Below are 113,654 nucleotides of genomic sequence, written 5' to 3'. Positions count from 1 at the left end.
GTATTCCATTAACCATGTATAGTAGATCCATGACGTTTCAGCATTGATATAAGGAGTACTTTGAAACTCTTGAGCATTTAACCTGGCTGCAAGAGCTTGGGGCATGCGGCCAGTACAAGTGAACATTACCTCCATTCCTGGACAACCTTCGAGAATTGGTGATTTTAAACGCTCAGGGTCTGCCAGATGTCGTTCTAACTGTGCTCGTCCACCAACTCCCCAATCAATATCAAAGATTAAACGGTCTGGTCGTTTAAGTTCCTTAAAAACCTTATCAATATCTGTAAGTGATTTACTAAATTCATATAAATTATCTATGCTCTCAAATTTCCGGTCATATAAATATTGGGCATGTGAAAGAATGAAAGGTGTGGAGCGTTCATGTAGATATTCATTACCATCATTGCTGAAGTCACGTTTATCCGGAAGCACTAACACTATTGCGGGCTGAATATCTTCAAGGGCTAAATCACGGTATGTCATGCATGTTAAAACGTGTTTTAATAATAAAAAACAAAAATGTTCTTTATTGGTAACTCCGTGTAGCCTGCCTACCCTTAAAATGGGACAAGGTAATATCATTGTGTCAATGTACAAACCTGTGCTGGATACAGCATTTTCTTTGTATGAAGGGAAAAGGTCCCCCGCGAAATTTGCTTTTAATTGGTCGCCGTCTTGTAGGTGAATTTCACCAATCTCATATGCTGCATCCCAGAACTCTTTGATGTGAGACATCAAGTCCGGAAATATTTGATCCAAGTGTTCAACAAATGCTTTATCTTTAGAAATAACACTTGCTACTTGGTAGGGTTCTGCATTGTGTTTTATTAAGTCAGTGTAAAATTGCTGGAAGTTACCAAATAGAATCCGGAAGTAGGTTTCTTGAAAATCAATGATGTTGTATTTTTTTTTAATTTCGTCACGTTCAAAAAAGTGATTAACAGCTGCTCCCATCGCTCTAATGCGGCCATCAACAGTGGCAGGATCAACTTTACCATCCGGTCTCAATCTGATTTTGTTAAAGCTTTCTTTGAACCCATCGATAAGATGGCCTGCTATTTTTAGTTTTCCTGCCTCAAGTTGACTTTTTATTAAGAAAACTCGATCTGTCAGACTTGAGATATAATCCTCATCGAAACCATTGTCCATAAACAGCCTTCTGAAATTTGAATTAATCTGAACTCACAGTATGAACTAATACTGTCGCCCACTCCATGACAAAAACTACTACTTTACCCTGCTTTGCGCACAGCCCCGCCCGCCTGCCCGCTTCGCTTAACAGAATGGTTTTCATGCACCCCGAAAATCGTCTCAGGAGCCGCCACACAAGGGCTTTCGCGTCAAAAATGATGCATGAGACTCATGCGTTTTCATGCGCCATAGACATGCACTCATGCGCTCTCAGGCCAGCCAGGGAAAAGGCGTAAAAAATCCCGGTACTGGACCGGGATTCTGTTGGCGTTTTTTGCTAATCAGACAGGGATTTGCTGACGGCTTGACAGCTTTGACGCGGAGCCATAGCGATTAAGCGTTTTCTTTTGCTTTTCAGACTGTTCCGGTTTATCTGATTCCTGTTCATTGCGCCGGGGCTTCATAATTATCGTATCCACACTTTCCAGTGCGGTAAACGTGCAGGAACATTCCAGATTCTGGCACTGATACCATGAGCGTTTAACCGACGGTGCTTCATAGGCAGTGGTTCTGGCATGTGCAACCGTGCCGCATTCCGGGCATTTCAGCGCCATCAGATACCCTCCATATCACGGTTACGTTTCTGCAGCTCTTCACGTTCCTGACGGATCTTCATTTTGTGAAGGGCCGCCGGTGACGGGCTTTTGCTTAAATCGACACGAGCCGCATAATCCGGCGCAACGCCCGCCAGTTTAAACACCGGATCCTGTTCCGGCATCGCATCGTTAGTAAGAGCCGGTTTGGTAATATGTTTGTGAATAAAGTCTTTCAGTACTGTGTTCGGGTCATTAACTGAATTCACCACACCCACAACGGCACTGGCTTCCCGACCCATAGTGGATTTGAGCAGGCTCAGTGTCTGGATTAGCGCCTTACCATGCGACTGCATAAAATCTTCCCAGATTTGTTTTGCGCGAATCCCCACAAGGGTGTCGTGCGCGTGGATATACTTTCCGGCTAATTCCGCTGTCTCCTGCGGCAAAAGTGCATTTTCGCATTCCTGAGCTGCCAGCAGCTCATCAAAATCCTCAAGCGTTTCTCGCCCCAGCGCAATTTCCGTGCGCAGTTTTTTCATTTCCTTTGAGACTACGCCCTGACTTTCACGAAACAGCGTGCGCCACTCCTCATCCAGCGCGTTCGTTGTGGCTTCCATTTCAGCGCGGCGCTGGCGGATTGTCGCAATATTATCCGCTGCCGCTTTCTGCTGACGACGTGCTTCAAGCCATGCGTTTCTGGCTGTATTCAGGGTTTCAAGTGCCCGCTGCGTGACAGCCGGAAAAGTGGAAAAGTTGTTATTCTCTGCGGTGTTGTTCATGACTTCTCCTGTCGGGTTGGTTCGTTACGTCAATTGTGTCGTGGCTGACACAAGCGCACTATCGGTGCTCAGTGTGTGGTGGCTGGCACAACGGGCGCTTGCGGTTATTCAAACGCGGCTATAACAGCCAGCCAGATAAAAACGCCTCTGTTTCAGTCTGCTTTATGTCCCTGATGCGGTGGAACAGGTGAAACATGTGTTACAGCATTGTTTTGTAAAGTATTTATATACACAGCACAGGTGGAACATCGCGGGTAACAAGGTGGAACAGCGGATCGGCTGGCGTTCCACCTGTTCCACCTCACTATTTCAGAAGGTGGAACAGGTTCAGCCCTTGTAAAATACGGTTGTTCCACCTGTTTCACCTGTTACCCTTAATAAATAAGACTCACGCAAAGCCTTAACCCGGAACCTCGCTGTTGAAGACATAGAGCCTGCGGGGATTCATCTCTGGCGGGCGAATGGTTGTCTGGAGCTTTCCGTCGGCAGAAGGCAGCAGATATCCACGATCCGCGCACAGACGCGCCACCTTGCGCGGGTCAAATCCCCGGCAGATTTCTTTCCAGCCGGACGGCATGACGTAGAATGTGGTGACGGCTTCCGTGCCCTGCGCGGTATTGCCTTTTTCCACCCTGCGCCAGCCCACCATATTGCCGGGGCGGTTTCGCTCGTCGTGCCAGTCAGCAAAGCGGCTGTACTGATTCGCGGTAAAGAAACTGCGTATCTGCTCCAGCGCGGCAATATCTTCCTGATTGGCGGTGTGTCCGCGATCTTTCAGCCATGCGTTCAGGCAGACTCGGGTTGCCCGTAGCGCTTCCCCCTCAGGCCAGCCGGTGATGCCGAGGCGGGTCGCCAGCTCGCCCGCCATCGCCACCAGTGCAAAGCGGTTGACGGCCCGGCCCACCTGATTGCCCGCATCTTTCGGGGTCAGGGCTGCGGTGTACTCTTTCATCATCGCCTTTGCCTGTGCCGTCAGCCCGTTAAGATCAGCGGTCAGGGCTTTCAGCCACTCCCGGAACGGTGAACCGTAGTAGCTGGATGTGGCCCACTCCAGATGCTCCGCCAGTGCCTTGCCGCTGTCGAAGCCGTGCAGCTCCTCAAATACGCCAAACTTCCCGGAATCGCTGGGGATCTGGATCATCCTGACTTCCATCCCGGCAAAGGTACGTTCACCGGCTTTTGCCGCATGTTCGGTCAGGGACAGCTCGCCGGTTGAAAAGAACAGCAGCCGCCACTGCTTCCGGGTGCGCAGCTCACCGTCCGTACCGGCACGGCCCTTGCCCTGACCGTTTGCCAGCATGTAGGCGATATTGCCCGCTTCGCGTCCGTCCACCTCCCGGATCTCGTCGAGCATCATGGCGGCATCGTTGCGGCGGCTGGCGCATCCCTCCAGCGCGTTGCCGGTTGCCCGCCACGTCTGCCAGTAGTCAGGCCCGCCGCAGACGGAGGTTGCCGCTTTCATGGTGGTGGTCTTACCGTCCGTCGATTCCCCCTTGAGGTGGTAGCCGCCGCCGTCCATACCAACCAGCCGTAACAGGGGTGCAGCAAAGGCCAGACTGACGGCAAACGCCACGCGGGAATTGCCGGTGCAGTAGCGGGATACGTGCTCCCGCCATTCCTCCGTTGTGCCCGACACACGGAAATCGCGCCCCTGCACGGAAGTGGTCTGGAGAATGACCCCCTCTGCACCTTCACCGCTGACCTCATCCTGCAGGACGTAAACCTGACCATGCCAGCCGGTGCGGCTGACGCAGGTCACGCGGCGTTCCGGTTTACACAGCGAGATATATTCCATCAGGCGGGCGCGGGCCTCGCCGGTGGTGCTGATATAGGAAAGCCCGTTAACCAGCAGTACCCGGCGCAGCTCCTCACCGCTGCCGCTCAGCATTTCCATTGGCATCGCCCAGCGGCGGCGCTCTCCCCACGTATCTTCCCACTCCAGCAGTCGCCCGAAGTTACCGCCATCGGCATCGCAGGTGATTGCCGTCACGCGCAGCGGGTTGCATATTTTGACGTTCTGGATCTCCGTCTCACCGTTGCGCTGTACCTGTTTTTCATACCACAGATATTCCTGGGTAAGACGGAATCCGTGCGGCAGCTGCGTGCGGCCTTCCCCACACAGCACCAGACCGTTACGAAAGGCTTCACGGGCACGGGTAATACCGTGCTCCCGATGGAAATCATTCCAGTCAGCCTTAATCTCTCCCGGTGGCAGCGTCATCCAGCCGCCAACGGCTTTTGCCGCCCGTTCAGCAAAGGATCTGCCGGGGTTTTCGCCCCCGTCCTGAAAATCGTTATCACCAGCGATGATAATTTTTACCTCAGGCCAGCGTGCCCGCAGCGACTGCGCCACGTTGGGCAGGTTGCCCGCAGATATGGCAGCCACTACGCATCCGGCGGTGAGCTGGCTTACCGTCAGCGCCGTGGCGTAACCTTCGGTAATCACCACCTGTACCGGCGGTTCAGGCGGTAACGGGCTGAGCGCCACAAACGCGCCTTTCATCGTGCTGCCGGGCAGTATGCTTTTTTCACCCGTCGGGGCGATAAGCTGCGCACCGGTCACGGCTCCGGCATTGGTTGTGAGCGGTAACAGCAGGGAACCGGCAGGAAAATCCTTACCGCTGATATGCTGCACGCTCCCGGTCAGGGAAGCCGGGTATCCGGCAAACCCTTTCCCGGTCAGATAGGGGCTTTCTCCCGTGTGGCTTTCTTTCATCAGCGCCGCCACGGTAAGGCTCATATCGCGTTTAGGGGCTTTTTGCCTGGCGGGCTTAACCGGCAGTTCCTGCACATCCGGCACATTAAGCACCTGCGCCACCTCTTGAGCGGCCTTTCTGACACCGTAACCGGTCATGAGCTTAACCAGATCCAGACCGTCACCGTTGCCGCACTGGCTGCAAATCCACGTCCCGCGCCCGTCAAGGTCATCGAGGCGGAAGCGGTCTTTGCCCCCACATTTCGGACAGGGACCGTGCCTGCCGTTTTCAGGTACATCAATACGCAGCATCTGCAGAATAACGGGCCATTTCCCTCGTGCTGCGGCTGAAATCTGCGTAACCGTCTGTGTTGTCATACTTCCCCCTGATACAGCGCCACACCCACACCCGTGCTGCAGAAGTCATCAAAGGCCGCCGGAAGCGTGCGGTACAGCTCCGCCATCACTTCACAGCCGCGCACGGTCAGTACCGGCGGCGCGGTGAGCAGTGACGGCTCCAGCATGTCAGTCAGCAGTGCCAGCGCGGCAGCGGCCCCCTGTGCTTCGCCGTACTCGTTAATCAGTGCGCACTCAATATGCAGGGCAATGGCCATTTCAATACGCTCAACCGTCAGGCTGTGCGGACCATACTGATCGCTGCCGGTTTCGTTCAGCGTTTTCTGCCGCCATGCCGATGCAATAGCCCGCCGGTAAAGCGCGGTAGTCATTTCTGCCGGGAAAATGGAAACCTGAGGCTGATTCATTTGACGCCTCCGTCAATCAGGGAGCAGTTGTGCGCAATATCCGTCAAATCTGACCGCAGGTACTCCATCAGCGCGGCGACACCCGGCGCACAGCCTGTATCGAGCGCTCCGACCTGAGACGGGTATTCAGAAAAGAGAAGCTGGAGCAGGTCACAGGCATTTCTTGCGCGGGTCAGCTTTCCGAAACCGTCCTCTGACAATCCATAGGCAAAAGCACCGGTATTGTGTTTTTCAGGCAAAGTGTGGCCCTGAGCACCGTTGTGCCCGTTTGAAATATTCATCGTGGATTACTCCGTTTTCAGCGGTTATTTGTCAGAGAAACTTTGAATAGTGGCTGTCGTCAGGTTCAGCAGAACGCCGTATGCTGCGCTCCCGCCAGCGGGTAAATACCACAGACGGATGCAGCGTCAGCGGACCGGAGCCACTACCGCCTGCCGGAGCTGGCGAAGATTTAAAGAGCGGCGCATCAAACAGGCGCGTATACCGCTGCTCAAACCATGCCAGAGGGCAGGAAGAAAGCTGGTTGTCGCTGTCATGACGTATCAGCACTTCACAGCTGAATTCAGGATTGACCAGCGCCACGGAGGGCGAGGCTTCAATTAATCGGATAATCGTGACTGTCCAGCCACGTTCATGCTGCCAGCGTTCGCCGGACTGCGGATAATTACGCATGTTCACCTCCGCAGGGAATGCGCCCGGCAAAGCTCAGCACGTAGTCCGGGGCAAGTCTGCGCCGTGCTGACCGCTCGTTATCTGCGGTGATCCTTAACATCACAGGACGGGCATTGCGTTGACTGCGGTTGATCGCCGCAAATAACCAGGTACACTTCTGTTTAGCCATCTTCGTTTCCTCATACAGCGGAATGGTCAGACGCCTCGGTAGTGCTGCAAACACTCTGGGGCGTTGCTATTTTGTTTTCTTGTGTGTAATGTGTAATTACACATAAACACATTACAACGGGTGTAATTGACGTGTCAACACACAAAAGCGAAAGACGTGGTAATCCACCATTCCAGTTCCGACTTGATCCTGAACTGCGTGAATTGATGGAACAGGCACAGCAGCAGGATGGTGATGAATCGCTCGCTGCCTGGATAAAACGAATTCTTCGTAAAGAGTTACAAAGTCGAGGCTTAGAGCCAAAAAATTGATTAATTATTTGGGGAGGTTTTTTTCTCCCCAACTTAGTTAAATTTTTCATTATATTCCCTTTATTCCCGCTGACTGAGCCTTAACCCACTGCCTAATTTCTTGTGCATCGTAAATTGTTACTCTCTCGGTTAATCGAGTCGCCTGTGGAAAACCGGGTTTATTTTTGGTCCAGCGCCAGAGAGTTACTGAGCTGATGTTGAGAAAATCAGCAGTATGTTTAGCTCTGGCATTGCCTGACAGGGGGTAATTTTTGATAGTCATATGAATCACCTGCAATCCTACTTAACGTAATGAAACGAACGGATGCAGGCTACTTTTAGGTGAGCAGCAATGCGCGGAGTTTTTGAAAACTCGTCAGAATTATCAAAAATTATCTACCTTTTACCTGCCCTTTGAAGCCAGTCATCTAAAGTATCATCAGTGATTTCAGGTAGTTCCATTTCAGGGCCTGCTTTTCTGCTCAGATGATCTTTTATTTGAGTAATAGATGAAAATCTCATCATTTCTTCCGTTACTCCCAAAGCATTCATTAGGGATGCTATGTAGGTTGATTGCTTTGCTGTAGTCCTGACTTTCGGTGTTTCAGTTGTTTGATATGAGGTTAATGTTCTTGTATCTTTATCCTTGCTTATTACAGGCATGTGTGTGCCAGATAAAGCATGTTTATTTATATATTCAATATAGTAGCCAGTAATTTGAAGCTGATAGTGCTTGTCGTTTATGTCAGGAGCATGCTCGCAAAGATACTGTAAGTATTTAATATCACCCTCTACGCAGTTCTTTAATTTTCCAGAAAATTGATTGTTTATCAAAATTGGAGAAATGAGTTGAAACCTTTCCCCTTCTGATTTAAATTCGGGGTTTTCTTCACTAAACAAAGAAAGTTCAATTGAATCCATTAATCCCGTATTTATTGCAGATAAAATATTTCCATCTACAGGCCATATTCCATTAAGGTATGTTTGTACCAAATAATGTTCTTCGGTTTCGATCAAATGAAATTTTTCAGGTATGTAAAAATAACCTGACTTAAATTTATCTGAGAAAATGTATGGTATGCCATCAGCAGATGGCAGAGCTTCAAGATTGAGAGTTTCAACTTGCTCTAAAATATTACCATCAGATTTTAAGAATGGAATGTAGAAATAATATATTTTTTGAAAATTTAAGCAGAGGTTAATTTTTCCTGTATAACACCAGTGGAATATATCATCAATTTCACAATCAAGTATTTTTGCCGCTCTTGATATAGAGCAATATTCTAATGGAGCTAAGCCGTTACGTTTCCAAATGTTTTTTTCGTTATGTTTGCTCATTATTTTACCACCTTAAGCATTGCCAATGGTTTTTCACTAATTTCATAGGGCGCAATATAACTTTCACAATTGCTGATTATATAATGTGACCACCATTGCATCATTCTCCGGCGTTCTTGCATGTGTTGTGCCAGGTGAACATAAGCCGCTCGCACTTCATTTCGTTCTTGATGGCTCATTTGCCGTTCCACTGCATCCCTAGACCATAACCCTGATTCTGTCAGGGCTGAGCACGCCATTGCTCTAAATCCATGAAGGCAAATGTCCGCCTGCGTGTCGTACCCCATAATCCTTAATGACTTATTAACTGTGTTCTCACTCATCGGTTTGTAAGGGTTACTATCTCCGGGGAAAATAAGCTCATACTCACCACTTATTTTTTTAATGGCTTCGAGAACATCAATAGCTTCATTAGATAATGGAACATAATGAATACTACCCATTTTTGCCCCGCGTTCTGAATATTTTACCCCCTCAATTCTTTTTCTTTGAGCAGGAATAGTCCACATTGCAGTTTCAAAATTAATTTCCTCCCATCTTGCGTGTCTCAGTTCACTAGAGCGAACAAAAGTATGAAGGGAAAATAATACCGCCAACTTAGTTAACGGTCTCCCTGTATAACTATCAATTTTTGATATTAATTCTGGTAATCGTTCTAACGGAAGTGCAGGGCGATGCTTTATTTTGGGGCTGGCAATTGCTCCTCTTAGATCATGGGTAGGGTTGTATTCAACAATTCCACGCTGAATAGCGTACCGGAAAACACTTGCAAGAGTAGTTTTCACTCTTCCTGTTGTCGCTCCAATTCCCTGATCACTCATCCTCACCAATAATGGCAACAGATCACTTGTTTTTAATGAATCGATAGGTTTATTTCCGATAAATGGGAAAATATGATTTTCCATTTCTCTTAAAATTTTAATGCGGGTAATCTCTTTCCATGAGGGATGACCTATAGAGCCTTTATGCCACTCTAAAGCGATTGTCTGGAATGTTGCCGAGGAGGGTTCTGTTGGCGCTGCTCTTTTAGATACTCTGGGATCAACACCGTCGGCTAAAAGTTGCCTTGCTTCATCTCTGCGCTTACGGGCAAGTGCCAGCGAAACGTCTGGGAAAACACCCAAAGCCAGCGTAGCTTGTTTGCCGTTAAATCTGTAGTTCATTCGCCATGCCTTGGTCCCGTTCTTTTTAACTAAAAGATACAGGCTGCCCCCATCCGTCAGTTTGTAGTCTGTTTCTTTGGGTTTAGCGTTTTCAACTTTCTTAGGTGATAGCTCATTTAGTGCCATGGAGGGTAATCTTTGTTGTCAGTTGATGGTATCGGCTTATCGAACCGTGAGTACCATCAACGATACCATCAGAATCATGTAATGTCATGAAATGAACTGAAACCATGTTCAAGGCGTCAAGCCCTGATTTTGCTGGTTTTAAGGGAGGAGGTGAAGTGTGTTGAAACGTGATGAAATGAAAGGGTATTGTCCCCTGCAGGAATCGAACCTGCAACTAGCCCTTAGGAGGGGCTCGTTATATCCATTTAACTAAGGGGACGTAGAACTAACTGATTTTTAAGTGTTCACCTTGTGTCGCATGTTATCTCAAGAGTCCTCACACCATCAAGCTTTTCATCTCTTTTATTTCCTGTCCGTTCATATCCATCCGCAAAGAAAATCACTTCGTTCACTTGCCATTGCGTACAGATTGAGTACAGAATGCAGAAAATCAGTGTGTACAGGATACAGAGCCGTGGCCCTCAGTGATACCAAACTCCGTAGCATCAATGACAAACCATACACTGGTGCGCCAGAAGTCACAGATGGTGATGGCCTGAGTGTACGTATCACCCCAACTGGAACGATTACGTTTCAATACCGTTATCGCTGGAACGGTAAGCCCGTCCGCCTCTCTATTGGCCGTTATCCTGCTACTACCCTGAAAGATGCGCGTGTTGTCGTCGGTGAGATGCGCGAATTGTACCTCAAGGGACTGAACCCTAAAAATTATTTTGCCAAAGAAGATGGAGAGCTGACTCTTAAAGAATGTCTGGATCAGTGGTGGAGTAAGTATGTTGAAACCCTGAAACCCAACACTCAGACGCTGTACAAGTCAGTTGTGTACAACACCATGTACACAGAATTTCCAGACGCGCCGGTAGTTAACATACCCGTTTCTGCATGGGTGCGGTTCTTCGATAAACAAGAAAAGAAAAACGGGAAAAAGGCCAGGGTGTTATTGCTCCAGCTCCGTTCAGTGATGAATTGGTGTATCAGCAGACAGCTGATCCCTTCATGCGAAGTCCTGAAGCTCAGCGTTAAAACCATTGGAAAGAAACCAGATGTCGGGAGTAGGGTTCTTACCTATACCGAACTTGCAAAAATATGGTTGGCTCTGGAAAACAGTAAGATCGTCACTTCTAACAAGGTTCTACACCAACTACTGCTGCTCTGGGGAGCCAGGCTTTCAGAGCTTCGCCTGGCTACAGATAGCGAGTTCAACATGGATGACCTTATTTGGACTACGCCATCAGAACATTCAAAGATGGGTAACGTTATCCGCAGGCCGATATTCGACCAGGTAAAACCATATATTGAAAGATTACTGAATGCCGGGAATACCGTTCTCTTTCCTGGTCAGGAGCTGGGCAAGGCAATTGACCGTTCTTCAGCAAATCTCTATATGAAAAAACTCAGGGATGTAATTGATATACCGGAGTGGCGAACGCATGACTTTAGGCGCTCACTGGTAACGAATCTATCTGGGGAAGGAGTCATGCCCCACGTCACCGAAAAGATGCTGGGGCATGAGCTTGGAGGAGTGATGGCTGTGTACAACAAACACGATTGGCTGGTGGAGCAGAAAGACGCGTATGAACTTTATGCCGATAAGATATTCTGGCATGTTAAACAGATCGGTTGACGCCACCTTCTTCTATCCATTTCATTACTGCTTTACGGAGATAGCGTGACGGATATGTGAGTACAGGTTCAGGAAAACCACGTTCTTTACGTAAGCGCCAGACAGCCGTTTTTTTCTTTTTGAGCAGGTCGAATACTTCCTGCTCTTCCATAAAATCGCTAGTAGTCATAAACACCTCCTCAATTAATTTGTTGGGCCATAATTAATTTCTGCCAGATCGCAGAGACATATTTAGCCTGATGTCGTGCATCTGCCAGCGCGTTATGCATATCCCCTTCAAACGGGATATCTCGGCGCGGATTGAAACCTAATGACCGACCAAGTTCAACAATGGTTCTAACATCTCGGTCATTCCAGAACTTCCACAAGCAGGGGACAAGTTCACGCTCGTAGCTGGCACGGAGGATAACATTGTCAAACGTAGCGCCATTACCCCACACCTGAACATTATCAATATCAGTGTTATCGAGAATGAAAGTATTCAGCTTAATCAGTGCGGCAGAAATGCTTATCGCATCTTCATCACAAATAGCCATTCGGGCAGGTTCGCTTTGCTTCATCCACCACATAATAGTGTCGGGGTCAGGTATTGCGCCCCCATCTACTGAGCTTTTAAGGCTCACAACGCGATAGAAATCCGCACTAAGTTCACCAGTTGAAGGATCAAAGAACACGGCACCGATGGAGACGATAGGGGCGTTAGGTTTATTCCCCATAGTTTCGAGGTCGATCATTAAATGGTTCACGTTAAATATTCTCCTGTTTCGGCACTGCCGCAATCATCGCCGCCCAGCATAACTTAGTCCGGTGTGCTGCCTGCTGGCATCCACTCATGGCTTCATATGCTTCCCACTCCTTCTCATCGCTAAAGCTCTCATCTGGCTCGGACTCGAAACCTTCGACGATCATATCTTCTGTCGGCTCAATCGGAACCAGTACGTAACCATCCGGCACTACCGGCGCAGGCGAGGAGATTAATAGCGCGAGGTAAGCGGTCATTACACGCGCCATGTCTTCGAAGAAATCCCTTTGAGGCTTATCGTGAATCGGATGTTCGTATATTTCAGCCCATTCCCCAGCCTCTGAAATTAGTGCCATTAACTGCTCTTTGGTGAATTCTCTGGTAAGAGTGCTCATTGGTTAGCCCTCATCATCCGGAATGTATTTGACGTTTATCAGGTCAAGAGCTTTACCCATCCCCATGCGGTCAATAACTATGGAGTGCTGCCGGGGGTGAGTAATGGCCATACGCTGGAAGCGGTTCATCCCTTTTTCCATATGGACGCCAAAGCCGCAGAACATGCAGCCGGTTCTTTTCTCTGCCGGAACGTGTCTGCCATTGACCTCTCTGTCGTAATATACTTCACAGATTTCAACTTCGCGGGTGTTTATGTATTCCCAGACATCACTTTCAAGCCAGAAAAGCATTGGGGCACAGTTGGGACGCTTGCCATCATAAACGTTGCATTGGGTACGTATTTCACGCGCCCCACCTTCGTCAGCCATAATTGCGCTGATGCCGTGTCGACCGGTTTCCTTCGCGTAAGTGTCCAAGGGTTCTTTTTTGAGAAAGTCGCAGCACAGGTCAGTGATGCGCGGGGCTTCATTGTTGACGAATACTCGCCACTTCTCGGGTATCTTCCATGATTTAGCGAACTGGCCTTTAGAGTTAACACCGGTGTTATAAAGCGTGTGCATATTGCTGTTCCGACCCGTATCTCCCTCCTGGAGGACGCGAATCATCTTCGCAACTTTCTTGCTGCCAATCGGCAAGCCGTATTCCTGCCATACCTGGTTAAACGGAACCATTGGTCTAACCTGAACGACACCATCATCCTTGCTGGCCTGCGCTCTTACGAAGTCAACAATCTCCGGCATCTCAAGACCTGTGTTACTAAAGACAAATGGCATCTTTAATCCCATAGACATGATGATGTGACGTAAGACAGTGCTGTCCTTTCCGCCGCTGAAAGACTGGTAAACCTCTCCATCAAAGTGGTCGTAAAAGTCACGGATACGGCGCTTTGTCATTTCAATCTTTGCATCGAGAGAAAGAGACTGACGTTGAAGAAGCTTTTGCTTTTCGTTAGGGCTCATGACTGCACTCCTTTGCGAAGCTGGGCGGCGAACTCGCAGATTGTCGCGCATCCTTCCTCGGGATAATCGGCTGTTGCGATGTGCAGACCATGCACATTCTTCCCATCGCCGTAATCGACGTCCCCAACAAACAACAGACCATCAGTGAATTCGCCAAATTTCTGGTCGCCGTCTCCGCAGTGGTAGCAAATCCCCTCCATAGCTTCGGATGACAGGTGCATTTCCTGCGGAACAAGCACGTAACCTTCAGGAATGGCGCTGGCCCACACGTCATCCATAAAAGCGTCGGTGGCCGGGGTTTCTATACCAGGAAGAAGTGTGTAATCACACCATTCTTCAATTCCGGGTGCGACGTTGTCATCTTCGGTAACAGGTCTAAGTCCAGTCATAGTCGCGCGCTGCATTATCACACCCCAAACTACGCTCTCGACTTCGTCCGACCATCCATCAGGTGCATTGTCGCGATATTCAGAAATTGAATCCTCCGCGAATGCAGCGGCTTTTTCGGCAGTATCATGTTCTTCATAGTATCCGCTTGAGTCATAGCTGAAAAAGCCAATTCCAGCCTTCAGCCCCGCATTCTCCGCGGCCATCTTCTCCATTTGCATCTGCGTATTTTCGTGAGCAGTAGTCTCTGCACGCAGAGCACGATGAGACTCTTCAAGTTGCTGCCGAGCTTCATCAAATTTACGGAACAGATAATCAGCAAGTGTTTCGCCGGTAAGAAGATCAGATGGGAGGCATTTACCGTTAAGAAGGCCGTTCATTTCTTTCAGCGTGAGTTTCATTTTGGTTCCCCAGTACGTTGAGCCGCGATGACTTTCCATTTTTCGTGTAGTTCCCGGCGTGCTGCATCCTCACCACCTGGAGGAAATGAAAATCCCGCGCGGCGACCAGGACATGCATTAGCACAGCGAATTTCAGCAGAACCCCAGTTCATCCCCCGACTACGAACTCTTACTGATGGGGCTTGTCCACAGTCTGGACATTTAGCTAACTGACTCATTGTTCTGACCTTCTTGATGGCTGGTTTCATCAGCTTCGTGACGAAACTCTCGAAGAATGGTTGTTATTTCAGCCTGCATTGCTGGTGGTACTTCAATAAGAAGACTCTCGCCAGAGTCCACTGCACATGCAGAAATAAGCTCAAGAAATTTTCTGGCCTTCCCTGCGTTGAATTGGGGGTTGGCAATGCTTTTGGTTATTTTTTTCTTTCCGGCCGCTTCAGCTTTCTTCATAAGCCGTGAAGCTTCGCGATCTGCGTATACGCCATGTTCGCGAGATATGCCGATTGCGATTGCGTAATTCATTGAACCATCGCGCACCAGTTTCTTTATGTAAGGAGTGCATTCGTGGAGCTGGATATGCTGGAGGATGTCAGATTCAGAACGCTTTACTTTTACGGCAATTTCAGCAGAGCTCCAGCCCTGATTTTGCAAGCGATGATATGCGGCACCACGTTCAAGTGGTGTGAGTGCTAAACCTTGAGAACTGGTAACCATGAAGGCGATTTTATCGGCCTCACTGCCGGTGAAATCTTTGCACTCCAGACGAACTATCTCATGCCCCATTTCTACAGCGGCGAGCGCACCATGATAACGGTGGTGACCATCGATCACTTTCACACCACGTTCAGTAACTTCCACTGCAAGAGGGGGGATGTATTCCCCGGCAATGAAGGCATCGCGAAATTCTTCGACGTGAGCCTGGTTGAGCTCACGAACGTTATAGCCTTCTTCGGCATAAATTTTTTCAAGAGGGACGTTGTACGTTTTGCGGGTAGTTAATCCTGCATCTTTGTCATTGTAGAGCTGGCCTAAGCTTGGCATGGTTTCTCCTTCAAATAGTGGGGAGTGCTTTGCTATGTGCCCCAAACTGGGGCACATAAAACAACACACGATGTCGAAGTGGTGGGTTAGATAGAGCCTTCGTAAATAGGCAGGTCTTCACCGAGCTGGTTTTCCATATCGGTTACGATTTCCTGGAATGCGTGCTCAACGACTTTCTTAGGATCGATCAGCTCGTACCAGAGAACTAACTGACCATCGCGAAGACGATAACGAATACGCGCATCTACCTGGTATGGGGAGCCGTTGTGGAATGGTGAAATTGCCAGGCTGATTTTTTCCGGCATTTTGGTATTACCGGAACCAGATTTTTCATCGCTGAACTGGAACTGACAGGTACCATCAGAAAGACGTTTAACAGACTTAAACTCAGACTTACGGGTTTCCTGGAAAGCGAGGACCATTTCCAGTAGTTCAGTGCCTGAAGGTCCAGCATATGAATCGCTAATCGGCGCAACATTCTGAATGTTGTTTTCCAGAAACTCGGCGAAGTTGATCTGGTCCATTTTGCTGCCATCGCTGGCAGTCCATGACCGCCACTCATCGGAGAACGGGCAGTCATAAACAGCTTTGTGCGCCGCCCAGTTCGGGTTTTCGGCGTCCTGATGGAAGTCCAGCACGGCGACGATACGGGTTTTTGTCTTATCCGCGAAAACAACAGAACGGGAATCACGGAATCGCTGAATATAAGCGATCAGCGAACTTGGTGAGATCAGGTTTGTAGCCTGGCGAATACGCGATGGTGCCAACTGCATGGTTTCAAGTGAATGGACCTGATAACCATCTGGCACAACTACAGACGGGATATCCGTTTCAGTCTTCAGTGTTGCAGAAACCAGATCACGGATTTCGAGCACAGCAGAGCCTTCAATTTGAGACATTGAATATTTCCTTTTTACGGTTGGTGTTTAAGTCGAGGGAGTTACTGGGCCAGCTTAATTGGTGCTGGTTGAGCTGGTTGCTCAATAACCTTTAAATCGAGCTGTGTCTGAGCTGGGTCATCACGCAGAAGATCACCATCAGCGGTAGAGAACATGATGGTATCAGCGCGGTCCAGTTCGGGAATGGTGCGGGTTACCTTTGGCGTAACCTTCATGGTGTTTTCGTCACGAGTGTTCAGCATCGAACAATTAAGCGTGAGCGTTAAAGCACCTTTTTTCCCGGTTTCGCGAACGGCTTTAATTACTGCTGCCAGTGCTTCGGTTAATTCGGTATCAAGAGTGCCTTTATTGATATACGCCAACTGCTGACTAAATGGCGTGGTATTTTTTGAGTCGGACATAATTCTCTCCGGTTAACTATTTGGATCGCCTTTCAGGGTAAGCAGCCTGCAAATCCAGCTACGCCGCCAGATACGGGCGATGGTTTTAGGGTTGCGAACAGCCTGCACACCCCGAGGAGTGCGCATCAGATCGCCGTACTGAAAATTAACGTTACGGAAGGTCATAGTGGTCACCGATTAATTAGGCATCCGGCAGGAGTTGAACCCGCGCTGGGGAGGGAAACCCAGCCAACACCGGAAGCGGACACATTGAATAAAAAGGGCGGTCATCCATCAGAACACTATCATCTTCCTCCTGTTGGAATGGTTGAAGACTGGATAACCGCCAAGGCTCAGGCAATAAAAAAGGTCGCCATTGCGACCTTGGGTAAGAGGTGATAATTTACCGATGCTTTTCCCAATACTTTGTACTGGTATAAAGCTCATACTTATCAATGAAAAATCTTGTATCAATTAGATAGTTGGGATATGCATAGGATAATTTACGCAAATCATCCATTTCAACAAACAGGCCGTTTGCGTCTTCATCTTTTTCAACGACCGAATAAGCTTCGATAGCTAAATGCTTTTGTAATGTCGTGTACACTTTGTAATATATTTTATTGCCTTTTAAAGCAATAATGACGTAACCACCTTTGATTTTTGATAAATCTAAATCTTTATCTGAGAATAGCCGATTAAATGATCTCAATTTCTCAATTGCATTGAGTTTATCATTTAGGCTAATGAGCCGGGTTTTAATTTTGTTTTTTTCTTGCGGAGTGAGAGAAATAAACTCTTCTTCGTCAGCTATAAATTCACTCATCAATCTAAAAAAATCTACCCATGAGTGATTTGACTCAAATGGATTTGTTTTAAGAGTACGACCCTCACATAAGTCAACAACTTCAATGGTAGTAGCCCATAAATGTTGCAGCTTTGTTCTTAGTTGAACTTCAATATCGAACCCTTTCCATTGGTGAGCCTCATCTTTATCGTAGCAACTATAAATTCTGTGAATGCCACGATAACCAGTAGGCTTAGGATGCTTTATGTAATCCTTAACTTTTGACTTATGAGTTGTTCTACTTTTATCTAGGGAGGAGTCCAACAAAAGCAGTTGCAACCTGTTTTCAACAATAACACGACAGCCACCAATATCGCTCATTCGAGTTACTGCAATAGAGTTTGGAGTGACGCCATCAAGCGTTTTACGCCGGAGTTTATCAATAATTGTTGGGAGTCGCTTTAAACGCCGAGCTATCAGAGCATTTTTATTTATCTTTTGAGCGTGCTTCGACACAAGGTTTTTGATGATCATCAGCGGGTAAAGATGTGCAGCGCGGTACTGCTGAATAATTTCGATAGCTTTTTCGATATCACCATTCCCCTTACGTATGCACTCTCCAGCCTTTTTTACCTGGTTTTTAGAATGCTCAAGGACGATCTTTCCCTTCTCATACTGTGCATTTGCCATGTTGTTACCTTCATCTGGTAGCTCTAATAATGGCACTATAACCTCCTGATATCGTTGACACAATGCAATGACATTACTGTGTGCTCAGTATCTTGTGCTTCATTGCAACAGGTGCTGATTCAGCCCAACCCCCTCACACAGAAGGGGCTGGGATAAATCATTTTTCTGCCCCGTATTGCCGACATCCTGTCCCGCCACGGTTCCGACGCATGGTTTTAAGTCGCGCCGTTCGACCATCTCCAGCTAGGCCCTGTCGTAACGTTTACGGTTGGGTACCTTACTGCTGTTGATGTGCTTAATGTAGGATATCCAACATTAAGGTGTCAAGGATGTATGTAGGAAAGCCAACATAAAATATTTGGGCATAAAAAAACCGAGCAGTTGCTCGGCTTATGGGGGAGGAGGATTAGAAGTCCATGATAACTTGCTTAACAAGCCCAACAATTGTGCAGTTTTCACCGCATTCAATAGGCTTGTAATTTGGATTTAATGGCACTAGATAACGAAACGGCCAATCCACGACAAACTTTTTAAGGGTGGCCTCATGGCCTCCATCAAGGTATGCAACAACAATTTTCCCATTTAAGGCTTCGATATCCATGATTTCAGGCTCAACGATGATCACAGAATCCTCAGGGATAGATGGCGCTCCTGATGGGTTAGTCATCGAATCACCACGCACCCGTAGTGCAAATGCACCTTCAGAAACTAGGGCTGTTGTGTACACCCATTCCTTTGCATCATCAGCCCTTACTCCTGGATCGGTCCTTGTCCAAGAACCAGCTTGAACCCATGAGATAAGCGGCACTTCTTTTACATTGAATATTTCGGGTTTCAAATTGAGCTTGGGTTTTGGATCACCCTTACCTGATACAAGCCAAAGTGGATCACATTGAAGTGCATTCGCTAAAGACTGAAGGTTTGCTCCGTTCGGCTGGTAGTCATCCTTTTCCCACCCTGTAACCGTGACTCGATTCACACCAGCCATCTCAGCTAGTGCTTGCTGTGTCAATTTCAATTCTTTCCGCCTTTGGCGGATACGGTCACTCATATTCATCATGTAGGCAATCCTACCATTTTTGTTATGTAGGATTCTTGACATCGTGATGTTGGATATCCTACATTAAGTCTAAATTAAACCATCGGAGAACAAACATGAGGAAATCCGAAGTTGTTAATTATTTCGGAGGTGTATGTAAAACCGCCTCAGCTCTAGGAATCAAACATCCGTCTGTATCCGAATGGCCTGAAATTATTCCTGAAGTTAGGGCGTATCAGGTTGAAAAAATTACCAACGGACGTTTGAAGTTTGATCAGTCGCTTTACCAAAATTCTACTGATTCAGCTGCGTAAGCGTAACTACCAAAGGAAAACCAGCATGGTAGAGCAAAGCCTCAAAGAAGTTGTTAAAGCAATGTGTAAGGCATACCCAGGCGGGCGTGAGGCAATGGCTGGCGCTCTTGGTATGACAGTAACTCAGTTCAACAACAACCTGTATGAGAAAAACGGGTGCCGATTCTTCGAAGTAGCTGAACTTGAGGCGATGGAAGATATTTCAGATACCTCTGAACTGGCAGATTACTTTGCAAAGAGACGCGGTGCATTGCTGGTGGATGTTCCCAAGTTTGAAGAATTGGATCGTGTTGAATTATTCAACAAAGCCATGAAAACCGCCGCCATGCGTGGGCACGTTGATCAGGTCATCAATCTTGCCCTTGAAGATGGGGTCATTGATGAAGCTGAAGCTGATGAAATCAGGTTTTACCACAGAAAGCATCTTGCTGCCCGAGAGGAAGAAGTGAATTCAATCCTTGCCGTCTTTGGTCGACGAAAACCAAAGCGAGAGTAACCCCTTACAGGCTCACCACATAAGCAGGAGGGCCGATGTATCAGGAACAAAACTTCCAAGTGACTATGCCCACGGTTTTTGCTCGTGAGGACGCCCCGTGGATTAAAGAGCAGCTGGAAACACTCCCAGCAGGTATGCGGGAAAAGATAGCGATGGCGTATGCGCAGGCGTACCAGGAAGCGTTTGACGCTGAACCTGTGACCTTCCGGCAGCAGAACGCGGCCAGAAGGACGGCAAACCGCCGATTGCGAGAGTTTTGCACGAGATATACCCCAGCAGTCAGGGGATATACCTCGCTCCCACCCAGGGTATGAATTTTTGAAACCGGGTTGGGGGAAAGGGGGCGGTGTTGGGTTTTAGCCCGAAGGGCTGGAACAGCTTTACCAGAAGATAACGATCTAACAGATAGATCACTGTATGGGGTTAAACCGTCAACTGGAAATCTGGACGTTTAGCCATCCAAAAGGAGCAAAAATGATTTATTCAGACGCTAACGAAAAATGGTCCCCGGTACCGGTTGAGCCTTACTCGAAAGCTTACGAAGTCAGCAACCTTGGGCGGGTACGCAGCATTCCTCGCCTGGCTAACTCTGAATATTTTATTCGTCATATTCACGGTGGTTTTCTGAAAGGCCGCCAGCGAAAAGACGGCACGAAAACCGTTACGCTGTCGTACTTACGTCATCGCACTAAGTTTGTAATTGCTGATCTGGTAGATATGGCCTTTGGGCAGGAGGCTGCCAATGCTTAACATCCAGCCCCGCGAAAAACAGATCGTCGCGCTCAACATGCTGCGCAGCGCCTGGAAACAAAACAATTCCTTCATGCTCTATGCCCCTGTTGGTTTCGGCAAAACGGCTATTGCGGCCCTGATCACTGACGGGTTTGTAAGTCGTGAAATGCGCGTAATGTTTGTGGCCCCATATACGGTCCTGCTTGACCAGACCGCAACCCGATTTATGGAATACGGTCTTCCTGGAGAAGAGATTAGCTACGTATGGCGGGATCACCCGTCCTATAACCCAAATGCACTCATCCAGATTGCCAGCGCCGATACGCTTATTCGTCGCGAGTTCCCGGATAACATCGATCTGCTGATCGTTGACGAAGCCCACCTGAAGCGAAAAAAGCTGCTGGAAGTTATCGACAATCTTACCCGCAATACTCAGACGAAAGTGATCGGCCTGTCCGGCACTCCGTTCGCTAAGTTCCTGGGTAATTACTATCAGCGCCTGATCAAACCTACGACGATGAAAGAGCTGATTGCTCTTGGCGCACTGAGTAAGTATGAGTTTTACGCTCCTTCACATCCCGACCTTACAGGTGTGGAAACATCGTACGTTGCTGGTTATGGCAGTGACTACAAAGAAGGGCAGCTCAGCAAGGTTATGAGCGAAGCCAAGCTGGTAGGCGATATTGTTAAAAACTGGCTGGAAAACGGACAGGATCGACCAACAATTTGTTTCTGCGTAGATGTTGCCCATGCGAACTACGTCACGATGGAATTTTCCCGTGTCGGGGTAACTGTTGAAGTCATGACGGCCAGCACGCCCCATGATGAGCGCCAGTTGACGATCCGCCGCTTTGAGCAGGGCATTACAAAAATCATCGTCAACGTTGGCGTACTTGTCGCAGGATTCGACAGTGATGTTCGTTGCATCATTTTTGCCCGTCCAACCAAAAGTGAAATGCGCTGGATTCAAACGCTGGGTCGTGGATTACGTGCTGCCCCTGGCAAAGATCACTGCCTCATCTTCGACCACAGCGGTACGGTCAACAAGCTGGGCTATCCAGATGACATCGAATATGACTACCTCCCGTCATCATCAGATGGCATGGAAGACGCACCACAACGCGTTACTAAAACTGAAGAGGCAGAGAAACTCCCGAAAGAGTGCGGCCAGTGTCATTACGTCAAGCCTGCTGGAATTTATATCTGCCCGAAATGTGGCTTTAAGCCTCTGGCCGGGGAAGATGTTGAAACGGACAAATCCCGTGGGCTGACCAAGGTCAGCAAAGCTGAAATCAAATATACCACTGAGCAGAAGCAATCCTGGTGGTCGCAAATTCTTTTCTATCAGCGCACCCGCGCAGCACAGGGACGGCCTGTCAGTGATGGCTGGTGTGCTCACACCTATAAGCAAAAATTCGGCGTATGGCCAAGGCGGTTACACCACACCCCGCAGCAAACCACACCTGAAGTATCGAATTTTATCAAATCAAAACTGATCGCCTTTGCGAAACGGAAAGAGAACCAAGGGGAAGCGGCATGAATACCAAACAAGCTGCCATAGGCCACTGGCCGGAAATCTTTAAACACTACGGGTTGCCGGAGGTTACAGGTAAAAACCACTTTAAAGGGGAATGCCCGCTGTGTGGACGCAAAGGCAAATACCGCTGCGATAACAAAGATGGCACTGGGTCTTATATATGTGTGTGCGGTTCTGGGGATGGCTGGGCTCTGCTGACGGCAAAAACGGGTAAGGAATTCCGGGTTCTGGCCTCAGAAGTGGATCGGCTGATCGGCAACGAATACAGCTCCGACCGCACGAACATAAACCCGGTGCGTACATCGCTGGCTCAGCAGCGAGAAAGGGTAAGTCGTAAGTTTGCAAAGCTCACCCCGCTACGCGGCACTGGCGCAGATAATTACCTGAAAGGGAGGGGGATTAACTCCCTTCCGGTCGAGAGCATCAGATATTGCGATAAACAGCCCGCAGACGGAAAAAATCTCCAGGCCATTTATGCGTTGGCAACGGACGATAAAGGGGAGCTTTGCTACCTGCACCGCACTTTGCTTGATGGCGACAAGAAAGCGCAAACCAGCGGGTCAGCCAAGAAGATGATGAAGCTCCAGGAAGATAGTTATCTGGAATTTGCTAAATCCGTAGCTATTCGCATGTTCCCCGTGGCCTCGACACTTGGCATTGCAGAAGGTATCGAAACGGCGTTGTCCTGCCATCAGATCACTAAATGCCATACATGGGCGACCCTGAATACTGCCTTCATGAAGAAATTCCGTGTACCGGCTGGTGTTCGAAACCTGATTATTTTTGCTGATGCAGATGCAAATGCTGCTGGCCATGCTGCTGCTTTTGAATGTGCAACCGCAAACCTTCACGCAAAAAACGATCTTGAGACTGTCTCCGTCCGCTGGCCAGCCCAGGGGGATTTCAACGACCTGCTGAATAATGTATCCGAAGTCTACGAGTGGGTATTTCACAGAGGGATGAAGCAATGAAAAAGCCGGTAAAGGCGAAGGTGAAAACCTACAAACCGAAGGAGTGTGCTCAGTGTGAGGAAGTCTTCACGCCTACTCGTAACCTTCAAAAAGTGTGTAGCCCACGTTGCGCTATCGACTACAACCGAGCACTGAAAGGCCGCCAGGCTGAAGCAGAGAAGAAAGCGAAGCTGAAAATCAGGAAGAAGGCGCTCCAGCCTCGCGGGTACTTTGTCAGCAAAGCACAAACTGCGTTTAACGCTTTTATACGCGAACGTGATGAAGGTAAGCCGTGTCCATCGTGTGGAACGTACCACCCACCAATGATATTCGGAGGCCAGTGGGATTGTGGCCACTTTATGGGAGTAGGTGCTCGCCCTGAACTTCGCTTTGAAGAAAAGAACGCCTACCGACAGTGCAAAGCCTGTAACGGAGGGTCAGGCCGGTTTGCCGCTAAGAACGCCACCGTTCATGCTCGCTACCGGGAAACACTGATCGAATGGTATGGCCTTGAGCTGGTGGAATGGCTGGAAGGTCCGCATGAAGCGAAGCATTACTCAAAAGAAGACCTGGAAGACATAGCGGCTAAATACCGACGAAAAACCCGCGAACTGAAAAAAAGGAAGGCAGCATGAGTTATCAACTTATCTACTGCGATCCACCCTGGGAATATGGCAACAAAATCAGTAATGGAGCAGCCTGTAATCATTACAGCACCATGAGTATGGAAGAACTTAAACGTCTTCCAATATGGGAGGTTGCTGCCGAAAACGCTGTCCTGGCGATGTGGTACACCGGGACGCATAACCGGGAAGCTGTAGAGCTTGCTGAATCATGGGGCTTTCGTGTCAGAACGATGAAGGGTTTTACCTGGGTGAAACTGAATCAGAATGCAGGTGATCGTTTCAACAAAGCGCTGAGTACCGGAGAGCTGGTGGACTTCAATGATCTCCTCGAAATGTTGGACCGAGAGACCCGCATGAATGGTGGTAACCACACTCGCAGCAATACAGAGGACGTACTGATTGCCACCAAAGGTGTGGGTCTACAGCGTGCCAACGCTTCGGTTAAACAGGTTGTGCATACCTGTCTTGGTGAACATAGCGCGAAGCCATGGGAAGTAAGGAACCGACTGGAAAAACTTTACGGTGAAGTGAAAAGAATCGAAATATTTGCTCGGGAAGAATGGAAAGGATGGGACCGATGGGGAAACGAATGCAACAACAGCATTGAAATAATTACAGGACAGATAAAAGAGGTGAACCATGCAGCGTGATATTCAACTGGTACTCGAACGTTGGGGAACGTGGGCTATTAGTGAAGGAACTCAGGTCGACTGGTCACCAATTGGGGCTGGATTTAAGGGGCTCCTATTAAATACTTCTAAGTCTCGTGATTCGTGTTGTGACAATGATGGACTGATTATCGATACGGCAGTTGGAATGCTCAGGAGAGCAGGAAGAGAAGACGAATTAAATCTGGTCATGCTCCATTACATGCATAACGTTTCTAAATCAACGATTGCACGTTGGGAAAAATGCTCAGAGGGAAAAATACGTAACCGGCTAATGATAGCTGAAACCTTTATTGATGCCTGCATCATTATGACTGGGGCCAAGTTAGAAATGGATGATTGGACCAATAAAAGGGAAATAGAGAAAGTTGCATAAAAGGCTATTCGTTACGAATTTTATCTATTAATGTGTTAAGAGTGGTCACTTAGACACGAACTTAAATATTACAGAACCTCGCCAAAAGGCGGGGTTTTTTATTTTATGGCTCGCTTTAGCGGGCTTTTTTATTCCTTAAATCAGCACCCGCACACAGCGAGGTGAGAGACGATGAAAATGCATAACGATCCCCACTCCTGGACGGAGTTTATTGAACTGCTCCACAGCTGGTGGCGCGGTGAAACGCCGATGGGTGCCGTATTGCTGTCGGTGGTCATGGCTGCCATGAGAATTGCCTACGGCGGTGGCGGCTGGAAGAAAATGATTCTGGAGGGCTCTATTTGCGGAGCGCTAACTCTTACAGCTGTATCAGCTCTTGATTACTTTAACCTTCCTCAATCTCTGTCAATCGCTATCGGTGGCGCGTTGGGCTTTGTTGGTGTTGAGCAGGTTAAAGCTGTAGCTGGCAGGGTGTTTAGTTCTCGATTCGGAGGTGGCGATGCAAACCAGTGATAAAGGTATTGCCCTCATCAAAGAGTTCGAAGGCTGCAAACTCACCGCCTACCAGGACAGCGTAGGCGTCTGGACGATCGGTTATGGCTGGACTCAGCCTGTAGATGGGAAACCAATCCGCGCCGGAATGACCATTAAGCAGGAGACGGCAGAACGCCTGCTGAAGACCGGCCTGGTAAGCTATGAAAGTGATGTTTCTCGCCTGGTTAAAGTCGGGCTGACTCAGGGACAGTTCGATGCGCTGGTAGCATTCACGTATAACCTTGGCGCTCGCTCATTGTCGACCTCAACACTGCTGCGCAAACTCAACGCCGGTGATTACACTGGCGCTGCCGCTGAGTTCATGAGCTGGAATAAAGCTGGTGGCAAAGCCCTGAAAGGGCTGACCAGGCGGCGTGAGGCGGAGCGTGCTCTGTTCCTGTCGTGATTACCCTTGCTGATATCAAAGATGCATGGCGCTCAATAGCGCTGGCGGTTGTGATTATCGTCGTTGCCGTGCTTTGTGTCCTGCTGGCAAATAGCCGATCTGATGTCGCTACGTTGCAGAGTGATAATGACGTTCTGCGAAATGACAACACTTTGCAGGGGACGGTTATCGCAACACAGGCTCTTAACTTTAACCGTTATAACCAGGTAGCCGAAAACGCCAGCCGCAACAATTCACTGATTGATGCCAGCACCGATAACACCGTTATCGAATACCGGGAGATTCTCCGCCGTGAAAAAACCTGTGATCTGCCTGTTCCTGCTGATGTTGCTGGTGGGTTGCTCGAATACGCGAACCGTTTACGTGCCAGCGCAATGCACCCCGATACCAGCAACGCTGACGCAGCCAATGATAGTGCCACTTCCCCCGGCTCAATAACCTACTGTCAGGCTGTTCTCTGGATTAAGCCGCTGCTGGCAACTATTGAAAAGGGCAATAACAACTTCGCTGGGATTCGTGACATAGAGAAACAGCGGCAGACACCATTAGAGGGTGAAAGATGATTGCAACCATCGGCACAATTCTGGTCTGGGCGATAATTGGCATAGTCGGTTTTGTCGGGCTTGTCTGTGCCTTTGTTGGTCTTATGTTTTTCATCCACTGGCCTAAATGAATCCCCCGCCGTAGACCGGGTGGCAACCGGCGCTGGCCCAGCGAACAGGGTAACCAATAGCCTCGCAATAGCGGGGCTTTTTACTAAATGAGGGTTAAGAATGTCATCTCCAATCATGAAGTATTTTGCGTATCAACATCTCCCAGCACATTTGCAGGAAGTGAGCAAACCAATTGGTGATCTTGCGACGCTGATGGATGAATCACTGCCGGATGGTGCGGAAAAGTCAGCAGGCCTCCGCAAACTGCTCGAAGCCAAAGATGCACTGGTGCGCGCCAAGTTGGGTTAAGCCATTACAAAGCTCACCTGCTGGTGGGCTTGATAATGGTTATCCCCTCAAAGGGATAAAGAACTAAATATCCCTCACAAGGGATAATCTGGCCTGTGAGGATGAACTATGCCAGCTTTGATCCCTCGCGCATGTAGGAAGCGTGGATGTCCTGGTACAACTACTGACCGTTCAGGATACTGCGAAAAGCACCGTAATGAAGGGTGGCAACAGCACCAGCAGGGTAAGAGCCGTCATGAACGTGGGTATGGAAGCAAGTGGGACATCATCCGTGCACGAGTGCTGATGCGTGATAAACACATTTGCCAGAACTGCCTGCGCGGTGGTCGTGTAGTACCGGCCAGGACGGTGGACCACGTCAAAGCAAAGGCACATGGCGGTACTGATGATGACGCGAACCTCGAAAGCCTCTGCTGGCCCTGCCATCGCACCAAAACAGGGCGAGAACGAATCAAATGATAATCATTATCATTTCCATCAGCCACGGGGGAGGGGCGGGTCAAATCTCTGGAACCTGCCGCCCAAAGGACCGCCGCCTCAGTCGTTTTTTTATACCCGCGAAAAATGAAATTTAACCAGGAGTGTTGCTTATGGCTGGAACGGCGGGGCGTTCCGGGCGTCGACCCAAGCCAACGGCGCGAAAGGAGCTGGCTGGAAACCCCGGAAAGCGAGCCCTGAATAAAGACGAACCGGTGTTTACCCCGATTAAGGGTGTGGCACCACCGGAGTGGTTTGAAGAGGATGATCTCCCTCTCGCAGCGATCATGTGGGAGCTGACAACAAAAGAGTTATGTGGTCAGGGGCTGCTCTGTGTTACAGACCTGGCTGTACTCGAACGCTGGTGTGTCGCTTACGAGTTCTGGCGCAGGGCCGTTAAGAATATTGCCTCGGATGGACTTTCTATCTTCGGCGCTATGGGCGGGAAAATTAAAAACCCTGAACTGACAGCCAAGAAAGAACAGGAATCGGAAATGAGCTCTACCGGTTCAATGCTTGGTCTTGATCCAAGCAGCCGTCAACGCCTAATCGGGCTCGCTGGACAGAAGAAAACCTCTAACCCCTTCCTGAAGATGATTAACTCATGAGCCGGAAATCGTACCCAAACGTTAACGCCGCGAACCAGTACGCCCGCAACGTTGTGCGGGGGAAAATTCCGGCGTGTCAGTATGTCATTCATGCCTGCCAGCGTCATATTGACGATATGGCCAGGGAGAAAAGCCGAAAATTCAGATACCGCTTTGACAAGGATATGGCGGAGAAAGCCGCGAAGTTTATTCAACTCTTGCCTCATACAAAGGGCGAATGGGCATTCAAACGGATGCCGATAACCCTGGAGCCGTGGCAGCTGTTCATAGTGTGTTGTGCATTTGGTTGGGTACAGAAAGGAACTAAGCTTCGCCGGTTCCGCGAGGTCTACACTGAGATTCCGCGCAAGAACGGTAAATCCGCAATTTCAGCTGGCGTGGCGTTGTTCTGCTTCACCTGTGATAACGAATTTGGGGCCGAAGTATATTCAGGTGCCACGACAGAGAAGCAGGCATGGGAGGTTTTCAGACCAGCACGCCTGATGTGCAAGCGAACTCCTCTGCTGGTGGAAGCGTTCGGTATAGAAGTAAACGCCTCTAACCTTAACCGACCGGAAGATGGAGCACGCTTTGAGCCGCTGATTGGTAATCCTGGGGACGGGGCATCACCACACTGCGCCATTGTTGACGAATACCATGAACATCCAACGGATGCGTTATATACCACCATGCTGACAGGTATGGGAGCGCGGCGTCAGCCCTTGATGTGGGCGATAACGACAGCGGGATATAACATCGAAGGGCCTTGTTATGACAAGCGCCGTGAAGTGATCGAAATGCTAAATGGCACAGTCCCGAATGAAGAGCTGTTTGGCGTGATTTATACAGTGGATGAAGGCGACGACTGGACGGACCCTAAGGTTCTGGAAAAGGCAAACCCGAATATGGGGGTGTCTGTGTATCGTGATTTTCTGCTCAGCCAGCAAATACGCGCTGTAAATAATGCCCGCCAGGCAGGTGTATTTAAAACGAAGCATCTGAATATCTGGGTTGCAGCAAGAGCGGCATTTTTCAACCTGGTATCGTGGCAAGGCTGTGAGGATGAAACCCTTACCCTTGAGCAATTTGAGGGGCAGCCATGTGTCCTGGCATTTGATATGGCACGAAAGCTGGATATGAACAGCATGGTGCGTTTGTTCACCCGGGAGATAGACGAGAAGACTCACTATTACTGTGTTGCTCCTAAATTCTGGGTTCCCTATGACACTGTTTATAGTGTTGAGAAAAACGAAGACCGCCGCACCGCTGAGCGCTTTCAGAAATGGGTTGAGCTGGGTGTATTGACAGTAACGGATGGGGCAGAGGTTGATTACCGCTACATTCTTGAAGAAGCAAAGGCGGCGAACAAACTGAACCCGGTTAGCGAGTCACCTATAGATCCATTTGGGGCGACAGGCCTTTCACATGATCTTGCGGACGAAAAGCTTAACCCCATCACGATAACCCAGAACTATACCAACATGTCTGACCCGATGAAGGAGCTTGAGGCTGCCATTGAGTCTGGCCGTTTCCATCACGATGGGAACCCTATCATGAGCTGGTGTATCAGTAATGTGGTCGGAAAATATCTGCCAGGTAACGATGATGTAGTCAGACCCATCAAAGAGCAGAATGAAAACAAAATCGATGGCGCGGTCGCATTGATTATGGCGATTGGTCGTTCGATGCTCTTTGAGAAAGAGGACACACTCTCCGACCGCATTGAATCCCACGGCATACGCTCACTTTAATCGAGGCGATTATGATCCTTCAAATTCTCACTCCTCTGGTTGGAGTGATGGGTGCCCTTTTGCTTTCATTTGGTGCATGGATGGTTTATCAGCCAGCAGGCTATATTGCTGGTGGCTTGTTGTGCATCGTCTGGTCATGGCTAATGGCTAAATTTCTTGCCTCTCCGGCGACGAACTCTACGGGAGGTGACTGATGTTTTTCCCCGGAATGTTTGCAAAAAGTAGCCAGCCAGTAACATCACCGGCAGAACTGGCTGAAGCGGTGGGAATGACTTACGACACTTATACCGGAAAGCGTGTCAGCAGCCAGAGAGCTATGCGTCTGACGGCAGTTTTTGGGTGTGTAAGGGTTCTTGCAGAATCGATGGGAATGCTGCCATGTAACCTTTTCAAATCCTCTGGCAACACAAAACAGAAAGCAACGGGAGAGCGCCTTTACAAGCTGCTGTCAATGAAGCCTAACGACTATATGACCCCACAGGAGTTTTGGGAGCTCGTTATCGTTTGTCTTTGTCTGCGGGGGAACTTTTACGCTTACAAGGTAAAAGCTCTGGGGGAGGTAGTTGAGCTACTTCCACTCGATCCGGGTTGCGTCCAACCAAAGCTAAACAGCCAGTGGCAACCAGTTTACATGGTGACTTTTCCCGATGGGTCTACAGACGTTCTTGGTCAGGATGATATCTGGCATGTAAGGACACTGACCCTTGACGGTCTGGTCGGCCTTAATCCGGTGGCTTATGCCAGAGAGGCGATTTCTCTTGGGATGGCTACTGAAGAACACGGTGCACGATTATTCAGTAATGGTGCGGTGACAACGGGTGTCTTAAGAACCGAGCAAACTCTTAGCGATGCGGCGTATGACCGCCTGAAAAAAGACTTTGAAGACCGCCATCTTGGGTTAAGTAATGCCCACCGACCGATGATCCTTGAAATGGGGCTCGACTGGAAATCTATGGCTCTCAATGCTGAAGATAGTCAGTTCCTTGAAACAAGGAAATTCCAGCTTGAGGAGATTTGTCGCTTATTCCGCGTACCTCTTCATCTGGTACAAAATACTGATCGCGCAACTTTCAGTAATATCGAAAATCTCGGCATTGGGTTTATCAATTATTCGCTAGTGCCATACATGACCCGTATTGAGCAACGCATTAACGTTGGGTTGGTAAAGGAGTCAAAGCAGGGCACCTTCTACGCAAAATTCAACGCAGGCGCGCTGTTACGCGGGGATATGAAATCCCGATTCGAATCGTATGCAACCGGTATCAACTGGGGCATTTATTCGCCTAATGATTGTCGTGAACTGGAGGACCTCAACCCAAGAACAGGGGGAGACGTTTACCTGACACCGATGAACATGACGACAAAGCCGTCTGATGGCAGCAAGCAGAAAACCACTGAGGAGCAGCAAAATGCTGATGACTAAACAGCGGCTGGATATTCCGTTGAAACTGAAGTCTGTAAGCGATAGCGGAGAATTCGAAGGTTATGGCTCCGTTTTCGGCGTTAAGGACAGCTATGACGATGTAGTTGTTCCTGGCGCTTTCAGTAAATCACTTCAAACATGGCGAGAGAAAAACACTCTCCCGGCAATGCTCTGGCAGCACCAGATGGATGAACCCATCGGGGTGTATACAGACATGAAAGAGGATGAGGTCGGGTTATACGTCAAAGGTCGATTGCTGATTGATGACGATCCTCTGGCAAAGCGAGCACATGCCCACATGAAGGCCGGTTCTTTAACCGGCCTTTCTATTGGTTACATGCTGAAAGACTGGGAATACGACAGGACGAAAGAGGTTTTTCTCCTCAAGGAGATCGACCTCTGGGAAGTCAGCCCGGTGACGTTCCCATCAAACGATGAGGCGCGAATCAGCGATGTTAAAAGCGCTGTTGCTCGCGGTGAAATCCCATCACAGAAATGTATTGAACGAGTCCTGCGCGATGTTGGGCTCTCACGCACCCAGGCCAAAGCATTCATGGCCGGGGGCTATGGCTCACTATCCCAGCGTGATGCTGGTGACGTGGTGAGCGCACTGGATGCACTGAAAAACATCAAATTTTAATCAGGAGTTTAACTATGGCTGTTGAAATTAAAGACGTAGAGCAGGTCGCGCAGGAATTGCAGGCAAAGTTTGACGACTTCCGTTCTAAAAATGACAAGCGCATTGATGCGCTTGAAAGTGAGAAAGGCAAGCTCGCCGGTGAAGTTGAAACCCTCAATGGGAAATTGAGTGCTCTGGACGAACTGAAAACCTCTCTGGAAGAAGAGCTGAAACAGCTTAAACGTCCTGGCGGCGGCACCCAAAGTAAGCTTGCGGGGGAACATAAATCTGCGTTTATGGCCTTTATGCGTAAGGGGAGTGATGATGGACTTCGCGACCTGGAACGTAAAGCGTTACAGGTAGGTGTTGATGAAGATGGCGGTTTTGCTGTTCCTGAAGAGCTGGACCGCGCCATTCTTGATCTTCTGAAAGACGAAGTCGTGATGCGTCAGGAAGCGACGACTATCACAGTCGGTGGCGCAAACTATAAAAAACTGGTTAACCTCGGCGGGTCTGCTTCAGGTTGGGTCGGTGAAACCGATGCCCGTCCTGCAACTAACACCTCCAAACTCGGTCAGATTGAGCCTTTTATGGGGGAAATCTACGGTAACCCGCAAGCCACTCAAACAATGCTGGATGACGCATTCTTCAATGTTGAAGACTGGATCAACAGCGAACTGGCGATTGAGTTTGCAGAGCAGGAAGAGATTGCCTTCACCAGCGGTAACGGCACCAAAAAGCCAAAAGGTTTTCTGGCCTATGCGTCATCACTGGATGATGATAAAACCCGCGCGTTCGGCACTCTTCAGCACATTCTCTCAGGTGCTACTTCCGGTTTGACTGCTGATGCGATCATCAAGCTGGTTTACACCCTGCGAAAAGTACACCGTAACGGCGCTAAGTTCATGATGAACAACAACAGTCTGTTCGCTGCTCGAATCCTGAAAGATTCTGAAGGCAATTATCTGTGGCGTCCTGGTCTTGAACTTGGTCAGCCTTCGACTCTTGCCGGGTACGGTGTGGCTGAGAATGAACAAATGCCTGACATTGCGGCTGATGCTAAAGCAATTGCATTCGGTAACTTCAAACGTGGTTACACCATTGTTGATCGTATTGGCACCCGCATTCTCCGCGACCCGTACACCAATAAGCCATTTGTCGGCTTTTACACTACCAAGCGCACTGGTGGGATGCTGGCTGATTCCCAGGCGATTAAATTGCTCCAGATTGGTTCCGGGGCTTAATTCATCACGGGGGCGACAGCCCCCCATTTTTACAGGATTAAGTTATGTTCATACTTAAAAAGAATGTTAAGTGGTCCCCTGATGGCTGTCGCTTGGAAGTTGTTGAAGCCGGTTCGTATCAGGATGGCGAGTTACCGGATCGCTTTTTAGTTATTGCGGGAGAGTTGGGGGTTATTGATACAGTTGAAGGTGGTGAAAAAAAACCTGATGCTGATCAGCAGCCAGAGCAGCCAGAGCAGCCAGAGCAGCCAGAGCAGCCAGAGCAGCCAGAGCAGCCAGAGCAGCCAGAGCAGCCAGAGCAGCCAGAGCAGCCAGAGCAGCCAGCTCCGCAGAAATCAAAAAAATAACCCGCGGTTAGCGGGTTTTTTGTATGGAGCAAAGCATGTTTCCAACTGTTCCAGAACTCCGGCTTCAGTGTCGAATTGATAGCGATGATTCGACTGAAGATCAGATGCTATCCCTATACCTCAATGCCTCAGTGAAGCATTCAGAAATCATTGTTAATCGCCGCCTTTATGAGAATGAAGTGCCCGCAGAAGACCCTGATGGTTTGCTGGTATCTGATGATATCAAGTTGGCTTTAATGCTTCTGGTTTCGCATTGGTATGAAAACCGTGAGCCAGTAAATATCGGGAATATCAGTACCACATTGCCATTCGGGGTTGAGGCAATTCTAAAACCGTACCGGATAATCCCTGGAACATGAGGTGAAAATGGCTTGTGAAGGGTGTCGCCGTCGGCGTGAATGGTTAAAAAAGTGGACGAAAATAGCCTATGAACGAGCAACAGGTAAACGCGCTGATCGCAGCGCTGAGCGAACAAACAGCAGCGCAGAAAGAGCAGACGGAAGCGATAAACCGTCTGGCTGAATCAAATATGGCACTGTGCGATGCAATTATTCAATCACTGGTAGAGGAGGATGGAGTTGAAGTTACATCTTTAGATGATGTAAAGCCTCAATATCTTAACCAGAAAGTCAGGGGGTAATATTATGCAGGCCGGGAAATTGCGTCACAGGGTTACCCTTCAGGAGACGGTAAAAGAACAGAACCCGAAAACGGGAGCCGTAATTAATAACTGGAGAGATGTCGCAACCATCTGGGCCGAAGTATCCCCCTTATCAGCTCGGGAGTTTATTGCGGCTCAGGCATCACAGGGTGAAATAACAACAAGAATTACTATTCGATTCCGAACCGGAATTACACGCAAACATCGCATCTTATTTCGCGGGGTTATTTATAATGTCGAGGGTGTACTACCTGATGCGAAAAGCGGCCGTGAATACCTGACACTACCCTGTTCTGGGGGGGGGGTAAATGATGGCTGACGGTGTCGAGTTTAAACTTACTGGTATTGATTCGTTACTGGGAAAACTGGATGCCATACAAAACGAGACTAAGCGTAAGTCTGGCAGGGCAGCTTTAAGAAAAGCGGCTAATGTGATCCTTGAACAGGTAAAACAGAACGCCATGCGTTTAGACGACCCGCACACCGCCCGTAAAATCTCAGATAATGCTGCCGTTCGCTGGAATAACAGACGCTTTAAACAAACAGGTGATCTGGCTTTCAGGGTGGGAATTCTTCAGGGAGCAGTTCTGAAAAAAGACCCAAGCCTGGCAAAAGATGCTCCCACGCCTCACTGGCGTTTACTGGAGTTTGGTACCGAAAAGATGTCACCTAAACCTTTGGTTAGAGCAGCTGCAAACTCACGAATGAATGAGGTTTTTACAACCTTCTCTGTGAGCTTTGAAGCCGGTATAGATCGCGCTATTAAACGTGCTCAGAAAAAGGGAACATCAGCATGATAGCCCCAATATTTCCTATATGCTCTGCAAGTTCTGACGTTGTTAATCTGCTTGGTGTAAATCCGGTTAGGTTGTACCCATTTAAACTACAGACGGATGAAGTTGTTTATCCCTATGCCGTGTGGACAAACCTGCCGGGTGGTGGCCCTGAAAACTATTTAAAGCAGCGTCCAGATGCTGACTCATTTTCCATTCAGGTTGACGTGTATGCAAAAAGTGCAGAAGAAGTAATCTCTGTTGCCGAAGCATTACGTGATGCTATCGAGCCTCATGCTTATATCGTCAGGTGGGGTGAGCAGGACAGGGATGATGAAACCAAAAGTTACCACTATTCATTTGATGTCGACTGGATAGTACCTCGATAAAGTAACCTTCCACAAACCCGCTTCGGCGGGTTTTTTTATGTCCGGAGATAACTATGTCTGTACTGACGCAGGGAACCCAGTTGTATGGGTTAATTCGTGGGGTGATCCACGAGATTGAATGCATTACAAACTTTAACCCTGGTACCAACCCGGCTGACCAGATTGAAGATACTTGTCTGAGCGAGCGTAACAGTAAGAAGTTCAAGAAGGGGCTACGCACGCCAGGACAAGCATCGGCAACGATTAACGCCGACCCGAAAAACGAATCGCATTTCCTAATGTGGCAGCTTGCTGAAGATGATCAATACCAGGATGAAGTTATTCAGTGGGCAATTGGCTGGTCTGATGGAGAAAGCGAACCAACGCTCGTTAGCGGGGAAATGGAACTGCCTACCGACAGGACCTGGTACACCTTCCAGGCATATGTCAGTGACTTCCCCTTTGACTGGCAGCAGAACACCGTTGTAACGACGGCCGCAACTCTTCAGCGCAGTGGAGCTGGGATCTGGGTTCGTAAGGTCGAATCCGGGAGTTAATGAGTAAACATGCGGGGGCAATCACTCCCGCTTTTTAATGGAAGATAATGATGAAGCTGACTCTCGATGCTCTTAAAAACTCAGGTGCGTTTACTGGTCGTCCGGTAGAAAAAGAAATTACATGGAAAGATAAAGATGGCGCAGAGCACACTGCAACTACGTACGTTCGCCCCCTAGGCTTTCACTCTACCAAATTTGATCTGCTTGCCATGAATGGGAAATCTGACGGCGTAGCCTGTCGTATTGCATCTTCAATCTGTGACGAAGATGGGAACCCTGTTCTTACTCCGGACGATGTTACCGGCCACGCTGATCCTGAGCGCGGTGCGCTAGATGGTAACCTGACTATTGCGCTTCTGGTGGCCATTCAGGAAGTGAACAGCATGGGAAAGGAGAACTCAGCGCAGAAGACGAATTCTGGTGTGAATTAGTCCTTAACGGTATTGGCGGGAAGACCATAGCCGAAGCTCAGGAATTCATTAGCATAAGAGAATACCAAGTGTGGGCTGCATATCGATCTAAATATGGCAGCCTTAATCCTATGATGCGAATTGAATGGGCCGCAGGTCTGGTTGCTTCTGTGCTGGCAAATATCAATCGTGGAAAAGATACCCCACCTTTCACCATTACCGACTTCACCCCCCACATCAACGCGCCCGCGATCACTCTCGAAGAGGCCATGAAGAAGTGGACATAAACTATGGCTGGTAAAAATCTCGGTACACTGACTATCGACCTGATTGCAAAAACGGGTGGATTTGTTTCAGGTCTTAACCAGGCAGAACGCGCCTCTGCAAAATGGAGTAAACAGGTTCAGGAAGACGCTGCGGCTTCTGGTGCTGCATTAGCTGGAGTAGGAGCGGCAGCAGTAACTGCCGGCCTGGCTGTCGGTGCGGCTGGGTTTCAGTTGCTGAAAAGTACTTCCAAGCAAATTACCGAAACAGATCGCTGGGCAAAGTCATTAAGGATGTCGACACAGGAGCTTTTAGCCTGGCAGTTCGCTGCTGAAAAGGCAGGTGTATCCGGCGATCAGATGGCTGATATCTTTAAGGATATTGGCGATAAGATTGGTGATGCTGTCCTGAATAAATCAGGTGAGGCTGTTGATGCCCTTAATGCTCTTGGTTTGTCTGCTGAAAAATTATCAAAGGTCAGTCCTGACAAACAGCTTCTGGCCATTGGTGAGTCCCTGGGGAAAATCGGCACCAATGCCGAAAAAACAACCATCCTTGAAAGTCTTGGTAATGACCTGTCAAAACTGCTTCCGCTGTTTGATAACAATAACGAAAAACTGAAGCAGTTTATTGATCTGGCAAAAGACTATGGGGTAGCGCCTGACCCTTCTTCGATTGATGACCTGGTGAAGGTTAATCAGTTATTCGAAGACATGGAGGCGCAGGTTGCTGGCCTTAAGATGGAGATTGCGGCAGGACTGGCAAAAGTCGACCTTACTCCGTTGCAGAATTCGCTTGATAAACTCCATGATGTATTAACAGATCCTGTTGTGCTACAGGGAATTTCTGATCTGGTATCTGAAGTAGCCCAACTCGCTGGCTGGCTTGTTAAAGCGGCTGCGGGCGCTGGACAACTCGCGGCAAGCACTGGCAATAGATTTGCCGCCCTGAGCGGTAAGATTGACCTGAACAATATCGATCAGGTTAACGAGCGTATTGCATACCTGCAAAAGAACCTTGAGGGAAGAAAGGATATTTACTCTCAGGGCAAATCCATGTTCTCCTGGTTCACCGGAGGAGATGACAGCGTTAAAGCGCTCAATGATGAACTGAACACACTCATACAAACGAGAGATAAACTTTCGAAACCTGAAATGGGTAATCTTCCTCTCGGGGCCGCTACAGTTGGTACAGATAATCCTTTCTCTCTTCCTCCAGGTGGAACGAACGGCAAGCCAACAAAAGCCCCGGTAGATAAAGTTGAAAACGCGTATAAAACCATTGAGCAAAGCTATCTGAGGCAGATTGCATTAACCGACCAACTCAACGGTAAAACGAAAGAAGCTACCGAGCTTGAAAAACTGCGTTTCGATATTTCTTCCGGGAAACTTGTTGGTATCAATAAGGAACAGCAAACCAGGCTTGAAGGGCTTGCATCTGAAATTGATAAATATAAGTTGCTGGAAAAATACCGCGACCTTCAGGAGGAATTGCTTACTCCTGAGGAAAAACTCCTCGAATTAACTCGTGCCCGTGTCAGTCTTCTGAAAGATGCAAAAGACGCTGGGCTGACCAACGAAGATGATTACACCAAAGCTGCAAAAGCAATTTCTGATAACGCTTTTGAAAAAGCTCCGGAGTTTTCAGGCATCGATCCAATGTTCGGCGGCCAGAGCGGTGAGTTACGTAAGGTCGATAAAGCCCAGGAGGAACTGGAGGACTGGTATTCAACCCAGCTTGGAATGTTGGATGAATACCGGCAGTCGCAATCCGATCTGAATGAAGAGTGGGATGCCAAAGAGCTTGAGCTGAAGAAAAAGCATGATGAAAGCCTTCAGGCCCTGAATGATCAGCGTAATCAGTTAATGCTGAGCAGTGTCAGTGATGGTCTTGGTTCAATGGTAGACCTCACTAAACAAGCCTTTGGTGAACAATCAGCAGTATATAAAGCGGCATTTGTAGCTCAAAAGGCAGTGGCTATCGCGCAGTCTATGATTGCTATTCAGCAGGGTATTGCGATGGCGGCGGCTAACCCGTTCCCTTACAACCTCGCGGCGATGGCTTCTGTTGCAGCTGCAACAGCTGGCATTGTTACCAACATCTCCGCTATTGGTATGGCTCATGATGGTATGGATAGCGTGCCAGAGACAGGAACCTGGTTGTTGCAGAAAGGCGAAAGGGTTACGACAGCTAAGACCAGCGCAAAACTGGATGCCACTTTGGATCGTGTTAATAAACAATCTTCGCCCCAGCAGGCCGGGAATATTACTGTGCCTATAGAGATTCATGGTGATCCCGACCAACGAACCCTTAACCTTATTGAGGATGCAGTTACCCGTGGTGCAAGGCTCGGGCATCAAATGACTGCAAACGACCTTTCATCAGGAACAGGGAAAGCTTCCAAGGCTCTGAATAACGGATGGACAACATCGAGGAAAAGGGGCTAATGGCAATCACAACCAACATAACCTATCCGCACGATTATCTTCCTGTCCCTCTTCAGGAGGGATATGGATTAAAACCGGTAAGCCCTTTGCTTCGAACCACTCTGACATCTGGCAGAGCCAGGCAGCGCCGCCGTTATATTTCCACTCCAACAATAGCGAGCGTTATCTGGACCCTTACAGACGTTGAGGCTCAAACATTTGAGGCATGGTACCGCGATGCCCTCACGGATGGTTCCGCATGGTTCAACATGAAACTTCGAACGCCTGGTGGTGAATCGCCAAAGGTTTGCCGGTTCACGGATATCTATCAGGGGCCGAACATCATTGGTGGGAATTACTGGCAGTACACGGCACAGCTTGAGTTGTATGAACGTCCTCTCTTGCCGCCACCATGGGGCGAGTTCCCAGGGTTTATATCCGGGATGGATATTATTGATCTCGCACTTAACAGGGAGTGGCCAGAAGCATGACTGTTCTGAACAGGCTTTATGCCAGCAGTGGGAGTGAGGTGATCATTGATACCCTACAGATAACCGTTGGTGGTGTTGATTACTGGTTAACTCGCGGGTGGGATGATATCACCGTAACTCTCGAAACTGGTGCGCAGGCAACGTTTGTTGGGTCAGCGATTGATATTGCATTGCCTTCCCGCAATGCCGATGGCACTCAGGACTTGAAGTTTGCTATCAGCAATATCGACGGTGTTGTATCGACTGCTATAAGGGATGCTCTTAATAATCTGAAGAACGCCAGCCTTACTTTTCGGCGTTATGTTTCAACAGATTTATCCGCGCCTGCTGCACCGCCGTATACCCTGGCAATTAAAAACGGGTCATGGACAGCTACCGAAGTTCAGATTACGGCAGGGTATATGAATATCCTTGATACTGCGTGGCCGCGATACCGTTACACCCTTCCTGATTTCCCTGGTCTTCGTTATCTGACGTAAGGACTATCAAATGTTTGATCCTGACAAATACCGTTCGGTCATCTGGCTGAAGGGCGGCCGCGCTTATCCTGAACTCGACTGTTTTGGAATAGTAAACGAAATTCGCCGGGACCTGGGCCTTACGTTATGGCCTGAGTTTGCCGGAGTGACGAAGGATGAAAATGGGCTCGACCGTGAAGCAAGAGGGCTAATGTCTGAGCTCGCAAAATGTGAGCCTGCCGCTGGTGCCGGTATCGCCTGTTATTCTGCCGGGATGGTAACCCACGTTGCGATTGTCGTTGATATTGGTGGTGTGCTTTATGCAGCAGAGTGCAATCCAAAATCAAACGTGACGTTTACTCTCTTATCCCGCTTTGAACGTAGATTTGTGAAGGTGGAGTATTACCAGTGACGATCAGAATCTACCCATCAAGATTACCCGGCGAGCCACTTGAAACGCACGAACACGGTGAAACCTTTCTGGCAACCTGGTTTTCACAGAACGTTGAAGGCTGGGAACTTGACAGGCCGCACCCTATTTCAGTTGAGGTAAACGGGGAACCTGTTCCGGTCAGCGAGTGGGCCGCACGGGTTATCACCGAAAAATGCAACGTATGCATCTACCCGGTTCCATATGGCACAGGCCTTGAAATTGTCGCATGGGTTGCCGTGGGGGTTGCTGTAGCCAGTGCTGCGTACTCTATCTTCATGATGAGCAACATGCAGGCTGGTGGTTATAGTCAGCCTGGCAATGGTGATCAGATTGACCTTAACCCGGCAAAGGCAAACAGCGCAAAACTTGGTGATCCTATCCGCGAGATTTTTGGGAAATACCGGGTTTGGCCAGATTATGTTGTTCAGCCTGTAAGCCGCTTTTCGAATGAAAAAGACCTGATAACCAGTATGTTTCTGGCAATCAGCGTGGGTGATGTGACGCTTCCTTCGTCAGAATTACGGGTCGGAAACACTCCATTTTCTGCTTTCGGTTCAGATATCTCCTATACAATTTATCCTCCAGGCGCAGATGTCTCTGGTGATGCCCGTTCTGAAAACTGGTTTAACTCTCCTGAGGTTGGCAATACGACGTCAGGAACAGCAGGGCTTGATCTCGGTTCAAGTGGACCAGATACAGTCAGCGTTGTGGCTGATGGATTGTTGCTAAACACCAATACAGTCACGCTGATTGGTTCGTCTTCCAGTGATGATGATACGGAAATCCCGCCAGCATGGACTACCGGGACGATCATTGATATTGAAGCACCTGACACATACACCATTGATCTGAACAGTGGGTACAGTGTGATTTATGGCTCTGTTTCAGAGATGGCCCCGGTTGTTGGTATGGCCATGACGCTGGAGCTAAACAACGATATCTTCGATCTCTATGTTGCAGCCTATAGCGCCGCTGTTCCGGCCGTTCCTGGGGTAGGTGGGAGTACGGCAAGTATTGCTGCCAGTGCTTCACCAACCACCTATGATTTTACGAGCTCGCCCCAGACGTTCACTATCACGTGGAAATCTGTCACTTATACCGTGTCGTTGACAAGCAATTACGTCACGATGAGCGGCCTGTTAAATGCCATTACCAGCCAGATAAGTGTTTCAGGATTACGTGCCCGTGATAATTCTGGCAGAGTTGTGATCGACGAACAAAGCAGCCCGTATGCTGGCGGGTCAATTACTCACAGTGCTCTTCCGTCCAGTGTGTTCGGTAGCACGCCCGTTGATACCGCAGGCGTAAAATCCACAGGGGGAACTGCTGCGGTTCCGGCTAATTTACGTCTTGCTTACGACTCGGCAACGGGGACAAAGTTTGCCGGGATTCCGGTAGGTTCCCAGCGCCTGACGCTTTACCCTACCGATTACAGTTACAAAATCACCGCCATTTCCGGGCTGACTATTACAGTTGGCCGCGTACTGGTAACGGTTGATTCCTCAGGGAACACAATTACGACTGATGATCCCACCTGGCCTGGCTTTATTCAGCGTACGGTACTGGATGGTTCTGTCACGGGTATCAATGATGATTACGACTGGATAGGCCCTTTCCTTGCGTGCCCTGATGGTGAAACGACAAACCGAATTGAGGTTAACCTTAATTTTCAGAATGGCCTTTCACGTTATAACAGCAAAGGGAAGAAGCGTTCTGTCACGGTAGGTATCATTGTGCAGTATCGCATTCCAGGCGCATCAACCTGGACGAGTGCTGAACTTACTTACTCCCGGAATGTTGAAGACCAGATTGGATTCACTGAGGGCTTTAATGTCACTCCTGCACAGTATGAAATCAGGATGCGCAGGAAATCTCCGCCTGATGGTGGTTCAACACGCGATCAGTGTTACTGGCAGGCGTTAAGATCAAGGCTACTTAAACGCCCGACCCGGTACCGCGATATCACCACTATTGCGCTGAGCATAAGAACTGGCAACCGGCTTGGTGCTCAGTCCGACAGAAGGATTAATGTAACCCCTACACGTCAGTATGAAGAAGGTGAAGTACGCAGCATCAGCGCCGCCCTTTATCACGTTCTGAAATCTCTTGGCTATCAGGAAAACGAGATCGACAGGACTGCAATCGACACGCTAGAAACTACGTACTGGACACCTCGCGGCGAAACGTTTGACTTTGCCACCACTGATACTGTTTCAGCGCTGGACATGCTCAAGACAATCACAAATGCCGGGATGGGTTACTTTCTGCTTTCTGATGGTATGGCCTCAGCTGGAAGGGAAGGGGTTAAGCCTTGGTCTGGGATGATAACGCCGCAGGCTTCAACATCAGAACTGACAACTTCATTTAAGGCCCCTAATGAAGATGATTATGACGGCGTTGATGTTACATATATCAATCAACTGACCTGGGCTGAAGAAACAGTTCAGTGCCGGTTGCCGGATAATCCGACCCCGGTAAAAGTCGAGAGCTATACACTTGATGGTGTTCTTGACCAGGACAGGGCCTATCGTATTGGTATGCGGCGTCTTCTTGGGTATCAGTTACAGCGCTTGTCACACGATGTTTCTACTGAGATGGATGCCCTGTGTTATCAGTTTATGGACAGGGTCATTTTTGCAGATGATATTCCTGGCAGTCTGACGCTTAGTTGCCTCATTGAGGACATGAGTTACGACAGTAGCAAGGTAACACTGACTCTCAGTGAGGCCCCTGACTGGACATTCCCAAACCCCCGCGTGGTGATCAGGGATCAGGAGGGTAAGGCATCAGTTTTGCTTACGCCAACCAGAATCGATGATTACACGATTACAGTTCCTTATTCTTCTGAACTGTCTCCCGAGAGCTGGATAATGGATGATCCATCTGTCGAACCGCCGCACCTTTTATTCTGTTCATCAACACGTGTTGGGTATGATGCCCTGATGGCAGAAATATCACCTGGCAGCGATGGCACAAATGACGTAACGGCTATCCAGTACAACCCTGGTAAATATCAGTACGACGATGCGACTTACCCCGGTGATGTCGCCTAAACAATTCAACCCGCTTCGGCGGGTTTTTTTACGTCTGGAGTTTGCATGACCACTTACAACACGAACAATCCACTCGGTTCAACTGATCCTCGCGACCTGTATGATAACTCGCAAAACCTTGATCACCTGGTAAATGACCAGGCTAATGAGCAATGGGCTGACCGTTTCGGTAAATCACGCCTGACATGGCGTGGCATTGAGGTGATGAACCAAAACGCGATAGCTAATTACGGATGGATTCTTGTTGATTCTTTCCAGGCAGGCGCAACTTTAACACTTCCTAATCAGGCATTGCGTGATACATCCACTGGGGAATATTACCGCTGGGGTGGAGCATTTCCAAAAGTGGTACCTTCAGGTTCAACGCCGTCTACAGCTGGTGGTATTGGTGTAAATGCATGGGTTGGGATTGGTGACGCTGCGCTTCGCTCTGCACTTGCTGCTCAGTCTGGGGCAGGGATCATTGGTTTTGATGATGCCATTTCATATAACCCTGGTACAGTTGGTGCTAATTTAAGCAAGGTAGTAGCCTCCACTACTTCCGTAGATAATCTCCCTCCAGCTAGCAACCAACTTGCAGGGAGTTCGTATATTGTTAACGGACAAACATTATGGGCTGATACCGACGCGTTCGGATTAAAGTATCATAAAATTGGAATGCTTATGCGACACCTTGCACTACTTAGCCAGGGTGGTTCCAGAGAATACGCACGTTGGGCAGATCAAGTTATCTATGAGGATAATTTCACAAACTTATCTGGCTGGACAGGATCAACAACTACTGTAATGCAGGTGTCTGCCAATAAAGTATATGGTAATGGTGCTGCCGGTCTGTCTGGTATGTCCCGCGCACTTAATGCAGGTACTACTGGTAAGTTCCGTCTTCGCTGCCTGGTTAACTATGTTAACGATGGTGTAAGCACTTATAGTGGTGGCACGTTCATTGGTATTAGTAGTGATGCTCCTGGCGCGGCTCCATCTTCCGGCCTGTCCAATGGTGCTGGCATTTACTTTAGCTATAACTCTGTCAAGCTCTTGGTTAACGGTTCAGTTACCAGCATTCCTAATGCCACGGTGCCTATTGCAGGCTTGTATGAAGTAACAATTGTTGCTGATGATAACTTCATTTCCTTTGCTGCACACCACACCGGTGAGGCACTGGGATATGAGTATGTCGGACGCGTTACTCGTGCATCTAAATCATGTAATAACTTTGTCATCTTCAACTCGGATGCGCGCCAGTTAACTGGCTCCAGCTTACAGTCTCTTTGCTATGGCGTAGGTTCCAATGCCACCATCAAGAGTAACTTCGAGGGTAACTACCCGTCGATTGTCTGGACAGGTGATGGCACAAATGATTTCCGTATTGTTACACCTATTGGTTATGACAGCCGTAAACCTAGACCGGCTGTAATGCTATTCCATGGCAATGGCACAAACGAACGATCATGGGCAACGAATGCTAACTATGACAAGATAAGCAAAGCCTTCGTTGCGTCTGGATTTATTGTTATTAGTGCAGCGGTTAGCGGGGATTATAATACCTGGGGGAACACACTGGCACAGGCTGCGTATTATTCGGCTTATCGCTATCTCTTGTTAAATTATAATGTCAGTGCATTTAGTGCTTTCGTAAATTCGATGGGTGGGATTGAATTTTTCAATTCACTTATAAGTGAAAGTATTGGCGTTCCATGTTGCTTTGTAGGAACGTCTCCTACGGCAAACCTAAAGTCTTGCTACAATAGTTCAGTATTAACAGCAGATATTAAAGAGGCCTATAACATCGCGAGTGATGGTAGCGATTATGACACCAAAACCGCAGGTTTTGACCCGGTTCTTAAAAGGCCAGATGATTTTTTCGGCATCCCGCAGTTGTGGCTAACTGCCAGTGATGACACTGTAGTATTGCCGACAGAAAACAGAGATGTAATGATGAAGTTAGCAGGAATATCCACACGTAAAATATCCAAAGTAGATGGGATTACAGGCGGGCATTCGTTCGACGTAACACCATATTTAACAACTATTGTGAACTTTGTTAGAGGCTATTCAGCTTAAACGTGCCGAGGTTGTTTAAAGCAAAAAGATAATGTGTCTCAGCACGTTTTCAATAAAAGTAATGCCACAATTAAATATAAAGCCATGGACGGCTATTTATTTAACTGATGTAGAGTTATTAATTGCTAAATCTATAGCGGGGTATAAAACAGACGGGTCATCACAGTTAACTACACGGACAAAGCTATCTCCGCACGATATTTGGTACGCGTCATTGATGATTTCAATTTTCATGATTGCTGATTTAATAGCAGCCTTATTATCAACATCGGTTGTGACAAACTTCAGCAAAAAGTTGCCAGTATCCCTGTTAAAATCTCTAACTTCTGCAATCTTAATTCTGTCACCCATTCCAAGCCAGTCACCTCCATCTTCCATGTCTTCAATACCAGCCGGATCTAACCCAGAGCGCTCGATGTATGCGTCAGCAATGCGCCTTGCCATTTTAAGCTCATCGCTTGGGAAGAGAAAATTTTTAAGCATATCTATGACCAGGTTATTTTCGTGATTTAAAATTTTAGCATCAACATTGAGCAAGGTCGACGTACTTGATCTCTTATCTCTTACAATTATACTGTATGCATGTACAGTTGTGAGAGTCTGGTTATGCCAAGACAGTATGAGATACAGGCTGCATTTGTTGAAGCCGTAGAGCTAAACCCAAAGGGCTATCGCTATCTCAGCACGAACGCCTTCATCGATAAGTTGCGAGAGAAGAACTGGCACTTTACCCAAGCTGATGCAAACCAGTGGATTGAGCGTTATCAGCCAGACTTCGCTGATAAGACAACTGACGACAGCGAAAACCGCTACTGGATCTTACGTAACATGGGGAGGGTATTCTGATGGGGTTTGTTTCGCCAGCTACTGACTATGTTGAACAACGGCTGACAATCGATTCTCTGTGTGACATCGACGGAAACTGCCGGGTGATCGAAACATCATGCGGGTGGGCCGTTATTAACGTAGCCTTAAGAGCGGGCAACGGCGATACGCTGTTGGTAACCGTGGATGGCAGAAATCAGTTTGTGAAACTGTATGGCCAGGCGCTGATTACGGAAGAGGGTGAAGCTATAGAAGGTGATGCGCTGGATGATGTGACAGTGCACGGCGTTCTGACGCACACACTGAACATGGTGAGCAATGATCGCTTACCTGTTATTTAACTGTGGCTTGGTATAAATAGTATTCCCAAAAATAAATGTAACACCGCTCATCAAGGATATGGTTAATTCTGTGTACATTTATGGGTACAAATTAAATGGTTTAAATGAATATAAATCCTTTAAAAACAGTAATTTGAGTTTATTGTAATTTATATCCATTTAACTAAGGGGACGAAGCGGCACGAGTATAGCCTTATTTACACTTTGCGTTAAGCTCATCGCCGCCTGACTGCTCAAAGAGTCGCCATTCAGTCCATTTTTTTTGCCGATTTTTCATTATCTTCCCGAGCCTTAAGTTCGGCTTTGCGTTTGTTGGACATGTCATTGCGGATTTGCGCGTGGCTCAGCAGGGCAAAAATAAACGTCCCGCCGCAGATATTGCCTGCCAGCGTCGGAAGCGCAAAAGGCCATAAAAAATCGCTCCAGTGCAGCGTGCCGCTAAAGACCAGATACAGAATTTCGACGCTGCCCACCACAATGTGCGTGGTGTCTGCCAGCGCGATAAGCCAGGTCATCAGGATAATCACCACAATTTTCGCACTGCCCGCAGAGGGAAACATCCAGACCATCGTGGCGATAATCCAGCCGGAGATAATCGCATTCGCAAACATCTCAGCAGGGGTGTTTTTCATTACATCCATACCGATTTTCACAAATGCGTCTCGGGTGGCTTCATCAAATATTGGCATGTACTCAAAGGCCCAGGCCGCAACACCCGTGCCGATAAGATTTCCGAGTAACACCACGCTCCACAAGCGCAACAGCAGGACGGCATTCCCGGACGTAGGGCTATGCATCACCGGAAGCACGGCCGTGACGGTGTTCTCCGTAAACAGTTGCTGGCGGGCCATAATGACGATAACAAAGCCGAACGTGTACCCGAGGTTTTCCAGTAAAAATCCGCCGGGCACATCCGCCAGATGAACATGAAAAATCCCCTTCGCCAGCAGCGATGCGCCCATCGATAAACCTGCGGCAATGGCTGACCACAGCAGGGCCATGGCATCCCGCTCCAGTTCTTTTTCCCCGTCCTGGCGAATATGTTCGTGGATGGCCATCGCCCGGGAAGGCAGACGGTCTTCATCAACTTCTATCTTTTTTCCGCGGCGTTTTTCCTCACTCTCGACTTCATGGTCGCCATTCTGCTCACCGATTTTTTCTTCGCCAATTTCTTTCATAGCCGCTCCGGATAAGAATCTTTCTGTTAAGAGTAGCGATTTTTTATGGTTTACCTGTGGGGATGCTCTTAAATTCCTGACAATGGCAACAAAGGTGATACATCTCTTTCAAAGCCAATATAAAATTGGCAGCGAAACGAAATCAAAAAGCCAGGCTATGCTGAGATCAGAGTGACGGTGATTACTTCCCGTAATTGTGTGCGTGGACATCGGTAAGCGTGCTGTTACAATCACTTGCACGTTTACAGGCGGGGCGTCAGACGCTCCGTTACGGATGGCAATCAACGATAGCCATACTGAACAGGGAGATATTTATGAAACTTCGGCTGTCGGCGCTTGCGCTGGGCACTACGTTGCTCGTGGGCTGTGCAAGCTCGGGCGAGCAAACTGGGCGCTCTGATCCTTTAGAAGGGTTTAACCGCACCATGTACAACTTTAACTACAACGTGCTGGATCCCTATGTGGTTCGTCCGGTAGCGGTTGCGTGGCGCGATTATGTTCCACAGCCTGCACGTAACGGGTTGAGCAACTTCACCAGTAACCTGGAAGAGCCTGCGGTGATGGTGAACTTCTTCCTGCAAGGCGATCCGTATCAGGGTATGGTGCACTTCACCCGCTTCTTCCTGAACACCCTGTTGGGTATGGGCGGCTTTATTGATGTTGCAGGTATGGCGAACCAGAAACTGCAACGTGAACAGCCACACCGTTTTGGTAGTACTCTGGGCAGCTATGGGGTGGGTTACGGTCCGTATATGCAGTTGCCATTCTACGGCAGTTTTACTATCCGTGATGATGGCGGCGATATGGTCGATACGCTGTATCCGGTGCTGTCGTGGCTGACGTGGCCACTATCAATTGGGAAATGGACGGTTGAAGGTATTGAAACCCGCGCTCAGTTGCTGGATTCCGACGGTCTGCTGCGCCAGTCTTCCGATCCGTACATCATGGTGCGTGAAGCGTACTTCCAGAATCACGACTTTATTGCCAATGGCGGCAAGCTGAAGCCGGAAGAGAATCCAAACGCGAAGGCTATCGAAAACGAATTAAAAGATATCGATTCGCAGTAAATAAAAAAGGTGAGCAATGCTCACCTTTTTTGAACTCTGTGCGATTAGAACTTGTAGTTGAAGTTCGTACCGAACAGCCAGGCTTTACCTTCTGAGTGGAAGGTGTAAGCCGCCGCGCCTTCACCTTCGGTGAAGTTCACGTTCTGACCGTGCATATAAGATGCGCCAACGTCGATTGACGCGTCATCGTTAAATGCGTAAGTCGCACCGGCGCTCAGCCACAGACGGTCCTGGTCCGGGATGGAGATAGAACGCTTGTCGGCCGGAACCGGGCTATCATCAAACGCGATACCGGTACGGAAAGTCCAGTTCTTATCGTAGTAGTAGGTTGTACCCAGCGCGATACGATAAGCATCTTTGAAGCTTTCATCTTTATAGAACAGCGTCTGGCCGTTATCACCGGTGGCTTTCAGCTCCTGGAACTGGCTCCAGCTGGTGTAGGTCAGGCTATAGTGGATAGCCCACTGTGGTGCGACACGGTTATAACCGGAGATTTCCCACATTTCTGGCAGATGCAGTGACAGAGAACCGTTCTCGGTTCGCCCGCCGGTACCCGCCGGAAGGCCCGTCAGACCCATATTACCCAGAATGGTGCTCAGGTTCGGGTTGATGGAGCTTTTATAGTCGCCGTCGAAGTCAATTTTCACTTCTGAACGGTAGGTCAGGCCCCAGCGGTTGTTTTTATCCAGTTCATACAGGATACCCGCGTTCCAGCCGAAGCCCCATTCGTCACCTTTCAGGTGGGCGATCTGGTCATCAGGGGAGCTGATCCCGTCCAGATAAGAAGGCGGAACTCTGCCATTGAGTTGCCCTGCCAGAAGTGGGCCCAGAGAGCCGGCGTAACGCTCGATCTTCGCTTTTGCGTAAACAGCATCTACGCCTAAGCCGAAGCTCCAGTTGCTATCCAGACGGTAGGCACCGCTCAGGTTCAGGTTAACGGTTTGCAGGTCGGTTTTACCGCCATAAATACCGGCACCGTAGTTTTCGCCAAACTCCGTCGCCAGACCGTAGTTGGAGGTCACGGATGCACCCCAACCGAACTGATCGTTGATTGGCATAACAAAGTGCATGTTAGGAACCCATGCACTTGGTGCAATGTTATCCTGGTTGGCACTTTGTCCGGTTAAGCTGGATTTGCCGGTGACGTTAACATCAGGGTCGATATAAACCGCACCGATAGAGAAGGCCGGACGATCAAACATCGTGATAAGCGCAGGGTTACGACTCACGTTACCTGCATCATCCGCTATTGCACCTTCCCCGGAATACGCGCGGCCAAGGCCAGAGGAAGAAAATTCGTTAAGCTGGAAGCCCGCTGACCAGGCGGACGTTGAGACGATTGCCACTGCAACTGCTAACGCAGTCTTTTTGAACAGGGTTTTCTGGCTCATGACCATAACCTCATTGAGTTATTTTTATTCAAAATTTGTTACATACCGTAACAGGAGCGCGAAGTGTAGGGTCTGTGTTAAGACATACAAATCAGACCAGTGGCGTGAGTATAGGTCTGACCAGATGTAATGTTGCAAGTTTGTTTATTAAATTTTTCCAATATGTTTCTTGAAACGGGATCTGCTTGGCAAAAATGTGACCATCCCGGCTCACCCGAAAGGGTGATTTTTGTCTTAGATCATTTTTAAGCGTGATATTGGTCACTTATCCCATTTTGCGCCATTAACGGCTGGAGCACCTGGTCATCGGGGCGTAAAATATCGGCAACGTGTTTATCTCGCGCCCGGCGCGAATACAGAGGAAAGCTACTATGAGTAAATGCAGTGCTGATGAAACCCCGGTTTGCTGCTGTATGGATGTTGGTACCATCATGGACAACACCGATTGCACCGCTTCCTACAGCCGTGTGTTCACTAACCGTACCGACGCTGAAGAAACCCTGGCTGCGCTGACTAAGCGTGCGCGCGATGTTGAGTCCGAACCGTGCGACATCAAATCAACCTTCACAGAAGTTGAAGGCGGCGTGCAGCTGGATATCGACTTTGTGTTCGCCTGTGAAGCAGAAACGCTGATCTTCCAGCTGGGCCTGCGTTAATTCCTGCGGTCTGGTGCCCTCACCCCAACCCTCTCTCCACGGGAGAGGGTGCAAACACTAAAAACGGTAACCTTCGGGTTACCGTTTTGCTTTTACCTCCAGGGGCATTTTCTTTTTCTTCTCTGTGTTTTAGCTCGCACTTTTTCGTTTCCCCGATTGGCTGAATGTAAAAAAATGGTTAAGACTGTTATCAGGTCAGACCACTTTGCGTTGAGCATGAATTTTACAGGGGAGTGTTATGAGTCAGGCATTACCGCTTATCACCCGACAAGGTGATCGCATCGCCATTGTCAGCGGGTTGCGTACGCCGTTTGCGCGTCAGGCAACGGCGTTTCACGGCATCCCGGCGGTCGATCTGGGAAAAATGGTGGTGGGGGAGATGCTGGCTCGCAGCGAAATACCGCCTGAGGTTATTGAACAGCTGGTTTTCGGCCAGGTCGTGCAAATGCCGGAAGCACCCAACATTGCGCGTGAAATTGTCCTGGGTACCGGTATGAACGTGCATACCGATGCTTATAGCGTCAGCCGCGCGTGTGCCACCAGTTTCCAGGCGGTAGCAAACGTGGCAGAAAGCCTGATGGCCGGTACAATCCGCGCGGGCATTGCCGGCGGTGCCGACTCCTCTTCCGTACTGCCCATCGGAGTCAGTAAAAAGCTGGCCCGCATTCTGGTGGACGTCAATAAAGCCCGTACTACCGGGCAACGACTCAAACTCTTCTCACGCCTGCGTTTACGCGATCTAATGCCTGTACCGCCTGCCGTGGCGGAGTATTCGACCGGTTTGCGCATGGGCGATACCGCCGAGCAGATGGCGAAAACCTATGGCATCACGCGTGAGCAGCAGGATGCGCTGGCACACCGTTCACACCAGTTGGCCGCAAAAGCCTGGTCTGAAGGTAAACTGGCCGACGAAGTGATGACCGCTTATATCCCGCCTTACCGCGAACCGCTTGCGGAAGATAACAATATTCGTGGCACCTCGACGCTGGCAGATTACGCGAAACTCCGCCCGGCATTTGATCGTAAACATGGCACCGTCACCGCAGCCAACAGTACGCCACTGACGGACGGTGCCGCCGCCGTGATCCTGATGACCGAATCCCGTGCCAGAGAGCTGGGCATAAAACCTCTGGGTTATCTGCGCAGCTATGCGTTCACGGCCATTGATGTCTGGCAGGACATGCTGTTAGGCCCAGCCTGGTCTACGCCGCTGGCACTGGAACGCGCGGGGCTAACGCTCGCGGATTTGACGCTCATTGATATGCATGAAGCCTTTGCCGCACAAACCCTGGCGAACGTGCAGCTTCTGGCAAGCGACAGATTTGCTCGCGAGGTTCTGGGGCGCGCAAACGCCACCGGCGAAGTGGACGAAAGCAAATTTAACGTGCTGGGTGGTTCTATTGCTTACGGGCATCCTTTCGCCGCCACGGGCGCGCGAATGATCACCCAGACATTACACGAACTGCGTCGTCGCGGCGGTGGATTTGGGCTAGTTACCGCCTGTGCGGCGGGTGGGTTGGGTGCGGCAATGGTTCTGGAGGCTGAATAATGGACATGACATCGGCATTTACGCTCAATATTCGCCCCGATAACGTCGCTGTTGTCACAATTGATGTCCCCGGCGAAAAGATGAATACCCTGAAGGCCGAGTTCGGTGTTCAGGTGCGGGCGATGTTAAAGCAGATCCGTGAAAATAAAGAGCTTCGTGGGCTGGTCTTTATTTCGGCCAAGCCGGATAACTTTATTGCCGGGGCGGATATCAACATGATCGCCCGCGCGAATAATGCCCTGGAAGCGGAAGAGCTGGCGCGGCAGGGACAGCAGGTGATGGCCGAGATCCACGCGTTGCCTGTTCCGGTGATTGCGGCTATTCACGGGGCGTGTCTCGGTGGTGGGCTGGAACTTGCCCTGGCCTGTCACAGCCGGATATGTACCGACGATGCGAAAACCGTTTTAGGTTTACCTGAAGTGCAGCTTGGGCTGTTACCGGGGTCGGGTGGCACGCAGCGTTTACCACGGCTGGTCGGCGTGAGTACGGCGCTGGAGATGATTTTAACCGGCAAGCAACTTCGTGCGCGTCAGGCGCTGAAAACGGGTTTGGTGGATGAGGTTGTACCGTATTCGATATTACTGGAAGCCGCTGTTGAACGGGCGCTGAAAGGGCGTCAGGCCAAACCTCATCTGCCGGTACGTGAGCGTATCCTGGCGGGCCCGCTTGGGCGCGCGCTACTTTTCAGTATGGTCGGTAAGAAAACAGCGCAAAAAACGAAGGGCAACTATCCGGCAACCACACGCATTCTGGAAGTGATTGAAACCGGTCTGGCGCACGGCAGCAGCAGTGGGTATGCCGCTGAGGCAAAAGCCTTTGGTGAACTGGCGATGACGCCGCAGTCTCAGGCATTGCGCAGCATCTTCTTTGCCAGCACCGATGTGAAAAAAGATCCGGGCAGTGACGCTGAACCTGCATCTTTGCGCGCTGTGGGAGTGTTGGGTGGTGGGCTGATGGGCGGTGGTATCGCCTTTGTGACCGCCAGCAAAGGCAAATTGCCCGTGCGTATCAAAGACATCAACCCGAAAGGGATTAATCATGCGCTGCAATACAGCTGGCAGCAGCTTGATCAAAAGGTCAAACGCCGCCATATAAAGGCTAGTGAGCGAGACAAAGTGCTGGCGCTGATTTCGGGGACGACGGATTACAGCGGGTTTGCCCACCGTGACCTTGTTATTGAAGCGGTATTTGAAGATTTAGCGCTCAAGCAAAAGATGGTGGCAGATGTAGAGCAGTATTGCGCACCCCATACCATTTTTGCCTCTAACACCTCGTCGCTACCGATTGGTGATATTGCGGCGCATGCTGCTCGCCCTGAACAGGTGATTGGCCTGCATTTCTTTAGTCCGGTCGAAAAAATGCCGCTGGTAGAAGTCATTCCACACGCCACGACCAGCCCGCAGACCATCGCTACCGTCGTGAAGCTTGCCAAAATGCAGGGCAAGACGCCGGTTGTGGTGGCCGATAAAGCCGGTTTCTACGTTAACCGTATTCTTGCGCCTTATATAAATGAGGCAATGCGGCTACTGACGGAAGGGGAGAAGATCGAACATGTTGACGAGTCGCTGGTCAAGTTTGGTTTCCCGGTTGGCCCAATCCAACTTTTGGATGAGGTAGGAATAGATACCGGCACTAAAATTATACCAGTGCTGGAAGCCGCATATGGAGATCGTTTTAGCCCGCCTGCAAACATTGTTTCCGTAATATTGAAGGACGATCGCAAAGGCAGAAAAAATGAACGCGGTTTCTATCTTTACGCGCAGAAAGGGCGTAAAAGCAAGAAACAGGTCGACCCTTCGGTTTATGGGCTTATTTCGGCAACCGGGCAGGGAAAACTGTCGGCGGTTCAGTGTGCTGAACGCTGTGTGATGATGATGCTTAATGAAGCAGCGCGCTGCTTTGGTGAGCAGGTAATCAAAAGCGCACGTGATGGTGATATAGGTGCTGTTTTTGGTATCGGTTTCCCGCCGTTCCTTGGCGGCCCGTTCCGTTATATGGATACACTGGGAGCGGGTGAAGTGGTTGCCACTCTGCAACGCCTTGCCACGCAATATGGTCCGCGGTTTACACCCTGTGACGAATTATTGCAAATGGCAGAACGCGGCCAAACTTTTTGGTCTGCAAGGGAAACTGGCCTCGTAAGTTGAGGTCAAAGAAGGGTAAATCCTGAGTTGAATGAACCTGATTTGGCGAATTTGTAAACAGAGATTGACTATACTTACGCCAATGAGGTAAAAAACAGCGTTTCATTCACCGAATGGATCAGGCACAATGCCCGGCCACCAGGTTTTCTACCTCTATAGCGTCATCCCGGGTAGTCAGCGCTGGTGATTCTGGTTAACAAAAGCGGTGCAATATGCAAGTTTTTATCATGCGTCACGGCGACGCGGCACTCGATGCCGCCAGTGACTCAGTACGTCCTTTGACTCTCTGTGGCTGCGACGAATCTCGTCAAATGGCTACCTGGCTTGAAGGTCAAAAAGTGGACATCGAACGTGTTCTGGTGAGTCCGTTCCTGCGTGCAGAACAGACACTGGGAGTGGTGGGTGAGTGTATGCTCCTGCCGTCCAACGTTGATGTTCTCCCAGAACTTACGCCGTGCGGCGATGTTGGCCTTGTGAGCGCGTATCTTCAGGCGCTGTGCAATGAGGGCGTCTCTTCTGCGCTGGTCATTTCCCACCTGCCTCTGGTTGGCTATCTGGTATCTGAACTGTGCCCGGGCGAAACGCCACCGATGTTTACGACTTCTGCCATTGCTAACGTAACACTCGACGAAACGGGCAAAGGGGTCTTTAACTGGCAAATGAGTCCGTGCAATCTGAAGATGGCGAAAGCTATCTGACCTGACATGCTTTCTGGCGGGGCTACCCGCCAGTCTGTCACGGCAGTTCCGGCGGTTGCCACTCTTCCACTTCAATCAACACCAGTAAAGCGGCATCTCCGCCGTACTCTTTTGGTGCCTGATGAAATGCCATTACGTGCGGATGTTGAGCAAGCCATAACGGCGTTTGCTGCTTAAGAATGTGTTTACCGTGGCCGTGCATCACGCAGGCGCAAAATACATGTTCCCGACGGCATGCGGCAATTAATGCTCCCAGCTCTTGTTTCGCCTGCATCTGGGTTAACCCGTGCAGATCGAGAAACAATTCCGGTGAATAATCTCCCCGACGTAATTTTTTCAGCTCAAAGTGGCTGACGTCTTCACGCACATACTTCACTGCGCCCTGCGTATTAAGCAGAGGCTGAAACTCGTCCGAAAAATAGTGGCTGTTATCAGCCTGTTCCTGCAATAAACGTTTAACCGGTACTTCGGTCACTTTCTTGCGCATCGGGCGTTGGACAATGGTGTCCTGCTTGATTTGACGCGTTCCGGTCATGAGCTGACGGAAGAGCGACTGATCCTCCTGGCTGAGCGTTGTTTTCTTTTTCATTAGCCTGTCTCATCTCTTATTTCCAATAGTGTACCTGACTAAACGCATTTTTTAACCTCAAGCAGTAAGCGTCATTGCTGATTTATCGCCGTCTTCATGGCAAACTAGCCGCCGAAAATTATGCGAGCGTGCCCTGGAGGAAAGAGTGGATAAAATATTTGTCGATGAAGCAGTAAACGAGCTGCATACCATACAGGACATGTTGCGTTGGTCGGTTAGCCGCTTCAGCGCCGCGAATATCTGGTACGGTCACGGTACCGATAACCCGTGGGATGAGGCTGTTCAGTTGGTGCTGCCGTCCCTCTATCTGCCGCTGGATATCCCTGAAGACATGCGCAGCGCGCGTCTCACCTCTAGCGAAAAGCATCGCATCGTTGAGCGCGTGATCCGTCGCGTTAACGAACGTATTCCTGTTGCCTATCTGACCAACAAAGCCTGGTTCTGCGGCCACGAATTCTATGTTGATGAACGTGTTCTGGTGCCGCGCTCGCCGATCGGTGAGCTGATCAACAACCACTTCGATGGCCTGATTAATCACCAGCCGCAGCATATTCTGGACATGTGTACCGGCAGCGGCTGTATCGCTATTGCCTGCGCTTATGCCTTCCCGGAAGCGGAAGTGGATGCCGTGGATATCTCCACCGATGCGCTGGCCGTGACCGAGCACAACATTGAAGAACATGGGCTTATCCATCACGTGACGCCGATCCGTTCCGATCTGTTCCGTGATTTGCCTGCGCTCCAGTACGATCTGATCGTGACTAACCCGCCGTATGTAGATGCAGAAGACATGTCCGATCTGCCAAATGAGTATCGCCACGAGCCGGAATTGGGTCTGGCATCAGGCTCTGACGGCCTGAAGCTGACGCGTCGCATTCTGGCCTGCGCGCCGGATTATCTGACTGACGATGGTGTTCTGATTTGTGAAGTCGGCAACAGCATGGTACATCTGATAGAGCAGTACCCGGATGTGCCGTTCACCTGGCTCGAGTTCGACAACGGCGGTGATGGCGTCTTTATGTTGACCAAAGCGCAGCTTCTCGACGCGCGCGAACACTTCAGCATCTATAAAGATTAATCCAGCGGGCTTCGGCCCGTTTCACAACGCTCAAACACAAATAACGACAGCGGAGCCGTGATGGCAGGAAACAGTATTGGACAATTATTCCGCGTGACCACCTTTGGTGAGTCGCACGGGCTGGCACTGGGTTGTATCGTTGATGGCGTACCGCCGGGCATCGAACTGACCGAAGCCGATTTACAGCACGACCTCGACCGTCGTCGCCCGGGCACTTCTCGCTACACCACGCAGCGTCGCGAGCCGGACCAGGTCAAAATTCTTTCTGGCGTGTTCGAAGGCCGTACCACCGGCACCAGCATTGGCTTGCTGATTGAAAATACCGATCAGCGTTCCCAGGACTACGGCGCCATCAAAGACGTATTCCGTCCGGGCCACGCCGACTACACCTATGAGCAAAAATACGGTTTTCGCGATTATCGCGGCGGCGGTCGTTCTTCCGCGCGTGAAACCGCGATGCGCGTAGCCGCAGGCGCTATTGCGAAAAAATACCTGGCACAAAAATTTGGCGTCGTTATCCGCGGTTGCCTGACCCAGATGGGCGATATTCCGCTGGCGATCAAAGACTGGGAGCAGGTTGAACAAAACCCGTTCTTCTGCGCAGATGCCGATAAGCTGGAAGCGCTGGACGAACTGATGCGCGGCCTGAAAAAAGAGGGCGACTCCATCGGTGCCAAAGTGACCGTCGTGGCTGATGGCGTTCCTGCAGGCTGGGGCGAGCCGGTCTTTGACCGTCTTGACGCTGATATCGCCCACGCGATGATGAGCATTAATGCGGTGAAAGGTGTTGAGATTGGCGACGGTTTTGGCGTGGTGGCCCTGCGTGGCAGCCAGAACCGCGACGAAATCACGAAAGACGGTTTCCAGAGCAATCACGCGGGCGGTATTCTCGGCGGGATCAGCAGCGGGCAACAGATTGTCGCTAACATCGCGCTGAAACCGACCTCCAGTATTACCGTGCCGGGGCATACGATTAACCGCTCTGGTGAAGAAGTCGAGATGATCACGAAAGGCCGTCACGATCCGTGCGTGGGGATCCGCGCAGTGCCGATCGCCGAAGCGATGCTGGCGATCGTGCTGATGGATCACTTCCTGCGCCAGCGCGCGCAGAATGCGGATGTGACGACCACCATTCCACGCTGGTAAACATGAAAAAAACCGCAATTGCTCTGCTGGCGTTACTCGCCAGTGGAGCCAGTCTGGCCGCTACGCCGTGGCAAAAAATCACTCACCCGGTGGCGGGAAGTGCGCAGTCTATCGGGGCGTTTTCGAACGGCTGTATCGTTGGCGCACAAGAGTTGCCTCTGCAATCAGACACCTATCAGGTGATGCGTACTGACCAGCGCCGCTATTTTGGCCACCCGGATCTGGTGCTGTTTATTCAGCGTCTGGGCAACCAGGTGCACAATCTGGGGCTGGGAACCATGCTCATCGGCGATATGGGAATGCCTGCCGGTGGCCGCTTCAACGGTGGACACGCCAGCCACCAGACCGGACTGGATGTCGATATCTTCCTGCAACTGCCGAAAGCGCGCTGGAGCTCCGCACAACTGCTGAAACCACAGGCGCTGGATCTGGTCGCGAGCAGCGGTAAAAACGTTGTGCCCTCGCTTTGGTCACAGGATGTCTCCAGCATGATTAAGCTGGCGGCGAAAGATAACGACGTCACGCGGATTTTTGTAAACCCGGCCATTAAGCAGCAGCTCTGCCTGGATGCTGGCACCGATCGCGACTGGCTGCGTAAAGTGCGCCCGTGGTTCCAGCACCGTGCGCATATGCACGTCCGTCTGCGTTGCCCGGCAAACAGTCTTGAATGTGAAGATCAGCCGTTACCACCGCCAGGCGATGGCTGTGGCGCGGAACTGCAAAGCTGGTTTGAACCTGCAAAACCTGGAACCTCTAAGCCTGAGAAGAAGACACCGCCTCCGTTGCCGCCTTCCTGTCAGGCGCTACTGGATGAGCATGTACTCTGATGGATAATTTCGTCGATCTGTTTATGGTGTCACCCACGCTGCTGGTGGTGCTGTTTTTTGTCGCTATGTTAGCCGGATTTATTGATGCACTGGCGGGTGGGGGCGGTTTACTGACGGTTCCGGCCCTGCTGGCCGCAGGCATGAACCCTGCTCAGGCACTGGCAACCAATAAGCTCCAGGCCTGTGGCGGCTCTCTGTCCGCATCGCTCTATTTTATCCGCCGTAAGGTGGTTAATCTTGCCGATCAGAAACTGAATATCCTGATGACCTTTATCGGCTCTACGTCAGGCGCACTGCTGGTTCAGCACGTGCAGTCTGACATTTTGCGCCAGATCCTGCCCATCCTGGTTATTTGTATCGGCCTGTACTTTTTACTGATGCCGCGACTCGGTGAAGAAGACAGACAGCGTCGCCTGCATGGCCTGCCGTTTGCGCTGATCGCGGGTGGCTGTGTCGGTTTTTACGATGGCTTCTTCGGGCCAGGCGCGGGTTCATTTTATGCATTAGCGTTCGTCACGCTGGCCGGATTTAACCTCGCCAAATCGACTGCCCATGCCAAAGTGCTTAATGCGACCTCCAACGTAGGTGGCTTGCTGTTGTTCATCATTGGCGGAAAGGTTATCTGGGCGACCGGGTTTGTGATGATGGCAGGGCAATTTTTGGGCGCGCGCGCAGGCTCGCGTCTGGTGTTAAGCAAAGGGCAGAAGCTGATCCGTCCGATGATTGTTGTGGTGTCGGCGGTGATGAGTGCCAAGCTTCTTTATGATAGCCATGGACAGGAGATCCTCCACTGGTTGGGGATGAACTAATGGACAGTAAGCATAATTACGAACAGCTGATTGAGATTTTTGACGGCTGTTTTGCCGCTGAATTTAATACCCGTCTGATTAAAGGCGACGACGAACCGATCTATCTTCCTGCTGATGCTGAGATCCCGTACAACCGTATTGTGTTCGCGCACGGCTTTTATGCCAGCGGGATGCATGAGATCTCGCACTGGTGTATCGCGGGGAAAGCGCGTCGTGAGCTGGTGGACTTCGGCTACTGGTACTGCCCGGATGGACGCGATGCCGCGACGCAGGGGCAGTTTGAAGATGTAGAAGTGAAACCGCAGGCGCTGGAATGGATGCTGTGTGTAGCGGCAGGATTCCCGTTTAACGTCAGCTGTGACAACCTCGAAGGCGACTTCGAGCCTGACCGTATTGTCTTCCAGCGCCGCGTTCATGCGCAGGTGATGGAGTACCTTGAAAAAGGGATCCCGGCACGCCCGGCGACCTTGATCAGGGCTTTACAGAATTATTACCACACGCCGGAGATGACGGCGGAATGCTTCCCGTGGCCGGAAGATCTTTAACTGAGGAAATAAGATGATCGCAGAATTTGAATCACGCATTCTGGCGTTAATTGATGACATGGTGGAACACGCCAGTGATGATGAGCTGTTCGCCAGCGGTTATCTGCGTGGTCACCTGACACTGGCGGTTGCTGAGCTGGAAGCAGGGGACGATCACTCTGCCGAAGCTGTGCACCAGGAAGTGACCCGTAGCCTGGAGAAAGCGATTCAGGCCGGTGAACTCTCCCCGCGCGACCAAACCTTAGTGCTGGGTATGTGGGACACGTTGTTCCAGCAGGCTAAACGCTAAGTCATCCGAATATCCCCTCTCCCTGTGGGAGAGGGTTAGGGTGAGGGCATCAGACCGCACCCCTACTTGACACTCTTCCCCTTCAGCAGTTTTCGGACCCACAAGCGATTTGGATTGAGCCCCGCCAGCGTCACCCTGTCCAGCGGAATCGGCTCATCGCTCATCTGTGCGGCCAGCACTTCTGCCAGCAGCGGCGCAGAACACAGCCCGCGGGATCCCAGGCCGCCCAGCATAAACAGCTCAGGATATACCGGCGCATTGGCTGCCGATGTCTTGTTTTCAGCAAGATCCTGATAGGTTTCAAGCGTTGCTTCAAAGTCCGGCACATTGCCCACCATTGGCAGATGATCGCGGGTGGCGCAGCGTATGCCGCAGCGCGCTTCTCCGGCACTGATGTCTACCTCTTTCGCCCAGCCAGCCTGCGGGAAGCAGTCAATCAGGCGTTGGCGATTCTGTTGCTGGTCTTCTTCGCTGTAGTGCATCTCCGTCGCACCACGATGGTAGCTGGCACCGATGCAGTGATGCCCGTTAGACGGGTTTTGCGGCGTCAGATAGCCGTCATAGCACAGTACCTGGCGTAGTTTGCTCAGTTCAGGCGTTGCGGGAATATGGCTGACCTGACCACCGACCGGATAGAGCGGCAGGCTTTCCGTCTGGGTAAACTGGCTGATGTGGTGTCCGTTCGCCAGCACTACGCTGGTATGTCGTGCGGGCGCACCCTGGGTAAAGTGCAGGGACCATTGCTCGTCATCGCGGCTCAATGACGCAACCTCACGGGAATAGTGCACTGTTAACCCGCGCGACTGCGCAAGGCTGATTGCTGCGCTCGTCAGTTCGGCCGGGCATAACCAGCCGCCGTGCGGATACTGGATACCATCGCAGCCGGTTTCGAGGCCGGTGGTGTCCAGGACCTGCTGCACCGTTACCGGGCGGGCTATCTCGGGTGGTAATCCCAGAGATAGCATTTGCGCGATCTTCTGCTGGCTCTTGTCATCCCACCCAAGCTGCGTCACACCGCACCAGTCATGATCGAATGACACCGGCAGGGTATCGTACAGGCGGCGGGCAAAGGTGAATGCCGCCGGGAAGAACTGACTCAGCGCCGGATCGTGTGCGCTCAACAGCGGGTAGAGCGCGCCCTGACGGTTACCCGATGCGCCTGTCGCCGGGGCATCGTCAGCGCAGTAAAGCGTCACTTTCCAGCCCCGCTGCACAAGCGCGAGAGAGAGCAGGGCGCTGGCAATGCCCCCGCCAATAATTGCCGTCTCGCGGGATGCGCTGGCGCTGCGGGCGAACCAGGGCGCTTGTGCGGGCTGTTCGTGAGTCTGCTCCATCACGCCCGTCAGCATTTCGCGTTTGCGGCCAAATCCTTTGGTTTTCTGCATGGTAAAGCCCGCTTCCTGTAACCCACGGCGGACAAAACCCGCAGAGGTGAAGGTAGCAAGCGTTGCACCAGGGCGTGCCAGCCGTGCCATTGCCATAAACAGATGTTGGCTCCACATGTCCGGGTTTTTGGCGGGGGCGAACCCGTCCAGGAACCAGGCGTCCACTTTCTGATTTTGCGTATCGTCGAGTTTGTCGGTCAGGTCGTTAATATCGCCAAGCCATAAATCCAGCGTCACGCGTCCGCCATCAAGCCACAGGCGATGGCAGCCGCCAACGGCCGGTGGCCACTGGGCCTGAAGCTGCTCTGCCCAGGGGGCCAGTTCCGGCCAGTGCTGATGCGCCAGCGTCAGATCGCGCGCGGTCAGCGGAAATTTTTCGAAACTGATGAAATGTAATCTTTGTAGCGTAGCCTCAGGATGCGTCGCGTGAAACCGGTCAAACGCCTGCCAGAGGGTGAGGAAATTAAGCCCGGTACCAAAACCACTTTCCGCCACCACAAACTGACTGCGCGGATGCGAAGGGAAGCGATCGGGGAGCTGGTTTCCGCCGAGGAAAACATACCGGGTTTCCTCTAGTCCATTATCATTAGAAAAATAGACGTCATCAAAATCTCGGGAAACAGGTGTACCCTCAGCATTGAATTCGAGGTTGGCGGGTTGTATAGCGTTTTGTTTCACGTAAGTTACTCGTCTGGCAGGCAGTGGCACGATCTTAACGATGTGAGCCCATCGGTGCAAATTTCCGCAGAAATTGGCTGATCGGACTTGTTCGGCGTACAAGTGTACGCTATTGTGCGACTCGAAACTTAATATAGTGCGACTTACAGAGGTATTGAATGAAACGTGCAGTGATTACTGGCCTGGGCATCGTTTCCAGCATCGGTAATAACCAGCAGGAAGTCCTGGCATCTCTGCGTGAAGGACGCTCCGGGATCACTTTCTCTGAAGAGTTTAAAGATTCGGGAATGCGTAGCCACGTATGGGGTAACGTCAAACTGGACACCACCGGTTTGATCGACCGTAAAGTGGTTCGTTTCATGAACGATGCCTCTATTTACGCCTATCTTTCTATGAAGGAAGCCATTGCTGACGCCGGTCTGAGCGAAGGAGTTTACCAGAACAACCCACGTGTTGGTCTGATTGCAGGCTCAGGTGGTTCTTCTAAAGCTCAGGTCTTTGGTGCTGACGCGATGCGTAGCCCACGCGGCCTGAAAGCTGTGGGTCCTTACGTTGTGACCAAAGCGATGGGTTCAGCGGTTTCCGCGTGCCTGGCAACGCCGTTCAAAATCCACGGCGTGAACTACTCCATCAGCTCCGCTTGTGCGACTTCCGCACACTGTATCGGTAATGCGGTTGAGCAGATCCAACTGGGCAAACAGGACATCGTATTTGCTGGCGGCGGCGAAGAACTGGGCTGGGAAATGGCCTGTGAGTTCGATGCGATGGGCGCACTGTCCACCAAATACAACGAAACGCCAGACAAAGCTTCCCGTACCTATGACGCGCACCGTGACGGTTTCGTTATCGCTGGCGGTGGCGGTATGGTTGTGGTTGAAGAGCTGGAACACGCTCTGGCACGTGGCGCTCACATCTATGCTGAAATCGTGGGCTACGGCGCAACGTCTGACGGTGCTGACATGGTTGCACCATCTGGCGAAGGCGCAGCGCGCTGCATGAAGATGGCAATGCACGGCGTTGATACCCCAATCGACTACCTGAACTCCCACGGGACTTCTACTCCGGTAGGCGATGTGAAAGAACTGGGTGCGATCCGTGAAGTGTTCGGCGACAACAGCCCGGCAATTTCTGCAACCAAAGCGATGACCGGTCACTCTCTGGGTGCGGCTGGCGTGCAGGAAGCCATCTACTCTCTGCTGATGCTGGAAAACGGCTTTATCGCCCCAAGCATCAACGTAGAAGAGCTGGACGAGCAGGCTGCTGGCCTGAACATCGTAACCAAACCAACTGAAGCGACACTGACTACCGTAATGTCCAACAGCTTTGGTTTCGGCGGCACGAACGCCACTCTGGTTATGCGTAAGCTGAAAGCATAAGTTTTTGAATGTATAGTAGAAGGGAGCCTGATGGCTCCCTTTTTTTATGCCTGAACATGGAGTTATGCATGACGGCCGTTACCTCAGAAAAAAATGCCTCCTCCGGGAACGTATCCCTGTTTCGTATCGCCTTTGCGGTATTCCTGACCTATATGACCGTTGGCCTGCCGCTACCGGTGATCCCGCTGTTTGTTCATCAGGAGCTGGGCTATGGCAACACCATGGTCGGCATTGCCGTGGGTATCCAGTTTTTAGCCACAGTATTAACGCGCGGTTATGCCGGGCGTCTGGCCGATCAGCACGGAGCTAAACGCTCTGCGCTACAGGGTATGTTCGCCTGCGGGCTGGCCGGTGGCGCCTGGCTACTGGCCGCACTTTTGCCGGTGGAGCCCATGTACAAATTTGCGTTGCTGATAGTGGGGCGCTTAATTCTCGGTTTTGGCGAAAGCCAGCTACTGACCGGCACCCTGACCTGGGGAATGGGGCTGGTTGGCCCCGCACGTTCAGGTAAAGTGATGTCCTGGAACGGAATGGCCATCTATGGTGCACTGGCCGCAGGGGCGCCATTAGGGCTGCTGATCAACAGTCAGTTTGGTTTTGCGGCGCTGGCGGGTACGACTATGGTGCTGCCACTGCTGGCGTGGGCGTTTAACGGTTCGGTGCGTAAAGTTCCGGCGCATAAAGGTGAACGTCCGTCCCTGTGGAGTGTGGTCGGGAAAATCTGGCAACCCGGGCTGGGATTAGCCTTGCAGGGCGTAGGCTTTGCAGTGATTGGCACGTTCGTCTCGCTTTACTTTATGAGCCGTGGCTGGGCGATGGCCGGTTTTACCCTGACGGCCTTTGGTGGTGCGTTCGTACTGATGCGCGTGTTGTTCGGCTGGATGCCGGATCGCTTCGGTGGGGTGAAAGTGGCGGTGGTATCGCTGGTGATTGAGGCCATCGGTCTGGTCATGCTCTGGCAGGCACCTGTGGCGTCCGTTGCTTTGCTCGGTGCGGCATTGACCGGCTGCGGTTGCTCGCTGATTTTCCCGGCGCTTGGCGTTGAGGTGGTTAAACGTGTCCAGCCGCAGGTCAGAGGGACTGCCCTTGGCGGGTATGCCGCGTTTCAGGATATCTCCTACGGGGTGACCGGACCACTGGCGGGAGTGCTGGCAACATCGTTTGGTTATCCGTCCGTCTTCCTGGCAGGTGCGGTGTCCGCAGTTGTTGGGATTGTGGTGACGCTGGTGGCGTTTCGCAGGTCCTGATCCGTTGTTGCCGGGTGGCGGGTTGAGTCGTTGTAGGCCCGGTAAGCGAAGCGCCACCGGGCAAAACATCACGCGACCAGCCAGAAAATCGCCAGTGCTACCAACAGCGCAATAAACATCAACCCAGGGCGGGCTGACAAGGTTCTGAACGTCTCCACGACCGGTGCAAACAGCGGGCTGTAGATCGGCTGGATGTTGCGCGCTTCCGGTATACCGCCTTCGCGTTCTGCGCGGCGGACAAAGATCTGATTCAATAAATCCTGCACCTGCGGCGTGGTCAATACGGTTTGCGGCGTTGCCTGCCAGGTCTGCTGGGCGTAATCCCGAATCACTTCAAACTCATGCGGCTCAAGCGGTTGTTTTAGGGCCGCCTGTAGCGTATGCAACGTGGGGGCGCTCTGGGTGCTGAGCGTCTGACGCGCCTGGAGCCAGGTAACCAGATGGGTAAACTGTTTTGCAGGGATCATCTCCCCGGCTTTCACACCTGATAGTTCCAGCATGGATTGCCAGATAAGCTTCGTCGGTTCGCCTGTCGCGGCCGCCAGTTTGGTCACCATCTGCTTAAGCGTATTGTGCTCTGCGGGCAGCAGTGGGCGCTCGGTCGCCGGGCGCTGCTGCGGCTGAGGGATAGCAAGCTGATTGGTTTGCAAAAGCGTCAGCACGGTCTTTAACTGTTCTGGTGTGAGCTGGCTGAGCGCAGTCTGGCCGTACTGCTGGCGAATGAAATCGCTCGCCGCCTGGCGGTTATTGCCCTGGCCTAACAGCTCAGTCAACTGCGCAATAATCTGGCGAGTATTGTGGTTAAGTTGCGCCGAATTCAGGCGCTGATTCAGGTTTTGCTCCGCGGCAGGGAAGTGGCGCGACTGGAGCGGCGCATCGTTTCGTATCCCTAAATCATGCTTCACCCCGGCCCATACCTCTGCATTTTGCTGCGAAGTGAGTGAAATAAGGCGTGTTATCAGGCGCTCCAGCACCGTACGCTGTTGCGTGGATAGCGGGTGTTCACCTGCGATATTGGGGGTTACGGGGCCTTCGCCGGGAGGGCGCGGCGGCGTACCTGAAATGGGCTGCATCGTCAAAAATCCTTAAAGTCAAAACTCTGCGTAAACCAGGGTTTCGTGTATGCCTGGCGGCAAGATTATGGCACACTTGGCAGGTTTTCTTCCTCTCAAACAGGTACTCAGACGTGAAAATCCTCGTTGATGAAAATATGCCTTACGCCCGTGAGCTGTTCAGCCGCCTGGGTGAGGTTAAGGCTGTCCCGGGTCGCCCAATTCCAGTCAACGAGCTGGATGATGCTGACGCGCTGATGGTGCGTTCGGTGACCAAAGTAAATGAGGCGTTACTTTCTGGCAAAGCGGTGAAATTTGTCGGGACGGCAACGGCAGGGACCGATCATGTGGATGACAAATGGCTCAGCCAGGCGGGGATTGGTTTCTCTGCCGCACCGGGTTGCAATGCCATTGCCGTAGTGGAATATGTTTTCTCCTCACTCCTGATGCTGGCAGAGCGTGATGATTTTGCTCTGAAAGACCGCACGGTGGGGATCGTGGGAGTGGGCAACGTTGGCGGGCGTTTGCAAAAACGCCTTGAAGCGCTGGGCATTCGCACGCTGCTTTGCGACCCGCCGCGTAAGGATAAGGGCGATGAGGGTGACTTCCGCGCGCTCGACGAGCTGGTCGCGCAGTGCGATGTGATCACCTTCCATACGCCACTGTTCAAAGATGGCCCGTATAAATCGTTGCATCTGGCCGATGAAACCCTGATCCGCCGTTTAAAGCCTGGCACTATTCTGATAAATGCCTGCCGTGGCCCGGTTGTCGATAATGCGGCGCTGCTGAAATGTCTGGAAGAAGGGCAGGCGCTGAGCGTCGTACTGGACGTGTGGGAGCCTGAGCCGGAACTGAATGTTGAGCTGCTCAACAGAGTCGATGTGGCCACTGCGCATATTGCAGGCTATACCCTTGAAGGCAAAGCGCGTGGTACCACGCAGGTCTTTGAAGCCTATAGCGCCTTTATTGGCAAACCGCAGCAGGTCGCACTGGATATGTTGCTGCCTGCACCGGAATTTGGCCGCATCACGCTGCATGGCCCGCTTGATGAGGCTACGCTGAAAAGACTGGTGCATTTGGTGTATGATGTGCGCCGCGATGACGCGCTGCTGCGAAAGGTCGCAGGTATTCCGGGTGAATTTGACAAGCTGCGCAAGAATTATCTTGAGCGCCGTGAATGGTCTTCCCTGTATGTGATGTGCGATGACGCAGCGGCGGCGACGCTGCTGCATAACCTGGGTTTTAACGCCACACATAACCCGGCGCGTTAATGTCTTCTTAATGCTCCCTGTCGGATACTCCGGCAGGGACGCTTTTTTATTTCTGGAGTAAACCACCATGTCTGAAGGCTGGAACATTGCCATTTTAGGTGCCACTGGCGCCGTGGGCGAAGCCCTGCTTGAAACTCTTGCTGAACGTCAGTTCCCGGTGGGCGATATTTACGCCCTGGCGCGTACTGACAGCGCAGGCGAACATCTGCGTTTTGCTGGTAAATCCGTCATGGTTCAGGATGCGGCCGAATTCGACTGGACGCAGGCGCAGCTGGCGTTTTTCGCGGCTGGCGTTGAAGCCACAGCGTCGTACATTGAAGACGCAACCAACTCAGGCTGTCTGGTGATTGACCTGAGCGGCCTGTTCGCAATGGAGCCGGACGTTCCGCTGGTGGTGCCGGATGTGAACCCGTTTGTTCTGGCTGACTACCGTAACCGCAACATTATCGCGGTGCCGAACAGCCTGACCAGTCAGCTGCTTACCGCGCTGAAACCGCTGATCGACGACGGTGGCCTGTCTCGCATTACCGTGACCAGCCTGCTGTCAGCCTCCGCCCACGGCAAAAAAGCCGTCGATGCGCTGGCGGGGCAGAGTGCGAAGCTGCTGAATGGCATCCCGATTGACGAAGACGATTTCTTTGGTCGTCAGCTGGCATTCAACATGCTGCCGCTGCTGCCAGACCGTGAAGGCTCTGTGCGCGAAGAGCGCCGTATCGTCGATGAAACCCGCAAAATTATGCAGGACGATGGCCTGATGATCTCTGCAAACGTGGTGCAGTCACCTGTGTTTTATGGCCATGCGCAGATGGTGAGTTTCGAAGCGCTGCGTCCGCTGGCGGCAGAAGAGGCTCGCGATGCGTTTGGACGTGGTGACGATATCGTGCTGTCTGAAGAGAGCGAATTCCCGACCCAGGTTGGTGATGCCACTGGTAGCGCACATCTTTCCGTTGGCTGTGTGCGTAACGACTACGGGATGCCGGAGCAGGTCCAGTTCTGGTCCGTTGCCGATAACGTGCGCTTTGGCGGCGCGCTGATGGCGGTAAAAATTGCTGAAAAACTGGTGCAGGAGTACCTGTACTAATGTCGGAAGTGGAACAAAAGCCAGTTCATAAAATTGCCCTCGGTATCGAATACGATGGCAGTAAATACTATGGCTGGCAGCGTCAGAATGAAGTGCGCAGCGTCCAGGAAAAGCTGGAGAAAGCGCTCTCTCAGGTGGCGAATGAGCCGATCAACGTCCTGTGCGCTGGCCGCACGGACGCCGGTGTTCACGGCACCGGGCAGGTGGTTCATTTCGAAACCACCGCGGTGCGTAAAGACGCGGCATGGACGCTGGGGGTAAATGCGAATTTACCTGGAGACATTGCGGTTCGTTGGGTGAAAGCTGTGCCGGATGATTTCCATGCGCGTTTCAGCGCCACTGCGCGGCGTTACCGCTACGTCATCTATAATCAGCGCCTGCGTCCTGCGGTGTTAAGCCAGGGCGTGACTCATTTTTATGAACCGCTGGATGCAGAACGTATGCACCGTGCGGCGCAGTCTCTGATTGGTGAAAATGATTTTACGTCGTTTCGTGCGGTGCAGTGTCAGTCCCGTACTCCGTGGCGTAACGTCATGCACATTAACGTCAGTCGTTATGGCGCATATGTGGTGGTAGATATCAAAGCCAATGCCTTTGTACATCATATGGTCAGGAATATTGTTGGCAGCCTGATGGAAGTGGGCGCCGGACACCAGCCGGAGAGCTGGATTGCAGAACTGCTGGCAGTGAAGGACAGAACGCTTGCGGCAGCAACGGCGAGAGCAGAAGGGCTGTATCTGGTATCAGTCGATTATCCGGAACGGTTTGACCTTCCTCGACCGCCAATGGGCCCGCTATTTTTAGCGGACTAAACAAGGTGCAATTAAGGCTTAGATAATATGGACTTAATACGTTTTCTGATTGATTTCATTCTGCATATCGATGTTCATCTGGCGGAGCTCGTCGCACAATATGGCGTGTGGGTATACGCCATTCTGTTCCTGATCTTGTTCTGCGAAACCGGTCTGGTTGTTACCCCGTTCCTGCCGGGCGATTCGCTGCTGTTCGTTGCCGGGGCGTTATCGGCACTGCCAACAAACGATCTGAATGTACATATGATGGTGGCGCTGATGGTGGTTGCGGCGATTGTGGGTGATGCCCTCAACTACACCATTGGTCGGGTATTTGGTGAGCGATTATTCAGCAACCCTGACTCGAAGATTTTCCGTCGTAGCTACTTAGACAAGACGCACGCGTTCTATGAACGTCACGGCGGTAAAACCATTATCCTTGCGCGTTTTGTGCCAATTGTTCGTACTTTTGCTCCCTTTGTGGCGGGAATGGGCCATATGTCCTATCGTCATTTTGCGGCGTACAACGTGGTTGGCGCACTGCTGTGGGTATTGCTGTTTACCTACGCAGGTTACCTGTTCGGTGACCTCCCGGTAGTGCAGGAAAACCTTAAGTTGCTGATTGTAGCCATTATTGTGCTTTCAATCCTGCCCGGCGTTATCGAAATTATTCGCCACAGACGCGCGGCGGCAAAACAAGCGAAGTAAATGCGCATTCGCGGTTCGACCACTTTTTTGTCCAAAGTTTCGGGCTGTTATGTTTTAATGTGCAACATTCATGGTCTGTTGGAGGCAAAAATGGCATTATTCGCCTCTTATAGCAAAACTGGCATCCGACCAGGTTCAGGCAGAAAGGTTATCAATGAGCTGGATTGAACGAATTAAAAGCAACATAACCCCGACTCGTAAAGCGAGTATTCCAGAAGGGGTGTGGACGAAGTGTGATAGCTGCGGCCAGGTTCTGTACCGCGCCGAGCTGGAACGCAATCTTGAGGTGTGTCCTAAGTGTGACCACCACATGCGCATGTCGGCGCGTAACCGCCTGCATAGCCTGCTGGACGAAGGTTCTCTGGTAGAACTGGGTAGCGAACTCGAGCCGAAAGACGTGCTGAAGTTCCGCGATTCCAAAAAATACAAAGATCGTCTGGCCTCTGCTCAGAAAGAGACTGGCGAGAAAGACGCGCTGATCGTGATGAAAGGTACTCTGCATGAGATGCCGGTCGTTGCCGCAGCGTTTGAGTTCTCCTTTATGGGCGGCTCAATGGGCTCCGTAGTGGGTGCGCGTTTCGTGCGTGCTGTTGAGCAGGCGCTGGAAGACAACTGCCCGCTGATCTGCTTCTCCGCCTCTGGCGGTGCTCGTATGCAGGAAGCGCTGATGTCCCTGATGCAGATGGCGAAAACCTCTGCTGCGCTGGCGAAAATGCAGGAACGCGGTCTGCCGTACATTTCCGTACTGACCGACCCAACCATGGGTGGCGTCTCTGCAAGCTTCGCGATGCTGGGCGATCTGAACATCGCAGAGCCAAAAGCGCTGATCGGCTTTGCGGGCCCTCGCGTTATCGAACAAACCGTACGTGAAAAACTGCCGCCGGGATTCCAGCGCAGTGAATTCCTTATCGAGAAAGGCGCTATCGACATGATCGTTCGCCGCCCGGAAATGCGCCTGAAACTGGCAAGCATCCTGGCGAAGCTGATGAATCTGCCAGCGCCTAACCCGGATGAGCCGCGCGAAGGCGTGGTCGTACCGGATCAGGAACCCGAGGCCTGATAACTGAAAAGGGCAGGGCCGGTTGGCGCTGCCCTTTTTCTTTCTAATCGTTAATGACAACCGGGCATCATGGAAAATAAAAGCATTCCCCAAGCCACGTCGCCCCTGGCCGCGTGGCTTTCTTATCTGGAAAACCTGCACAGTAAAACCATCGATATGGGACTTGAGCGCGTAAGCCAGGTCGCCACGCGTCTGGGCGTGTTAAAACCCGCGCCGTTCGTGTTTACCGTTGCGGGCACTAACGGTAAAGGCACCACCTGCCGCACGCTGGAATCGATGCTGATGGCTGCGGGCTTTAAGGTTGGCGTTTACAGCTCTCCGCATCTGGTACGTTACACCGAGCGCGTGCGCGTGCAGAACAGCGAACTGCCGGAATCTGCCCATACCGCTTCGTTTGCGGAAATCGAGGCCGCGCGCGGTGAGATCTCATTAACCTATTTTGAATACGGTACCCTTTCCGCATTGTGGCTGTTCAAGCAGGCGCAGCTGGATGTCGTGATCCTGGAAGTTGGCCTGGGCGGGCGTCTGGATGCCACCAATATGGTGGACGCGGATGTCTCCGTGGTAACCAGCATTGCCCTGGATCATACCGACTGGCTGGGGCCGGACAGAGAAAGCATTGGCCGCGAGAAAGCCGGTATCTTCCGCGCCAGCAGGCCTGCTGTGGTCGGTGAGCCGGATATGCCGCACACCATTGATGATGTGGCGAAAGAGAAGGGCGCTGTGCTGCTGCGTCGCGGCGTTGACTGGCAGTATGAGGTGCAGGATAACGGCTGGCGTTTCAGCGATGCTCAGGGCGTGCTGGATAACCTGCCGCTGCCGCAGGTGCCACAGCCGAACGCGGCAACCGCGCTGGCTGCACTGCGCGCCAGTGGGCTGAATGTTAGCGAACAGGCCATTCGTGATGGCATTCAGAATGCGATTCTGCCCGGGCGTTTCCAGATTGTCAGCGAGTCACCGCGCCTGATCCTGGATGTGGCGCACAACCCCCATGCGGCGGCATATCTTGCCGGACGTCTTAAATCGTTACCAAAAACCGGGCGCGTGCTGGCGGTTATCGGTATGCTTCATGATAAAGATATCGCTGGTACGCTGGCCTGCATGGAGACTGTGGTCGATTGCTGGTATTGTGCTCCACTGGAAGGGCCACGTGGCGCCACTGCCGAACAGTTGATGGAACATCTCGGCAAAGGCGAAATCTATAAAAGCGTGGCGCTGGCCTGGGAAGCTGCGATGGCAGATGCTAACCCAGAAGATACCGTGCTGGTGTGTGGGTCGTTCCACACAGTAGCACATGTCATGGAAGTGATGGACGCGGGGAGAACCGGTGGCGAGTAAGTTTCAGAACCGTTTAACAGGAACCATTGTGCTTGTTGCGCTGGGGGTGATTATTCTCCCCGGGTTGCTCGACGGGCAGAAAAAGCATTATCAGGACGAATTTGCGGCAATCCCGCTGGTCCCTAAACCGGGCGATCGTGACGAGCCTGACATGTCTCCGGCTGCCACGCAGGCTCTGCCTGCTCAGCCCCCTGAAGGTGCGGCTGAAGAGGTGCGGGCAGGGGATGCTGCGGCACCGTCGCTCGATCCCTCTCGTCTGGCAGTGAACACCAACAGTGAAATCGATCCTGTGCCTGTTCCGGTTGAACAGCCTAAGCCTGTTGAAAAACCGAAACCTGTCGAGAAACCACAGCCAAAACCGCAGCGTGATAAAACCGCCGATCAGCTTGCGGCAGCGTCAGAAACGCCGCCTCCGGCAAAACCGGCCCAGCAGGATGCTGCCCCAACCGGTAAAGCCTACGTTGTGCAGCTCGGTGCGCTAAAAAATGCCGATAAAGTCAATGAGGTAGTGGGCAAACTGCGCGGTGCGGGTTATCGGGTTTACACTTCACCTTCCACGCCAGTACAGGGTAAAATCACCCGTATTCTTGTGGGGCCAGAAGCGTCGAAAGATAAGCTGAAAGGTTCGCTTGGCGAACTGAAGCAAATCTCTGGTCTGAGCGGTGTGGTGATGAATTACAGTGCGAACTGATCTTCCTCTCTCCCCACTGGGGTGAGGGAAACATACGTCCGCAGAGACGTAAAAAGCCTGTGGCGTTGAACATTTTTTCAGCGCCTTTTTTATTTACGCGCGGGAAGGAAATCCCTACGCAAACGTTTTCTTTTTCTGTTAGAATTCGCCCCGAACTGGATGACAGGGCGTTTAATCGTGGGACACATATGGTCTGGATTGATTACGCCATCATTGCGGTGATTGGTTTTTCCTGTCTGGTTAGCCTGATCCGTGGCTTTGTTCGTGAAGCGTTATCGCTGGTGACATGGGGTTGTGCTTTCTTTGTTGCCAGTCATTACTACACTTACCTGTCTGTCTGGTTCACGGGCTTTGAAGATGAACTGGTCCGAAATGGAATCGCCATCGCGGTATTGTTTATCGCGACGCTGTTAGTCGGCGCTATCGTGAATTACGTGATAGGTCAACTGGTCGAGAAAACCGGTCTGTCAGGAACGGACAGGGTGCTCGGGATCTGTTTCGGGGCGTTGCGAGGCGTGCTGATTGTAGCCGCGATACTGTTCTTCCTTGATACCTTTACCGGTTTCTCAAAAAGTGAAGACTGGCAGAAGTCGCAGCTCATTCCAGAGTTCAGCTTCATCATCAGATGGTTCTTTGACTATCTGCAAAGCTCGTCGAGTTTCTTGCCCAGGGCATAAACCCTGAGATGTGGCTTAACGAGGAAAAGACGAATGTGCGGTATTGTCGGTATCGCCGGTTTCATGCCGGTAAACCAGTCTATTTATGACGCATTATCGGTGCTTCAGCACCGTGGACAGGATGCAGCAGGCATCATCACCATTGATGCACACAACTGCTTCCGTTTACGTAAAGCAAACGGCCTGGTAAACGATGTGTTTGAAGCCCGCCATATGCAGCGCCTGCAAGGTAATATGGGGATTGGTCACGTTCGTTATCCTACCGCTGGCAGCTCCAGCGCCTCTGAGGCTCAGCCTTTCTACGTTAACTCTCCATACGGCATCACGCTTGCCCACAACGGCAACCTGACCAACGCCCATGAGCTGCGTAAAAAGCTGTTCGAAGAGAAACGTCGCCACATTAACACCACCTCTGATTCTGAAATCCTGCTCAACATCTTCGCCAGCGAACTGGATAACTTCCGCCATTATCCGCTGGAAGCAGATAACATTTTTGCCGCCGTTGCCGCGACTAACCGCCAGATCCGTGGTGCGTATGCCTGTGTGGCGATGATTATCGGTCACGGGATGGTTGCCTTCCGCGATCCAAACGGTATCCGTCCGCTGGTGCTTGGCAAACGCGATCTTGGCGATGGCCGTACTGAATATATGGTTGCCTCTGAAAGCGTGGCGCTGGATACCCTGGGCTTTGAATTCCTGCGTGACGTTGCACCAGGTGAAGCGGTTTACATCACTGAGAAGGGCCAGCTGTTTACCCGCCAGTGTGCCGACAACCCGGTCAGCAACCCGTGCCTGTTTGAATACGTCTATTTCGCGCGTCCTGACTCCTTCATTGACAAGATTTCTGTGTACAGCGCACGCGTGAACATGGGAACCAAACTGGGCGAGAAGATTGCCCGCGAGTGGGACGATCTGGATATCGACGTGGTTATTCCAATCCCGGAAACCTCCTGCGATATCGCTCTGGAAATCGCCCGCATTCTGGATAAGCCATACCGTCAGGGTTTCGTGAAAAACCGCTACGTTGGCCGTACCTTCATCATGCCGGGCCAGCAGCTGCGCCGTAAATCCGTGCGCCGTAAGCTGAACGCCAACCGCGCTGAGTTCCGTGACAAGAACGTGCTGCTGGTGGATGACTCCATCGTGCGTGGTACCACGTCTGAGCAGATTATCGAGATGGCGCGTGAAGCCGGTGCGAAGAAAGTGTACCTGGCCTCTGCGGCACCGGAAATTCGCTTCCCGAACGTGTATGGCATCGATATGCCAACCGCCAATGAGCTGATTGCTCACGGCCGCGAAGTGGACGAAATTCGCCAGATCATCGGTGCCGACGGCCTGATTTTCCAGGACCTGAACGATCTGATCGACGCCGTGCGCGCCGAGAACCCAGATATTCAGCAGTTCGAATGTTCCGTGTTTAACGGTGTGTATGTGACTAAAGACGTTGACCAGCAGTATCTCGACTACCTTGATTCGCTGCGCAACGACGATGCGAAAGCCGTCCAGCTGCAAAACGATCTCGAAAGCTTAGAGATGCACAACGAAGGTTGATGTTTCGGCAAGTGAGGGCGTTCGCCCTCACTTGCAACTCCCCGTAAAATCCTGCACAGTCAGCCCTGAAATCGGCAAGGGCAAAAATCATGAAACGACTCATTGTAGGGATAAGCGGTGCCAGCGGCGCAATTTACGGCGTCCGTCTGTTGCAGGTACTGCGTGATGTGGCAGAAGTGGAAACCCATCTGGTGATGAGCCAGGCGGCGCGTCAGACGCTCTCCCTCGAAACCGATTTCTCCCTGCGCGATGTTCAGTCTCTGGCTGATGTGGTTCACGATGCCCGTGATATCGCGGCCAGCATCTCTTCGGGTTCGTTTAAAACGGCAGGAATGGTGATTTTGCCCTGCTCAATCAAAACCCTCTCCGGCATCGTTAACAGCTATACCGATACGCTGGTGACACGCGCGGCGGATGTGGTGCTGAAAGAGCGCCGCCCGCTGGTATTATGCGTACGCGAAACGCCACTGCACCTGGGGCATCTGCGCTTAATGACCCAGGCGGCAGAACTGGGTGCCGTTATCATGCCGCCAGTTCCGGCGTTCTATCATCGCCCGGAGTCTCTGGATGATGTGATTAATCAAACGGTTAACCGCGTGCTGGATCAGTTTGATATCGACCTGCCCGAAGACCTTTTCACGCGCTGGCAAGGCGCCTGAATCTGTGCACCAGCAGCGTGCATGAAAAGACAAGTTGCCCTGTTTCAGGGCAAAACTGCAACCGCGATCATATCCTCAACATTTAATTCGTTTTTTCCCTTTTTCTCTTTCCGGTTCGTTCGGCAGACCTGCTATCTTTCACCATTAAGGCAATATCGCAACGTTTTATTAACATATTTAACGTCGATTTTTTCACCAGACGGCAATGTGGCATAAGACCTGCAAGAGAAGCCTGCAACACAACACACAACACAATACATAATAAAATCACGGTACTTGAGGGTAAATGTATGAAGAAGACGGTTTTGGCTCTGTCTTTGCTCGTGGGGTTAAGTGCAGCAGCAGGTAGCTACGCGGCACTTCCACAGACAGTACGTATTGGTACAGACGCAACCTACGCGCCATTCTCTTCCAAGGATGCGAAAGGCGATTTCGTTGGGTTTGATATCGATCTGGGAAATGAAATGTGCAAACGCATTGCGGTGAAATGCACATGGGTGGGCAGTGACTTCGACGCGCTGATCCCGTCGCTGAAAGCCAAGAAAATTGACGCCATTATCTCCTCTCTTTCCATCACCGAAAAACGTCAGCAGGAGATTGCCTTCTCTGACAAGCTCTACGCCGCAGACTCCCGTTTAATTGCCGCGAAAGGCTCCCCAATCCAGCCGACCATCGACTCGCTGAAAGGCAAGCATGTAGGCGTTCTTCAGGGTTCAACCCAGGAAGGCTTCGCCAATGCTAACTGGCGTGAGAAGGGCGTGGATGTCGTGGCTTACCAGAACCAGGACCTGATCTACTCTGACCTGGCGGCAGGCCGTCTGGATGCGGCGTTCCAGGACGAAGTGGCCGCAAGCGAAGGCTTCCTGAAACAGCCTGCGGGTAAAGATTACGCATTTGCTGGCCCGTCTGTTAAAGACAAAAAATACTTTGGTGACGGCACCGGTATTGGCCTGCGCAAAGACGATACCGAGCTGAAAGCAGCGTTCGACAAAGCCTTTGCCGAGCTGCGTAAAGACGGTACCTACGACAAACTGGCGAAGAAATATTTCGACTTCAACGTATACGGCGACTAATCGCTGTGACGGGAATGCACCATGGCAGGGGGCTGTCATGGTGCGTTACGGGTGTCGGTGAACCATTATGGTGCATTGGCGGTCAGTTATTGGCCTGATAATGCATACTTAAGCACTCATGATGCAAAAAATCCCACTGATGGGGCATTATCTTTTGCCTTGCGGAGGCGATTAATGGCACATTAGGGCCACCCCGTCGTAGTAAAAAATCCCGTAAGAATCCAGTCTGTTGAGGATAGATATGAAAAAACTGATATTGTCACTTTCTCTGGTGTTGGCCGTTTCCAGCACAACCGCGGCTTTCGCTGCCATTCCGCAGAAAATTCGTATTGGTACTGATCCAACCTATGCCCCGTTCGAATCGAAGAATGCGAAAGGGGAACTGGTTGGTTTTGACATCGATCTGGCCAACGAACTGTGCAAACGTATCAAAGCGCAATGTACCTACGTTGAAAACCCACTGGATGCGCTGATCCCGTCGCTGAAAGCGAAAAAAATCGACGTGATCATGTCCTCTCTCTCTATCACCGAAAAACGCCAGCAGGAAATTGCCTTCACGGACAAACTCTACGCTGCGGATTCTCGCCTGGTGGTGGCAAAAGCGTCTGATATCCAGCCAACGATTGAATCACTGAAAGGCAAACGCGTGGGCGTGTTGCAGGGAACCACTCAGGAAACCTACGGTAACGAGCACTGGGCGCCGAAAGGGATTGAAATTGTCTCTTATCAGGGCCAGGAAAATATCTACGCTGACCTGACGGCTGGCCGTATTGATGCCGCATTCCAGGATGAAGTCGCTGCAAGCGAAGGCTTCCTGAAACAGCCTGTGGGTAAAGATTACAAGTTCGGCGGTCCGTCCATTAAGGATGTGAAACTCTTTGGTGTGGGCACCGGCATGGGTCTGCGCAAAGAAGACAACGAACTGCGTGAAGCACTGAACAAAGCCTTTGCAGAAATGCGTGCTGACGGTACTTACGAAAAACTGGCGAAAAAATACTTTGATTTCAACGTGTACGGCGGCTAATTACCCCGTCATATAACGTGCGCCCCCTCCTGATAAGGGAGGGGAAAAGACACGGTTTCACTACTCACGATACGACAGGGCACGCGGTATGCTGTACGGATTTTCTGGCGTTATTCTACAAGGCGCGCTGGTCACCCTTGAGCTGGCTATCAGCTCTGTGGTGCTGGCGGTGCTGATAGGCCTGGTGGGTGCGGGGGCAAAGCTTTCGGCGAGCAGACCTCTGGCGCTGCTGTTTGAAGGTTATACCACGCTGATTCGCGGTGTTCCTGATCTGGTGTTGATGCTGCTGATTTTTTACGGCCTCCAGATTGCACTGAATAGCCTGACGGATGCCATCGGCATGGAGCAAATTGATATCGACCCAATGGTGGCCGGTATTATTACCCTCGGCTTTATCTACGGCGCGTACTTCACGGAAACCTTCCGCGGTGCTTACATGGCCGTGCCGAAAGGGCACATTGAAGCGGCGACCGCGTTCGGTTTTACCTCCTCACAAACATTTCGCCGGATCATGTTCCCGGCCATGATGCGCTACGCGCTGCCGGGCATCGGCAACAACTGGCAGGTTATCCTCAAGGCGACCGCGCTGGTTTCTCTGCTTGGGCTGGAAGACGTGGTGAAAGCTACGCAGCTTGCCGGTAAGAGTACCTGGGAGCCGTTCTACTTTGCCGTGGTCTGTGGCGTTATCTATCTGGTCTTTACGACCGTCTCCAATGGTGTGCTGCTTCTGCTCGAACGTCGCTACTCCGTGGGTGTGAAGAGGGCTGACCTGTGATTGAGATTATTCAGGAATACTGGAAATCGCTGCTGTGGACGGATGGCTATCGCTTTACCGGTGTGGCGATAACTCTGTGGCTGCTGATTTCGTCGGTGGTGATGGGCGGCGTTCTGGCGGTGTTTCTTGCCATTGGCCGCGTGTCGAACAATAAATTTATCCAGTTCCCGATCTGGCTGTTTACTTACGTGTTTCGCGGTACGCCGCTATACGTGCAGCTGCTGGTGTTTTATTCCGGTATGTACACTCTGGAGATAGTAAAAGGCACTGAGATGCTGAATGCTTTCTTCCGTAGCGGTCTGAACTGTACGGTGCTGGCCTTGACGCTGAATACCTGCGCCTATACCACCGAGATTTTCGCCGGTGCTATTCGCTCGGTGCCGTATGGTGAAATCGAAGCCGCGCGCGCGTACGGGTTCTCTTCCGTGAAGCTTTATCGTTGCATTATTTTGCCATCGGCACTGCGCATCGCGCTGCCGGCATACAGCAACGAAGTGATTTTGATGTTGCACTCTACCGCGCTGGCGTTTACGGCCACCGTGCCGGATCTGCTCAAAATCGCCCGCGATATTAACTCCGCGACCTATCAGCCGTTTACCGCGTTTGGCATTGCGGCAGTACTCTATTTGATTATTTCGTATGTCCTGATTAGCCTGTTCCGCAAGGCTGAAAAACGCTGGTTGCAGCATATAAAACCTTCTTCGACGCACTGAGAATTATGATGGCTGAGAACAAACTAAACGTTATCGACTTGCACAAACGCTACGGCGAACATGAAGTGCTGAAAGGGGTGTCGTTGCAGGCTAATGCGGGCGACGTGATCAGTATTATCGGCTCATCAGGCTCGGGTAAAAGTACCTTCCTGCGCTGCATTAACTTCCTCGAAAAGCCGAGCGAAGGCTCCATTGTGGTCAGCGGCCAGAACATCAATCTGGTGCGTGATAAAGATGGCCAGCTGAAAGTGGCGGATAAAAACCAGCTGCGCCTGCTGCGTACCCGCCTGACGATGGTATTCCAGCATTTTAACCTCTGGAGCCACATGACGGTGCTGGAGAACGTGATGGAAGCACCGGTTCAGGTGCTGGGCTTAAGCAAGCAGGAAGCACGCGAACGCGCGATCAAATACCTGGCGAAAGTGGGTATTGATGAGCGGCAGCAGATGAAGTACCCGGTGCATTTGTCCGGTGGTCAGCAGCAGCGTGTTTCCATTGCCCGCGCGCTGGCAATGGAGCCGGAAGTGCTGTTGTTCGATGAACCGACTTCCGCGCTCGACCCGGAACTGGTTGGCGAAGTGCTGCGTATTATGCAGAAGCTGGCCGAAGAGGGGAAAACGATGGTGGTGGTGACACACGAAATGGGCTTTGCCCGTAACGTATCAAACCACGTGATTTTCCTGCATCAGGGGAAAATTGAAGAGCAAGGACATCCGGATGAGGTGTTAGCGAACCCGCAGAGCCCGCGTTTGCAGCAGTTCCTGAAAGGGTCGTTGAAGTAAGTTTTGCCCTTCTCCCTCTCCCTGTGGGAGAGGGTTGGGGTGAGGGCATCAGACCGCACCACACTCCAGCCGATATACCCAGTCGTCATACCGAACCCCGTCAATCTCATACGCCTTTTCCAGTACCTGCGTACGCACAAAACCCGCTTTTTCTAACACCCGTACCGACCCGGCATTATCCGCCAGCACATAGGCATTAACCGCCTTCACGCCCGTCTGGTTAAAGGCGTACTCACACATCGCACGAAGCGCTTCGCTGGCGATCCCTTTTCCCTGCGCCTCAGGCACCACCGTATAGCCGATATCTGCTTCCTCGCGGTTTACCGCGCTGATTTGCAGGCCAATATCGCCAAGCGGGGTATCATCATCATGCATACGGATCACAAAAATATGCGGTGCGGTCAGGCGCGCGGCGAATACGCGACGTGTCTCTTTTTCCGGGGCGATGGCAGCCATATAGCGCATGATGGCGCGGTCTTCCCGCAGGGTACGGAAAAACGCCCAGTCAGAGGGTTCGAAAGGAGTCAGGTGAAGCCGGGGTGTAGTGATAGTTGCCATAATTACGCCGCCATGCGAAGGATACGGGCGTATCACTTTACCACAATCTACGGATGGGCTTTACCCACCACATCCCCCAGCGCCTCTTCTAAGTCATACCAGCGAAATGCGAATTCCGCCGCTTCCAGCCGTTTTGGCAGCGCGCGTTGCCCGCCGAGAACCAGCACAGACGCTTCGCCCATCATTAACCGGATTACCGTGGCCGGTACGCGCAATATCGCCGGGCGATGAAGCGCATGACCCAGAGCATGAGCAAACTGTTCATTACGCACCGGGTACGGAGACACCATATTGAACGGCCCGCGAAGGTCGTTATCCAGCAGCCAGAGAATGCCGTTTACCATATCGTCGATATGGATCCAGGCAAGATACTGACGACCGTTACCGATAGGCCCGCCCAGGCCGAGCCGGAAGGGGGGGAGCATCTTCGCCAGAATGCCGCCTTTTGGTGCCAGCACCACGCCGGTGCGTAGCAGGCATACGCGGGTGTTATCGCTCTGCGCGGCGCAGGCGATGCGTTCCCACTGGGCGCAGAGTTTATGGGTAAATTCGTTATGCGGTGGTTCCTCTTCGGTCACCACCACTTCACCCAGATCGCCGTAATAACCGGCAGCGGAGCCGGAAATAAACACGGCTGGCGGAGTATGGCTGCTGCGGAAAAGCTCAACCAGCTTTTCGGTGATGTTCCACCGGCTGCTGCACAGCAGCTGTTTTTGCTCTTCCGTCCAGCGTTTGTCGGCGATGGGTTCGCCGGCAAGGTTGATAACGGCGTCGAAGCCGTCAAGATTCTGCTGTTCTGCCAGACTTTTCCAGATGGCGACCCCTGTTCCAAGCACCTGACGTGCTTTTTCCGGGCTGCGGGTGACAACGGTTATCTCGTGGTGTAACGCTTGCAGGCGAGGAATGAGATGGCTTCCAATCAGACCAGTGCCGCCAGTCAGCAGAATCTTCATACAACCTCCAGGTTTACGCCTGGCGTTGCCAGCTTAACGTCATGGAGACTGAGTCGGCGTAACGCAGGGCGTGAAGTTTATCGATCTCTACTTCAGCATAAGTGACCCAGTGATGTTCGCGTGCGATATCGAGCACATCCTGAGTTAATTTTTCCAGCAAAGAGAAGCGGTTGTTCTCAACGTACTGGATGATGCTTTTGGTAATGGTGCGATAGTTCAGCGCGTCGTTGATGTCTTCGCTGGCGCGGGCTTTTTCGGCCGGGTAGTGGATAGCCACATTGATGACGATATCCTGGCGGTTGGCGATCTCTTCTTCCTTGATACCGATGAAGGTGCGTAAGCGTAAGTTTTTGATGCGAATAATAGCGTCATGTTGCGACATTGCAGGTCTTCTCCGTGTCATTATTTCTTCTATGATACATGAGGATATAACACCTTCCCAAGAGGGGCAGGTGTTTAAATCTGCTGCGCTTTTTGCAGGGCGCGCTCGGTGGCCGGGCGCGTGCGGATGCGCTCGAACCAGTTATTCACTGCCGGGTAAGTGGCTAAGTCAATCCGGTGCCGTTCGTGGGTATTTATCCACGGCCAACAGGCAATGTCGGCAATACTGTAATGATCGCCACCGAGCCAGGGTGATTTTTCCAGCCGACGGTTCATCACGCCATAAAGTCTTTGAGTCTCAACCTGATAGCGCTCTATCGCGTAGGGGATGAGCTGCGGCGCGAAAGCATTAAAATGGTGATTTTGCCCCAGCATGGGCCCGAGCCCGCTCGATTGCCAGAACAACCATTGCAGTGTGTGGTGGCGTTCACGCAATTCACCGCTGAGCAGCTTGCCGGTTTTCTCTGCCAGATACAGCAGTATCTCGCCTGATTCAAACAGGCTAAACGGTCTGCCGCCGTCCGCTGGCGCATTATCAACGATGGCAGGAATTTTGTTATTGGGTGAGATGGCCAGAAAATCCGGTCTGAACTGGTCGCCCTTGCTGATATCGACGCGGATGATCCGGTAATCCAGTTTTGCTTCTTCCAGAAAGAGGGTGACCTTATGACCATTCGCGGTAGGGGCATAGTAGAGGTCTATCATGCTCATCTCCTGTTATGACAAAGTGCCGGGCGATAAAAACGAGTATAGGTGCTTGTTGTAAATCGTGAGTTTTCATCAAGTGACAGGGAAGCAAAGAGATTATATGTTGAGTGAAAACCAGTCAGTCGATGAGGAAATTATGAACCAACCTGCAATTGCGTTGTGGTCCGATGCCGATTTCTTTTCCCCGTATGTGATGAGCGCGTACGTCGCATTGGCCGAAAAAGGGCTGTCGTTTACGCTTAAAACCGTTGATTTGAACAGTGGCGCTCACCTGAAACCTGAATGGCAGGGTTACACGCTGACCCGCCGCGTGCCGGTACTGGAAATTGACGGGTTCGAGCTCAGCGAATCGTCGGCGATTGCGGAATACCTGGAAGACCGGTTTGCGCCGCCAGAGTGGGAACGTATCTACCCGCACGATCTCCAGAAGCGTGCGCGTGCGCGTCAGATCCAGGCGTGGCTACGCAGCGATCTGGTGCCGATCCGTGTGGAACGCTCCACCGATGTAGTCTTTGCCGGGGTGAAAAAACCGCCGCTCAGTGAAGACGGTCTTGCCAGCGCGCATAAACTCATCGATACCGCATCGTCGCTGCTGGCCCACGGTAATCCGAATCTGTTTGGCGAATGGTGTATCGCTGATGTCGACCTGGCGCTGATGCTGAACCGGCTTATTCTCAACGGCGACGAGGTTCCTCAGTTGCTGGTGGATTATGCGACATTCCAGTGGCAGCGCGCGTCAGTACAGCGCTTTGTGGCACTCTCCGCTAAGCGTGCGGGCTGATAAGACCTGAGGCTTCAGGTATGATAGGGCAGTCTGTTTTCCTGAGGAGTGGCTGATGAAACTTATGTTTGCGTCGGATATTCACGGGTCGCTGCCCGCAACAGAGCAAGTGTTGTCTCTGTTCGCACAGAGCAGGGCGCAGTGGCTGGTTATTCTGGGCGATGTGTTAAACCATGGCCCGCGCAATGCGCTACCGGAGGGGTACGCCCCTGCGCAGGTGGCTGAGAAGCTCAACACGGTTGCTGGGCGTATTATTGCGGTTCGCGGTAATTGCGACAGCGAAGTTGACCAGATGCTGCTGCATTTCCCCATGACGGCACCCTGGCAGCAGGTTCTGCTGGAAAAATGCCGTCTTTTTTTGACTCACGGCCATCTTTTTAGCCCGGACAATCTCCCTGCACTCGCCGCTGGCGATGTCCTGGTTTATGGTCATACTCATATTCCGGTGGCGGAAAAGCGTGGGGAGATTTATCACTTTAACCCCGGTTCGGTGAGCATTCCGAAAGGCGGATATCCGGCGAGCTACGGCATGTTGGATGAGAATACGTTAAGCGTTATCGCACTTAATGATCAGCAAGTTATTGCGCAGGTAACGATTAATCCGTAAGTTACACCTCAACTGCAAACGCGCCGTAAGAGCGCTCAGACGAAAAGGTTTCCCGATGGTGGAGCAGAGTCATTTGGCAAGTACAGAGTGGGTAGACATTGTCAACGAAGACAATGAAGTGATCGCGCAGGCAAGCCGCGCGCAAATGCGTGCAGAGCGTCTGCGCCACCGTGCAACGTATATCGTGGTTCATGATGGTATGGGCAAAATCTTGGTACAACGTCGCACGGACACCAAAGATTTTCTCCCCGGAATGCTGGATGCCACTGCGGGCGGCGTCGTTCAGGCAGACGAAGTGTTGCTGGAGTCTGCCCGTCGTGAAGCCGAAGAAGAGTTAGGTATTGCGGGCGTGCCGTTTGCCGAGCACGGTCAGTTCTATTTTGAAGACGAAAATTGCCGCGTCTGGGGCGGGCTGTTCAGCTGCGTATCCCATGGGCCGTTTGCGCTTCAGGAAGAAGAAGTCAGCGAAGTGAGCTGGATGACCCCGGAAGAGATCACCGCCCGCTGCGACGAATTCACCCCCGATTCGTTAAAAGCGCTGGCGCTGTGGATGAGCCGCAACGCCAACAACGAATCCGCAAAACCCGAGAAACAGGAAGAGGCTGAGTAAGCCTTAGCAGCTCTCGCGTAAACAGAGGCTGGAGGCGATAGGTTTGTGATCGCTCCAGTCTCCGTCATTGAGACGTTCCAGCAGCGCTTTTCCCGCTTCAATACCAATCTTACGATGTGGCACGGCCATTGTGGTTAGCGGTGGCTGACAAACCCGGCTCACATCGCTATCACCAAACCCGACCACCGCCAGCTCGTCCGGCACTTTGATGCGGCGACGCTGACATTCGTACAACGCCCCGCAGGCCAACTCGTCCGAGACGCACACCAGCGCATCCAGCTCAGGCCAGGCCAGTAAAAACTCAGGCAGCTGTGCCGCGCCAGTAGAGAAATTAGGCGGCATGGCGGCATTAATTACCCGATTAGGCGACATATGGTGGCGCAGCATAGCTTTGTACCAGCCCTGCAAATGTTGCTGGAATATCCACTGCTCCTGGTTGGCGCACAGCAGGCCGATGTTCTGGTAGCCGCGCTGGATGAGCATCTCAGTCAGCTCATACATGGCGGCCACGTTGTCGATCCCGATATTCATATCGATAGGGTCGGCACGCATAGCCCCCATTTCCATCACCGGAATGGAGGCATTCTTCAGCCAGTGGCGCACGGTATCGCTATGTTCGACGCTGAGTAAAATTGCGGCGGCTATGTTTGACGCCAATAAGGTTTCGAGCAATTTCTCTTCTTGTTCAAGACGATGCTGAGATTCTGCCAGCATTATCTGGTAGCCCGCGGGTTGCAGTACCTGCTGTAAACCGGCGAACATTTCCGAGCAACCTGCTTCGGAAAGATTGGGAACAACCATCGCAATCGTCCATGAGGAGGCCGATGCCAGCGCGCTGGCGGCAAGATTGGGCATATACCCCAACTCCTGCACAGCGGCTTCAATTTTCTCACGTAGTTTATCGGAAACCTGTTCGGGTGTGCGTAACGCACGGGACACGGTCATCGTGCCCACACCAGCAAGTTGTGCAACATCGGCAAGTGTCACTTTACCGGTACTACGTCGTTTTCGGGTTAGAGACATACACCTTCCTGCTGACCAGTCGCGACTCATTTCATCCTTCGCTTTACGTGACAGGCAGTATACGCCTTAAATCCCTTTATTTTCTGTGATTTCACACATTGATTACAATTTGATAGCGCTATCACAATTCTGAATGTTAGTGATTGGTAGCGCTATCTTTGTGATCATGATCGCAGTCAAGTATTCAGGTGTTGAATAAAGTTTGCTCATCTTTTGTGTAACACCGGGAGAGCAAAGTGCTCAAAAGCTGGATATATGATACAACCATCACCCTTCAGGACAGCGTAGAAAGCTGGCCTCAGGCGCTGGAGTTGTGTGCAAAACCGTTGCTCGACATGCAGGTGATCGCGCCAGAGTATGTGACGGCAATTGTTGAGCAGCACCATAAGCTCGGACCTTATTATGTGCTGGCACCAGGGCTGGCTATGCCACATGCACGGCCAGAAGAGGGGGCAAAAGGACTTGGCCTGTCATTATTAAAACTAAAACACGGAGTCTCATTTGGCGCCGGAGAATTCGATCCCGTTGATGTGATCGTTATGCTGGCTGCCCCCGATAAACATAGTCATATTGAAATGATATCTGCGCTGGCGGAGTTATTTTCCAGCGACGAGGATATGGCTGAGCTGCATCAGGCGAATACGCTGGAGGATATTAAAAAGATTATCGACCGCTTCTGATTTAATTATTTTAAACCGATAAGTCACAACATTACGCGAAAGCGTGATGGGACGTACTCTACTCAAAAAAGGGGATAACAATGAAAATCATGGCTATTTGCGGTTCTGGCCTGGGCAGTAGTTTTATGGTCGAAATGAATATTAAAAAGGTGCTTAAGAAGCTGGAAATTGACGCGGATGTCGAACACTCCGATCTCTCATCCGCCACGCCGGGCGCCGCCGATCTGTTTGTGATGGCAAAAGACATTGCGGCCAGTGCCAGCGTGCCGGAAAGCCAGCTGGTGGTGATCAATAACATCATCGATATCAACGAACTCGAAACGCAACTGCGTGCCTGGTTCGCGAAACAATAAACCCTGATCAGGCGAGGTGGATATGTTTATCCTTGAAACGCTGAATTTTGTTGTTGATATTTTAAAAGTCCCTTCGGTACTGGTTGGCTTAATTGCGCTTATTGGTTTGGTTGCGCAGAAAAAAGCATTTTCCGATGTCGTTAAAGGCACAATTAAAACCATCCTGGGTTTTATTGTTCTGGGTGGCGGGGCAACGGTACTGGTTGGCTCGTTAAATCCATTAGGCGGAATGTTTGAACATGCCTTCACTATTCAGGGCATTATCCCGAATAACGAAGCCATTGTGTCTATTGCGCTGGAGAAATACGGTGCGTCCACGGCGTTGATTATGGCCTTCGGGATGGTGGCGAACATTATTGTCGCGCGATTCACCCGCCTGAAGTACATCTTCCTGACCGGACACCATACCTTCTATATGGCGTGCATGATTGGCGTGATCCTGACGGTAGCAGGGTTTGAAGGCGTCGGCCTGGTGTTCACCGGTTCACTGATTCTGGGGCTGGTCATGGCGTTCTTCCCGGCGCTGGCGCAGCGTTATATGAAGCGTATCACCGGTAATGACGACATCGCTTTCGGCCACTTTGGCACACTTGGCTATGTGCTTTCAGGCTGGATTGGCAGCAAGTTCGGCAAAGGTTCGCGTTCAACCGAAGAGATGAACCTGCCGAAGAACCTCAGCTTCCTGCGCGACAGCTCCATTTCTATCTCCCTGACGATGATGATTATCTACCTGATCATGGCAGTCAGTGCCGGGCGTGAATACGTAGAGGCGACCTTCAGCGGCGGCCAGAACTACCTGGTATACGCCATCATCATGGCGATTACCTTTGCGGCTGGTGTGTTCATTATCCTGCAAGGTGTGCGTCTGATTCTGGCAGAAATTGTTCCGGCCTTTACCGGCTTCTCAGAAAAACTGGTGCCGAATGCGCGCCCAGCGCTGGACTGCCCAGTGGTCTACCCGTATGCGCCAAACGCGGTGTTGATTGGCTTCCTGTTCAGCTTCCTCGGTGGTCTGGTTGGGCTGTTCATCTGCGGTCAGTTCAGTTGGGTGCTGATCCTGCCAGGCGTGGTACCACACTTCTTCACGGGTGCAACGGCAGGCGTGTTCGGTAATGCAACCGGTGGGCGTCGTGGGGCCATGATCGGCGCATTTGCCAACGGCCTGTTGATCACCTTCCTGCCTGTACTGCTACTGCCGGTTCTGGGAGCGATTGGTTTTGCCAACACCACCTTCTCGGACGCTGACTTCGGCGCGGTCGGGATTGTGCTGGGCAACCTCGCACGCTTCCTGTCGCCAATGGCGATCACCGGGCTTGTTGTTGCGTTGTTCGCGCTGCTGGTGGCGTACAACGTGTTCGCTAAAAACAAATCTGCGGGCGGTAATGCGCAGGAAAACACCGGAGCCAAATCATGAATGTAACTGAAATCACCCAACTGGCGCGTGATATCCGCGTTGAAACCCTGAAATCACTGACGCAGCTAGGTTTTGGTCACTATGGCGGCAGTATGTCGGTGGTCGAAACGCTGGCCGTCCTGTACGGGGCGGTAATGAAAATTGACCCGGCCGACCCCGACTGGCCAGAGCGGGATTATTTTGTGCTGTCGAAAGGGCACGCCGGTCCGGCGCTATACAGCACCCTGGCGATTAAGGGCTACTTCCCGGTTGAAGAGCTAAGTACGTTGAACCAGAACGGAACACGCCTGCCAAGCCATCCGGACAGGCTCAAAACGCGCGGTGTGGATGCCACCACCGGTTCACTGGGGCAGGGGATTTCCATCGCGGGTGGAATGGCGCTGTCGCACAAGCTGGCAGGCAGGCCAAACCGGGTCTTCTGCATCGTGGGTGACGGCGAGCTGAACGAAGGGCAGTGCTGGGAAGCATTCCAGTTTATTGCTCATCATCGCCTGAACAACCTGACGGTGTTCGTCGACTGGAACAAACAGCAGCTTGATGGCGAACTTGACGAAATCATCAGCGCCTTCGACCTGGAAGGGAAATTCCGCGCCTTTGGCTATGACGTAGTGACCGTCAAAGGCGATGACATCCCGGCGCTGCTGGAGGTGACATCCCTGATACCTGAAGCCGATGCACGTCCGCTGGTGGTGATCCTCGACAGCATTAAAGGGCAGGGGGTGCCGTATCTGGAACAGCTCAGCAATTCGCACCACCTGCGATTGACCGAAGAGAGCAAAGCGGCACTCAACGAGACAATCCGCCAACTGGAGGCTTCACATGATTAAGGTTGCACCCGCAGGACAAAAAGATGCCGTAGAGATGCGTAAAGTCTATGCCGGTTTTGTGGCAAAACAGATTGAGGCCGGGAGCAAAATAATTGCTCTGGAAGCCGATCTGATGAGCTCTATGGCAATGGACGGCGTGGCGCGCGATTACCCGCAGCATGTGATTAACTGCGGCATTATGGAAGCTAACGTTATCGGTACGGCGGCAGGGTTGTCCCTCACCGGGCGCAAACCGTTCGTGCATACCTTTACTGCGTTCGCCAGCCGTCGCTGTTTTGACCAGTTGTTTATGTCCCTGGATTATCAGCGCAACAACGTGAAAGTGATCGCATCTGATGCCGGCGTGACGGCCTGCCACAATGGCGGCACGCATATGTCGTTTGAGGATATGGGCATTGTGCGTGGCCTGGCGCATTCGGTGGTGCTGGAAGTGACCGATGCGGTGATGTTTAAAGATGTTCTGCGTCAGCTTATCGACCTCGAAGGCTTTTACTGGGTGCGCACCATCCGCAAACAGGCGCCGAGCGTCTATGCACCGGGTTCGACGTTCACCATCGGTAAAGGCAACGTGCTACGCGAAGGAACCGACATTACCCTGATTGCCAATGGCATTATGGTGGCAGAAGCGCTGGAAGCTGCGCGTCAGCTTGAGCAGGAAGGGGTGAGCGCTGCGGTCATCGATATGTTTACCCTGAAGCCGATTGATCGCATGTTAGTGAAAAATTATGCCGAGAAAACCGGGCGTATCGTGACCTGCGAAAACCACAGCATTCATAACGGGCTGGGTTCAGCCGTCGCGGAAGTGCTGGTGGAGACGTGTCCGGTGCCGATGCGGCGCGTGGGCGTGAAAGAGCGTTACGGCCAGGTGGGTACGCAGGATTTCCTGCAAAAAGAGTATGGCCTGACGGCACATGACATTGTGTCGGCGGCGAGAGAGCTGCTGTAAATAAAAAAGGCGACCATGTGGTCGCCTTTTTGTTGCAGTAAAACTTACTGCTGCTGTGAAGACTGGATCGCGGTCAGAGCGATGGTGTAGACGATATCGTCTACCAGCGCGCCACGAGACAGGTCGTTCACAGGTTTGCGCATCCCTTGCAGCATTGGTCCGATGGAGATCAGGTCAGCTGAACGCTGTACCGCTTTGTAGGTGGTGTTACCGGTGTTCAGATCCGGGAAGATGAACACGGTAGCGCGACCTGCAACCGGAGAGTTAGGCGCTTTGGATTTCGCAACGTCTGCCATAACAGCGGCGTCGTATTGCAGAGGGCCGTCGATCATCAGGTCAGGACGTTTTTCCTGAGCCAGACGGGTCGCTTCGCGAACTTTCTCTACATCGCTACCTGCACCAGAAGTACCGGTGGAGTAGGAGAGCATCGCCACGCGCGGTTCGATACCGAATGCAATCGCGGAGTCAGCAGACTGAATAGCGATTTCAGCCAGTTGTTCTGCGGTTGGATCTGGGTTGATCGCGCAGTCACCGTAAACATAAACCTGTTCAGGCAGCAGCATGAAGAACACAGAAGACACCAGAGAGCTGCCTGGCGCTGTTTTGATCAGCTGCAATGGCGGGCGAATGGTGTTCGCAGTGGTGTGAACCGCACCAGAAACCAGGCCGTCAACTTCGTCCTGTTCCAGCATCAGTGTACCCAGCACAACGTTGTCTTCCAGCTGCTCACGCGCAACGGCTTCGGTCATGCCCTTGCTCTTACGCAGCTCAACCAGACGTGCAACATAGCTTTCGCGAACCACTTCTGGATCGACGATTTCAATGCCTGTGCCCAGCTCAACGCCCTGAGAGGCCGCTACGCGGTTGATCTCTTCCGGATTACCCAGCAGCACACATGTCGCGATACCGCGCTCTGCACAGATAGCAGCCGCTTTAACGGTACGTGGTTCGTCGCCTTCTGGCAGAACAACACGTTTGCCCGCTTTACGCGCCAGCTCGGTCAGCTGGTAACGGAATGCCGGAGGAGACAGACGACGGCTGCGCTCGGAGGTCGCAGTCAGGGATTCGATCCAGTCTGCGTTGATGTAGCTTGCAACGTATTCCTGAACTTTCTCGATACGCTCGTGGTCATCAACCGGCACTTCCAGGTTGAAGCTTTGCAGGCTCAGAGAGGTCTGCCAGGTGTTGGTGTTCACCATGAATACTGGCAGGCCAGTGGCGAAAGCACGCTCGCAGAGCTTGCTTACGCGTGGGTCCATTTCGTAAGCACCGGTCAGCAGGATGGCACCGATTTCCACGCCGTTCATCGCGGCCAGGCACGCGGCAACCAGCACGTCAGGACGGTCAGCAGAGGTTACCAGCAGGGAACCTGCACGGAAGTGTTCCAGCATGTGCGGGATGCTGCGCGCACAGAAGGTAACAGACTTCACGCGGCGAGTGTTGATGTCGCCTTCGTTAACCACGGTTGCGTTCAGGTGACGCGCCATATCGATTGCACGGGTGGCAATCAGATCAAAGCTCCATGGCACCGCGCCCAGAACTGGCAGCGGGCTCGCTTCCTGCAGTTTAGCCGCATCCACTTTAACCACTTTCGCTTTGGAAGAGTCGTCGAAGATTTCGGACAGGTCAGGACGAGTACGGCCCTGCTCATCAACCGGTGCGTTCAGTTTGTTAACGATAACGCCGGTGATGTTGGTGTTTTTCGCGCCGCCGAAGCTGCTGCGAGTCAGTTCGATACGCTCTTTCAGCTGTTCCTGGGTGTCAGTACCCTGGGACATCACGAAGACGATTTCTGCGTTCAGCGTTTTCGCGATCTCAAAGTTCAGAGACTGGGCAAACTGGTGTTTACGGGTAGGAACCAGGCCTTCAACCAGAACCACTTCTGCATCTTGCGTGCTGGCGTGGTAGTTGGCGATGATCTCTTCCATCAGCACATCTTTCTGGTTGCTGGAGAGCAGAGATTCAACGTGGCTCATCTTCAGCGGTTCAGCGGCTGGCAGATTGGAGTTCTTACGCACGATGGTGGTGGTCTGGTCTGGCGCATCGCCACCGGCACGTGGCTGGGCGATTGGCTTAAAGACGCTCAGACGAACGCCTTTGCGTTCCATAGCACGGATAACGCCAAGGCTGACGCTGGTCAGGCCGACGCTGGTTCCGGTAGGGATCAGCATAATAATACGGGACACGGTTTATCCTCTTTCGTTACCGCCGAAATTGGGCGGGCTACAAAACAGCACCGCCAGCTTAGCTGGCGGTGTGGAATCAGGCAGTCAGGCGGCTCGCGTCTTGCGCGATGACCAGCTCTTCGTTAGTTGGAATAACGATAGCAGGACGGGTGCCTTCTTTGTTGATGAAACCAGACTTACCGAAACGGGCAGCCAGGTTACGTTCATGATCAACATCGAAGCCCAGAACGCCCAGTTTACCCAGGGACAGTTCACGGACCATTGCTGCGTTCTCACCGATACCACCGGTGAAGATAACCGCATCCAGACGACCATCCATCAGTGCAGTGTAAGAACCGATGTACTTAGCCAGACGGTGGCAGTAAACGTCCATTGCACGTTTAGCGTCTTCTTTGTCTGCGTAGTTGTCTTCAACATAACGGCAGTCGCTGGTCACTTCGGTCAGACCCAGCAGGCCAGACTCTTTGGTCAGCATCTTGTTGATCTGGTCAACGCTCATGCCCAGGGTGTCGTGCAGGTGGAAGATAATCGCCGGGTCGATATCACCGGAACGCGTACCCATCACCAGGCCTTCCAGTGGGGTCAGACCCATGGAGGTATCAACACATTTGCCGTTGCGGATAGCAGAAACAGAACCACCGTTGCCCAGGTGGCAGGTGATGATGTTCAGTTCTTCAACTGGCTTGTTCAGCACTTTTGCCGCTTCCTGAGTCACATAGAAGTGGCTGGTGCCGTGCGCGCCGTAACGACGAACGCCGTGCTCTTTGTACAGGCTGTACGGCAGGGCATACAGGTAAGATTCTTCCGGCATAGTCTGATGGAACGCGGTATCGAACACGGCCACGTTTTTGTCTTTCAGATTCGGGAAGGATTTCAGTGCTTCAGCGATACCGATCAGGTGTGCTGGGTTGTGCAGCGGTGCAAAGGATGCAGAGTCTTTGATACCCTGGATCACAGATTCGTCGATCACAACGGAACTGGTGTATTTTTCGCCGCCGTGGACGATACGGTGACCAATCGCAGTCAGCTGAGCAGACAGTTCTGGTTTTTGTGCCAGAATAGTGTTAACGATAAAGTTCAGCGCTTCACTGTGAGCGGCGCCTGCACCTAAAGCCGCTTCTTGTTTGCTGCCGTCCATCTTCCACTTGATACGTGCTTCTGGCAGGTGGAAACATTCGGCCAAACCAGAGAGGTACTCGTCACCGTTGAGCGCATCGATGATGGCGAATTTCAGTGAGGAGCTACCGCAGTTCAGAACCAGTACTAACTTACTCGACATGGAAGTACCTATTATTGATACGTGGCTAAAAAAACGTCAGTGAGTCGTGAAGCGTAACGCAATCGGACCCAGACATTTATGATTAACATCATGCCGAACGAACATTCTGGCATGATGGAAGAAATACATATGATTTTATGCCATTTTGAACATTTTTCAGACAATGGCATAATATGCGATAATTTGACGAGTTAACGATTCTCGTCTAAGGCCCTATGAGGCTGGCACAGAATACCCGATACTGGGTAGCGATGACAAAATATTTTGAACGTTGTCATAGCTTGTTGTGGTTTTGCACGAAAATTTTAATTTTTATATGTGAAGTTGAGGTACAGCCATGTCGACACCTGAGATCCCCTCCGTGAGCTTTTTCAGTCTGTTTCGTCGGGGCCAGCATTACGCAAAGACGTGGCCCATGGAAAAGCGCCTTGCGCCAATGTTCGTTGAGAATCGCGTGATCCGCGCTACGCGCTACGCGATTCGTTTTATGCCGCCAGTGGCTATCTTTACCCTGTGCTGGCAAATCGCACTGGGTGGTCAGCTTGGGCCAGCCGTTGCTACCGCGCTGTTCGCGCTAAGCCTGCCGATGCAGGGCCTGTGGTGGTTAGGTAAACGTTCGGTCACGCCGTTGCCACCAACAATTTTACACTGGTTTTATGAAGTGCGCGGAAAACTTGAAGAGGCAGGGCAGGCCCTGGCTCCGGTTGAAGGTAAACCGGATTATCAGGCGCTGGCCGATACCCTCAAGCGGGCATTTAAACAACTTGATAAAACATTCCTCGATGATTTGTGATTGATCATCGAAACGACTAATAAAAGAAGGCACAGTAACAAACAGTTACCGTGTCTTTTTTTTACAGTGCAATGCGCTACAGGAGTCGAAAGATGGAAATGACCCATGCTCAACGTCTGATTTTGTCTAACCAGTACAAGATGATGACTATGCTTGATCCCGACAACGCTGAGCGCTACAGCCGCTTGCAGACTATCGTTGAACGCGGGTTTGGTTTGCAGATGCGCGAACTGGATCGTGAGTTTGGCGAGCTTAAAGAAGAAACCTGCCGCATCGTTATCGATATCATGGAGATGTATCACGCGCTGCACGTGTCCTGGGCCAATCTCAAAGATCAGCAGTCCATCGATGAACGTCGCGTGACGTTCCTCGGCTTTGATGCCGCAACCGAAGCGCGTTATCTCAGCTATGTGCGCTTTATGGTGAACACAGAAGGGCGCTATACCCACTTTGATGCGGGCACACACGGCTTTAATGCGCAGACCCCAATGTGGGAAAAATACCAGCGTATGTTGAGCGTCTGGCACTCCTGCCCGCGCCAGTACCATTTAAGCAGCAACGAAATCCAACAAATCATTAATGCCTGACGGAGGTGGATGTGCAGTGTAAAGGTTTTCTGTTTGATCTGGACGGTACGCTGGTGGATTCGCTGCCGGTTGTGGAGCGCTCCTGGTGCCATTGGGCCGACAGGCATGGCATAGACCACCAGGAAGTATTGAATTTCATCCATGGCAAACAGGCCATTACCTCATTGCGCCACTTCCTCGCGGGGAGCTCTGAGGAAGAGATTCAGGCTGAGTTCAGCTATCTTGAGCAAATTGAAGCGACAGATACTGACGGAATCGTTGCACTGCCTGGTGCGCGTGAACTGCTTGAGCATTTAAACGAGGCGCACATCCCGTGGGCTATTGTGACATCCGGCTCAATCCCGGTTGCTCATGCGCGACATAAAGCGGCAGGTTTACCAAAGCCTGAAGTGTTTATCACCGCAGAGCGCGTTAAGCGCGGCAAACCAGAGCCTGACGCATTCTTACTGGGCGCGGAGTTACTTGGGCTTGCACCCGCAGAGTGTGTCGTGGTGGAAGATGCGGCGGCCGGTGTTCTGGCAGGTTTGAATGCCGGTAGCCATGTTATCGCGGTTAACGTACCGGCGGACTCTCCCCGGCTGGACGAAGTCGATTTTGTCATCAGTTCTCTGACGGCGATTACAGTTTCTAAGTCGCCAGAGGGAATTGTAACTGTCTCGCTGAAAATGTAATCCCATGATTTAGCCCCACTTTGTTGGGGCTTTTTTATGGCACTCTTTTCTTCTGCTCCCTCAGACAAGGATATGTTGTGAACGGTGAACTGATTTGGGTCCTCAGCCTGCTTTTAATCGCCATCATTCTCTTTGCTACAGGCAAGGTGCGCATGGATGCCGTCGCTTTGTTTGTGATTGTCGCCTTTGTATTAAGCGGCACACTCACGCTGCCTGAAGCCTTCTCCGGGTTTAGCGACCCTAACGTCATTCTTATTGCGGCCCTGTTTATTATCGGCGATGGCCTGGTGCGTACCGGTGTGGCAACCATTATGGGGGCGTGGCTGGTCAAGGTTGCGGGCAACAGTGAAACCAAAATGCTGGTCTACCTGATGGTGACCGTAGCCGGGCTGGGCGCATTTATGAGCTCTACCGGTGTGGTGGCCATTTTCATTCCGGTCGTCCTCAGCGTCTCCATGCGAATGCAGACCTCTCCATCACGTCTGATGATGCCCCTGAGCTTTGCCGGGCTTATCAGCGGAATGATGACGCTGGTGGCCACGCCGCCAAACCTGGTGGTCAACAGTGAGTTAATCCGCGAAGGATTGCAGGGGTTTAGCTTTTTCAGCGTCACCCCGCTCGGACTGGTGATTCTGGTTCTGGGCGTTATTTACATGCTGCTAACTCGTTTTGCGCTGAAAGGCGAAAAACAGGATAAATCGAAAGATGGTTGGAAGCGGCGCACCTTCCGCGATTTGATTAAAGAGTATCGTCTGACTGGCCGCGCCCGCCGCCTGGCGATCCGCCCGGGTTCGCCGATGGTGGGTCAGCGGCTTGATGACCTCAGGCTGCGCGAGCGCTACGGTGCGAACGTTATCGGTGTGGAGCGCTGGCGTCGCTTTCGTCGGGTGATTGTTAACGTTAACGGGGTATCAGAATTCCGTGCGCGTGACGTTTTGCTGATTGATATGTCCACGGCAGACGTCGACCTGCGCGAGTTTTGCAGCGAGCAACTGCTTGAGCCTATGGTTCTGCGCGGCGAGTACTTTTCGGATCAGGCGCTGGATGTGGGCATGGCGGAAGTCTCTCTTATCCCGGAATCGGAACTGTTGGGTAAAACCGTGCGCGAAATTGGTTTTCGTACCCGCTACGGCCTGAATGTGGTTGGTCTTAAGCGTGACGGCGTAGCGCTTGAAGGTGCCGTGGTCGATGAACCTATTCTGCTGGGAGATATTTTCCTGGTGGTAGGTAACTGGAAGCTTATCAGCCAACTGGGACAAAAAGGCCGTGATTTTGTGGTGCTCAATATGCCGGTTGAAGAGAGTGATGCCTCTCCGGCTCACAGCCAGGCACCTCATGCGATTTTTTGCCTGGTGCTGATGGTCGCCCTGATGCTGACCGATGAGATCCCCAATCCGGTGGCGGCAATTATTGCTTGTCTGCTGATGGGTAAATTCCGTTGCATAGATGCGGAAAGTGCCTACAAAGCCGTGCACTGGCCGAGCATTATTCTTATCGTCGGGATGATGCCCTTTGCGCTGGCGCTGCAAAAAACCGGTGGTGTGGATTTGATTGTGAAAGGGTTGATGGACGTTGGTGGGGGCTACGGGCCTTACATGATGCTGGTGTGCTTGTTTGTCATGTGCGCCGCAATTGGCTTGTTTATTTCGAACACCGCAACCGCCGTATTAATGGCACCTATTGCTCTGGCGATGGCAAAATCAATGGGCGTCTCCCCTTATCCGTTTGCCATGATGGTGGCGATGGCAGCATCGGCAGCATTTATGACCCCCGTCTCATCACCGGTTAACACGCTGGTGCTGGGGCCAGGGAACTATAAGTTCAGCGATTTTGTGAAGATTGGTGTGCCCTTCACGGTGCTGGTGATGCTGGTGTGTGTGGTGTTAATTCCGGTTTTATTCCCGTTTTAGCGCGAGCACAGAAACGTAGGCCGGGTAAGGCGAAGCCGCCACCCGGCAAAAATTACAACGGAGAATCCTGGCTAATTTCGTCCAGCGATAAATGGAAGCTTGGCACAAACACCTGCATAAAATAATCCATCTCATCGCTGCGACGGGCCTCAAGCGTTTTTTCCAGACGCGTTTTTGCCAGAAGAAATTCGTTGTTCCCCGCGGATAGCTCTTCCAGACATTTCAGATAGGCGCACAGCGCATCTGCCTGCTTCACCAGCGATTTCTCGTCTTCGGTATAGCTGTGCTCATCGATAAGCGGCTCGAAGATATCGCGTAACTCTTCCGGCACCATGTCGATCAGCTTCTGCTGGGCAATCTTCTCGATTGCTTTATATTCCTGGGCAATCTGCGAATTGAAATATTTCACCGGGGTGGGTAAATCCCCCGTCAGAACTTCTGACGCATCGTGGTACATCGCCAGCAGGGCAATGCGTTCTGCGTTGACCTGTCCGTTAAACTTACGGTTTTTAATGGCTGCCAGCGCGTGGGCAACCATCGCGACCTGCAAACTGTGCTCTGAAACATTCTCAGTGCGCACATTGCGCATCAGCGGCCAGCGGTTGATGAGCTTAAGGCGGGAGAGGTGGGCAAAGAAATGACTCTGACTCATAGGTTACCTTTTGTCTTCACAGCGACAGGCTTCATTGTGCGGGGAGGGGAGGGAAGATGCAAATGCGGGTTTTTGTAGGCCGGGTAAGCGTAGCGCCACCCGGCAAGCAAAGCGGTTACTGATGGTAACCAGAGAGGAAGCGCCCGAAGCGGCTAATGGCCATTTCAAGGTCATCTTCACGCGGCAGGGTAACGATACGCACGTGATCCGGCCACGGCCAGTTAAACGCAGTCCCCTGAACCAGCAGTACTTTCTCCTGAAGCAGGAAATCGAGCACCATTTTCTGATCGTCATGAATATTGAAGCGCTTCGCATCAATTTTCGGGAACATATAGAGCGCGCCGTTAGGTTTCACGCAGGATACACCCGGAATATCGTTGATGAGCTCCCAGGCACGGTTACGCTGTTCATACAAACGTCCGCCAGGAACGATAAATTCGCTGATGCTCTGGTAACCGCCCAGCGCCGTCTGGATCGCGTGCTGCGCAGGGACGTTTGCGCACAAGCGCATAGAGGCCAGCATTTCCAGCCCTTCGATATAGCCTTTCGCGTGCTTTTTCGGGCCGTTCAGTACCATCCAGCCCTGACGGAAGCCCGCCACGCGGTACGTTTTTGACAGGCCGTTGAAGGTGACGGTCAGCAGATCTGGCGCCAGTGCGGCGATAGAGTGGTGCTGCGCTGCGTCGTACAGGATTTTGTCGTAGATTTCGTCAGCGAAAATGATCAGGTTGTGCTGGCGGGCGATCTCTACGATCTCCATTAGCAGTTCTTTGGAGTACACCGCACCCGTTGGGTTGTTCGGGTTGATAATCACGATCCCGCGCGTACGTGGGGTGATTTTGGCGCGGATATCATCCAGATCCGGGAACCAGTCTGAGGATTCGTCGCACAGGTAGTGCACCGCTTTACCGCTGGACAGCGACACAGCAGCCGTCCACAGCGGGTAATCCGGTGCTGGTACCAGCATTTCATCACCGCTGTTCAGCAGTGCCTGCATCGCCTGCACGATCAGTTCGGAAACGCCGTTACCGATATAGATATCTTCCACGGTGACATCACGCATCCCACGCGCCTGATAATGCTGCATGATGGCTTTACGTGCTGAGTAGAGTCCTTTGGAATCGCAATAACCTTGCGCAGTAGGCAGGTTGCGGATCACATCAACCAGGATTTCATCCGGCGCTTCAAAACCAAATGGCGCGGGGTTACCAATGTTGAGCTTCAGAACCTTGTTGCCTTCTTCTTCGAGACGTTTTGCCTCTTTGAGAACCGGGCCGCGAATGTCATAACAGACGTTATCTAGTTTGCTGGATTTTTCGATAGGGGACATGAACCTTTAACCTTTTCGCTATTATTGCCACTCCCTGCCGTGGAAGTCAGCACGGAACAATGTACTCCCACCTCGCTTCGTTTTGAAGGGCGAACAGAAGAAGATTTTGCACAATGGGGTAAATTCTTTGTAATCTATTTCGCTATCAATAAACGATTTGCCTGCCTTAAAGTAACGCTTGTAATGTGGATTTAGGTTTATTGTGCTTTATGAGTCTTGTTTTGTTGCATTTTATGCTGAAATAAATAAAGCTCAGAACCGCAGAGCGGGAACAGGCGAGCAGTTGCCCTGCGTGACTTTTCGTAAAACCTGAGCTTTAGGGGTGTTGCGCATTATATTGATTAACTGGGTTAAAAGTTGTCCATGTAAATTTAATGTTAAGTGTTATTAATGAATAACCTTAATCTAAATTAAAATTTATTTATTATTACCGATGAAATTGCAACTTTCGTTAATTTTAATAAAATTAGTTAAGTTGCTTATCAACCCTGTTAAATCCTGAATATTGCAATAATACTTATAAATATAGTGGATTTGGGTTAAGATGTCTTTCAGGAGAGTAGATGAGAGATACTCATGTATTGCCTATCTGAATCAACTTTTCTTATATAATTGATTGTTATTGTTGGGGTTATCTCTGGCCGGAATGTGTAAACCACATCTTGCTACGTTAACAGCGCTGCGATCAAGATGGCAGAAAATGTGCGTTTCCTTTAATGGAATTTACATAAACCTGCAAACATCTAAATATCCTGAACGTTTAAGAGAATAAAAATAACGTCATGAAACGTGATTTCTGACTGTTGGTTTACAGCAGCACAATAACTATCTGTCAGGCAGTCTGCCGGGCCGGGATGCGAGGGAAATCCTTCAGAAGGAATTGTTTAACTGTTACACACAGCTTCAACCCGGGCAGCTCCGCACGAGCAACCTGTAAGTGAATAGATATGATAAATGCAAATCGTCCGATAATGAATCTCGACCTCGATCTGCTGAGAACGTTTGTTGCGGTCGCCGATCTCAACACTTTTGCAGCAGCTGCTGCCGCAGTATGCCGTACCCAGTCAGCCGTGAGCCAACAAATGCAAAGGCTGGAGCAACTGGTCGGTAAAGAGCTTTTTGCACGCCATGGGCGTAATAAGCTTTTAACTGAGCACGGTATTCAGCTTTTAGGTTATGCCAGGAAAATACTTCGCTTTAATGATGAAGCATGTATGTCATTAATGTTTAGCAACCTTCAGGGGGTGCTAACATTAGGCGCATCTGATGAATCTGCTGATACCATATTGCCTTTCCTTCTCAACCGTATTAGTTCGGTTTATCCGAAACTTGCGCTGGATGTTAGCGTAAAACGTAACGCCTTTATGGTGGATATGTTGAAGGGGAATGAAGTTGATTTGGTGGTGACTACGCACCGTCCTGGGCAATTTGATTGTCTGACGTTACGGACCTCACCAACGCATTGGTATTGTGCAGCTGAATATGTCCTGCAAAAAGGTGAGGCTATTCCGCTGGTCTTGCTCGATGATCCAAGCCCGTTCCGCGATATGGTGATTTCTGCGCTGAATGAAGCCAATATCCCGTGGCGTCTGGCCTATGTGGCATCGACCTTGCCAGCAGTGCGTGCCGCCGTGAAAGCGGGGCTTGGTGTAACGGCTCGTCCGGTAGAGATGATGAGCCCGGATCTGCGCGTATTGGGTAAAACCGATGGTCTTCCCGTGCTGCCGGAGACGGAATACCTGCTCTGCCACAATGCGTCCAGCAATAACGAACTGGCGAAGGTCGTGTTCGAGGCCATGGAAAACTACCATAACCCCTGGCAATATGAGCATGTTACTCCCGAAGGGGGGGGCGACTCTCTGATGGTTGAAGGGGATTTTGAGTGATCAATAGCTCAAATTTCTGGTAACAAAATGTAAGTGTAAAAAAAGGCCACTCGCGTGATTTTCTCACGGAGTGGTTTTTTTTTGACAAAAATAACCTTCACCTGACTAGGGTTTAGGTAAATAAGTCTTAATTATCATGCTATTGATATGATTGGTTTAAAATTTAGACAATTTCTGTTCTCAGTTCCTTTCTGGGGTGCTCATGTTAAAAAAACGGGAAATATGTTGCCGTTTTTTTGATTGAATTAACAAAAGCGTGTCTCAGATCAAGAAAATACTCCTATTTGGGGGGAGGAATCGTTGGCGAATCCTGTCAAAATAGGAGGGTTATTTTTTTTACTTCCAAAACGGACACGATTCAACAACATGCATTTGACGTAAAGTCAGGTACCCACCAGGGTTAAAGGGCATGAAATGTTAATGAGAATCGCTCGATGTAATTTAATGTGAAGAAACCTTTGTTAAAGTTGACAAAAGGTTATAGAAAGGAGTAAAAAACCACATCATTTTGCTGTCTACGCCTCATTTCCGACAGTTAGTGTAAGGTTATTTGTTCCTCCCCATGAATCGATGTGATGCCCATCTGCCAGCAAGAGCAGTGTCGTAGGTATCACTTTTGATGAGTAAGCAATGAGTATGTCAACATCCACAGAAGTCATCGCTCATCACTGGGCATTCGCAATCTTTCTTATTGTAGCCATAGGCCTGTGCTGCCTGATGTTAGTCGGCGGCTGGTTCCTGGGCGGTCGCGCCCGCGCAAGGCACAAAAACACACCTTTCGAATCAGGTATTGATTCAGTAGGTTCCGCTCGCTTACGCCTGTCTGCCAAGTTCTACCTGGTAGCCATGTTCTTCGTCATCTTCGACGTGGAAGCGCTTTACCTTTTCGCATGGTCTACTTCCATCCGCGAAAGTGGTTGGGTGGGCTTTGTCGAGGCCGCAATTTTCATTTTAGTGTTACTGGCCGGTCTGGTTTATCTGGTGCGTATTGGCGCGCTGGACTGGACACCTGTGCGTTCACGCCGTGAACACATCAACCCGGAAAACAGTATCTCTAATCGTCAGCAGTAACAGCGAGGCAATAAGATGGATTATACGCTCACCCGCATAGATCCTAACGGTGAGAATGACCGTTACCCCCTGCAAAAACAGGAGATCGTAACCGACCCCCTGGAGCAAGAAGTCAATAAAAGCGTGTACATGGGCAAGCTCGAGCACGCCATGCACGATATGGTCAACTGGGGTCGTAAGAACTCCATCTGGCCATACAACTTTGGCCTTTCTTGCTGCTACGTTGAAATGGTGACGTCATTCACTGCGGTGCATGACGTTGCGCGTTTTGGGGCAGAGGTACTGCGTGCTTCCCCACGTCAGGCCGACCTGATGGTGGTAGCCGGTACATGCTTTACCAAAATGGCACCTGTCATTCAGCGTCTTTATGACCAGATGCTTGAGCCAAAATGGGTTATCTCCATGGGCGCATGTGCAAACTCAGGCGGTATGTACGACATTTATTCCGTTGTGCAGGGCGTTGATAAGTTCATTCCGGTGGACGTGTACATCCCTGGTTGTCCGCCACGTCCGGAAGCTTACATGCAGGCTCTGATGCTGTTGCAGGAGTCCATCGGTAAAGAGCGCCGCCCACTTTCCTGGGTTGTAGGGGATCAGGGTGTGTATCGCGCCAACATGCAGTCTGAGCGTGAGCGTAAACGCGGTGAACGTATTGCAGTCACCAACCTGCGTACGCCTGACGAAATTTAATTTGCGCCTGTGGGCCTGGAGAACACCTTCGCATATCACTACTCAAATAGCGCGAAGCCAGGCTTGACAGTCACCACGGACCATTTGCAATGGTGAACAATATGACCGACTTAACCGCGCAAGAAGCCGCATGGCAAACCCGGGATCATCTGGATGACCCGGTCATTGGCGAGCTGCGCAACCGTTTTGGGCCGGATGCCTTTACTGTTCAGGCCACCCGCACCGGGGTACCCGTAGTTTGGGTGAAGCGTGAACAATTACTGGAAGTTGTCGATTTCCTCAAGAAATTGCCAAAACCATACGTCATGCTGTTTGACTTACACGGCATGGATGAACGTCTGCGTACCCACCGCCAGGGTCTCCCTGCTGCGGATTTTTCCGTTTTCTACCACCTGATCTCAATAGACCGCAACACGGATATCATGCTCAAGGTGGCATTGTCTGAAAACGACATGCATCTGCCGACGATCACTAAACTTTTCCCTAACGCTAACTGGTATGAGCGTGAAACCTGGGAAATGTTCGGCATGACCTTTGACGGCCACCCACATCTGACGCGCATCATGATGCCTCAGACCTGGACCGGCCACCCGCTGCGTAAAGACTACCCGGCACGTGCAACTGAATTCGACCCGTTTGAGCTGACCAAAGCCAAGCAGGATCTGGAGATGGAAGCACTGACCTTCAAGCCGGAAGACTGGGGCATGAAGCGCGGTACCGAAAACGAGGACTTCATGTTCCTTAACCTCGGTCCAAACCACCCGTCAGCGCACGGTGCATTCCGAATTATTCTTCAGCTCGATGGCGAAGAGATTGTCGATTGCGTACCGGATATCGGCTACCACCACCGTGGTGCTGAGAAGATGGGCGAGCGTCAGTCCTGGCACAGCTACATTCCGTATACCGACCGTATCGAATACCTCGGCGGCTGCGTAAACGAAATGCCATACGTGCTGGCCGTTGAGAAACTGGCAGGCATCACCACGCCGGATCGCGTTAATGTCATCCGCGTAATGCTGTCTGAGCTGTTCCGTATTAACAGCCATCTGCTCTACATCTCCACGTTCATCCAGGACGTTGGCGCGATGACCCCGGTCTTCTTCGCCTTTACCGACCGCCAGAAGATCTACGATCTGGTCGAAGCTATTACCGGCTTCCGTATGCACCCGGCCTGGTTCCGTATCGGCGGTGTGGCACACGATCTGCCACGCGGATGGGACCGTCTGCTGCGTGAATTCCTCGACTGGATGCCAAAACGTCTGGCTTCTTACGAGAAAGCCGCGCTGCGTAACACCATCCTGAAAGGCCGTTCCCAGGGCGTTGCTGCTTACGGTGCGAAAGAAGCGCTGGAGTGGGGCACAACAGGGGCAGGTCTGCGTGCGACCGGTATTGATTTCGACGTGCGTAAAGCCCGTCCTTACTCTGGCTACGAGAACTTCGACTTTGAAGTCCCGGTTGGCGGCGGCGTTTCCGACTGCTACACCCGTGTGATGCTGAAAGTGGAAGAGTTGCGCCAGAGTCTGCGCATCCTTGAGCAGTGCCTCAACAACATGCCGGAAGGCCCGTTCAAAGCGGATCACCCGCTGACGACGCCGCCACCGAAAGAGCGCACGCTGCAACATATCGAAACCCTGATCACGCACTTCCTGCAAGTGTCCTGGGGCCCGGTCATGCCGGCGCAGGAATCCTTCCAGATGATTGAAGCGACCAAGGGTATCAACAGTTACTACCTGACCAGCGACGGCAGCACCATGAGCTACCGTACCCGTGTGCGTACGCCAAGCTTCGCACACTTGCAGCAGATCCCGGCCGCTATCCGCGGCAGTCTGGTCTCTGACCTGATTGTGTATCTGGGTAGTATCGATTTTGTTATGTCAGATGTGGACCGCTAATTATGCACGAAAATCAACAACCACAGACCGAGGCTTTTGAGCTGAGTGAAGCAGAACGTGCCGCCATTGAGCATGAGATGCACCACTACGAAGACCCGCGTGCGGCGTCCATTGAAGCGCTGAAAATCGTACAGAAACAGCGTGGTTGGGTGCCGGATGGGGCGATCTATGAGATCGCAAAAGTGCTGGGTATTCCGGCAAGCGACGTAGAAGGTGTGGCAACGTTCTATAGCCAGATCTTCCGCCAGCCGGTTGGCCGCCACGTGATCCGCTACTGTGACAGTGTGGTTTGTCACATCACGGGTTATCAGGGCATTCAGGCTGCTATTGAGAAAAAACTCGATATCAAACCAGGCCAGACCACGTTCGACGGTCGTTTTACCCTGCTGCCAACCTGCTGCCTGGGTAACTGCGACAAGGGGCCGACCATGATGATTGATGAGGATACTCACAGCCATCTGACGCCGGAAGCCATTCCTGACCTGCTGGAGCAGTACAAATGAAAACTGTAATTCGTACTGCTGAAACTCATCCGCTGACCTGGCGTCTGCGCGATGACAAACAGCCGGTATGGCTTGAAGAATACGAAAGCAAAAACGGCTATGCCGGTGCGCGTAAAGCCCTGGGCGGCATGGCACCGGACGAAATCGTTAATGCGGTAAAAGACGCTGGCCTGAAAGGGCGCGGCGGTGCGGGCTTCTCCACCGGTCTGAAGTGGAGCCTGATGCCAAAAGACGAATCCATGAACATCCGTTACCTGCTGTGTAACGCCGATGAAATGGAACCTGGCACCTATAAAGACCGCCTGCTGATGGAACAACTGCCGCACCTGCTGGTGGAAGGTATGTTGATCTCCGCGTTTGCGCTGAAAGCTTACCGTGGCTACATCTTCCTGCGTGGTGAGTACATCGAAGCCGCAGAAAACCTGCGCCGCGCGATTGCCGAAGCGACCGAAGCGGGTCTGCTGGGTAAAAACATTCTGGGCACCGGTTTTGACTTCGAACTGTTCGTGCACACCGGTGCAGGGCGTTACATCTGCGGTGAAGAAACCGCGCTGATTAACTCCCTTGAAGGCCGTCGTGCGAACCCGCGTTCCAAGCCACCGTTCCCGGCAAGCTCCGGCGTATGGGGTAAACCGACGTGTGTTAACAACGTCGAAACCCTGTGTAACGTTCCGGCGATCCTCGCCAACGGCGTGGAGTGGTATCAAGGCATCTCTTCAAGTAAAGATGCAGGTACCAAACTGATGGGCTTCTCTGGCCGCGTGAAGAACCCGGGTGTCTGGGAGCTGCCATTTGGTACGACCGCGCGCGAAATTCTTGAAGACTATGCAGGCGGGATGCGTGACGGGCTGAAATTCAAAGCCTGGCAGCCAGGCGGGGCAGGAACCGATTTCCTGACCGAGGCTCATCTTGACCTGCCAATGGAATTCGAAAGCATTGGTAAAGCAGGCAGCCGTCTCGGTACGGCGCTGGCGATGGCCGTCGACCACGAGATCGGCATGGTATCGCTGGTACGTAACCTGGAAGAGTTCTTCGCTCGCGAGTCCTGCGGCTGGTGTACACCGTGCCGTGATGGTCTGCCGTGGAGCGTGAAGATCCTGCGTGCTATTGAACGTGGCGAAGGCCAGCCTGGCGATATCGAGACACTTGAGCAACTGTGTCGATTCCTGGGCCCTGGTAAAACCTTCTGTGCCCACGCACCGGGTGCTGTAGAGCCATTGCAGAGCGCGATTAAATATTTCCGCGACGAATTCGAAGCAGGCATCAAGCAGCCGTTCAGCAATACCCATTCAATTAATGGTATTCAGCCGAACCTGCTGAAAGCGCGCTGGTAAAAACAGAATTTTGATTAACGCTCAGAGCTAATCTGAGCCAACTGGAAGCATGCTAATGGCTACGATTCATGTAGACGGCAAAGAATACGAGGTCAACGGGGCGGACAACCTGCTAGAAGCTTGTCTGTCGCTCGGCCTTGATATTCCGTACTTTTGCTGGCATCCGGCGCTGGGCAGCGTCGGTGCTTGCCGCCAGTGTGCGGTGAAGCAATATCAAAACGCGGAAGACACGCGTGGTCGCCTGGTGATGTCCTGTATGACGCCAGCCACCGAAGGCACCTTTATTTCGATTGACGATGAAGAAGCCAAACAGTTCCGCGAAAGCGTTGTGGAATGGTTGATGACCAACCACCCACACGACTGTCCGGTCTGTGAAGAGGGCGGTAACTGCCACCTTCAGGATATGACCGTGATGACCGGTCACAGCTTCCGTCGCTATCGCTTTACCAAACGTACCCACCGCAACCAGGATCTGGGGCCGTTCATCTCTCATGAAATGAACCGCTGCATCGCCTGTTACCGCTGTGTGCGTTACTACAAAGACTATGCAGACGGTCAGGATCTGGGCGTATATGGCGCACATGACAACGTCTACTTTGGTCGTCCGGAAGACGGTACGCTGGAAAGCGAATTCTCCGGTAACCTGGTAGAAATCTGCCCGACCGGCGTATTCACAGATAAAACGCACTCCGAGCGTTACAACCGTAAATGGGACATGCAGTTTGCGCCAAGCATCTGCCAGCAGTGCTCTCTTGGCTGTAACACCAGTCCGGGTGAACGTTACGGCGAACTGCGTCGTATCGAAAACCGCTATAACGGTACCGTTAACCACTACTTCCTGTGCGACCGTGGTCGTTTCGGTTATGGCTATGTGAACCTGAAAGACCGTCCGCGTCAGCCGGTTCAACGCCGTGGCGATGACCTGATCACCCTGAACGCTGAACAAGCGATGCAGGGCGCGGCAGATATTCTGCGCCAGTCGAAGAAAGTGATTGGTATCGGCTCCCCACGTGCCAGCGTTGAAAGTAACTTCGCGCTGCGTGAACTGGTTGGGGCTGAAAACTTCTACACCGGTATCGCCCAGGGCGAGCAGGAACGTCTGCAACTGGTGCTGAAAGTGCTGCGCGAAGGCGGTATTCATACTCCTGCGCTGCGCGAAATCGAATCCTATGATGCAGTTCTGGTGCTGGGTGAAGACCTGACTCAGACCGGCGCTCGCGCGGCTCTGGCGGTTCGCCAGGCGGTGAAAGGTAAAGCACGTGAAATGGCGGCAGCCCAGAAAGTGGCTGACTGGCAGATTGCAGCAATCCTGAACATCGGCCAGCGCGCCAAGCATCCTCTGTTTGTCACCAGCATCGACGACACCCGTCTGGATGATATCGCCGCGTGGACCTACCGCGCGCCGGTTGAAGACCAGGCTCGTCTCGGCTTTGCCATTGCACACGCGCTGGACAACAACTCTCCGGCCGTTGAACTGGATCGCGACCTGCAAAACAAGGTTGACGTGATTGTTCAGGCGCTGGCGGGTGCGAAAAAACCGCTGATTATTTCCGGTACTAACGCCGGTAGCGCCGAGATCGTTCAGGCAGCAGCAAACGTTGCTAAAGCCCTGAAAGGCCGTGGTGCGGATGTTGGCGTGACCATGATTGCCCGTGCGGTGAACAGCATCGGTCTGGGTATGATTGGCGGCGGCTCTCTGGACGCAGCGTTAAGCGAACTGGAAACCGGTGCTGCTGACGCGGTTATCGTGCTTGAGAACGACCTGCATCGTCATGCCTCCGCGTCACGCGTTGACGCTGCGCTGGCAAAAGCGCCACTGGTGATGGTGATTGACCATCAGCGTACCGCGATTATGGATAAGGCGCATCTGGTGCTCTCTGCGGCAAGCTTCGCAGAAAGCGACGGTACGGTGATTAACAACGAAGGCCGCGCACAGCGCTTCTTCCAGGTTTATGACCCTGCGTACTACGACAGTAACACCATCATGCTGGAAAGCTGGCGCTGGCTGCACTCCCTGCACAGCACCGTGCAGAGCCGTGAAGTGGACTGGACGCAGCTTGACCACGTTATCGACGCGGTTGTGGAAAAACTGCCTCAGCTGGCGGCCATCAAAGATGCTGCACCTGACGCAAGCTTCCGTATTCGCGGCCAGAAACTGGCGCGTGAACCACACCGTTACAGCGGTCGTACCGCAATGCGTGCCAACATCAGCGTGCATGAACCTCGTCAGCCGCAGGACAAAGACACCATGTTCGCCTTCTCTATGGAAGGGAACAACCAGCCGTCTGCGCCGCGCTCTCAGGTTCCGTTTGCATGGGCTCCGGGCTGGAACTCCCCACAGGCATGGAACAAGTTCCAGGCAGAAGTGGGCGGCTCCCTGCGTCATGGCGATCCGGGTGTGCGTCTGATTGAAGCCTCCGAAACCGGTCTGGATTTCTTCAGCGCCGTGCCGGCAAGCTTCCAGGCTCAGGATGGCAACTGGCGTATTGCGCCGTACTACCATCTGTTTGGTAGCGACGAAATGTCCCAGCGTTCTCCGGTATTCCAGCAACGTATGCCGCAGCCTTACATCAAGCTCAACCCGGCAGATGCCGCGAAGCTTGGCGTGAATGCGGGCGCGAACATTGCCTTTAGCTACGATGGCCAGACAATCAGCCTGCCGCTGATTATCTCCGAAGGTCTGACAGCAGGGCAGGTGGGTCTGCCGATGGGGATGCCTGGCATCGCTCCGGTACTGGCGGGCGCGCGTCTTGATAACTTGCAGGAGGCAAAAGCATGAGTTGGTTAACGCCGGATCTTATCGACATCCTGCTGAGCATTCTGAAAGCGGTTGTGATTCTGCTGGTGGTCGTCACCTGTGGCGCGTTCATGAGCTTTGGTGAACGTCGTCTGCTCGGTCTGTTCCAGAACCGTTACGGACCGAACCGCGTGGGCTGGGGTGGTTCACTCCAGCTGGTCGCGGACATGATCAAGATGTTCTTTAAAGAGGACTGGATCCCGCGCTTCTCGGATCGCGTGATCTTTACTCTGGCACCGATGATCGCCTTTACCTCGCTGTTGCTGGCGTTTGCCATCGTTCCTGTCAGCCCGACCTGGGTTGTAGCTGACCTGAACATCGGCATTCTGTTCTTCCTGATGATGGCAGGCCTCGCGGTTTACGCGGTACTGTTCGCAGGCTGGTCCAGTAACAACAAATACTCCCTGCTGGGTGCGATGCGTGCTTCCGCGCAGACGCTGAGCTACGAAGTATTCCTGGGTCTTTCCCTGATGGGCGTGGTGGCGCAGGCCGGTTCATTCAACATGACCGACATCGTCAACAACCAGGCTGACATCTGGAACGTTATCCCGCAGTTCTTTGGTTTTGTTACCTTTGCTATCGCGGGCGTGGCGGTGTGTCACCGTCACCCGTTTGACCAGCCAGAAGCCGAACAGGAACTGGCCGACGGTTACCACATTGAATATTCCGGTATGAAATTCGGTCTGTTCTTCGTGGGCGAGTACATCGGTATCGTCACCATTTCCGCGTTGATGGTAACGCTGTTCTTTGGTGGCTGGCATGGCCCGTTCTTACCGCCGTTCATCTGGTTCGCGCTGAAAACCGCGTTCTTCATGATGATGTTCATTTTGATTCGTGCGTCATTACCGCGTCCTCGTTATGACCAGGTAATGTCCTTCGGCTGGAAAGTGTGCCTGCCGCTGACGCTCGTCAACTTGTTGGTAACGGCAGCTGTCATTCTCTGGCAGCAGCCATAAGGGGCTTTAGACCATGACCTTAAAAGAATTATTGGTAGGCACCGGCACCCAGCTACGCAGTATCTGGATGATCGGCCTGCACGCGTTTGCCAAACGCGAAACCCAGATGTACCCGGAAGAGCCGGTATATCTGCCGCCGCGCTACCGTGGCCGTATCGTGCTGACGCGCGATCCAGACGGTTCCGAGCGCTGCGTTGCCTGTAACCTGTGTGCGGTAGCGTGTCCGGTAGGCTGTATCTCTCTGCAAAAAGCAGAGACGGTAGATGGCCGCTGGTATCCTGAGTTCTTCCGCATCAACTTCTCACGCTGCATCTTCTGCGGTCTGTGTGAAGAAGCGTGCCCAACCACGGCGATTCAGCTGACTCCAGACTTCGAGCTGGGTGAGTACAAGCGTCAGGATCTGGTGTACGAGAAAGAGGATCTGCTGATTTCCGGTCCGGGCAAATACCCGGAATATAACTTCTACCGGATGGCGGGTATGGCAATCGACGGCAAAGATAAGGGCGAAGCAGAGAACGAAGCCAAGCCTATCGACGTCAAGAGCCTGTTACCGTAAGGAGAGGGCAATGGAATTCGCTTTTTATATCTGTGGCCTTATCGCCATCCTGGCTACGCTGCGAGTGATTACGCACACCAACCCGGTGCATGCGCTGCTCTATTTAATCATTTCGCTGCTGGCTATTTCCGGGGTGTTCTTTGCGCTGGGCGCGCACTTTGCCGGTGCGCTGGAAATCATCGTCTACGCCGGGGCCATCATGGTGCTGTTCGTCTTCGTGGTGATGATGCTGAACCTGGGCGGCTCTGAAATTGAGCAGGAACGTCAGTGGTTAAAACCGCAGGTGTGGATTGGCCCGGCAATTCTGTCGGCCATCATGCTGGCGGTGATCGTTTACGCCATTATGGGCGTGAACGACCAGGGTATCGACGGCACGCCAATCAGCGCGAAAGCCGTGGGTATTTCCCTGTTTGGCCCGTACGTTCTGGCGGTTGAACTGGCCTCCATGCTGCTGCTGGCAGGTCTGGTTGTTGCCTTCCACGTTGGCCGCGAAGAGCGTGCCGGCGAGGTGCTGAGCAACCGCACTGACGACCGCGCGAAAAGAAAAACGGAGGAACGCGCATGATCCCCTTAACACATGGACTGATCCTCGCTGCGATTTTATTCGTTCTGGGTCTGACCGGCCTGGTTATCCGCCGCAATCTGCTGTTTATGCTGATCGGCCTGGAAATCATGATTAACGCTTCCGCGCTGGCCTTTGTGGTTGCCGGTAGCTACTGGGGCCAGACCGATGGTCAGGTGATGTACATTCTCGCCATCAGCCTCGCGGCTGCCGAAGCGAGTATTGGCCTGGCGCTGTTGTTGCAGCTCCATCGTCGCCGCCAGAACCTGAACATCGATTCAGTAAGTGAGTTGCGTGGATGAACATGCTTGCCTTAACCATTATTTTTCCGCTGATTGGCTTCGTGCTGCTGGCGTTTTCTCGTGGCCGCTGGTCTGAGAATCTGTCTGCAACCGTTGGCATTGGCTCTATCGGTCTGGCGGCGCTGGTAACAGCGTACGCGGGTATCGATTTCTTCAACAACGGACGCCAGCCTTTCAGCGTGCCGCTGTGGACCTGGATGTCGGTCGGTGATTTCAACATCGGTTTCAACCTGGTGCTGGATGGTCTGTCTCTGACCATGCTCTCCGTGGTGACCGGAGTGGGCTTCCTGATCCACATGTTCGCCTCCTGGTATATGCGCGGTGAAGAGGGTTACTCCCGCTTCTTCGCCTACACCAACCTGTTTATCGCGAGCATGGTCGTTCTGGTGCTGGCCGATAACCTGTTGCTGATGTATCTGGGCTGGGAAGGCGTGGGTCTGTGTTCTTACCTGCTGATCGGTTTCTACTACACCGATCCGAAGAATGGCGCAGCCGCCATGAAAGCGTTCGTCGTGACCCGTGTGGGTGACGTGTTCCTCGCTTTCGCGCTGTTCATTCTCTACAACGAACTGGGCACGCTGAACTTCCGCGAAATGGTGGAACTGGCGCCAGCTCACTTCGAAGCAGGCAACAACATGCTGATGTGGGCAACGCTGATGCTGCTGGGTGGTGCTGTGGGTAAATCCGCGCAGCTGCCGTTGCAGACATGGCTGGCGGACGCGATGGCGGGTCCAACCCCTGTCTCCGCGCTGATCCACGCAGCGACCATGGTTACCGCGGGTGTTTACCTGATTGCGCGTACCCACGGTCTGTTCCTGATGACCCCGGAAATTCTGCATCTGGTGGGTATTGTGGGTGCGGTCACTCTGGTGCTGGCAGGCTTTGCAGCGCTGGTTCAGACCGACATCAAACGCGTTCTCGCGTACTCCACCATGAGCCAGATTGGTTACATGTTCCTGGCGCTGGGCGTTCAGGCATGGGACGCGGCGATTTTCCACCTGATGACGCACGCCTTCTTTAAAGCGCTGCTGTTCCTCTCATCCGGTTCCGTGATCCTGGCCTGCCACCACGAGCAGAACATCTTCAAAATGGGCGGACTGCGTAAGTCCATCCCGCTGGTATATGTTTGCTTCCTGGTGGGCGGCGCGGCGCTGGCGGCACTGCCGCTGATTACCGCGGGCTTCTTCAGTAAGGATGAAATCCTTGCGGGTGCCATGGCGAATGGTCATATCAATCTGATGGTTGCAGGTCTGGTCGGTGCGTTCATGACCTCTCTGTATACCTTCCGTATGATTTTCATCGTATTCCACGGTAAAGAACAAATTCACGCTCACGCAGGGAAGGGGATTACCCATCACCTGCCGCTGATTGTGCTGCTGGTACTGTCCACCTTCGTTGGCGCAATGATTGTGCCACCGTTGCAGGGCGTACTGCCGGACACCACCGAGCTTGAGCACGGTCGCGTTCTGACGCTTGAAATCACCTCTGGTGTGGTCGCTATCGCGGGTATCCTGATTGCTGCATGGCTGTGGCTGGGTAAACGTACGCTGGTAACGTCTGTTGCCAACAGTGCGCCAGGCCGTCTGCTGGGCACCTGGTGGTACAACGCGTGGGGCTTCGACTGGCTGTACGACATGATTTTCGTCAAGCCGTTCCTGGGCGTTGCGTGGCTGGTGAAACGCGATCCACTGAACAGCATGATGAATATCCCGGCGATCCT

General features: G+C 51.7%; 126 protein-coding genes and 1 tRNA gene (2 of these 127 cut by a window edge). 90 read left to right on the top strand and 37 right to left on the bottom strand.

What is annotated here, in order from left to right:
* The 8 genes from M987_RS21760 to M987_RS24265 all read right to left on the bottom strand — a co-directional run.
* On the bottom strand, positions 1–1,149 hold the 5' portion of the coding sequence (locus M987_RS21760) for a hypothetical protein (protein ID WP_014071220.1). Its footprint begins 522 nt before the window's first position; only the first 1,149 of its 1,671 coding nucleotides appear in the window; it begins with the start codon at positions 1,147–1,149; its stop codon lies off the left edge, out of view.
* 323 nt (positions 1,150–1,472) lie between these two features.
* Positions 1,473–1,745, bottom strand: a complete 273-nt coding sequence (locus tag M987_RS21755) for an Ogr/Delta-like zinc finger protein (RefSeq protein WP_014071219.1) — start codon at positions 1,743–1,745, stop codon at positions 1,473–1,475.
* Positions 1,745–2,506, bottom strand: a complete 762-nt coding sequence (locus M987_RS21750) for a phage polarity suppression protein (protein WP_014071218.1) — start codon at positions 2,504–2,506, stop codon at positions 1,745–1,747. Before M987_RS21750 ends, M987_RS21755 begins: the two co-directional genes overlap by 1 nt.
* 400 nt (positions 2,507–2,906) lie before the next feature.
* Positions 2,907–5,579: a TOPRIM and DUF927 domain-containing protein gene (locus M987_RS21745; RefSeq protein WP_014071217.1), complete on the bottom strand. Its 2,673-nt coding sequence runs from the start codon at positions 5,577–5,579 to the stop codon at positions 2,907–2,909.
* Positions 5,576–5,965: a DUF5375 family protein gene (locus M987_RS21740; protein WP_014071216.1), complete on the bottom strand. Its 390-nt coding sequence runs from the start codon at positions 5,963–5,965 to the stop codon at positions 5,576–5,578. Before M987_RS21740 ends, M987_RS21745 begins: the two co-directional genes overlap by 4 nt.
* Positions 5,962–6,246 (bottom strand): hypothetical protein, encoded by a 285-nt coding sequence (locus M987_RS21735; RefSeq protein ID WP_014071215.1) that lies wholly within the window; start codon positions 6,244–6,246, stop codon positions 5,962–5,964. Before M987_RS21735 ends, M987_RS21740 begins: the two co-directional genes overlap by 4 nt.
* 31 nt (positions 6,247–6,277) lie before the next feature.
* Positions 6,278–6,637, bottom strand: a complete 360-nt coding sequence (locus M987_RS21730) for a hypothetical protein (protein WP_014071214.1) — start codon at positions 6,635–6,637, stop codon at positions 6,278–6,280.
* On the bottom strand, positions 6,630–6,806 hold the full coding sequence (locus M987_RS24265) for a host cell division inhibitor Icd-like protein (protein WP_001118612.1): 177 nt from the start codon (positions 6,804–6,806) through the stop codon (positions 6,630–6,632). The genes M987_RS21730 and M987_RS24265 overlap by 8 nt, the downstream gene beginning before the upstream one ends.
* A 131-nt stretch (positions 6,807–6,937) precedes the next feature.
* Here M987_RS24265 and M987_RS24260 point away from each other — a divergent pair, with 131 nt between their 5' ends.
* On the top strand, positions 6,938–7,117 hold the full coding sequence (locus M987_RS24260) for a YlcI/YnfO family protein (RefSeq protein WP_014071213.1): 180 nt from the start codon (positions 6,938–6,940) through the stop codon (positions 7,115–7,117).
* Positions 7,118–7,166: 49 nt separating this feature from the next.
* Here the strand turns inward: M987_RS24260 and M987_RS21725 are convergent, their stop codons facing one another.
* The 4 genes from M987_RS21725 to M987_RS21710 all read right to left on the bottom strand — a co-directional run bounded on the left by M987_RS21725 (position 7,167) and on the right by M987_RS21710 (position 9,982).
* Positions 7,167–7,379, bottom strand: a complete 213-nt coding sequence (locus M987_RS21725; RefSeq protein ID WP_000153152.1) for a helix-turn-helix transcriptional regulator — start codon at positions 7,377–7,379, stop codon at positions 7,167–7,169.
* A gap of 113 nt (positions 7,380–7,492) precedes the next feature.
* The gene (locus tag M987_RS21720) at positions 7,493–8,434 is read right to left on the bottom strand and encodes a hypothetical protein (protein WP_014071212.1); all 942 of its coding nucleotides are present in this window, start codon (positions 8,432–8,434) and stop codon (positions 7,493–7,495) included.
* On the bottom strand, positions 8,434–9,723 hold the full coding sequence (locus M987_RS21715; protein WP_014071211.1) for a tyrosine-type recombinase/integrase: 1,290 nt from the start codon (positions 9,721–9,723) through the stop codon (positions 8,434–8,436). Before M987_RS21715 ends, M987_RS21720 begins: the two co-directional genes overlap by 1 nt.
* 187 nt (positions 9,724–9,910) lie before the next feature.
* Positions 9,911–9,982, bottom strand: a tRNA-Arg gene (locus M987_RS21710).
* A gap of 195 nt (positions 9,983–10,177) precedes the next feature.
* On the opposite strand from M987_RS21710, the gene M987_RS21705 reads away from it, so the two are divergent.
* On the top strand, positions 10,178–11,347 hold the full coding sequence (locus M987_RS21705) for a tyrosine-type recombinase/integrase (protein ID WP_014071210.1): 1,170 nt from the start codon (positions 10,178–10,180) through the stop codon (positions 11,345–11,347).
* On the opposite strand, the gene M987_RS21700 is transcribed toward M987_RS21705, so the two are convergent.
* The 10 genes from M987_RS21700 to M987_RS21655 form a co-directional block, all read right to left on the bottom strand.
* Positions 11,331–11,516 (bottom strand): hypothetical protein, encoded by a 186-nt coding sequence (locus M987_RS21700; protein ID WP_014071209.1) that lies wholly within the window; start codon positions 11,514–11,516, stop codon positions 11,331–11,333. The genes M987_RS21705 and M987_RS21700 overlap by 17 nt on opposite strands.
* Positions 11,517–11,526: 10 nt before the next feature.
* The gene (locus M987_RS21695) at positions 11,527–12,093 is read right to left on the bottom strand and encodes a 3'-5' exonuclease (RefSeq protein WP_014071208.1); all 567 of its coding nucleotides are present in this window, start codon (positions 12,091–12,093) and stop codon (positions 11,527–11,529) included.
* Position 12,094: 1 nt separating this feature from the next.
* On the bottom strand, positions 12,095–12,484 hold the full coding sequence (locus M987_RS21690; RefSeq protein WP_014071207.1) for a hypothetical protein: 390 nt from the start codon (positions 12,482–12,484) through the stop codon (positions 12,095–12,097).
* 3 nt (positions 12,485–12,487) lie between these two features.
* A complete protein-coding gene (locus tag M987_RS21685; RefSeq protein ID WP_014071206.1) occupies positions 12,488–13,444 on the bottom strand; it encodes a phosphoadenosine phosphosulfate reductase domain-containing protein in 957 nt (318 codons plus the stop codon).
* Positions 13,441–14,232: a hypothetical protein gene (locus M987_RS21680; RefSeq protein ID WP_014071205.1), complete on the bottom strand. Its 792-nt coding sequence runs from the start codon at positions 14,230–14,232 to the stop codon at positions 13,441–13,443. Before M987_RS21680 ends, M987_RS21685 begins: the two co-directional genes overlap by 4 nt.
* A gap of 201 nt (positions 14,233–14,433) precedes the next feature.
* Positions 14,434–15,273 carry a ParB/RepB/Spo0J family partition protein gene (locus M987_RS21675; RefSeq protein WP_014071204.1) on the bottom strand — a complete coding sequence of 280 codons (840 nt, stop codon included), beginning with the start codon at positions 15,271–15,273 and terminating at the stop codon, positions 14,434–14,436.
* A gap of 86 nt (positions 15,274–15,359) precedes the next feature.
* Entirely contained in the window at positions 15,360–16,172 is an 813-nt protein-coding gene (locus tag M987_RS21670; RefSeq protein WP_014071203.1) for a YfdQ family protein, read from the bottom strand.
* 41 nt (positions 16,173–16,213) lie between these two features.
* Positions 16,214–16,573, bottom strand: coding sequence for a hypothetical protein (locus M987_RS21665; RefSeq protein ID WP_014071202.1), 360 nt, complete (start codon positions 16,571–16,573; stop codon positions 16,214–16,216).
* A 382-nt stretch (positions 16,574–16,955) separates the two neighbouring features.
* Positions 16,956–18,065, bottom strand: coding sequence for a RelA/SpoT domain-containing protein (locus tag M987_RS21660; protein ID WP_014071201.1), 1,110 nt, complete (start codon positions 18,063–18,065; stop codon positions 16,956–16,958).
* A gap of 370 nt (positions 18,066–18,435) precedes the next feature.
* The gene (locus M987_RS21655; RefSeq protein WP_014071200.1) at positions 18,436–19,089 is read right to left on the bottom strand and encodes a LexA family protein; all 654 of its coding nucleotides are present in this window, start codon (positions 19,087–19,089) and stop codon (positions 18,436–18,438) included.
* A 95-nt stretch (positions 19,090–19,184) separates the two neighbouring features.
* Between M987_RS21655 and M987_RS24255 the strand changes: the two genes are divergently transcribed.
* The 34 genes from M987_RS24255 to M987_RS21485 all read left to right on the top strand — a co-directional run bounded on the left by M987_RS24255 (position 19,185) and on the right by M987_RS21485 (position 45,072).
* Entirely contained in the window at positions 19,185–19,382 is a 198-nt protein-coding gene (locus tag M987_RS24255) for a Cro/CI family transcriptional regulator (protein ID WP_014071199.1), read from the top strand.
* Between the two features lie 25 nt (positions 19,383–19,407).
* Positions 19,408–19,878: a YmfL family putative regulatory protein gene (locus M987_RS21650; protein WP_014071198.1), complete on the top strand. Its 471-nt coding sequence runs from the start codon at positions 19,408–19,410 to the stop codon at positions 19,876–19,878.
* A gap of 474 nt (positions 19,879–20,352) precedes the next feature.
* Complete coding sequence (locus tag M987_RS21640) at positions 20,353–20,628, top strand: NUMOD4 domain-containing protein (RefSeq protein ID WP_014071196.1); 276 nt, start codon at positions 20,353–20,355, stop codon at positions 20,626–20,628.
* Positions 20,621–22,150 (top strand): DEAD/DEAH box helicase, encoded by a 1,530-nt coding sequence (locus tag M987_RS21635; RefSeq protein ID WP_014071195.1) that lies wholly within the window; start codon positions 20,621–20,623, stop codon positions 22,148–22,150. The genes M987_RS21640 and M987_RS21635 overlap by 8 nt, the downstream gene beginning before the upstream one ends.
* Complete coding sequence (locus tag M987_RS21630; RefSeq protein ID WP_014071194.1) at positions 22,147–23,118, top strand: DUF7146 domain-containing protein; 972 nt, start codon at positions 22,147–22,149, stop codon at positions 23,116–23,118. Before M987_RS21635 ends, M987_RS21630 begins: the two co-directional genes overlap by 4 nt.
* Positions 23,115–23,732, top strand: a complete 618-nt coding sequence (locus M987_RS21625; protein ID WP_014071193.1) for a recombination protein NinG — start codon at positions 23,115–23,117, stop codon at positions 23,730–23,732. Before M987_RS21630 ends, M987_RS21625 begins: the two co-directional genes overlap by 4 nt.
* The gene (locus M987_RS21620) at positions 23,729–24,373 is read left to right on the top strand and encodes an MT-A70 family methyltransferase (RefSeq protein WP_014071192.1); all 645 of its coding nucleotides are present in this window, start codon (positions 23,729–23,731) and stop codon (positions 24,371–24,373) included. The genes M987_RS21625 and M987_RS21620 overlap by 4 nt, the downstream gene beginning before the upstream one ends.
* Positions 24,363–24,767 carry an antiterminator Q family protein gene (locus M987_RS21615; protein ID WP_014071191.1) on the top strand — a complete coding sequence of 135 codons (405 nt, stop codon included), beginning with the start codon at positions 24,363–24,365 and terminating at the stop codon, positions 24,765–24,767. Before M987_RS21620 ends, M987_RS21615 begins: the two co-directional genes overlap by 11 nt.
* A gap of 171 nt (positions 24,768–24,938) precedes the next feature.
* The gene (locus M987_RS21610) at positions 24,939–25,280 is read left to right on the top strand and encodes a phage holin, lambda family (RefSeq protein WP_014071190.1); all 342 of its coding nucleotides are present in this window, start codon (positions 24,939–24,941) and stop codon (positions 25,278–25,280) included.
* Positions 25,267–25,707, top strand: a complete 441-nt coding sequence (locus M987_RS21605; protein ID WP_014071189.1) for a lysozyme — start codon at positions 25,267–25,269, stop codon at positions 25,705–25,707. The genes M987_RS21610 and M987_RS21605 overlap by 14 nt, the downstream gene beginning before the upstream one ends.
* Positions 25,704–26,270 carry a hypothetical protein gene (locus M987_RS21600; protein WP_014071188.1) on the top strand — a complete coding sequence of 189 codons (567 nt, stop codon included), beginning with the start codon at positions 25,704–25,706 and terminating at the stop codon, positions 26,268–26,270. Before M987_RS21605 ends, M987_RS21600 begins: the two co-directional genes overlap by 4 nt.
* Positions 26,271–26,480: 210 nt before the next feature.
* Positions 26,481–26,669: a hypothetical protein gene (locus M987_RS21595; RefSeq protein ID WP_014071186.1), complete on the top strand. Its 189-nt coding sequence runs from the start codon at positions 26,481–26,483 to the stop codon at positions 26,667–26,669.
* 108 nt (positions 26,670–26,777) lie between these two features.
* On the top strand, positions 26,778–27,128 hold the full coding sequence (locus M987_RS24250; protein WP_014071185.1) for an HNH endonuclease: 351 nt from the start codon (positions 26,778–26,780) through the stop codon (positions 27,126–27,128).
* 131 nt (positions 27,129–27,259) lie between these two features.
* Entirely contained in the window at positions 27,260–27,754 is a 495-nt protein-coding gene (locus M987_RS21585; RefSeq protein WP_014071184.1) for a phage terminase small subunit P27 family, read from the top strand.
* Positions 27,751–29,484 (top strand): terminase large subunit, encoded by a 1,734-nt coding sequence (locus M987_RS21580; protein WP_014071183.1) that lies wholly within the window; start codon positions 27,751–27,753, stop codon positions 29,482–29,484. The genes M987_RS21585 and M987_RS21580 overlap by 4 nt, the downstream gene beginning before the upstream one ends.
* Positions 29,485–29,495: 11 nt before the next feature.
* Positions 29,496–29,678, top strand: coding sequence for a hypothetical protein (locus M987_RS25100; protein WP_014071182.1), 183 nt, complete (start codon positions 29,496–29,498; stop codon positions 29,676–29,678).
* Entirely contained in the window at positions 29,678–30,907 is a 1,230-nt protein-coding gene (locus tag M987_RS21570; protein ID WP_014071181.1) for a phage portal protein, read from the top strand. Before M987_RS25100 ends, M987_RS21570 begins: the two co-directional genes overlap by 1 nt.
* Positions 30,897–31,547: an HK97 family phage prohead protease gene (locus tag M987_RS21565; RefSeq protein WP_176408566.1), complete on the top strand. Its 651-nt coding sequence runs from the start codon at positions 30,897–30,899 to the stop codon at positions 31,545–31,547. The genes M987_RS21570 and M987_RS21565 overlap by 11 nt, the downstream gene beginning before the upstream one ends.
* Positions 31,548–31,561: 14 nt before the next feature.
* Positions 31,562–32,770: a phage major capsid protein gene (locus M987_RS21560; protein ID WP_014071179.1), complete on the top strand. Its 1,209-nt coding sequence runs from the start codon at positions 31,562–31,564 to the stop codon at positions 32,768–32,770.
* Positions 32,771–32,862: 92 nt separating this feature from the next.
* Positions 32,863–33,117 (top strand): hypothetical protein, encoded by a 255-nt coding sequence (locus tag M987_RS24860; protein ID WP_162271229.1) that lies wholly within the window; start codon positions 32,863–32,865, stop codon positions 33,115–33,117.
* Positions 33,118–33,152: 35 nt separating this feature from the next.
* Positions 33,153–33,476 (top strand): head-tail connector protein, encoded by a 324-nt coding sequence (locus M987_RS21550; RefSeq protein ID WP_014071177.1) that lies wholly within the window; start codon positions 33,153–33,155, stop codon positions 33,474–33,476.
* 68 nt (positions 33,477–33,544) lie between these two features.
* On the top strand, positions 33,545–33,757 hold the full coding sequence (locus M987_RS21545; protein WP_014071176.1) for a hypothetical protein: 213 nt from the start codon (positions 33,545–33,547) through the stop codon (positions 33,755–33,757).
* A 4-nt stretch (positions 33,758–33,761) separates the two neighbouring features.
* The gene (locus tag M987_RS21540) at positions 33,762–34,097 is read left to right on the top strand and encodes a phage head closure protein (protein WP_014071175.1); all 336 of its coding nucleotides are present in this window, start codon (positions 33,762–33,764) and stop codon (positions 34,095–34,097) included.
* The gene (locus M987_RS21535) at positions 34,090–34,575 is read left to right on the top strand and encodes an HK97-gp10 family putative phage morphogenesis protein (protein WP_041162260.1); all 486 of its coding nucleotides are present in this window, start codon (positions 34,090–34,092) and stop codon (positions 34,573–34,575) included. The genes M987_RS21540 and M987_RS21535 overlap by 8 nt, the downstream gene beginning before the upstream one ends.
* Complete coding sequence (gene gp17, locus M987_RS21530) at positions 34,572–34,940, top strand: tail completion protein gp17 (RefSeq protein ID WP_014071173.1); 369 nt, start codon at positions 34,572–34,574, stop codon at positions 34,938–34,940. Before M987_RS21535 ends, gp17 begins: the two co-directional genes overlap by 4 nt.
* Before the next feature lie 53 nt (positions 34,941–34,993).
* Complete coding sequence (locus M987_RS21525) at positions 34,994–35,476, top strand: phage tail tube protein (protein WP_014071172.1); 483 nt, start codon at positions 34,994–34,996, stop codon at positions 35,474–35,476.
* Positions 35,477–35,526: 50 nt separating this feature from the next.
* Entirely contained in the window at positions 35,527–35,907 is a 381-nt protein-coding gene (locus M987_RS21520) for a phage tail assembly chaperone family protein, TAC (protein ID WP_041162098.1), read from the top strand.
* Between the two features lie 11 nt (positions 35,908–35,918).
* Positions 35,919–36,173: a phage tail assembly protein T gene (locus M987_RS25340; RefSeq protein WP_041162097.1), complete on the top strand. Its 255-nt coding sequence runs from the start codon at positions 35,919–35,921 to the stop codon at positions 36,171–36,173.
* Between the two features lie 3 nt (positions 36,174–36,176).
* On the top strand, positions 36,177–38,597 hold the full coding sequence (locus M987_RS21510) for a phage tail tape measure protein (RefSeq protein WP_014071170.1): 2,421 nt from the start codon (positions 36,177–36,179) through the stop codon (positions 38,595–38,597).
* The gene (locus tag M987_RS21505; RefSeq protein WP_014071169.1) at positions 38,597–39,067 is read left to right on the top strand and encodes a hypothetical protein; all 471 of its coding nucleotides are present in this window, start codon (positions 38,597–38,599) and stop codon (positions 39,065–39,067) included. Before M987_RS21510 ends, M987_RS21505 begins: the two co-directional genes overlap by 1 nt.
* Positions 39,064–39,546 (top strand): DUF1833 family protein, encoded by a 483-nt coding sequence (locus M987_RS21500; protein WP_014071168.1) that lies wholly within the window; start codon positions 39,064–39,066, stop codon positions 39,544–39,546. Before M987_RS21505 ends, M987_RS21500 begins: the two co-directional genes overlap by 4 nt.
* Positions 39,547–39,556: 10 nt before the next feature.
* Positions 39,557–39,937 carry a hypothetical protein gene (locus tag M987_RS21495; protein ID WP_014071167.1) on the top strand — a complete coding sequence of 127 codons (381 nt, stop codon included), beginning with the start codon at positions 39,557–39,559 and terminating at the stop codon, positions 39,935–39,937.
* Positions 39,934–43,011, top strand: a complete 3,078-nt coding sequence (locus tag M987_RS21490) for a host specificity factor TipJ family phage tail protein (protein ID WP_014071166.1) — start codon at positions 39,934–39,936, stop codon at positions 43,009–43,011. The genes M987_RS21495 and M987_RS21490 overlap by 4 nt, the downstream gene beginning before the upstream one ends.
* Positions 43,012–43,056: 45 nt before the next feature.
* Positions 43,057–45,072, top strand: a complete 2,016-nt coding sequence (locus tag M987_RS21485; protein ID WP_014071165.1) for a tail fiber/spike domain-containing protein — start codon at positions 43,057–43,059, stop codon at positions 45,070–45,072.
* Between the two features lie 96 nt (positions 45,073–45,168).
* Here the strand turns inward: M987_RS21485 and M987_RS21480 are convergent, their stop codons facing one another.
* Entirely contained in the window at positions 45,169–45,609 is a 441-nt protein-coding gene (locus tag M987_RS21480) for a hypothetical protein (RefSeq protein ID WP_128738905.1), read from the bottom strand.
* 69 nt (positions 45,610–45,678) lie between these two features.
* On the opposite strand from M987_RS21480, the gene M987_RS21475 reads away from it, so the two are divergent.
* A complete protein-coding gene (locus tag M987_RS21475) occupies positions 45,679–45,918 on the top strand; it encodes a hypothetical protein (RefSeq protein ID WP_014071163.1) in 240 nt (79 codons plus the stop codon).
* The gene (locus M987_RS21470) at positions 45,918–46,238 is read left to right on the top strand and encodes a S24/S26 family peptidase (protein WP_014071162.1); all 321 of its coding nucleotides are present in this window, start codon (positions 45,918–45,920) and stop codon (positions 46,236–46,238) included. Before M987_RS21475 ends, M987_RS21470 begins: the two co-directional genes overlap by 1 nt.
* Before the next feature lie 248 nt (positions 46,239–46,486).
* On the opposite strand, the gene M987_RS21465 is transcribed toward M987_RS21470, so the two are convergent.
* Positions 46,487–47,416, bottom strand: coding sequence for a formate/nitrite transporter family protein (locus tag M987_RS21465; RefSeq protein WP_014071161.1), 930 nt, complete (start codon positions 47,414–47,416; stop codon positions 46,487–46,489).
* 314 nt (positions 47,417–47,730) lie between these two features.
* Here M987_RS21465 and mlaA point away from each other — a divergent pair, with 314 nt between their 5' ends.
* Entirely contained in the window at positions 47,731–48,483 is a 753-nt protein-coding gene (gene mlaA / locus M987_RS21460) for a phospholipid-binding lipoprotein MlaA (protein ID WP_014071160.1), read from the top strand.
* 44 nt (positions 48,484–48,527) lie between these two features.
* On the opposite strand, the gene fadL is transcribed toward mlaA, so the two are convergent.
* Positions 48,528–49,874 (bottom strand): long-chain fatty acid transporter FadL, encoded by a 1,347-nt coding sequence (fadL, locus tag M987_RS21455; RefSeq protein ID WP_014071159.1) that lies wholly within the window; start codon positions 49,872–49,874, stop codon positions 48,528–48,530.
* Positions 49,875–50,245: 371 nt separating this feature from the next.
* Between fadL and M987_RS21450 the strand changes: the two genes are divergently transcribed.
* From M987_RS21450 to sixA, 4 genes are all read left to right on the top strand, one after another.
* Positions 50,246–50,530, top strand: a complete 285-nt coding sequence (locus tag M987_RS21450; RefSeq protein WP_014071158.1) for a YfcZ/YiiS family protein — start codon at positions 50,246–50,248, stop codon at positions 50,528–50,530.
* Positions 50,531–50,768: 238 nt separating this feature from the next.
* On the top strand, positions 50,769–52,079 hold the full coding sequence (fadI, locus tag M987_RS21445) for an acetyl-CoA C-acyltransferase FadI (RefSeq protein WP_014071157.1): 1,311 nt from the start codon (positions 50,769–50,771) through the stop codon (positions 52,077–52,079).
* Entirely contained in the window at positions 52,079–54,226 is a 2,148-nt protein-coding gene (gene fadJ / locus M987_RS21440; RefSeq protein WP_014071156.1) for a fatty acid oxidation complex subunit alpha FadJ, read from the top strand. Before fadI ends, fadJ begins: the two co-directional genes overlap by 1 nt.
* 209 nt (positions 54,227–54,435) lie before the next feature.
* Entirely contained in the window at positions 54,436–54,921 is a 486-nt protein-coding gene (gene sixA / locus M987_RS21435) for a phosphohistidine phosphatase SixA (RefSeq protein WP_014071155.1), read from the top strand.
* A gap of 37 nt (positions 54,922–54,958) precedes the next feature.
* Here sixA and smrB read toward each other — a convergent pair whose 3' ends face one another.
* Positions 54,959–55,510, bottom strand: coding sequence for an endonuclease SmrB (gene smrB, locus M987_RS21430; RefSeq protein ID WP_014071154.1), 552 nt, complete (start codon positions 55,508–55,510; stop codon positions 54,959–54,961).
* Between the two features lie 145 nt (positions 55,511–55,655).
* On the opposite strand from smrB, the gene prmB reads away from it, so the two are divergent.
* From prmB to M987_RS21400, 6 genes are read left to right on the top strand one after another with little or no spacing between them, the layout of a single operon-like run.
* A complete protein-coding gene (prmB, locus tag M987_RS21425; protein WP_041162095.1) occupies positions 55,656–56,588 on the top strand; it encodes a 50S ribosomal protein L3 N(5)-glutamine methyltransferase in 933 nt (310 codons plus the stop codon).
* Between the two features lie 60 nt (positions 56,589–56,648).
* Positions 56,649–57,734: a chorismate synthase gene (gene aroC / locus M987_RS21420; RefSeq protein WP_014071153.1), complete on the top strand. Its 1,086-nt coding sequence runs from the start codon at positions 56,649–56,651 to the stop codon at positions 57,732–57,734.
* Positions 57,735–57,736: 2 nt separating this feature from the next.
* Positions 57,737–58,561, top strand: a complete 825-nt coding sequence (mepA, locus tag M987_RS21415; RefSeq protein WP_014071152.1) for a penicillin-insensitive murein endopeptidase — start codon at positions 57,737–57,739, stop codon at positions 58,559–58,561.
* A complete protein-coding gene (locus M987_RS21410) occupies positions 58,561–59,370 on the top strand; it encodes a sulfite exporter TauE/SafE family protein (protein ID WP_014071151.1) in 810 nt (269 codons plus the stop codon). Before mepA ends, M987_RS21410 begins: the two co-directional genes overlap by 1 nt.
* The gene (locus M987_RS21405) at positions 59,370–59,915 is read left to right on the top strand and encodes an elongation factor P hydroxylase (protein WP_014071150.1); all 546 of its coding nucleotides are present in this window, start codon (positions 59,370–59,372) and stop codon (positions 59,913–59,915) included. The genes M987_RS21410 and M987_RS21405 overlap by 1 nt, the downstream gene beginning before the upstream one ends.
* A 13-nt stretch (positions 59,916–59,928) precedes the next feature.
* Positions 59,929–60,204, top strand: coding sequence for a YfcL family protein (locus tag M987_RS21400; protein WP_014071149.1), 276 nt, complete (start codon positions 59,929–59,931; stop codon positions 60,202–60,204).
* Between the two features lie 62 nt (positions 60,205–60,266).
* On the opposite strand, the gene mnmC is transcribed toward M987_RS21400, so the two are convergent.
* Positions 60,267–62,267, bottom strand: a complete 2,001-nt coding sequence (gene mnmC, locus M987_RS21395; protein ID WP_014071148.1) for a bifunctional tRNA (5-methylaminomethyl-2-thiouridine)(34)-methyltransferase MnmC2/FAD-dependent 5-carboxymethylaminomethyl-2-thiouridine(34) oxidoreductase MnmC1 — start codon at positions 62,265–62,267, stop codon at positions 60,267–60,269.
* A 158-nt stretch (positions 62,268–62,425) separates the two neighbouring features.
* Here mnmC and fabB point away from each other — a divergent pair, with 158 nt between their 5' ends.
* Together fabB and M987_RS21385 are read left to right on the top strand one after the other, a co-directional pair.
* Positions 62,426–63,643: a beta-ketoacyl-ACP synthase I gene (fabB, locus tag M987_RS21390; RefSeq protein WP_014071147.1), complete on the top strand. Its 1,218-nt coding sequence runs from the start codon at positions 62,426–62,428 to the stop codon at positions 63,641–63,643.
* A gap of 68 nt (positions 63,644–63,711) precedes the next feature.
* Entirely contained in the window at positions 63,712–64,890 is a 1,179-nt protein-coding gene (locus M987_RS21385) for an MFS transporter (RefSeq protein WP_014071146.1), read from the top strand.
* Between the two features lie 68 nt (positions 64,891–64,958).
* Here the strand turns inward: M987_RS21385 and flk are convergent, their stop codons facing one another.
* Entirely contained in the window at positions 64,959–65,963 is a 1,005-nt protein-coding gene (gene flk, locus M987_RS21380) for a flagella biosynthesis regulator Flk (RefSeq protein ID WP_014071145.1), read from the bottom strand.
* Between the two features lie 113 nt (positions 65,964–66,076).
* Between flk and pdxB the strand changes: the two genes are divergently transcribed.
* From pdxB to hisP, 15 genes are all read left to right on the top strand, one after another.
* Positions 66,077–67,213, top strand: coding sequence for a 4-phosphoerythronate dehydrogenase PdxB (gene pdxB / locus M987_RS21375; RefSeq protein ID WP_014071144.1), 1,137 nt, complete (start codon positions 66,077–66,079; stop codon positions 67,211–67,213).
* Between the two features lie 67 nt (positions 67,214–67,280).
* The gene (locus tag M987_RS21370) at positions 67,281–68,294 is read left to right on the top strand and encodes an aspartate-semialdehyde dehydrogenase (RefSeq protein WP_014071143.1); all 1,014 of its coding nucleotides are present in this window, start codon (positions 67,281–67,283) and stop codon (positions 68,292–68,294) included.
* Positions 68,294–69,106, top strand: a complete 813-nt coding sequence (gene truA, locus M987_RS21365) for a tRNA pseudouridine(38-40) synthase TruA (protein ID WP_014071142.1) — start codon at positions 68,294–68,296, stop codon at positions 69,104–69,106. The genes M987_RS21370 and truA overlap by 1 nt, the downstream gene beginning before the upstream one ends.
* A gap of 27 nt (positions 69,107–69,133) precedes the next feature.
* Complete coding sequence (locus M987_RS21360; protein WP_014071141.1) at positions 69,134–69,793, top strand: DedA family protein; 660 nt, start codon at positions 69,134–69,136, stop codon at positions 69,791–69,793.
* A 154-nt stretch (positions 69,794–69,947) separates the two neighbouring features.
* Positions 69,948–70,853, top strand: coding sequence for an acetyl-CoA carboxylase, carboxyltransferase subunit beta (gene accD, locus M987_RS21355; protein ID WP_003861408.1), 906 nt, complete (start codon positions 69,948–69,950; stop codon positions 70,851–70,853).
* A gap of 69 nt (positions 70,854–70,922) precedes the next feature.
* Positions 70,923–72,191 carry a bifunctional tetrahydrofolate synthase/dihydrofolate synthase gene (gene folC, locus M987_RS21350; RefSeq protein WP_014071140.1) on the top strand — a complete coding sequence of 423 codons (1,269 nt, stop codon included), beginning with the start codon at positions 70,923–70,925 and terminating at the stop codon, positions 72,189–72,191.
* The gene (gene dedD / locus M987_RS21345) at positions 72,181–72,882 is read left to right on the top strand and encodes a cell division protein DedD (RefSeq protein WP_014071139.1); all 702 of its coding nucleotides are present in this window, start codon (positions 72,181–72,183) and stop codon (positions 72,880–72,882) included. The genes folC and dedD overlap by 11 nt, the downstream gene beginning before the upstream one ends.
* A 188-nt stretch (positions 72,883–73,070) precedes the next feature.
* The gene (gene cvpA, locus M987_RS21340; protein ID WP_014071138.1) at positions 73,071–73,559 is read left to right on the top strand and encodes a colicin V production protein; all 489 of its coding nucleotides are present in this window, start codon (positions 73,071–73,073) and stop codon (positions 73,557–73,559) included.
* Positions 73,560–73,592: 33 nt separating this feature from the next.
* Positions 73,593–75,110, top strand: a complete 1,518-nt coding sequence (purF, locus tag M987_RS21335) for an amidophosphoribosyltransferase (RefSeq protein WP_014071137.1) — start codon at positions 73,593–73,595, stop codon at positions 75,108–75,110.
* An 89-nt stretch (positions 75,111–75,199) separates the two neighbouring features.
* Positions 75,200–75,769: a UbiX family flavin prenyltransferase gene (locus M987_RS21330; protein ID WP_014071136.1), complete on the top strand. Its 570-nt coding sequence runs from the start codon at positions 75,200–75,202 to the stop codon at positions 75,767–75,769.
* 290 nt (positions 75,770–76,059) lie between these two features.
* Positions 76,060–76,842: a lysine/arginine/ornithine ABC transporter substrate-binding protein ArgT gene (gene argT / locus M987_RS21325; protein ID WP_014071135.1), complete on the top strand. Its 783-nt coding sequence runs from the start codon at positions 76,060–76,062 to the stop codon at positions 76,840–76,842.
* 241 nt (positions 76,843–77,083) lie between these two features.
* Positions 77,084–77,866 (top strand): histidine ABC transporter substrate-binding protein HisJ, encoded by a 783-nt coding sequence (gene hisJ / locus M987_RS21320; RefSeq protein ID WP_014071134.1) that lies wholly within the window; start codon positions 77,084–77,086, stop codon positions 77,864–77,866.
* 88 nt (positions 77,867–77,954) lie between these two features.
* Complete coding sequence (locus M987_RS21315; protein WP_014071133.1) at positions 77,955–78,641, top strand: histidine ABC transporter permease HisQ; 687 nt, start codon at positions 77,955–77,957, stop codon at positions 78,639–78,641.
* On the top strand, positions 78,638–79,354 hold the full coding sequence (locus M987_RS21310; protein WP_014071132.1) for an ABC transporter permease: 717 nt from the start codon (positions 78,638–78,640) through the stop codon (positions 79,352–79,354). Before M987_RS21315 ends, M987_RS21310 begins: the two co-directional genes overlap by 4 nt.
* 8 nt (positions 79,355–79,362) lie before the next feature.
* Positions 79,363–80,136 (top strand): histidine ABC transporter ATP-binding protein HisP, encoded by a 774-nt coding sequence (gene hisP, locus M987_RS21305; protein WP_014071131.1) that lies wholly within the window; start codon positions 79,363–79,365, stop codon positions 80,134–80,136.
* A 48-nt stretch (positions 80,137–80,184) separates the two neighbouring features.
* Here the strand turns inward: hisP and M987_RS21300 are convergent, their stop codons facing one another.
* From M987_RS21300 to yfcG, 4 genes are all read right to left on the bottom strand, one after another.
* Positions 80,185–80,694, bottom strand: a complete 510-nt coding sequence (locus M987_RS21300; protein WP_014071130.1) for a GNAT family N-acetyltransferase — start codon at positions 80,692–80,694, stop codon at positions 80,185–80,187.
* Between the two features lie 47 nt (positions 80,695–80,741).
* Positions 80,742–81,647 (bottom strand): TIGR01777 family oxidoreductase, encoded by a 906-nt coding sequence (locus M987_RS21295; RefSeq protein ID WP_014071129.1) that lies wholly within the window; start codon positions 81,645–81,647, stop codon positions 80,742–80,744.
* Positions 81,648–81,660: 13 nt separating this feature from the next.
* Positions 81,661–82,029, bottom strand: a complete 369-nt coding sequence (gene folX, locus M987_RS21290) for a dihydroneopterin triphosphate 2'-epimerase (protein ID WP_014071128.1) — start codon at positions 82,027–82,029, stop codon at positions 81,661–81,663.
* A gap of 74 nt (positions 82,030–82,103) precedes the next feature.
* Positions 82,104–82,733: a GSH-dependent disulfide bond oxidoreductase gene (yfcG, locus tag M987_RS21285; RefSeq protein ID WP_014071127.1), complete on the bottom strand. Its 630-nt coding sequence runs from the start codon at positions 82,731–82,733 to the stop codon at positions 82,104–82,106.
* 139 nt (positions 82,734–82,872) lie between these two features.
* Here yfcG and yfcF point away from each other — a divergent pair, with 139 nt between their 5' ends.
* Genes yfcF through yfcD form a run of 3 tightly spaced genes read left to right on the top strand, consistent with a single transcriptional unit; the run spans position 82,873 to position 84,734 of the window.
* On the top strand, positions 82,873–83,517 hold the full coding sequence (yfcF, locus tag M987_RS21280; protein WP_041162259.1) for a glutathione transferase: 645 nt from the start codon (positions 82,873–82,875) through the stop codon (positions 83,515–83,517).
* Positions 83,518–83,572: 55 nt separating this feature from the next.
* Positions 83,573–84,124 (top strand): phosphodiesterase, encoded by a 552-nt coding sequence (gene yfcE, locus M987_RS21275; protein ID WP_014071125.1) that lies wholly within the window; start codon positions 83,573–83,575, stop codon positions 84,122–84,124.
* A 55-nt stretch (positions 84,125–84,179) separates the two neighbouring features.
* Positions 84,180–84,734 (top strand): NUDIX hydrolase YfcD, encoded by a 555-nt coding sequence (gene yfcD, locus M987_RS21270; RefSeq protein WP_014071124.1) that lies wholly within the window; start codon positions 84,180–84,182, stop codon positions 84,732–84,734.
* A 3-nt stretch (positions 84,735–84,737) separates the two neighbouring features.
* Here the strand turns inward: yfcD and M987_RS21265 are convergent, their stop codons facing one another.
* Positions 84,738–85,757: a LacI family DNA-binding transcriptional regulator gene (locus tag M987_RS21265; protein WP_014071123.1), complete on the bottom strand. Its 1,020-nt coding sequence runs from the start codon at positions 85,755–85,757 to the stop codon at positions 84,738–84,740.
* 236 nt (positions 85,758–85,993) lie between these two features.
* On the opposite strand from M987_RS21265, the gene M987_RS21260 reads away from it, so the two are divergent.
* From M987_RS21260 to M987_RS21240, 5 genes are all read left to right on the top strand, one after another.
* On the top strand, positions 85,994–86,437 hold the full coding sequence (locus M987_RS21260; RefSeq protein WP_014071122.1) for a PTS sugar transporter subunit IIA: 444 nt from the start codon (positions 85,994–85,996) through the stop codon (positions 86,435–86,437).
* An 80-nt stretch (positions 86,438–86,517) separates the two neighbouring features.
* A complete protein-coding gene (locus M987_RS21255; RefSeq protein ID WP_014071121.1) occupies positions 86,518–86,790 on the top strand; it encodes a PTS sugar transporter subunit IIB in 273 nt (90 codons plus the stop codon).
* A gap of 22 nt (positions 86,791–86,812) precedes the next feature.
* The gene (locus M987_RS21250; protein WP_014071120.1) at positions 86,813–88,204 is read left to right on the top strand and encodes a PTS ascorbate transporter subunit IIC; all 1,392 of its coding nucleotides are present in this window, start codon (positions 86,813–86,815) and stop codon (positions 88,202–88,204) included.
* Positions 88,201–89,031: a transketolase gene (locus M987_RS21245; protein ID WP_014071119.1), complete on the top strand. Its 831-nt coding sequence runs from the start codon at positions 88,201–88,203 to the stop codon at positions 89,029–89,031. Before M987_RS21250 ends, M987_RS21245 begins: the two co-directional genes overlap by 4 nt.
* Positions 89,024–89,977, top strand: a complete 954-nt coding sequence (locus tag M987_RS21240; protein ID WP_014071118.1) for a transketolase family protein — start codon at positions 89,024–89,026, stop codon at positions 89,975–89,977. The genes M987_RS21245 and M987_RS21240 overlap by 8 nt, the downstream gene beginning before the upstream one ends.
* Positions 89,978–90,021: 44 nt before the next feature.
* Here M987_RS21240 and pta read toward each other — a convergent pair whose 3' ends face one another.
* Positions 90,022–92,163, bottom strand: a complete 2,142-nt coding sequence (gene pta, locus M987_RS21235; RefSeq protein WP_014071117.1) for a phosphate acetyltransferase — start codon at positions 92,161–92,163, stop codon at positions 90,022–90,024.
* Positions 92,164–92,239: 76 nt separating this feature from the next.
* Positions 92,240–93,442, bottom strand: a complete 1,203-nt coding sequence (ackA, locus tag M987_RS21230; protein ID WP_014071116.1) for an acetate kinase — start codon at positions 93,440–93,442, stop codon at positions 92,240–92,242.
* Between the two features lie 337 nt (positions 93,443–93,779).
* On the opposite strand from ackA, the gene yfbV reads away from it, so the two are divergent.
* The 4 genes from yfbV to M987_RS21210 all read left to right on the top strand — a co-directional run bounded on the left by yfbV (position 93,780) and on the right by M987_RS21210 (position 97,403).
* The gene (gene yfbV, locus M987_RS21225; protein ID WP_014071115.1) at positions 93,780–94,235 is read left to right on the top strand and encodes a terminus macrodomain insulation protein YfbV; all 456 of its coding nucleotides are present in this window, start codon (positions 93,780–93,782) and stop codon (positions 94,233–94,235) included.
* Between the two features lie 92 nt (positions 94,236–94,327).
* A complete protein-coding gene (locus tag M987_RS21220; RefSeq protein ID WP_014071114.1) occupies positions 94,328–94,822 on the top strand; it encodes a YfbU family protein in 495 nt (164 codons plus the stop codon).
* An 11-nt stretch (positions 94,823–94,833) separates the two neighbouring features.
* Positions 94,834–95,493, top strand: a complete 660-nt coding sequence (locus M987_RS21215; protein ID WP_014071113.1) for a sugar phosphatase — start codon at positions 94,834–94,836, stop codon at positions 95,491–95,493.
* A 77-nt stretch (positions 95,494–95,570) separates the two neighbouring features.
* On the top strand, positions 95,571–97,403 hold the full coding sequence (locus M987_RS21210; RefSeq protein ID WP_014071112.1) for an SLC13 family permease: 1,833 nt from the start codon (positions 95,571–95,573) through the stop codon (positions 97,401–97,403).
* Between the two features lie 52 nt (positions 97,404–97,455).
* Here M987_RS21210 and yfbR read toward each other — a convergent pair whose 3' ends face one another.
* Both yfbR and alaA read right to left on the bottom strand, forming a co-directional pair.
* Positions 97,456–98,055 carry a 5'-deoxynucleotidase gene (yfbR, locus tag M987_RS21205; protein WP_014071111.1) on the bottom strand — a complete coding sequence of 200 codons (600 nt, stop codon included), beginning with the start codon at positions 98,053–98,055 and terminating at the stop codon, positions 97,456–97,458.
* 115 nt (positions 98,056–98,170) lie between these two features.
* Positions 98,171–99,385: an alanine transaminase AlaA gene (gene alaA, locus M987_RS21200; RefSeq protein ID WP_003861471.1), complete on the bottom strand. Its 1,215-nt coding sequence runs from the start codon at positions 99,383–99,385 to the stop codon at positions 98,171–98,173.
* A gap of 947 nt (positions 99,386–100,332) precedes the next feature.
* Here alaA and lrhA point away from each other — a divergent pair.
* The 12 genes from lrhA to nuoL all read left to right on the top strand — a co-directional run.
* A complete protein-coding gene (lrhA, locus tag M987_RS21195; protein ID WP_014071110.1) occupies positions 100,333–101,271 on the top strand; it encodes a transcriptional regulator LrhA in 939 nt (312 codons plus the stop codon).
* 630 nt (positions 101,272–101,901) lie between these two features.
* Entirely contained in the window at positions 101,902–102,342 is a 441-nt protein-coding gene (gene nuoA, locus M987_RS21190) for an NADH-quinone oxidoreductase subunit NuoA (protein WP_014071109.1), read from the top strand.
* A 15-nt stretch (positions 102,343–102,357) separates the two neighbouring features.
* Complete coding sequence (gene nuoB, locus M987_RS21185; RefSeq protein ID WP_003861482.1) at positions 102,358–103,032, top strand: NADH-quinone oxidoreductase subunit NuoB; 675 nt, start codon at positions 102,358–102,360, stop codon at positions 103,030–103,032.
* 89 nt (positions 103,033–103,121) lie between these two features.
* Positions 103,122–104,924: an NADH-quinone oxidoreductase subunit C/D gene (gene nuoC, locus M987_RS21180; RefSeq protein WP_014071108.1), complete on the top strand. Its 1,803-nt coding sequence runs from the start codon at positions 103,122–103,124 to the stop codon at positions 104,922–104,924.
* 2 nt (positions 104,925–104,926) lie between these two features.
* Positions 104,927–105,427 carry an NADH-quinone oxidoreductase subunit NuoE gene (gene nuoE, locus M987_RS21175; protein ID WP_014071107.1) on the top strand — a complete coding sequence of 167 codons (501 nt, stop codon included), beginning with the start codon at positions 104,927–104,929 and terminating at the stop codon, positions 105,425–105,427.
* Positions 105,424–106,761 carry an NADH-quinone oxidoreductase subunit NuoF gene (nuoF, locus tag M987_RS21170; protein ID WP_014071106.1) on the top strand — a complete coding sequence of 446 codons (1,338 nt, stop codon included), beginning with the start codon at positions 105,424–105,426 and terminating at the stop codon, positions 106,759–106,761. Before nuoE ends, nuoF begins: the two co-directional genes overlap by 4 nt.
* A gap of 55 nt (positions 106,762–106,816) precedes the next feature.
* Positions 106,817–109,540 (top strand): NADH-quinone oxidoreductase subunit NuoG, encoded by a 2,724-nt coding sequence (gene nuoG, locus M987_RS21165; RefSeq protein ID WP_014071105.1) that lies wholly within the window; start codon positions 106,817–106,819, stop codon positions 109,538–109,540.
* Positions 109,537–110,514, top strand: a complete 978-nt coding sequence (nuoH, locus tag M987_RS21160; RefSeq protein ID WP_006176509.1) for an NADH-quinone oxidoreductase subunit NuoH — start codon at positions 109,537–109,539, stop codon at positions 110,512–110,514. Before nuoG ends, nuoH begins: the two co-directional genes overlap by 4 nt.
* 13 nt (positions 110,515–110,527) lie before the next feature.
* Entirely contained in the window at positions 110,528–111,070 is a 543-nt protein-coding gene (gene nuoI / locus M987_RS21155; protein ID WP_014071104.1) for an NADH-quinone oxidoreductase subunit NuoI, read from the top strand.
* Positions 111,071–111,080: 10 nt separating this feature from the next.
* Positions 111,081–111,635, top strand: coding sequence for an NADH-quinone oxidoreductase subunit J (nuoJ, locus tag M987_RS21150; protein WP_014071103.1), 555 nt, complete (start codon positions 111,081–111,083; stop codon positions 111,633–111,635).
* The gene (nuoK, locus tag M987_RS21145) at positions 111,632–111,934 is read left to right on the top strand and encodes an NADH-quinone oxidoreductase subunit NuoK (protein WP_003861496.1); all 303 of its coding nucleotides are present in this window, start codon (positions 111,632–111,634) and stop codon (positions 111,932–111,934) included. The genes nuoJ and nuoK overlap by 4 nt, the downstream gene beginning before the upstream one ends.
* Positions 111,931–113,654: the 5' portion of an NADH-quinone oxidoreductase subunit L gene (nuoL, locus tag M987_RS21140; protein ID WP_014071102.1), read on the top strand. The gene runs 118 nt beyond the window's last position; only the first 1,724 of its 1,842 coding nucleotides appear in the window; its start codon is at positions 111,931–111,933; the stop codon falls past the right edge of the window. Before nuoK ends, nuoL begins: the two co-directional genes overlap by 4 nt.

The organism is Enterobacter soli ATCC BAA-2102 (genome assembly GCF_001654845.1).
In the GTDB taxonomy this organism is placed as follows: domain Bacteria; phylum Pseudomonadota; class Gammaproteobacteria; order Enterobacterales; family Enterobacteriaceae; genus Enterobacter; species Enterobacter soli.
Note: the sequence above shows the minus strand (reverse complement) of the source record. Positions and strands in the feature narration are given on the sequence as shown.

Excerpts from the sequence above, each read along its gene's own strand:
- M987_RS21755 (WP_014071219.1), bottom strand. The coding sequence starts at position 1,745 with ATGGCGCTGAAATGCCCGGAATGCGGCACGGTTGCACATGCCAGAACC.
- M987_RS21750 (WP_014071218.1), bottom strand. The coding sequence starts at position 2,506 with ATGAACAACACCGCAGAGAATAACAACTTTTCCACTTTTCCGGCTGTC.
- M987_RS21745 (WP_014071217.1), bottom strand. The coding sequence starts at position 5,579 with ATGACAACACAGACGGTTACGCAGATTTCAGCCGCAGCACGAGGGAAA.
- M987_RS21740 (WP_014071216.1), bottom strand. The coding sequence starts at position 5,965 with ATGAATCAGCCTCAGGTTTCCATTTTCCCGGCAGAAATGACTACCGCG.
- M987_RS21735 (WP_014071215.1), bottom strand. The coding sequence starts at position 6,246 with ATGAATATTTCAAACGGGCACAACGGTGCTCAGGGCCACACTTTGCCT.
- M987_RS21730 (WP_014071214.1), bottom strand. The coding sequence starts at position 6,637 with ATGCGTAATTATCCGCAGTCCGGCGAACGCTGGCAGCATGAACGTGGC.
- M987_RS24265 (WP_001118612.1), bottom strand. The coding sequence starts at position 6,806 with ATGGCTAAACAGAAGTGTACCTGGTTATTTGCGGCGATCAACCGCAGT.
- M987_RS21725 (WP_000153152.1), bottom strand. The coding sequence starts at position 7,379 with ATGACTATCAAAAATTACCCCCTGTCAGGCAATGCCAGAGCTAAACAT.
- M987_RS21720 (WP_014071212.1), bottom strand. The coding sequence starts at position 8,434 with ATGAGCAAACATAACGAAAAAAACATTTGGAAACGTAACGGCTTAGCT.
- M987_RS21715 (WP_014071211.1), bottom strand. The coding sequence starts at position 9,723 with ATGGCACTAAATGAGCTATCACCTAAGAAAGTTGAAAACGCTAAACCC.
- M987_RS21700 (WP_014071209.1), bottom strand. The coding sequence starts at position 11,516 with ATGACTACTAGCGATTTTATGGAAGAGCAGGAAGTATTCGACCTGCTC.
- M987_RS21690 (WP_014071207.1), bottom strand. The coding sequence starts at position 12,484 with ATGAGCACTCTTACCAGAGAATTCACCAAAGAGCAGTTAATGGCACTA.
- M987_RS21685 (WP_014071206.1), bottom strand. The coding sequence starts at position 13,444 with ATGAGCCCTAACGAAAAGCAAAAGCTTCTTCAACGTCAGTCTCTTTCT.
- M987_RS21680 (WP_014071205.1), bottom strand. The coding sequence starts at position 14,232 with ATGAAACTCACGCTGAAAGAAATGAACGGCCTTCTTAACGGTAAATGC.
- M987_RS21675 (WP_014071204.1), bottom strand. The coding sequence starts at position 15,273 with ATGCCAAGCTTAGGCCAGCTCTACAATGACAAAGATGCAGGATTAACT.
- M987_RS21670 (WP_014071203.1), bottom strand. The coding sequence starts at position 16,172 with ATGTCTCAAATTGAAGGCTCTGCTGTGCTCGAAATCCGTGATCTGGTT.
- M987_RS21665 (WP_014071202.1), bottom strand. The coding sequence starts at position 16,573 with ATGTCCGACTCAAAAAATACCACGCCATTTAGTCAGCAGTTGGCGTAT.
- M987_RS21655 (WP_014071200.1), bottom strand. The coding sequence starts at position 19,089 with ATGATGAATATGAGTGACCGTATCCGCCAAAGGCGGAAAGAATTGAAA.
- M987_RS24255 (WP_014071199.1), top strand. The coding sequence starts at position 19,185 with ATGAGGAAATCCGAAGTTGTTAATTATTTCGGAGGTGTATGTAAAACC.
- M987_RS21650 (WP_014071198.1), top strand. The coding sequence starts at position 19,408 with ATGGTAGAGCAAAGCCTCAAAGAAGTTGTTAAAGCAATGTGTAAGGCA.
- M987_RS21640 (WP_014071196.1), top strand. The coding sequence starts at position 20,353 with ATGATTTATTCAGACGCTAACGAAAAATGGTCCCCGGTACCGGTTGAG.
- M987_RS21635 (WP_014071195.1), top strand. The coding sequence starts at position 20,621 with ATGCTTAACATCCAGCCCCGCGAAAAACAGATCGTCGCGCTCAACATG.
- M987_RS21630 (WP_014071194.1), top strand. The coding sequence starts at position 22,147 with ATGAATACCAAACAAGCTGCCATAGGCCACTGGCCGGAAATCTTTAAA.
- M987_RS21625 (WP_014071193.1), top strand. The coding sequence starts at position 23,115 with ATGAAAAAGCCGGTAAAGGCGAAGGTGAAAACCTACAAACCGAAGGAG.
- M987_RS21620 (WP_014071192.1), top strand. The coding sequence starts at position 23,729 with ATGAGTTATCAACTTATCTACTGCGATCCACCCTGGGAATATGGCAAC.
- M987_RS21615 (WP_014071191.1), top strand. The coding sequence starts at position 24,363 with ATGCAGCGTGATATTCAACTGGTACTCGAACGTTGGGGAACGTGGGCT.
- M987_RS21610 (WP_014071190.1), top strand. The coding sequence starts at position 24,939 with ATGAAAATGCATAACGATCCCCACTCCTGGACGGAGTTTATTGAACTG.
- M987_RS21605 (WP_014071189.1), top strand. The coding sequence starts at position 25,267 with ATGCAAACCAGTGATAAAGGTATTGCCCTCATCAAAGAGTTCGAAGGC.
- M987_RS21595 (WP_014071186.1), top strand. The coding sequence starts at position 26,481 with ATGTCATCTCCAATCATGAAGTATTTTGCGTATCAACATCTCCCAGCA.
- M987_RS24250 (WP_014071185.1), top strand. The coding sequence starts at position 26,778 with ATGCCAGCTTTGATCCCTCGCGCATGTAGGAAGCGTGGATGTCCTGGT.
- M987_RS21585 (WP_014071184.1), top strand. The coding sequence starts at position 27,260 with ATGGCTGGAACGGCGGGGCGTTCCGGGCGTCGACCCAAGCCAACGGCG.
- M987_RS21580 (WP_014071183.1), top strand. The coding sequence starts at position 27,751 with ATGAGCCGGAAATCGTACCCAAACGTTAACGCCGCGAACCAGTACGCC.
- M987_RS25100 (WP_014071182.1), top strand. The coding sequence starts at position 29,496 with ATGATCCTTCAAATTCTCACTCCTCTGGTTGGAGTGATGGGTGCCCTT.
- M987_RS21570 (WP_014071181.1), top strand. The coding sequence starts at position 29,678 with ATGTTTTTCCCCGGAATGTTTGCAAAAAGTAGCCAGCCAGTAACATCA.
- M987_RS21560 (WP_014071179.1), top strand. The coding sequence starts at position 31,562 with ATGGCTGTTGAAATTAAAGACGTAGAGCAGGTCGCGCAGGAATTGCAG.
- M987_RS21550 (WP_014071177.1), top strand. The coding sequence starts at position 33,153 with ATGTTTCCAACTGTTCCAGAACTCCGGCTTCAGTGTCGAATTGATAGC.
- M987_RS21545 (WP_014071176.1), top strand. The coding sequence starts at position 33,545 with ATGAACGAGCAACAGGTAAACGCGCTGATCGCAGCGCTGAGCGAACAA.
- M987_RS21540 (WP_014071175.1), top strand. The coding sequence starts at position 33,762 with ATGCAGGCCGGGAAATTGCGTCACAGGGTTACCCTTCAGGAGACGGTA.
- M987_RS21535 (WP_041162260.1), top strand. The coding sequence starts at position 34,090 with ATGGCTGACGGTGTCGAGTTTAAACTTACTGGTATTGATTCGTTACTG.
- gp17 (WP_014071173.1), top strand. The coding sequence starts at position 34,572 with ATGATAGCCCCAATATTTCCTATATGCTCTGCAAGTTCTGACGTTGTT.
- M987_RS21525 (WP_014071172.1), top strand. The coding sequence starts at position 34,994 with ATGTCTGTACTGACGCAGGGAACCCAGTTGTATGGGTTAATTCGTGGG.
- M987_RS21520 (WP_041162098.1), top strand. The coding sequence starts at position 35,527 with ATGAAGCTGACTCTCGATGCTCTTAAAAACTCAGGTGCGTTTACTGGT.
- M987_RS21510 (WP_014071170.1), top strand. The coding sequence starts at position 36,177 with ATGGCTGGTAAAAATCTCGGTACACTGACTATCGACCTGATTGCAAAA.
- M987_RS21505 (WP_014071169.1), top strand. The coding sequence starts at position 38,597 with ATGGCAATCACAACCAACATAACCTATCCGCACGATTATCTTCCTGTC.
- M987_RS21500 (WP_014071168.1), top strand. The coding sequence starts at position 39,064 with ATGACTGTTCTGAACAGGCTTTATGCCAGCAGTGGGAGTGAGGTGATC.
- M987_RS21495 (WP_014071167.1), top strand. The coding sequence starts at position 39,557 with ATGTTTGATCCTGACAAATACCGTTCGGTCATCTGGCTGAAGGGCGGC.
- M987_RS21485 (WP_014071165.1), top strand. The coding sequence starts at position 43,057 with ATGACCACTTACAACACGAACAATCCACTCGGTTCAACTGATCCTCGC.
- M987_RS21475 (WP_014071163.1), top strand. The coding sequence starts at position 45,679 with ATGCCAAGACAGTATGAGATACAGGCTGCATTTGTTGAAGCCGTAGAG.
- M987_RS21470 (WP_014071162.1), top strand. The coding sequence starts at position 45,918 with ATGGGGTTTGTTTCGCCAGCTACTGACTATGTTGAACAACGGCTGACA.
- M987_RS21465 (WP_014071161.1), bottom strand. The coding sequence starts at position 47,416 with ATGAAAGAAATTGGCGAAGAAAAAATCGGTGAGCAGAATGGCGACCAT.
- mlaA (WP_014071160.1), top strand. The coding sequence starts at position 47,731 with ATGAAACTTCGGCTGTCGGCGCTTGCGCTGGGCACTACGTTGCTCGTG.
- fadL (WP_014071159.1), bottom strand. The coding sequence starts at position 49,874 with ATGAGCCAGAAAACCCTGTTCAAAAAGACTGCGTTAGCAGTTGCAGTG.
- M987_RS21450 (WP_014071158.1), top strand. The coding sequence starts at position 50,246 with ATGAGTAAATGCAGTGCTGATGAAACCCCGGTTTGCTGCTGTATGGAT.
- fadI (WP_014071157.1), top strand. The coding sequence starts at position 50,769 with ATGAGTCAGGCATTACCGCTTATCACCCGACAAGGTGATCGCATCGCC.
- fadJ (WP_014071156.1), top strand. The coding sequence starts at position 52,079 with ATGGACATGACATCGGCATTTACGCTCAATATTCGCCCCGATAACGTC.
- sixA (WP_014071155.1), top strand. The coding sequence starts at position 54,436 with ATGCAAGTTTTTATCATGCGTCACGGCGACGCGGCACTCGATGCCGCC.
- smrB (WP_014071154.1), bottom strand. The coding sequence starts at position 55,510 with ATGAAAAAGAAAACAACGCTCAGCCAGGAGGATCAGTCGCTCTTCCGT.
- aroC (WP_014071153.1), top strand. The coding sequence starts at position 56,649 with ATGGCAGGAAACAGTATTGGACAATTATTCCGCGTGACCACCTTTGGT.
- mepA (WP_014071152.1), top strand. The coding sequence starts at position 57,737 with ATGAAAAAAACCGCAATTGCTCTGCTGGCGTTACTCGCCAGTGGAGCC.
- M987_RS21410 (WP_014071151.1), top strand. The coding sequence starts at position 58,561 with ATGGATAATTTCGTCGATCTGTTTATGGTGTCACCCACGCTGCTGGTG.
- M987_RS21405 (WP_014071150.1), top strand. The coding sequence starts at position 59,370 with ATGGACAGTAAGCATAATTACGAACAGCTGATTGAGATTTTTGACGGC.
- M987_RS21400 (WP_014071149.1), top strand. The coding sequence starts at position 59,929 with ATGATCGCAGAATTTGAATCACGCATTCTGGCGTTAATTGATGACATG.
- fabB (WP_014071147.1), top strand. The coding sequence starts at position 62,426 with ATGAAACGTGCAGTGATTACTGGCCTGGGCATCGTTTCCAGCATCGGT.
- M987_RS21385 (WP_014071146.1), top strand. The coding sequence starts at position 63,712 with ATGACGGCCGTTACCTCAGAAAAAAATGCCTCCTCCGGGAACGTATCC.
- flk (WP_014071145.1), bottom strand. The coding sequence starts at position 65,963 with ATGCAGCCCATTTCAGGTACGCCGCCGCGCCCTCCCGGCGAAGGCCCC.
- M987_RS21370 (WP_014071143.1), top strand. The coding sequence starts at position 67,281 with ATGTCTGAAGGCTGGAACATTGCCATTTTAGGTGCCACTGGCGCCGTG.
- truA (WP_014071142.1), top strand. The coding sequence starts at position 68,294 with ATGTCGGAAGTGGAACAAAAGCCAGTTCATAAAATTGCCCTCGGTATC.
- M987_RS21360 (WP_014071141.1), top strand. The coding sequence starts at position 69,134 with ATGGACTTAATACGTTTTCTGATTGATTTCATTCTGCATATCGATGTT.
- accD (WP_003861408.1), top strand. The coding sequence starts at position 69,948 with ATGAGCTGGATTGAACGAATTAAAAGCAACATAACCCCGACTCGTAAA.
- folC (WP_014071140.1), top strand. The coding sequence starts at position 70,923 with ATGGAAAATAAAAGCATTCCCCAAGCCACGTCGCCCCTGGCCGCGTGG.
- cvpA (WP_014071138.1), top strand. The coding sequence starts at position 73,071 with ATGGTCTGGATTGATTACGCCATCATTGCGGTGATTGGTTTTTCCTGT.
- purF (WP_014071137.1), top strand. The coding sequence starts at position 73,593 with ATGTGCGGTATTGTCGGTATCGCCGGTTTCATGCCGGTAAACCAGTCT.
- M987_RS21330 (WP_014071136.1), top strand. The coding sequence starts at position 75,200 with ATGAAACGACTCATTGTAGGGATAAGCGGTGCCAGCGGCGCAATTTAC.
- argT (WP_014071135.1), top strand. The coding sequence starts at position 76,060 with ATGAAGAAGACGGTTTTGGCTCTGTCTTTGCTCGTGGGGTTAAGTGCA.
- hisJ (WP_014071134.1), top strand. The coding sequence starts at position 77,084 with ATGAAAAAACTGATATTGTCACTTTCTCTGGTGTTGGCCGTTTCCAGC.
- M987_RS21315 (WP_014071133.1), top strand. The coding sequence starts at position 77,955 with ATGCTGTACGGATTTTCTGGCGTTATTCTACAAGGCGCGCTGGTCACC.
- hisP (WP_014071131.1), top strand. The coding sequence starts at position 79,363 with ATGGCTGAGAACAAACTAAACGTTATCGACTTGCACAAACGCTACGGC.
- M987_RS21300 (WP_014071130.1), bottom strand. The coding sequence starts at position 80,694 with ATGGCAACTATCACTACACCCCGGCTTCACCTGACTCCTTTCGAACCC.
- M987_RS21295 (WP_014071129.1), bottom strand. The coding sequence starts at position 81,647 with ATGAAGATTCTGCTGACTGGCGGCACTGGTCTGATTGGAAGCCATCTC.
- folX (WP_014071128.1), bottom strand. The coding sequence starts at position 82,029 with ATGTCGCAACATGACGCTATTATTCGCATCAAAAACTTACGCTTACGC.
- yfcG (WP_014071127.1), bottom strand. The coding sequence starts at position 82,733 with ATGATAGACCTCTACTATGCCCCTACCGCGAATGGTCATAAGGTCACC.
- yfcF (WP_041162259.1), top strand. The coding sequence starts at position 82,873 with ATGAACCAACCTGCAATTGCGTTGTGGTCCGATGCCGATTTCTTTTCC.
- yfcE (WP_014071125.1), top strand. The coding sequence starts at position 83,573 with ATGAAACTTATGTTTGCGTCGGATATTCACGGGTCGCTGCCCGCAACA.
- yfcD (WP_014071124.1), top strand. The coding sequence starts at position 84,180 with ATGGTGGAGCAGAGTCATTTGGCAAGTACAGAGTGGGTAGACATTGTC.
- M987_RS21265 (WP_014071123.1), bottom strand. The coding sequence starts at position 85,757 with ATGTCTCTAACCCGAAAACGACGTAGTACCGGTAAAGTGACACTTGCC.
- M987_RS21255 (WP_014071121.1), top strand. The coding sequence starts at position 86,518 with ATGAAAATCATGGCTATTTGCGGTTCTGGCCTGGGCAGTAGTTTTATG.
- M987_RS21250 (WP_014071120.1), top strand. The coding sequence starts at position 86,813 with ATGTTTATCCTTGAAACGCTGAATTTTGTTGTTGATATTTTAAAAGTC.
- M987_RS21245 (WP_014071119.1), top strand. The coding sequence starts at position 88,201 with ATGAATGTAACTGAAATCACCCAACTGGCGCGTGATATCCGCGTTGAA.
- M987_RS21240 (WP_014071118.1), top strand. The coding sequence starts at position 89,024 with ATGATTAAGGTTGCACCCGCAGGACAAAAAGATGCCGTAGAGATGCGT.
- ackA (WP_014071116.1), bottom strand. The coding sequence starts at position 93,442 with ATGTCGAGTAAGTTAGTACTGGTTCTGAACTGCGGTAGCTCCTCACTG.
- yfbV (WP_014071115.1), top strand. The coding sequence starts at position 93,780 with ATGTCGACACCTGAGATCCCCTCCGTGAGCTTTTTCAGTCTGTTTCGT.
- M987_RS21220 (WP_014071114.1), top strand. The coding sequence starts at position 94,328 with ATGGAAATGACCCATGCTCAACGTCTGATTTTGTCTAACCAGTACAAG.
- yfbR (WP_014071111.1), bottom strand. The coding sequence starts at position 98,055 with ATGAGTCAGAGTCATTTCTTTGCCCACCTCTCCCGCCTTAAGCTCATC.
- alaA (WP_003861471.1), bottom strand. The coding sequence starts at position 99,385 with ATGTCCCCTATCGAAAAATCCAGCAAACTAGATAACGTCTGTTATGAC.
- lrhA (WP_014071110.1), top strand. The coding sequence starts at position 100,333 with ATGATAAATGCAAATCGTCCGATAATGAATCTCGACCTCGATCTGCTG.
- nuoA (WP_014071109.1), top strand. The coding sequence starts at position 101,902 with ATGAGTATGTCAACATCCACAGAAGTCATCGCTCATCACTGGGCATTC.
- nuoB (WP_003861482.1), top strand. The coding sequence starts at position 102,358 with ATGGATTATACGCTCACCCGCATAGATCCTAACGGTGAGAATGACCGT.
- nuoC (WP_014071108.1), top strand. The coding sequence starts at position 103,122 with ATGGTGAACAATATGACCGACTTAACCGCGCAAGAAGCCGCATGGCAA.
- nuoE (WP_014071107.1), top strand. The coding sequence starts at position 104,927 with ATGCACGAAAATCAACAACCACAGACCGAGGCTTTTGAGCTGAGTGAA.
- nuoF (WP_014071106.1), top strand. The coding sequence starts at position 105,424 with ATGAAAACTGTAATTCGTACTGCTGAAACTCATCCGCTGACCTGGCGT.
- nuoG (WP_014071105.1), top strand. The coding sequence starts at position 106,817 with ATGGCTACGATTCATGTAGACGGCAAAGAATACGAGGTCAACGGGGCG.
- nuoH (WP_006176509.1), top strand. The coding sequence starts at position 109,537 with ATGAGTTGGTTAACGCCGGATCTTATCGACATCCTGCTGAGCATTCTG.
- nuoI (WP_014071104.1), top strand. The coding sequence starts at position 110,528 with ATGACCTTAAAAGAATTATTGGTAGGCACCGGCACCCAGCTACGCAGT.
- nuoJ (WP_014071103.1), top strand. The coding sequence starts at position 111,081 with ATGGAATTCGCTTTTTATATCTGTGGCCTTATCGCCATCCTGGCTACG.
- nuoK (WP_003861496.1), top strand. The coding sequence starts at position 111,632 with ATGATCCCCTTAACACATGGACTGATCCTCGCTGCGATTTTATTCGTT.